This is a genomic window from Synechococcales cyanobacterium CNB, from assembly GCA_030263455.1.
GTDB lineage: Bacteria > Planctomycetota > Phycisphaerae > Phycisphaerales > UBA1924 > CAADGN01.
In genome coordinates, this window is record SZOZ01000007.1 from 56715 (window position 1) to 172057 (window position 115343).

Consider the following 115343-nt stretch of genomic DNA (forward strand, 5'->3'; position numbering starts at 1 on the left):
ACTTGTCATTCCCCCTCGGCCGGCTCCTCGCTGATCGACGCCGGATCTTCCACGCGCCGGTCGGACCGGTGTCCCCTCCCCTTGCCCGCGCGCCGGCGCACCAACTGGACCACCCGCGCCCGCTCGTCCCGGGCCAGCACGATCCACCACGAGAGGAGCGCGTACACCGCCCCGTACGCACCCATCACGCCGAACAGGTGCGCGAGCGTCCACCGGCCGATGAAACCCAACGCGAGCAGGTACACCGGCGACGCCAGGGCCGTCGCCAGCGCGGGCCTCAGCAGCGGGCGGAGCATGTTCACCCACCGCGTCTTCAGGCACCGCGCCGCGATGATCGGCAGCGCGCCCATGTACGCCACCGAGATCACGATCGCGTACGAGAGCGCGGGCGAATCGAAGTCCGACACGAACCACCCGGCGTCGCGCGGCGGGAGCAGGTACACCAGCGCGATCACCACCAGCGGGTTCAGCAGCCCCGCTCCCAGCAGCAGCGGCGCGTAACGCCGCACGTGCCCGGCCCCGTAGAGAATGCGCATCCACCCGTCCGCGATGGCCCGCGCGGTGATGCCGATCGCCAGGATCCGCACGAGGTTCACCGCGAGCGGAATGTCCGCAGCCGGGTCCGGGAGACGCTTGCCGACCCAGAGCCGGATGATCGGATCCGCCAGCAGCACCACCAGCAGCCCCGCCGGCAGGCCCACGAAGGCGTGCAGACGCGTCGAGTGCCGGTTGAGCGCGTTGACACCCCCCCCTTCTTCTCGCGTCGAAATGCGCGTCGACACCGCGTCCAGCCCGTCCGTCATCCCGCCCGTCAGCATCCGAACGTAGGAGGTCAGCCGGATCGCAACCGTGAAGATGCCGTTCGCGAACGATCCGAAGAACAGGTTCATCAGCAACTGATCGATCCGGATGTGCAGGTTCGTCGCCACCACGACCACCGCGTTCCACCCCGCCGTGGAGAGGATCGATCGCGCTCCCTCACGCGATGCCTGCCCGGGCCTGGGCACGATCCTCGGCTCGAACCCCGCCATGATGACGATCGCCACGACGTGCAGCACGATCGCCATCCCCGCCGAGACCGTCGCGAACAGCGTCAGCCCCAGGCCGGGGTCGCGCACCGCGAAGGGATAGAAGATCACGAGGGCGGCCGCGAGGTGCGTCGCCCGATCCGCCGCCTGCCACGCATTCGCCCACACCATTCGCTCGGTGACCACGAACATGTTGAACTGCGGCGCGGTGAGCACGCACATGATCGAGTACGCGCCCTGCGACACCACGACCCACCTCGCCGCCGTCGAGAGGTGCGCCGGGATGTTGAGATACGGCAGCAGGAACCACACGCCCGTGAAGACGCACGCCGCCAGCAGCGCGAGCAGGATGCTCAGCGCGACCGCCGAGTTGTAGATCACAGGGAATCGGGCCGGGTCCGGGTCGTGGTACGCTGTGCCCAGTTCCCGGATCATGCTCGAACGGACGGTCTCTCGAAACAGGTCCGCCAGCCCGATCGTCGCCCCGATCAGCCCCCACAGGCCGAAGGCGTCCACGCCGAGGAACCGGATGAGGATCGGGACGAGGATGATCCCGAGCACGAACGTCGAGAGCAAGCGGGCGTAGTTGGCGACGATCCGCACCGCCCCGCGTCTGACCTCGCCCTTCATACGCCCTCGGCTCCCGCGTCCTGCCCGCCCGTGCTCACGCACCTGCCGCCGGCTCGAACTCGCCGTGCGACTCGGCCTCCGCCTCCGCCACCTGCCGTTGGTACGCCTCCCACGCCGCCAGGTCGTTGCGGTACAACTCCGGGATGCGGTCTAGCAGCGACAGCCCGATGCCGAGGACGACCGCGCCCAGGTTCGCCCCTGTGAACGAGCCGGACTCGAACAGCCCGTGCGCGAACACCGCGGCGATGATCGCCAGCGACAGGTGGGCCATCGGGATCTCGTAGCGCGACGACAGCGCGAAACGCCACAGCCGCAGGCACCTGAACCCGATGAACGTCAGCGTCAGGAGCAGCGCGAGGATGCCCGCGATCCCGGTCTCGGCCGCCGTCTGGAAGTAGATCGAGTGCATGTTCGCGGTCGAGCCTTCCAGCGAGGCCTCGTACTGGAAGATCCACCCCTTCCCCACCAGCGGCGACTCGATGAAGTGGTTCCAGGCCTTGTTCCAGACCTCCTCGCGCGTCTCCAGCGTCACCGTGCCGAGACGCTCGGTCGTGCCGATGTCGAAGATCTGGAACATCGCGTAGCCCGCGACCGCAGCCCCGATCGCCAGCGTCACCAGCAGTCCGGGTCGCTTCACCACCGGCATCCCCAGGATCGTGCACCCGACCACAGCGTACCCCGCCGCGCCGCGGCTGCCGCAGTACAGGATGAGCACGGCCAGGAAGAAGAGCGTGCCCGCCGCCAGGAGCTTCCACAAACGCGACCTGTCGTAGAGCAGGATGTACGTCGTGAAGATCGACATGGGCGCGACCGTCTGCCCCAGCCGGTTCGGGTTCAAATCCCAGGGCATGAAGCGGCCGATCCGGTTCAGCGCGCCGGGGTCCGTCACCAGCCGCAGGATCATGAACGCGGTGAACGCCGCCGTCGCCAGCATCACCACCCGCAGGCACCGGGTGATGAACGTTCGGGAATCCGTCACGCTGTAGCCGGTCATCAGCCCCGCGAGGACCGTCACCACCCAAAGACCCTTGTACTTCAGGGCCGCCATCGGCAACTCGCTGTACAGCCCGGCGCAGGCGTACATCGTCGCGAACGTCAGGAAGACCGCCCCGGCCGGACGCAGCATGTAGATGCGGGCCACGAAGAAGCCGAGCACGATTGTCAGCAGCGTCAGGTAGACCCGGACGTACTTCAGCCCGCCGACGAGCGGCAACTTCGGCGCGGCCGAGAGCGGCGCGACCACGAAGTACGCCGCCGAGAGCAGGAACAGCAGGTTCACCCGGCGCGCGATGATGAACAACGCCACGTGCGCGATGATCCCGACAATCACCAGCCCCGCGAGAAGACCGAAGTCCATGGTGGCGAACATGCGATCCTCTCGCGTCTGGTCGTGGCGTGTTCGGTGCCCCGAGGGGCGTGCCCGCGATGCTATCGGCCGACCACGCGGGCGGACTTCGGACGAACGCCCTACGAGGCCACACCTTCCCCGGTTCGCCCCGAGTACCGTGCCCGGATCGCCCCTTCATCCCACAACGGAACGGCGGCCTCGACCCCTTCCTGCTCCGCCACCAGCCTCGCCATCTGGGCCATGTCCGCGCGCAGGTGGTCCAGAAGGAACGCCACCGTCTCCGGCGTCGGCGGGGCTGGCTTCGGCGGCGGACGCCGGTTCAGCAGCCGCCTCACCCGATCCCGCATCTCCTGCGACAACACCGGTCTCACCACCGCCCGATACACCCACAGCCGCGGCACCCACGAGAACGGCCCACCATGCCCCGGCTTCGAATCCGCCGCGTTGAACACCCGATCCGTCTCCACCAGGTCCGGCCTCGGGTCCAGCCCGAGGAATCGCTCGATGTCCGCCACCGTCCCCTTGCGGTCCTTGATGTACCGCTCGAACACCACGATCCGAACGTTCGCCCTCCCGAACGCGGCGATCCACGGCTCCACCTGCATCGCGTACCGGCTGTACGCGATGTACCGCGGGAATCGCCGCACGGCCGCGTTCACGTCGTCCTCGACCTCCAGGTCCCTGATGATCACCTCGTGGTAGTGCTGGCTCACGATCCGCGAGACCGGCTCGCGCACCAGGTAAATCACCTTCAATCCAGGCGCCAGCATCGCGCGCGCCCGCTCCGCCGCACCCGTGTACACCGGGATCTTCGTGTACGCCGTCGATGCCTCGCCACACACCTGGTCCGCGCGAGCCCGCCGGAAGTGCGCCGCGTATTCCGCCCGCCCTTCCGGCGTGAGCACGCGATCGTCGCACAGATTCCCAGGCTCCTTGTCGAGCGGGAAGTAAACTCGCGGGTGCGTCATCAGGTCGCGGAAGAGGCTCGTCGTCCCCGCCTTCATCGCTCCGATGATCAGGAAGTCGGGCAGGCGTTCCCCCCCCCCACCGCCGGGATTCCGCTTCCTCCCGCTCATCGTCCCGCACCCGCTCCGCCCGCTCGCGCCACCCAGGACCGATCCGGCTCGTACCCGCATTCAACGAGGGTCTCCCCGAACGCTCGGTCGAAGACCTCCGCCGCCTCGCGGGTGAAGTGGTTCGCCCAGTCTCCCGACGCCCCCTTGCGCAGGAAGTTCTCGCCCTCGCGCCCCGCCCGTCGCCGCGCCTGTCGCGCGAACGAGAACCGTTCCGCCGACGATCGCGCCTGCTCCTCGTCCGCCGGCTCGCCCGTCAGGCGCGGCATGGCGGCGATGAGCGCGCCCGCCGCGTCCGCAAGCAGCTCCTCATACCGCAGCATCACCACGCCCGGCCGCTCCCGTCTCGCCAGCCACGACCGCACGTGCTCCGCCCAGTTCACCGGCGATGAATGGTGCAGCCTCGCCTGCGCCTCGATGAACCGCGGCAGGTTCCCGCGCACGTCCGCCTTGTTCCTCAGCCCGGGAAAGTGCGACCGCAACGACCGCGGCACTGCCGGCCGATCCCCCTCCGGAATCCGCCGCGCCAGAAAGAAATAGTGCGAGCACATCACGTCTCGCCCGTCGCGCAGCGTGTAGACGCAGCGCCGGTAGTCGTCGCGCACGACCTGGTGCCCGTGCACCACCGCCTCGAACCCCACGGGCAGCAGGCTGAACCGCGGGTAAGGCACCTGCAGATAGTCCGCGACCAGCTGCGATGCCCACACCGTCCCGCTCTTGGGGTACCCCACCACGAACGTGAGCGGGATCGCGTCCGGGAACCGCGTGCCGAGAAACCACGTCACCCGGTGCGACGCGGCCCGCATCCTGACCTGAAGCGACGTTTCCTGTCGTCCCATGCGCTCACGTCCCGCCGGCCATCCCGCCGGGGCCGCATCGTAGTCGGCGACCGTCCCTCGCGGAACACGTCTCCCGCTATCCTGCCGACCCACAGCCCGCGAACCGGGCACGCCCGGCATCCGTTGTAGCATCGGCCATCGCCGGAACGGAGACGAACGGATGTGCGGCATCGCGGCCATCGTGACTCGGGACGCCAACGAGGCCCGAGAACGCCTGCACGCCATGGTCTGCGCCCAGGTCCACCGCGGACCCGACGACCAAGGCTCCGAACTCTTCCGGTGCGCGGACAAAGCCGTCGGACTCGGCCAGCGACGCCTCGCCATCATCGACCTCTCACCCGCCGGCCACCAGCCGATGATCCATCCACGCACCGGCGACGCCCTCACCTACAACGGCGAACTCTACAACTACCTCGAACTCCGCGAGCAACTCGCCCGCGAGCGCGACATCACCTATCGCGGACACTCCGACACCGAGTTCATCCTCCACGCCCTCGTCGAGTGGGGACCGGCAGCCATCGAACGCTTCGAAGGCATGTTCGCCCTCGCCTTCCTCCGACGCGCCGACTCCACGCTCCTCCTCGCCCGCGACCCCATGGGCATCAAGCCCCTCTACTACGCGGCCTCACCCGGCCGCCTCGCGCTCGCCAGCGAACTGCGGGCGCTCGTCGCGGGGGGCGCGGTTTCAACCGAGGTCGATCGGCGCGCCGTCGCAGGCATGCTCGCCTACGGCGCGGTGCCCGAACCCCTCACCATCTTCAGCGGGGCGCGCGCCTTTCCGCCAGGCTGCCTCGCCGAGGTTCCGCTCGACTTCTCCGACGGAGAAACACCGTCGGTCCGTCCACGCCCTCACTGGCGGTTCCCCCGCGTCGGCGAGGGACTCCCCGACCGTGTCACGGAAGCCGACGCGACCGAGCGCATCGCCGCCACACTCGACCGCGCCGTCAAGAATCACCTGATCAGCGACGTCCCCGTCGGCATCTTTCTCTCCTCGGGACTCGACTCGACCATCATGGCCGGGCTGGCCGCGCGACACGCACCCGACGTGCGCACGTTCACCGTCGGCTTCGCCGATCAGCCCGACATGAGCGAGTCCGCCCTCGCCGCGGGAACGGCCCGAGCCTTCCGCCTCCCGCACGCCGACGTCCAGATCACCGGGCGCGACGCCGAGGCCGCCGCGGTCGCCTGGATGTCCAGCATCGATCAGCCCTCGCTCGACGGCCTCAACTCCTACGTCATCTCCAAGGCCGTCCGCGCCGAGGGCATCATCGTCGCCCTCTCCGGCCTGGGCGGCGACGAACTGCTCGGCGGCTACCCCTCGTTCCGCGACGTCCCGCGTTTGCGCCGACTTCTCCAACGGCTCGCCTGGATGCCCCCGCACGCTCGCTCCGCGCTCCTGCGCGCCGTCGCCATGCGCCAACCCCGCTCCGCCCGCGACAAGGCCGCCGACCTCGCCGCCACCGACGGTTCCGTCATGCAACTTGCCCTCGGCCGACGGCGCGTCACGCCGAACGCACGCATGCGCGCCCTCGGCCTCGACCCCGGCGCCCTCCACCTCCATCCAACCTTCCAGCCCCACGAGGCGCTCGAAGGCATCGACCACGCCGCGGATGCACGCGACCCCATCGCCGCCGTCTCCCGCTACGAGGCACGCTTCTACATGGGCAACATGCTCCTGCGTGATGGTGACATGACCGGCATGGCCCACAGCCTCGAAATCCGCGTGCCGCTCATTGACCGAACCATGCTCGACCTCTGCTTCGCCCTCCCCGGCGCGGTGCGGCTCCCACCGGGCGCGCCGGGCAAGCACCTCCTGCGTGTTGCCTTCCGCGACATGCTCCGCGACGAACTCCTCGCTCAGCGCAAGCGCGGCTTCCAACTGCCGATCCGCCGCTGGATGCTCGGCCCGCTCCGCGCCGTCTGCGAGTCCGGCCTCGAACGCGTCAAGCGCACCGCCCTGCTCCGGCCCGAAGGCGTCGATGGCCTGTGGGCCGACTTCCTCCGCGAGCCGGAAAGCCCCGTCTGGTCCAGCGCGTTCAGCGTCTGCGTCCTCGGCGCGTACCTCGAGCGCATGAACGCGGGCTGACGCGATCGCCTTCAGCACCCCACTGCGTATGCGTTCAGGAAGGCCAGCACGTCCAGCGTGTTCACTGTGCCGTCGCCGTTGAAGTCCGCGCTCGCGTCGCCGGCGGTGAAGACGTTGAGAAAGGCGAGCAGGTCGAGCGTATTGACGACGCCGTCGCCGTTGAAGTCGGCTGGGCAGGGGTTCATGGGCGTGAGCAGCACGGCGCAGATGGGGCCGGTGGCGCCGTCCCTGGCCGCGGCGACGATCTGGCGCGAGCCGTTGATGCCGTTCCCCCCCCCGTACTGCACGTACCACTCGCCCTGCGAGGGGTCGATCAGGCTCCCGAGCGGGAAGTAGCCCTCTGGGTTGAAGTGAACGCCGGAGGTGGTCATGTAGTAGTAGAGCAGCGCGTCGCCCCGGTCGTTGATGGCCGTGGCGCTGGTGGTGGTGGCGCACCCGCCGAGGAACTCCCAGCCAACACCCTGCCGATACCGCATCGGGAAGGTGCTGCATCCCGAGTACCCGAGGATGTAGCCGCAGAAATCTCCGAGGTTGTTGAGAGCAGCACCGACGAAGCCCTGCCAGTTGCCCGGCGGCAGCGGCGTCTCCACGATCTGGCCGGTGTCGAGATGCAGCAGGCGATTGCCAGTCAGCACGACCCGCCCATCGTTCACGTCCACGCCGATCATCCCGTCCGGAAGGGCCTCGGGTCCGTCTTCCCCGAAGAGCGTCCCCGTGGTCAGGCTCCAACCGAAGTACCCCGATCCGCCCACGATGTCGCCCAGGTTGTTGATCGCGTAGGCCGCGCTGTAGGGCAGACCCGGAAGCGTGCCCAGCACCTCCACCGTGTACCCGCCCGCGCCGGGCCTCCACACGGCCGCGATCGGCTGCGAGATGACGTACTGGTTCGGGCAGACCGCCCCGACGATCACGCCCGCGTCGTTGATGTCGTGCGCGCGCGACGTCTGCATCCCCTCCGGCAGGGGAAGGAGCTCGAAGGGCAGCCCGCCGCGCGACACCCCCGCCAGCACCGACGTGCCGTCCGGCGAGACGTTCCCGCAGACCTCGCCGGACTCGTTGATCCCGGTGCCCGTCCACCCCGCGCCCAGGCAGTCCACCCGGTACGTGCCGACATCGCCGCCGAACGCCACGGCGCTCACCGACGCCACCATCGCCATCGTCAGACGAGCAAGCATGGTCTGGTCCTTTCTCTGAGCCTTCTGCTCAAAACGCCTCAATCCCGGTCGGCCCCGTGCGACGGGCATCCTCAGCATCCGGCCGTGTACTCGTTCAGGAACGCCAGCACGTCCAGCGTGTTCACCGTGCCGTCGCCGTTGAAGTCCGCGCTCGGATCGCCGGACGCGAACGCGTTCAGGAACGCCAGCACGTCCAGTGTGTTCACCGTGCCGTCGCCGTTGAAGTCCGCGGGGCATGAGGCCGCGCCCACGCGGATCACTGCCGCCGCTTCCGACACGCAACTCACCCACAGGTCGCCCCGCCCGTCGAAGGCGCACCCGTTGATCTGCGGGTGCGGGATCGGCGAGTCTCCGTGCAGGAACAGCCGCCACAACGCCGGGTCGGTGATCGGGCCGACGACGACCGCCGCTCCGCTGTTCGGCCGGTCGCCGAGGTCGGACATGGCAATCCCCATCGCGCCGTCGGCGCGGAAGTCGATCCCGGTGATGGCGTCGACCCGCATCGGCGTGTTCGTCCGGTCGTGCACGGTCCACGACGAGCCGTCGTAGTGCACCAGCCCCTGGTTGCACCCGATCCAGAGCGTGTCGTCCGGCCCGACCGCCAGGCAGTTCGCGCCGCCGAGGTCGTAGAGGAAGTCCCGGTACGGCAGCACGAGGTCCGTCCACGACGAGCCGTCCCACCGCGCGACGTCGAACCACCCGCCCCAGTACACGTTGCCCTGGCTGTCCGTCGCCGCGCCGGGGATGCCGAGCGCGGCGTACATGAACTTCGGATCCTTGACCCACTTCTGCGTCTGCGTGTTGAACCACCACGCCGTGCCGTACTTCTCGAACGCCCACAGCCGACCGTGCTTGTCCTCCGCGAACGCGCGGAAGTTGGCGACGCCCATGCCGGGGTTGTTGCGCCAGTCCCAGAGCGTCATGGCGCCGGTCTCGCGGTCCCAGCGCAGGATGCCATTCGACCCCACCCACACCGCGCCGTCGGACGCCTCGTAGACCGAGTCCGCGCCGTCGGCGAGCACGGGCCAGTCGATGTTGTGGTTGTGGCTCCCCACGTTCTCCCACCTCGTGCCGTCGAACGCGGAGGCCCCGGTTTCGAGCGACGCGATGTAGAAGTCGCCGCTCGCTCTCCCCAGGTGCAGTTGGTCGCAGAAGTAGTCGGGCATCCCGGTCGTGATGGAGTTGTAATCCCGGAGCAGATGCCCCGAGTTGTCGAACCGACCGACCGCGCCGATCGTGCCGATCCAGACCCCGTCGCCCACCGGATGGGGCGCGACGTTGAAGACGTAGTTCAGCCCGCTCACAAAGACTTGCCAGGTCTGGCCCTGATCGAAGGAGCGCCGGACATTGCCGGCCCAGTCCCCGAAGTAGACCGCACCGTCCGGGCCTGTTGCGACCGTCATGATGTCCAGTTGCGAATAGACGACGGACATCGTCGTCCCGTTCCACTTCGCCAGATTGACCTGTCCGAGGCCGGGCGCGAAGTAGACGTTGCCCGCGCCGTCCTCGGCCATCTCGTCGAACGAGCCGAGGCCCGTGCCGTGCAGTGTCCAGACGCCGTCGCGGAGCCGCGCCGCCCCGCCGAGCACCGCGTTCGTCACCCACACGTCGCCGTTCGCCGCCGCATGCACGCCGTCGAGGTCCGACCAGACCGCGTCCCAGGGCAACTCCACGCCCGTGCGGTACTTCGTCCACGCGGTCCCGTCGAACTCGAGGATCGCGTCGCCCGCGCGGTTGAAGTCGGAGTTGTTCACCCACACATGGCCGTTCGGCGCGACGGAGACGTCCGCGCAGGTGTCGAAGGCCATCGGCGTGTTCGCGCTGTTGAAGACCGTCCATGCCGTGCCGTCGTACCGCACCAAGCCCCCGCCCGTGGCGATCCACGCCGTCCCGTCGGGCGCGAACGCCAGCCCGTTGACGAACGCGCTCGGGATCGGCCCCGGCCCCGCGCCGGACTCGGCATTCGAGTGCGTCTCCCACAGGTCCGCGTCGATGTCGTAGATCCCGACCCCCCCCTCCTTCCAGAACGGCCAGCGTGCGCCCACCCACAGCCGACCATCCGGCCCGAACCGCACCACGCGGACCTCCTCGCCGGGGATGCCCGTGTTCGAGGGACGGATCAGGGCGATGTCCTGCCCCTCCACGCCCGCGCACAACCACGCCGCCAACGCCGCCGACAGAACCCGCCCGATCATCTCCCGTCTCCTTCTCCCCCGGCCCGTCAGCACCCCACTGCGTATGCGTTCAGGAAGGCCAGCACGTCCAGCGTGTTCACCGTGCCGTCGCCGTTGAAGTCCGCGCTCGGATCGCCGGACGCGAACGCGTTCAGGAACGCCAGCACGTCCAGCGTGTTCACCGTGCCGTCGCTGTTGAAGTCCGCCGCGCATCCCTCGCTCGGGAGAACCGCGAAGGCCGCCTCGTCCGCCGAGTTCTGGAACCGCAGGTCGTGGGCGACAACGCGCACGCGCACGTCGGCGATCCCCGCGCTCTGCGGCAGCCGCCAGTCAAAGGCTCGCGCCGCGCCGGGCAGGTCATACGCCACCGCGTGGAACGTCCGCCCGCCGTCGTACGACGCCCACACGTCGAACCCGACCAGCGCCTCGTCGTCCGAGGCGATCCACCGCACGGGCACTGCCGTTCCGCCCGCGAAGGCCGACCCGTCCGGGGGCGATTGCACCTCGACCGTCGGCGGTTCCAGCCCGAGCCTCGGGTCGTGCCGGATCGAGAAGTACCCCTCCGCGAAGAACCAGACCACGTCGTTCGAGTTGTTTTTCGCCCGGATCGCCAGCCGGGCGCGGTCGGTCGAAAGGTGCGGGAAACCGCCGAAGAACATCCCCACGCCGCCGACATTCAATCCCTGGATCACCGACCCGTCCGATTCGAGCACGATGAACGGCAGGATCGAGGGGAAGTCGTTGACCGAACCCGTCCAGTGCACGTCGGGGATCGCCTCGCCCGCGTGGAACGTCATGCCGCTCAGGTTCGTCACGATCTCCACGTCGCCCGACAGCCGGTTCGAGGGCACGACCACCGGCATCTGGTCCCAGGCCTCCTGCCCGGAGTCGTCCACCGCGACCACCCGCAGGAACTGCGGCTGGTTCGTGACGGCGAAGCCGGGGTCCGGCACCGTCACCTCCCAGGAGCGCGCATCTGCGGGGATGCCGTCCGCGAGCACGAAGAACCGCGACTGGTAGTGCCCGTCGGGCGAGAACTCGATCCGCTGCGACACGATCGCTCCGTCGTCGCTCGCCTCCCAGCACACGATGAACGTCGAACCGGTCTCGAGCAGGTGGTCCGTCGATGGCTCCGTCGTGCGCCACGACGGCCCCGGATCCACGAGCCGAACGACCGGCGGCGTGTCGCCGAAGTCCGGCTCGGCCGAGAGGAACGGGATGACCATGACGCCGCTCGCGCCCGGGCCGACCACTGCGTCGCCCTGCCCGCCCGGGTTCGCCGGGTGCTGCGGCCCGCTGGGATGTCCCCACCAAGCGTGCCGCGCGTCGGCCTGCACGCCGAACTCAAAGGCGTTGACCGCCGCCCCGTTGCCCGAGAACGAGTTGGGCGCGGTCGGGCTGGCGAGGATGGGCGAGCCGAGGTCCGTCGTGCTGACGCCGACCGCGTTCGACAGGAACCGCGTCTTGCGGAAGGCGATCGAGCCGAATGTGTTCGTGTTCGCGCCGACCTGGTTGTTGCGGAAGATCGTGCTGTCAACGTAGAGGTGGTTGTCCGTGCTGATGACGCCGAGCGAGGCGTTCTCGACGATGCAGTGCTCGAGCCGCGGCCCCTCGGTGCTGTTCACGTGGAACGTGATGCCCTGCCACGGCTGCTGGGGCACGACGGCACGGAACGTGATCGGCGCGTCGGGAAGCCCCTCCGCCGTCAGACGCCGGGTGGACTGGAACACAAGCCCGCCCCCCCCCACGCTCTCAACGACGACGCCCGGGTCGATCGTGAGGTCGCCGCCAACCGACGCCGTCGGGTCCGTGATCCGGTAGGGGATGCCGAAGTCGGGCCACCTACCCGGCCCGCGGAACGACCCCCGGCCCACGTCGATGACGTTGATCGCATTGCCCGCCGTCGGTACCGCGCTGCCGGGAAGCAGCCCGCCCGAGAGCGTGAGCGGGTACAGGTTCCCACTCAGCGACACGCCCTGCCCGAGCAGGAAGTTTCCGCCGTCGAGCAGCAGCCCGCCCGCCGAGTTCACCCCGCTCGCCGCCACGCCGTCCACGTAGAACGGCTGCGTCGTCTCCTCGCGGATGATGGCGAGCGGACCGCCGACGAAGATGTTGCCCGCACCCAGCACCGCGTAGCCGCGCAGCACCTGGCAGAACGAGTCCGTGAAGGCGTTACCGCGGAGCTCGACCAGCGCGTCGCTCAGCACCGCCGATGCGCCCTCGAAGACACACGAGTCCAGCACGACGTGGGGCGCGACCGCCTGCAGCTCCTGCGCCCAAAGCACCGCGCCGGCAGGGAACACGCACGATTCCAGCGAAACGGACGCGCCGGACTCCACGCGGAACTGGCCGCGAAACTCCCCGTGCGCCGCGTCCACCACGCCCTGCCGCGCGACGATCATCGGCGGGAACGTACCCGACTGGGTGAAGACCGCCCGGCTCTGCGCCGACGACTGCACCAGCAGCGTCCCGTTCACGACGAGCTGCGTCCCCTCGTCGAACGCAACCTCCACGCCCGACTCGACCACCACGGTCGATCCCGGAGGGATGCCGATGTTCTCGCAGACCTCGTACGGCCCGCCCGCCACGGTCCACGTCACGGTCTCGCCCACGGCAGGGACCGGCGGCATGTTGCAGGGCGGCGGCGGCTCCGGACCGACACTCAGCGAGTCGATGCCGGTGTATGACGCGAAACAGGCGAAGTTGCACGCGTCGGCGATGAAATACCGCAACGCGATCCGCCCACTGCCGGGGAGCGTCGCCGTGTACTTGTTCCACCCGCCGACCGGGATCGGGTTCACGTCGAGCAGCAGCGTCGTGAAGTCGCCAACCCCGTTCACGCCCGATCCCGTGCCCGTCCCTCCCGACGGCGAGTACCGCACCTGGAGCGTGTTCACGTTGCTGCCGCCCATGTCGATCGCGTAGAAGGTCAGGACGTCGCCGGCGGCCTGGCCGGGCACTGCGGGCAGGATCGCCCACGTGCTCACGTCGCCACCAAAGTAGTCCGTGCTCAGGCTATCCACGGCGAGATAGCCAGAACCCGCCTGCGGCGAAGGCCAGCCGAAACCGATGTACCCGTCGAACCACCCCTGCGAGCCTTCCGGCTGGCTCTGGTTGCGGAATATCCACCCCTTGGCGATGAGGTTCGCCGGGCCGTCCTGCCCGTTGTTCGGGCCGTTGTTGTCGAATGCCTCGTGGAAGTTCGCCTGCCCGCGCGCCGCCGCGCCGAACACCAGCAGAACCGCGAACACTGCCGCGACCGATGTCGCTTGACGATTCATCGAGGTCCTCTCCTTCCGCTCGTTCAGCAACCCGCCGTGAATGCGTTGAGGAACGCCAGCACGTCCAGCGTGTTCACCGTGCCGTCGCCGTTGAAGTCCGCGCTCGCGTCGCCGGCGGTGAAGGCGTTGAGAAAGGCGAGCAGGTCGAGCGTATTGACGACGCCGTCGCCGTTGAAGTCGGCGGGGCAGGGAGCGGCGATGGGGACGAGGGCGAAGGCGACGCCCGGCCCCCAGCCGGGGCCCCAGTGCCCGTCGCCCACGATCATGCCGTGCTCGTTGATGGCGATCGCGCGGTCGAGGATGAACCCGGCGGGGAGTTCGACGAGGTCGTTGAGGTCGCGCATGCCATTCGCGGCGTCCCAGATGAACGCGTGCCGGTTCGTCCAGCCGTCGATGGCGGCCGAGCCAACGACGGTTTCCGCGCTGTTCAGGTCATAGGGCGTCACTCGGTCGCGGTCGCCGTTCTTGAGGGCGGGGAGGAAGGTGAAGCCCTCGAACTCGTCCCAGAGCCAGGCGGAGCCGAAGGAGCCGTTCCACCCTTCGCCGACGACTTGACCCTCTCCGTTGACGGCGTAGGCCTCGGTGATGCCGGGGCCGCCGCCGGTGAGCATGGCGTGGAGGTCGATCCACTGGTTCTGGTCGGCGCGGTAGAGGAAGGCTTCGAAGTCGCCGCAGGAGCCGGAGTAGGTGGCGGCGCCGACGACGTGGTTGGCGTCGTTGATGTCGCGTCCGACTTCGGCGGCAGGGACGAAGGATTCGAGGTTGACGGTGCCGCCGGAGAGGGTCCACATGACGGCACGGCGTGCGTATCGGCAGCCGCCGTAGTAGCGGAAAGTGGAGGTACCCGCGACGGCGCCGGTGTTGTTGATGGCCGAGCCGTAGACGGAGAGGTCGCCCGGGACGGGTTCCATGGAACCGACGCCGCCGTCGGAAAAGTAGATCGTGCCTCCGGCGACGATGTCGCCACGGTCGTTGATGGCCGAGTAGCTGGAGGGGGTCGGGTGAACGACCGGTCCGGTGTCGGGTGTCCAGGCAAAGCCGTGGTAGGTGGTGTGGTAGTTGCCGTTGGCGTCCTGGGTGGTGTAGGTCATGAAGCCAACAGCAACGCCGTGGACGTTGACGCCGCTCAGGTACGACTCGGGGATGCCGTACTGCGAGAGCGCGGGGATGATGTGGGCCTGGTACTGCTGCGCGAGGGCGGCGGAGCAGGCGGCCATGGCGAGCGCGGCGGCGAGACGGTGCATCGGGGTCTCCTCACAGTGCGGGCGCTGACGCCCCGGAGACCCGCTCAATGCAATGACCGTACCAGCCGCCAAGGGGCAAGTGAAGCGTTCAGGGGGTGCCCAGCACGAATTCTGGCTAAGTTTGTCGCCAATCAGTGGCCAGCCGCGGCCGACCCCGGCCTCCGGGTGCTGGAGTCGTACACGGCGGCGGTGATGATCAGGCGTCCCTGCCGATGCCCAAGGCTTCGATCGCGCCAAGGATGAGGCCGTGGACTCGGGGGGGGGCGCAGATGACGCCCTTGTTTTTTTCGAGGCCGCGGCCTTGGGAGAAGTCGAGGGCGCGGCCGCGGATGTCGGTGACGAAGCAGCCCGCCTCGGTGGCGACGAGCGCGCCGGCGGCGTGGTCCCAGATGCGCTCCACGTAGTCCTTCTTCGTGGGGAGGCGCAGATACGCGTCCGCCTGGCCGCGGGCGGTGACGGCGTACTTCGCCTGTGAGTCGAGGCGTGCCGGCTCGCGCGACGGCTGGCCGCCCTCGGCGAGACGGGCGAGGATGCGGGCGGTGTCGTCCTGCTTCGAGTGCGCGGACTCGACGGACTCGCAGATCGAGAGCGGCTCGCCCGCCTCGCGGTCGAGGCGCCGGATGGTGACGGGAGCCGCGGCCGGATCGTCCGCCGGTGTTTCGCTCACGCCCGCGCCCTTGATCGCGGTGTAGATGCAGCCGTGGGCGTCGGGTTCGTCGAGCGGCCTGCGGAAGTCGCGCGGGAGGTTCGGGCAGCCGAGCACGCCGACGACGGGCGTGCCACGCTCGACGAACGCGAGCGCGATGGCGTACTGCTGGTTGCGCAGGAAGCCCTTGGTGCCGTCGATGGGGTCGAGGGTCCAGAACGAGCCGTGGAGCGTGTCGCCCGCGCCGACGTCGATGGCGTCGAGCATGGATTTCTCGTCGGCATCGGGCCAGACGGCTCGCACGGCGGCGAGCGTGGCGGCACGGTGCGGCGCGTGGTCTTCCTCGCGGAGCCACTTGCTGTCCTCCTCGCCGACGAGGACCACGCCCCGGCCGAGCCGCTCGGTGAGGACGCGCCCGACGATCGCCTGGCTCGCGAAGTCCGCGACGGTGACGGGGGACTTGTCGTCCTTCGTGATCGCCTTCACGCGCTCGAGCGAGGCCTGCACCTCGCGGCAGGCCCGCGCGGCGAGCGCGACGGCGTCGCGGGCGGCGGAGGCGAGCGTGGGGTAGTCGTGCATGGGAGGCTCCGGGGCCAAATTGCCAAAGGGCCAAACTTCCAAAGGGCCAAATTCGGAGGAGGGACGACCGGGGATGCGGCAGCGGGCAAGCGTAGACGAGCGGGCGGGCGTCAGCGGTCGTTTGCGCGGGTGCGGGAGAGGACGGCTCCGAAGACGAGTTTGAGTTCGCGGGCTTCGTGCTCGAGCGATTCGAGGCGCGATGGCGGCACCCAGCCGCGGCGCGAGATCAGGCGGAGCCAGAATCGCGTTTCGTTCAGTTCCTTGAGGATGATCGCGAGGATTCGACAGAAGTCGGGGCGGCTCATGGCCTCGTCGGCTTCGAAGGTGTTCGCGCCGACCGAGGTGCCCGAACCGATCAACTGATCGACGATGCGGCGCGGCGCACCGGCCTGCTCGACGGCGCGAGCCACATCGAGGACGCGGTCCGCGAATCGCTCGACCCGCTCGAGGAGTTCCTCCTGAAACCGTCCCATCACACCCCCCCCTCGTCCCTTTGGCCATTTGGCTATTTGGCCCTTTGGCTATTTGCCCAGCACCCCCCTCGCCACGAGCAGGTCGATCACCTTGGCCACGCTCTGCTCGACGGTGAGCTTCGTCGTGTCGAGCACCAGTTCGGGGCTGGCCGGGGCCTCGTAGGGGTCGTCGATGCCCGTGAAGCCCTTGATCTCGCCGGCGCGGGCCTTCTTGTAGAGGCCCTTGGGATCACGGCGTTCGCACTCCTCGATCGGCGTGTCCACGAAGATTTCGACGAAGTCCAGCGGGCCGGGCTTCGCCTCCGCGTGGATCTTGCGGCACAGGTCGCGGTCGTTGCGGTACGGGCTGATGAAGCTGGTCAGCGCGACGACGCCCGCGTCGGCGAAGAGCTTGGCGACCTCGCCGATGCGGCGGATGTTCTCCGCCCGGTCCTCCGCCGAGAAGCCGAGGTTCTTGTTCAGGCCGAAGCGGACGTTGTCGCCGTCGAGCCGGTAGCAGAACACGCCCTGGTTCACGAGCGCCTGCTCGAGCGCGGACGCGATCGTGGACTTGCCCGAGCCGGAGAGGCCCGTGAACCAGACCGTCGCGCCCTTGGCGCGCAGGGCCTTCCAGCGTTCGTCGCGGGAGATGTCGCCCTCGTGCCAGTGGATGTTCGTGGACTTCACCTGCGTCATCGGGCCTGCCTCCGGAGGGGTGCGTGGGGGCGCATGGGTTGTGCGCAAGGCCCCGCGGGTGCGGGGGATGCGATCGTAGGCAGGAGGCAGCAGGCATTCGGCGCCAGGCGCCAGCGAAGTGGGAACGGCCAGAGCAGGAAAAAAGAGGGGCGGGGGAGGTCCGATAGAGTGACGCCATGGCGCAGGAGGCGGACAGGCTGCGGGAGTTCCTGGCGGAGCGCGACGAGCCGTGCCCGTCGTGCGGGTACAACCTGCGGGGACTGGCCGGTCGGGCGTGTCCGGAGTGCGGGTTGGGGCTGACGCTGCGCGTGGGGTTGGCGGAGCCGGCAACCGGAACGCTCATCGCGACGATCGTCGGGCTGGCGCTCGGGGTCGGGTGGTCCTTCTCGTTCCTCGCGCTCATGGTCGGGATTTCTCTCTGGGAGGGCAGTTGGCCGCCGGGGATCGCGTTCGTGGTCCCGATCGCCACGCTCATTGTCCTCGGTGCGCAGCTGCTCTTTCTTGCCCGAGCGAAGGGCAGGGCCGTGTTTCGCCGTCGCACGCCGGCCGAACGCCTCTGGGCTTGCTTCTTCGCCTGGACGATCTTCCTGGGCAGCCTGCTGCTGTTTGCGATCTCCCTGATGCATTGGTAAGCCCGTCCATCCCAGCCCGAACTCCGTCGATCCTCGAACAGGTTCCGACCGTATAGCCGTGTGGAGGCCCACGGAATCGGGGCGTGTTCGGCCCGGCGCGGGCCGATAGAGGTGCAGGATGCCACCGCGGACGCACACGACCGACCTGTCGCCCGAGTTGCGCGACCACATGGCCGCGATCAAGGCCAAGGCGCGCGAGTACGGGCTGGACTTCTTCGAGGTCGTCTTCGAGGTGCTCGACTTCGAGACCATGAACCAGATCGCCGCCTACGGCGGGTTCCCGGTGCGCTACCCGCACTGGCGGTGGGGGATGGAATACGAGCGGCTGAGCAAGCGCGACGCCTACGGCCTGGGCCGCATCTACGAGATGGTGATCAACAACGACCCGTGCTACGCCTACCTCCAGGAGAGCAACAGCGTCACCGACCAGAAACTCGTGATGGCCCACGTCTACGGGCACGCGGACTTCTTCAAGAACAACCTCTGGTTCGGGCGCACCAACCGCAAGATGATGGACGAGATGGCGAACCACGCCACGCGCGTGCGCCGCCACGCGGAGCGGCACGGGCAGGCCACGGTCGAGCGCTTCATCGACGCTTGCCTCTCCATCGAGCACCTCATCGACCCGCACTCGGCCTTCGTGCGGCGCGAAGAGCCTGCCCGCCGCGGAACGGACGACGAAGCCGCCGCCTTCCGACCCGACCGACTGCCCGCGAAGGACTACATGGACCCCTTCATCAACCCCGCGGGCGAGATCGCGCGCCAGCGGGCGGAGCACGAGCGCCGGCAGGCCGAGGAAAAGCGGCGCTTCCCCGCCGAGCCGACCCGGGACGTCCTGCTCTTCCTGCTGCGGCACGCCCCGCTCGAGGACTGGCAGGCGGACATCCTCGGGATCGTGCGTGACGAGGCCTACTACTACGCGCCGCAAGCCATGACCAAGGTGATGAACGAGGGCTGGGCCACGTACTGGCACTCGAAACTGATGACCCGGCACTTCCTCGAAGCGTCCGAGATCGTGGACTACGCCGAGCAGCACTCCGGCGTCGTCCACATGCCGCCCGGCGGGTTCAATCCGTACAAGATCGGCGTGGAACTCTTCAAGGAAATCGAACGGCGATGGGACCGCGGCCAGCACGGGCCGGCGTGGGAGCGGCTCGAAACGATCGGGGCGCGGGAACGCTTCGACGACCGCTCCATGAAGGGCCGCGACAAGATCTTCGAGGTCCGAAGGGTCTACAACGACGTCTCCTTCATCGACGAGTTCCTCACGCCCGAGTTCGTCGAGCGGCACAAGATGTACCAGTACCGGCGCGATCCGCAGACAGGCGAACTGCGGGTCGTGAGCCGGGACTTCGAGCGCGTGAAGCAGGCGATGCTGCACCACCTGACCAACGCGGGCCAGCCCTTCATCTACGTGGTGGACGGGAACTACCTGAACCGCGGCGAGTTGTACCTGGCCCACAAGTTCACGGGGCTCGAACTGGACGCGGGCAAGGCCGCGGACGCGCTGCGGTCGCTGCGCCTGCTCTGGGGCCGGCCTGTGCACCTGCAGGCGCGGATCAACGAGGAGATGTTCGTGACGTCGCTGCACGAGGTGGAGGGGGAGGCGAAGCGGGAGAAGGTCACGGACGAGACGCCGGCGCCGGGGCACGCGGTGGAGTGAGGACGGAGCGCGTGTGTATGCACGGGACCCGTGCGAAGCAGATGCGCACTACCGGTCTCGGCCGAGCGTGCCTCGGTGTGTGTTGTCGATCGGCACGCCCTTGGACCAGACAGGCTTGGGTCCGATCAGCCCATGGTGCCAAAAGTTCGGCACGCCGGGCGTCAGCGACGCCTGAACTAGTTGCTCTCCGCTCAGATCGGACCACAGAACCGAACTCACGATCCCATCAACACAGCATGCGCCGAAGCCATCGGGACGATCAGGGAAGTCGTAGGCCGTGACCTGTCGCATGAATCCCTTGCTAGACGGAAAGATGACCGCTCCCAGTCGCTGCGCGCGCCACTGAGCAGGCCCCTGTTGGGTGTTGATGTCCCAGTATGCGAAGTCAGTATAGTGGGTGTCGGCAAACTTGTAGTCGGAAAGGTACCGCTGCGGAGTTCTGGCGAGCGCCTGCCGAAGGCGCGGGGCGGCCGGGTGGGTCAGGACACGCGGGTCCGGGACGGGATCGAATGCGAGATGGGCGTAGGTACTGTTGTTGAACCACCCCCCGGGAATGCGGATTCCATCTTCGAGCGTGATCGTCTGGAGATTGCCCATCTCGATCGTTCCGTACTGCGGCTCGAAAATGACGGGCAGGCGATCGTCGTTCGAAGCGGCATACACAGAGCCGAGAGAGCCCAGGACACAGATGTTTGAGAGTGAGACGACCGCGCCACCTCGGCGATCGGCACCCCCTTCGCCAACGCCTCGTCGGCCTGCCTGAGCTTGGCCACCACCTCCTCGGGACGGTGCCGCTTGCGGTTCGAACCCTTCATCGGAGACTCCTCTCGGCCCTTCGGGCCGCGAAAGTCTCTCATAAAGCGTGGACCTGTTCAGCGCACCCCGGTCAAGGATGGCAGGCTCGTTCCCGCCGCGACGGGGCGGAGCGTGGCTTCGAAGGGTCTGATTGCCGCCGGACTGACGTGCCTGGTCGCGGCGCTGGTTGTGCTGGGTCGCCGAGCACAAGGCTCGTGAGCGATTGTCTCTCACGAGTACCCGACGACTTGGTCGTGCGAACTTGCACGCCATCGTGACTCGAGGACCGCCGCTCAAGGGTAATGCGTGAGGCATCTGAGATGACCCGTTCGGCCGCACGTGTGCGACCCTGGCTCGCAGGCAGACGCGGACTATCCCGCTTGTCGCAGCGACGGCCCTGTTCGTGGTCTGGACGTTCAGCGGCCTTTGGAAGATCGTGGATCCTGGCGCGTTCATGCGTACTGTTCGTGAGCACGGTGTCCTCCCTTCGTGGTTCGTCCCCGTTGCCTGGACGGTGGGCATTGCCGAGGTCCTGCTCGGAGCACTCATCGGCCTGGCGTATCGATCGCTTCACCGCGCGCTGAGACTCGTCAGCGTGCTGTCATTGTGCTTCCTCTCGATGTTTGTGTTCTATTCTCTGCATGCACCACAAGCGGCGTTGGATCGAGTCGGTTGTGGGTGCGGACCTACGCTACCGGGGAAGCGTCCGGGACATGACGCGTCGTTCAGCCGTGAACTTCACTTGTTCGCTATTTTCGGCATGGCTCTGATCCATGTGCCGTTGATCGTTCGTCGTGTGAAGCGGTGGAGCGCGGATCGGCAACACTCGGCGTCGATCGGCGCGCATGCCGCCACTGGTACGCTCAGCGACCGTCATGCATCGTGAGGACCACCTCGATGCCTTCGACGACGGCGGCGCTGGCGGCCTCGGGGTCGTGGCGGCGGGCGAACTCGACCGTGAGGATCGGCACGCCGAGGTCCATGCCGATGTACGAGCCCATCGAGCCGGGCGTGGGGTAGCCGATGTTGGGGACGACGCGCCAACGCGGGTCGGCTTGTGCGGCGGCGGCGGCGAAGGCCTCGGCCTCGCGCTCCGCCGGGCCGTCGTAGTTCACGAACGGGCCGCCGGGCGTCGAGTGGAAGACGACGACCAGGTCCGGCGCGAACGAGGCGATCAGCGTGTGCAGGGCGGCGGTCTCCGGCTCGGAGAGCGGTTGCGAGCCGCGCGTGCGGGCGGGGGCGAAGTTGCTCGCGGGCCAGTTCCGGTTGAGGTCGATGCGGCGAGCGTTGCCGCGCGAGCCGACCGCCGTCCCGTCGGGGTTCGCGTCGCGCACGATGCGGACGGTGGCGGCGCGACACAGGCTCGGCGAAGCGAGGAGGTGGTCGATGAGCGGGTCGATCGCGGGCAGGCCCTCCGGCTCGTCGCCGTGGATCGCGCCGATGATGAGAACGCGCCGCCGACCCGCCCCGATCGTGACGGCTTCGATCGGCCGACCCTCGACGGACGCTCCGACCACCGACCACGACGCGGCGGCCGCGGGAACGGCGTGCGGTGCGGTGCCGACGGACGGCGCGGCGCACCCCGCGCCAAGCAGGACGAAAGCAGCGAGGAAGCAGGTCGAAACGGCGCGACGCATGCGCGTGGTATATCCGCTCCGCGCGGCGTCCGCGCGCGAAGCGAGTAGACTCGGGGCAATGTCCTACGACCCGCAGCCCGATCTCGACGAGGGGCTTGACCCCGAAGGACCGTCGGCGGCCGACCTCGACCGCTTCGGCAGCGAGTTCGTCGTGTGCCCGGAGTGCGGGTTCGACGTCTACGACCAGGCCGAGGTGTGCCCGCGGTGCGGGCGCGCACTCACGACGCTGGGCGGGAAGGGCACACCGGCGTGGGTGATCGTGGTCGTGGCGCTCGTCCTCACAGGGCTGGCGGCGGTGTTCGTGCTCTGAAGATGCGAGGGAGATTCGGCACGGTCGGGGCGCCTCCGCTCTCCCTCATTCGAGGACGAAGCGGAGGTCGTTCCACAGTTTGTCGAGGCGCTGGCGGAAGGACGCGGAGCCGAGGGTCGCGCCTTCAGGCCCGGCGAGGCGCCGACCGCAGGCAACGAGAAGATCGACCAGACCCTCGTAGTCCGCCAGCGCGATGTACTCTCGGGCGACGCGGGGGGGGGCGGCGTTCGTACCCGCCTGCACCGCGGCAAGATCGGCCATGTTGTGGTAGTTGCCCAGCGGCAGGCAGACGCAGGTCGAGGCAAGACCGCTCGCGCAGAAGACGCTGGCCTCGCACGCCCCCCCCGCCATGAGCTTGCGCTGCCAGCGCCACGCGGGAAGGTCCGCCTGCTTCTGCGTGGCGAGCGGCTGAGCCGGGCCGCCGGCGAGTTCCTCGGCGACCTTCGCGACGGCGGCGGTGAGTTCGGGCGTGAAGACGCTCACACGGTCGCCGACGCGGACGATCGGGCCTCCGCCGATCGGAGAGTCGGGGAACGAGCGGCTGTTCTCGAGAGCGATGAGGCGAGCGCCCGCCCCGATCGTGCCGTGCCGGCACGCGGCGATCGCGCCGACAAAGCCGATCTCCTCCGCTCGCGTGAGCAGCAGGCGCACGTCGCCGACGGGTTCGCCGGCGGCACGCGCCGAGCGAAGCACGTCCAGGGCGGCAAGGGCGGCCCCGAGCGCGGCCAAGTCGTCGCAGGCATGAGTGAGGACGCAACGGACGCCGTCGCGTTCGGCGACCTCCGCGGGCGGGAGCGACCAGACCGCCACGTCGCCGGGTCGGAGGGCGAGGGTGGCGGCGTCGCCGTCGTCGAACTCGGCGAGATAGGTCTTGAAGAAGGGCGATGCGCCGTCAACGCGCTCGGCAAGGCACGCCCCGAACGAACGGTCGTCCGCCGCGTGCGCATTGACGCGCGCGGAGTCGAAGTAATCGTCCATCACGCCGCCGCGGAAGGCGAGTTCGGCAACCCCCGGCGCGACGATGCGCTCGACGACAAACGCGGGATGGTCGAGGTGCGCCGTGAGGTAGAGTGGCGCATCGGTGCGCGGCGCGTCTCGGAGGGTAATGGTGATGTTGCCGGATGGGTCGAAGCTGCACGCGAGATCGGGACGCTCGGCCAGCCAGCGATCCACCCACGCGACGACACGCTGCTCTCGCCCCGCGGCGGTCGGAACCTGCGTGAGTTCGAGCAGCCAGCGGAGGTGCGCGGCGCGATCGGATTCGGCGAGCGGGTGCATCCGGGATGGTAGTAGCGCGATCCTTCGCTCGACCGGGTCGCGTGCACGCGACTCTTCCCGGCGCCGCGTCACCGCATCGCTCATCACCGCCCTGCCGCGCCAAGCAGCCGCCAGAGCAGGGCGTTCTGCGTCCACATGCGGTTCTCGGCCTGGTCATAGACGATCGAGGCGGGCGAGTCGATGACCTCGTCGGTGACCTCCTCGCCGCGGTGGGCGGGGAGGCAGTGCATGAAGAGCGCGCCGCCGGGGATGCCGCGCGAGGCAAGGGCCATCATGTCGTCGTCGGCGCGGTAGGGCGTGAACGCGCCGTCGCGCAGGGCCGCCTGATGGTCTTGGCCCATGCTGACCCAGCAGTCGGTGTAGACGGCGTGATGGCCGGCGGCCGCCTCGGGGGTGTGGCTCAGCGTGATCGTCGCCCCGGTGCGCTTCGCGTCGGCGAGGGCGTCTCGCACCACGCCGAACTGCGGCTCGAACCCCCGGGGCGTGACGGCCGTGAAGCTCACGCCCAGCTTGGCGCACAGCAGCATGAGCGAGTGGCAGACGTTGTTGCCGTCGCCCAGGAAGACGACCCGCGCCCCGGCGAGCGTGCCGAGACGCTCGCGCAGCGTGAAGAGGTCCGCCAGCGCCTGGCACGGGTGCTCGCGGTCGCTCAGGGCGTTCACGACCGGAACCGAGGCGTGCTCGGCCATCTCGGTCAGCACGGCGTGATCGAACACGCGGGCAACGATGCAGTCCACCCAGCGGTCGAGGTTCTTCGCGTAGTCCTTCACGCTCTCACGCTCGCCGATGCGTTGCTTCGAGTGGTCGAAGTACATGACGTGCGCGCCGAGTTTCGTCGGGCCGACCTCGAAGGTGACGCGCGTGCGGAGCGAGGGCTTCTCGAAGAGCGTAATCACGCTCCGCCCCGCGAGCGAGCCGGCGAAGGGGGCCAGGTCCGCCTTCATCGCCGCCGCCGTCTCAAACAGATCGAGCACGTCATCCGCGGAAAAATCGGCGATCGACAGGAAGTCTCGCCCGGCGAGCGAGGCGGCAGGCTTCGAGGGCTTGACCTCGACAGGAACGACGGCGGAGGTGGTCTGCGGCATGGTGGTTCCTTCGGCGACAAAGCAGCAAGGCAACAGGGCAGCAAAGCGGCACAGTCGTGAGGGCGGAAACCGTTGATTCCTCTTCGAGTTCTTCGTTTCGGCGCGTTCAGCACATGTTGATCGCGGCTATCCGTGCCCATCCGAAGCGAGCGAGACCCTCGGCGCGCTGCGCGCCCCCGCGGTGAATCGCGTGCCGACGGGCGCGTCGTGGGCGAGATTGCGCAGGTGTTCTGGGGCGTCCCACGAAGCGATGACGGTCGGCACGCCGGTGGCCTCGGCGGTGGCGACGGCGGCCCGCGCCTTCGGGATCATCCCGCCGGTGATCACCCCCGCGTCAATGAGCGATTCGGCACGCGCGGCGTCCAGCTCCACGATCGTGCCGCCGTCCTGCCCACGAACGCCGGGGACGTCCGTGAGCAGCACGAGGGCGTGGGCGCGCAGGATGCGTGCGACGGCGGCGGCCGCGTCGTCGGCGTTCACGTTCAGCGCACTGCCCCGCTCGTCGAAGCCGATCGAACTGAGAACGGGCGTGCACCCGGCTCGCAGCAGCGCACGCCATGCGCCCCCCTCGCCGCCGATGACTTCCCCGACGCGGCCGAGGTCCGTGCCGGCACGCCGGTGGAGGTCGCAGCGCGCCGCACCCGCGTCGCCCAGCCGAAGGCCCACAGCGTTCACGCCCGCCGCCAGCAACAGCCCGACGAGAAGCGTGTTCACACGCCCCGCGAGAACGGCGGCGACCTCGTCCATCTGCTCGGGCGGCGTGATGCGAAGACCCTCGGCGCGGGCGGTGAACATGCCGAGTCGCACAAGGTGGGCGTCAACGGCCGCGCCGCCCCCGTGCACGATCACGACGCCGCCGGCGTGCTCGCGCGCGAGCGAGGCGAGTGCGTTCCAGAGCGGACCGCGCGAAGCGGCCTCGTCGAGGGCGCGGCCGCCGATCTTGACGACGATGGGCGCGGTCACAACGCTACCCCCGCGCCCAGACGCTCCGGCAGCAGGCCCGCCGTCTCCGGAAGGCCCAGGCGCACGTTCATGCACTGCACCGCCTGGCCCGACGCACCCTTCACGAGGTTGTCAATCGCGGAAACGAGGATGAGGTGCGCGCCCGCACCGTGCGAGGTGTCCACCGCGAAGGCAAGGTCGAGGTAGTTCGTGCCCCGCACCGCGTCCACGCTCGGCCACTGGCCCGGCGGCAGGAGGCGAACGAACGGCTCGTCGGCGTACGCGGCGTCGAGCGCAGCACCGACTCGGGCGCGGTCCCACTCCTCGGCGAGTTCGACGTGGATCGTGCTCAGGATGCCGCGGTCGTACGGGCCGAGGTGCGGCGTGAAGACGACGGGCACGCCCGCGTGCGCGACGATCTCGGGCTGATGGCGGTGGCTGAGCACGCCGTAAGGCTGCTGCGAGACCTCGCACAGGTGCGTGCGCTCGGTGGGCGCGCGGCCCGCGCCGCTGACGCCGCTCGTCGAGTCGATGATCGGCCGCGTGCCGTGGCGGATCGCGCGGGCTTCAACCAGCGGGGCCAGCGGAAGGATCACGCTGGTGGGATAGCACCCCGGCACGGCGATCAGTCGCGCGCCGGCGATCCCGGCGCGGTTCCGCTCGGGCAGGCCGTAGACGGCGTCGCGCAGGAGGTCGGGGCGCTCGTGCTCGAAGGCGTAGTGCTTCGGGTACAGCGCGGCGTCGGGAAGGCGGAACGCGGCCGAGAGGTCGAGCGTGAGCAGGGCGCGTTCGAGCAGCGCGGGGGCGAGCGACGCGCTCGCCTCGTGCGGCGTACACAGGAACACCGCGTCCGGCGCGAGCGCGGCGACAGCCTCAAGGTCCAACGGCAGAACGGGCAGGTCGATCTCGCCCCGGAAGCGCGGAAAGAGTTCGTCGAAGCCGCGCACCGCGCCGCCGGCGCGCCCGGAGTTGAAGAGGCCGACAAGTTCGGCGCGGGGATGGCGCAGGAGGATGGCGGCGAGTTCCGCGCCGGTGTACCCGCTCGCGCCGATGATTACCGCCCGCTTCACCGCGAACCTCCGCCGCCCGCGAGATTGGCGGTGCGCTTGAGCTGCATCGCGAGCCGCGCGGCCTGCTGGATGGTGCGCGCCGCGACAAAGATCGTGTCGTCGCCCGCGATCGTCCCCACCACGCCGGGAGGGGGCGAACGGTCCAGTTCGAGCGCGACGAGCGCGGCGTGCCCCGGGCCGGTGCGCAGTACGACGAGGTTCCCCGCCTGCTCCGCCGAGGTGACGAAGGCCCGCAGCGCGCCCTCCAGGGCACGCCCCGCCGCGGTGGGCGGCGGGGCGACCGCAACGCCCGCCGGCACGTAGCCACGCGGCGACTTGGCGACGCCCATCTCGCGCAGGTCGCGCGAAAGCGTCGCCTGCGTGACCTCGATGCCACGCTGGGCCAGCAGGTCGCGCAGTTCCGACTGGCTGCGCACGGGCCGGCGGACGATGAGGTCGGCGATCACCTGCTGTCGACGGACTCGTCCGGTCATGCACGATTATACATTGTATGCATAAACAGTCAAGCCGGCCGCCCCCGCCCGGCGGGCACGCACGCGAAATCGGCGGCCCGGGGTTCCCAGCACCCCGGTATCCTCGACGCGACCGGAGGCACCGCACCATGACCGAGCCGGAAGGAGACCATCTGTCGATGCCCCCTGGCGCGCCTCCGACATCACCCGGGGCGTTGGTGGCCCGCCCCGTGCCTGGCCCTCCGGCCTGGGTGGCGGTGCTGGGCATCCTGTCGATCGTCTTCGGCGTGCTGGGTGCGCTGGGCAAGTGCTGGGGCATCGCCACCCCGCTCTTCTTCATGATGATGGACCGCTTCTTCGCCTCGATGCCCCAGGAGGAGATGCCCGAGGCGGTCGGCCGGTCGTTCTCCATGATGGGGGTGTACGCTTGGCCGATCGCGGGGATCTCGCTGCTCAAGACCATCGTGGCCGGCCTGCTTGTCGCGGTCGGCATCGGACTCCTGAAGCGCCGCGCGTGGGCCTCGGCGTGGGCGATCCGATACGCCGTGCTGGACATCGTGCTCTCGCTCGGCGAGGGCGTGCTCGGCGCGCTGGCGCAGGTGGCGCAGATGGAAGCCATGCAGGCCGCCGACCCGCCCGCCTTCGCCCCGATCGGAGGGTGGACGACGCTCATCGCCTACGGCAGCGTCGGCCTCGGCGTCCTCCTCAGCATGGTCTGGCCCGTCTTCCTCGTCGTGTGGTTCACTCGGCGGCGCGTCCGAGAGCACGTCTCGACCTGGAACTGACCGCCCCGGAGCCGACTCGCGATGCGCTGCAAGACCTGCGACTACTCGCTCTGGAACCTCCGCTCACGCCAGTGCCCCGAGTGCGGCTCGCCCTTCAAGCCCTCCGACTTCGCCTTCGTCGCGAACAGCGTGCGGTTCTGCTGCCCCCACTGCGGGCAGGACTACTACGGCACCGGGCCGAACGGACACCTCGAACCGCGGACGTTCGACTGCGTGCGCTGCGGCACGCGCATCGACATGGACGAGATGGTGCTCCTGCCGACCGAGGGCGTGGAGGAGGATCGCACCATCCCGGACGAGATGCCGTGGCTCTCGAAGCGCTCGGGCTTCCTCTCGCGATGGTGGAGGACCGCGCTGCGCGGCGCGGCCCAGCCCGCGCGGATCATCGCCCTGACACCCCCCGAGAGTTCGACCGCGACCGCGACGTGGTTCCTCGTCGTCACGCACGCGGTCATTGGCGCGCTGACCGTGCTCACGATTGTCGCGCTCTTCGTCGTGATAGGCTTGTTCGCGGGGATGGGCGGCGGAGGTCCGGGCGTTGGGCCGGCGCTCGCCGGTGGGCTGTTCGGCGTCGCCATCGGCACCATCGCCTCGGTGATCGGCGCGATCGTCGTAGCGTGGCTCTGGATCGCAGCCTCGCACGGGCTGCTCCTGGTCACGGGCGGCACGGCGCACGGCATCGGGCGGACCGCGCACGCCATCCTCTACACCTGCGGGCCGATGCTGATCTCCGCTGTCCCGTGCGTCGGGTGGTACTTCGGCTGGATGATCGGCGGGGTGTGGTGGTTCGTGGCGGCGACTATCATGGTGATTCGCGGCCAGTCCGTCCGGCCGGTCCGGGCAGCTATCTGCGTGATCGGACCGCCCGCCGCGGTGACCGTGCTCGGCGTCGCCGCGTACGTCGCGCTCATCTTCAGCGCCGTCAGCTCGGCTCAGACCGCCGTCACGACGGCGCGCGGCATGAGCGCGGTCGCCGAGACGCAGAACGTCGCCGCCGCGATACAAGCCTTCAGCACTGCGCAGAACAGGCCGCCCACCCACGCGCTCGAACTCGTGACCGACGGCACGCTCTCGGCCGCGATGTTCTCCTCGGCAACAACCGCCACCACCACGACAGCCCCCGCCTTCGAGAACACCGACCTGCAGACCTTCTCGATCATGCCCGAGGCACAAGCGAAGGCCTTCGCGGCGAGGGCCGCCGCGTCGCTGCCGCAGGGTGTGGTCGCACACCGCGTCGGCGACTTCGTGTTCACCTATCACGGGTTCGACCCCACCGACCCCACCTGCTCCTCGCTCTGGGTCGTGATCCACTCGCCCGACCCGGCGTCGAACCCGGTCTCGACACCCGGAGCGGCGGCCTTGGCCAACGGCGCGGCGATCGCGATTCCGCCCCGCCAGTTCCAGACCTTCCTCCAGCAACAGAACGACCTGCGCGCGTCGTTCGGCCTGCCCCCGCTGCCGGACCCGAGGACGGTATCGCCGGACGCACCCGCGGTCCGTCTTCCGCAGGACGATCGCTAAACAGTGATCCCGAGCGTCCGTCCGGTCGTACAACCGATAGGGAAGGTCGGGGTCGCACCGCGGGGTGCTCTCTATGATTCGGCACCGGAGGAACCCATGAACCGCAGATTCCCCCAGCGATTCCCTCTCCCGGTCTGCCTCATCGCCGCTGCGGCAGGGATGACGGCTACCGCGGACGCTTCCGCCCAGAACGCCCTGGGCGATGGCCGCGGCTTGCAGCAGCAATCCCCGGGACTCGGCACGAGGCTCGGCAACGTGCCGCTGCCAATGGACACTCGCTCGCGCGCCTTCGAGCGCGAACTCGCCTTCCGCGAGGCGATCGTGACCGGCTCCGCGCCCGCCGGGTTCTCCTTCCGAGGCGACGTAACGCCTTCCCGATTCGAGTTCCGCGGCGAACTCGGCTCGGACGACCTCTTCGCCTTCCGGCGCGACTCGCTGTATTCGGGACTCGCCGGGCAGGGCATCCGCGGCACGGACGCGCTGCAGTACCAGTTCTCGCTGACCACCGGGCAGCGCCCGCCCTCGAACCTCGCAGGACCGCTCGCGGTCCAGCGCGGCGGCGGTCGGAGCGACTGGGATCGGCTCGCCGTCGATTCGTTCCGCGACCCGGGCCGAGGCGAGCCTGGACTGACGCGCGCGCCCGCCGAGCCGACGCTCGAAGGCACCCCGCGCCCCACGACCGACCTGCGCCTGCCGCCCGCGTGGGAGTCGAGCCTGTCGCAGTCGGTGCGTTCGACGGCGGACTTCGCCGCCAATCGCGGCCTGCAGCCGACCATGCTCTCCGTGGTGACGGACAACTTCACGCGCGAGTCCATCGGCCTGTCCGCCTCACCGCTGACCGGCGTGGTGCCGCATCGCCTCGGGCCGGCGCCCCACACCGTGCCGGGCGTGCCACCCGAGGTGTTCATGCCACCGCCGGAGGTCACCGAGCCTGGCCTGCTCGACATCGCCGCCCCGACGGGTGCGATCGAGCCTGGTCGTCCTGAATCCACGTTCGCGCGAACGGCCTATGAGCGTGCGATCGAACGCATGGCCCGGCGCGCCGCCGCGGACGGGCGTGCAACCGCGACCACGCCCGAGGGGACGCCCGCCCCACCGCCGTGGATCCTCGACCTTCAGCAACTTCGTCTCGAGCTGCACTTCCCCGAAGCGCTGAGGAATCCCGTGCTGCCCGAAGCGCCGGCCCTGCCCGCCCCGCTCCCGGGCACGGAGACCGCGCCCGCCGTCCCGGACCCGCTCGCTTCGATCCCCGGGCTTCCCGCCCCGAACGCGCCGGCCGTTCAACTCAGGTTCGATCCCGCAACGATGCGGATGATCCGCGAATCCGCCGGCGTGTCCGAGACCTTCATCCTCGCCGGCGTCGACGATCGCAACCTCTTCTTCGAGCACATGCGCCGCGGCGAGGAGCTGCTGGCGCAGGGCCGCTACTTCGACGCCGAGGAGAGGTTCATCAGCGCGCTCGCCGCGAGGCCAGGCGACGTCACCGCGCTCTACGGGCGCGTGCACGCGGAGATCGGCGGCGGGATGTTTCTCTCCGCCGCAACCAACCTCCGCAAACTCCTCTTCGACTCTCCCGAGGCGTCGGCGATGCGCTGGGGTGCACGACTGCTCCCCACGGACGAGCGGATCGAATCCCTGCGCGCCGACCTGCGAGCGCAGGCGGACCGCGAGGGTCAGCCCGCCGCCGACGCCGCCCTCCTGCTCGCCTACATCGGCTACCAGACCGGCGATACCGCGCTCGCGCGCGAAGCGGTCGAACGCCTCGAGCGCAGCCGCGACTTCGCCGACCAGCGCCTGGCCGCGTTCCTGCGCGGCATCTGGCTCGGCGAGATCCCCGCGTCCGCGCAGCCCGCCGATGCGCCGCCGAACGACGACGACCCGCAGGAGGACGACGCCGGCTGAGCGCGGCGATCCCCGCATGACCGAGCCAACGCACACCGCCGGCGATCGTGCCGCCGCCGATCGCGGTGCGGCCTCCCTGCGCGACTTCCTCACCGACGGCTCCCTCGCAGGCATGTGCGCCGAACTCTCGACCCTTACCGGCATCCGCGTCGAAGTCCGCGACGAAGGTGATCGCGTTATCGTCGCCGACGGCGGGGGCTGGCGCGCCCTCCCGCCCGGCTCTGGCCTCGCCGACGCAGCGATCGGCGCATCCTTCCCCCTTACGGTCGGAGAGCAGACCATCGGGCGCATCGTCGTCGGGCGCGAGGGTCCGCCCGACGGCGGCCGCGAACGACTCGAACGAGCATTGTCTCTCATCGCACGCACCTCGAGTGAGCTGTGCGAGAACGCCGCCGAACTCCGCCACGCGCTCGACGAACTCGGCGTCCTCTTCGAACTCGCCGCGCTCCTCGTGGATTCCGCCGACGTGCGCTCCATGGTGGACACCGCGCTCGCCTCCGCCCTCCGAGTGCTGCGGCTCGACGCCGGATCGGTCGTGCTCCTCAAGGAGGACGCCGACGGCATCGTCTCCGAGGACGAACGCGACCTCGTGCTCACCGCCTCGCGCGAACTCAGCCGATGGTGGCTCGACAGCCCGGAGACGCTCAGTGAGGGGCGCGTCTTCGACCGGCTCGCCCTCGCGGGAGAGGTAGTCGCGGTCGAAGACCTGCTCCTCGACCCGCGCGTCCGCATCCTCGACCGCGTGCGCACCGAGGGGTTGCGCGCGTTCATCTGTGCGGGCCTGGTCTTCCGCGGCAGGCCGATCGGCGTGATGCGCCTCTACGCACGCACGCCGCGGTCCTTCGACGAACTCGACAAGAGGCTGCTGCGCTCGATCGCCCAGCAGGCCGCCGCCGCCGTGCAGCAGTCGAGGCTCATCCGCCAGCGACAACGCCAACGCCAACTGGACCGACAACTCGCCCTCGCCGCGGACGTCCAGCGCAGGCTCCTCCCACGCCGCCTCCCGCGACCGACAGGCCTCGACCTCGCTGCCGGGTATCAGCCGACCTTTGAGGTCGCAGGCGACTTCTACGACGCGTTCGAGTCGCACGGCGGCCTCGGGCTGCTCATCGGGGACGTGGTCGGCAAGGGCATTCCCGCCGCGCTGCTCATGGCGTCCGTCCGCGCCTCTCTTCGGGCGCATTCGGAACGAACACACGACGTGCATCGCGTGCTCGACGCCGTGAATCGAGACCTCTGCCGCGACACGCTCCCGAGCGAGTTCACCACGCTCTGGCTCGGACGGCTGGACCCGGCGACGCTGCGACTCACCTACGCCAGCGCGGGGCACGAGCCTCCATTCATCGTGCGCGCGGGCCGCGGCGCCACGACGCAGGAACTCGACATCGGCGGCATCGTCGCGGGCGTGGACCCGGCGCACGAGTACCGAGCGGCCGAAGTAACGCTCAGGCCCGGCGACGCGCTCGTCGCATACACCGACGGCGCGTGCGACGTGATGGACTTCGAGAACCGCAAGTTCGGCAAGCGCCGGCTCCAGCAGGCCGTCCGCGCCGCCATCAGCGAAGACCCATCCGCCAAGGCGGGCACGATCCTCGAACGGGTGTTCTGGGAGTTGCGGCAGTTCGCCGGCCTCGCGGCACGCCCCGACGACGTCACCCTGCTCGTTGTTCGCGTCGAAGGCTGAGACGATTCACGCCGCCGTCGGTCGGTCGTCATCGCACCGCCCGAGCAGTTCGGCCATCGCGTCCATGCTCCGCTGAACCCGCCCGAAGGCATCCTCGACCGCCTCGATGGACCGCTCGCCGTCCGTCAATCGCAGCCGCACCGGCCCGCTCGCCCTGGGGAACGGGATCGGCTCGTCGTCGCGGCCGCGGGCGTCGATCGCGTGGTGGAGGATGAGTCTCGGCATCAGGGGCGGCTCCTTCCCCCCGAACATCGGTTCCATCCGCCCGTCGCGCTGAGACTCGGGGGGGGTGGTTGCAGGATCGCCCCCGAACAACCGCGCAACCTTCGCCCGCTTTCCGGCTTTTCCGTCCGATCAGCGCGTGCCGCCGAGGGTCCGCCGATAACGCCCCCCTCAATCCCGGGGAGCCTCCGGGGTGGGCCGGTCGGCTTCATCGCCTTCCGCCCGCGCATCCACACGCCTGCCCCGGCCTCCCCCGACGCGGTTCTCCGTGCCCGCAAAGGTCCGGGCGATGTTCGATCGGTGCCGCCACACGACCAGGACAACGAGGCACGCCATTGCTGCGTAGAAGGGCGTCGCCCCCGCGTGCGTCGCGTCGCTCAACACCACCAGCACGGCGACGCCGATCGGCAGCGTCAACGCGGCGATGCACGACGAAATCCCAACATATTTCGTCGCCGCCACCAGCACGAGCCACACCAACAGCGCGGCGAGCGCCGGGATCGTGAGCATCGGGAAGACGCCCAGCGCAGCCCCGAATCCGGTGGCCACGCCCTTCCCACCCCTGAAGCGCAGCCAGACCGGGAAGACGTGCCCGAGCACCGCCGCCACCGCGACCGCGAGCCACACCCACGCCTCGGGCGCGGGCACGTCCGTCCGCCCGAGCACACCGATCCATGCGCCCGCGGCGAGTGTCGGCACGAAGCCCTTGAACACGTCGAGCGCAAAGCAGAGCATCCCCCACCGCCGCCCGAGGACGCGCCCGACATTGGTCGCGCCGACGTTCCCCGAGCCGTGAGCGCGGAGGTCCACGCCCCGCGAGCGCGCGATGAGCACGCCGAACGGGACCGACCCCGAGAGGTAGGCCGCGCCGATCAGGATGAACGCGTCGGGTGTCATCGTGATCCCCGCTCCGAGCCTGTCACGCGCCGGGAGCGAGCCGAGAGCGAACGGTCGCCAGCACCTGCGCCCACACCTCGTCCGGCGGCTTCGTGCCGTCCACGACGGCGTAGCGGTCGGACTGGGCGGACGCCTGGTCGAGGTAGCCCCGGCGCACCTTCGCCCTGAACTCCGCGTCCGCGGACTTGTCCTCCATGCGATCGGAGAACAGGTCCTTCATCCCCGCGACGGCGCGGCCGCCTCGAACGACCTTGCTGTCCACGCCGCGGGTGCGCTCGATGACGGTCTGCGGGTCCACGTCGAAGACGACGGTGAGGTCCGGCATCGTACCTCCGGTGGCGATCCGGGCGACGGCGTGGATGTCCTCCAGCGGCAGCCCGCCCGCCGTCCCCTGGTAGGCGAGCGTGCTGGAAACAAAGCGGTCGGCCAAGACCAGCCTGCCCGCGGAGAGCGCGGGGCGGATGCGCTCCTCGACGAGCTGCGCCCGGCTCGCCATGTAGAGCAGCATCTCGCACCGAAGGCTCATGCCCTCGTGACGGCGGTCGAGAAGGATCGCGCGGACACGCTCGCCGATCGCTGTGCCGCCCGGTTCCCTCACCTCGCAGACCTCGACGCCGGCGGCGGCGCAGGCCGCGACGAAGCGGGCGAGTTGGGTGCTCTTCCCCGAGCCGTCCGGGCCGTCGAAGACGATGAACCGCCCCGCGAGCGAGCGGAGCCATTCGAGCGGCGCGTCCTGCGTTCGGTCGTCCCGGGGCACGCGGCGAGTCTACCCGCGCGCCCGCCGGGCATCACAACGGCGCGGCGGGTCAGTCCTCGTCGCCGTCCTCGTCGCGCGGCTTGCTCTTCTTCTTCTTGGGCGGCTCGCCCGGGCCGGAGGCGAAGAAGCGGTCGCAGGCGAGCGTGCCAGAGCCGGTGCAGAAGAGCGACATCGCTCCGGCGAAGAGGGTGAACTGGAAGAGCAGGTGCTGCCACGACTCGCCGTCGTGCCAGGCGTGGTCGGGGAGGAAGCCGAGGAAGGTGTCGCCGGACTGGATGGCGGGTCCGAACTGCGTGAGCCACATCGCGCCGAGCATGACGCCAGCGATGCTCAGCGCGCCGAGGCGCGTGAGCAGACCGAGGAGCACGAGCACGCCGCCGATGAGTTCGGTGAAGGCGACCGCGCGGGCCGCATAGACCGGCCACGGATCGAAGTCGCGCGAGCGGTCGAAGTCGGGCCAGAGCGGGCGGAGCGGCGCGCTCGTCTCCGGGTGCAGCGGCGGGTGGACGGCCGAGTGCAGGAAGAGGACAAGGCCGTTCATGCTGCGGACCCGCACCGGGTCTGGAAAGTCCGCGGCCGTGTACCGCGGCGGCTGCCACGCGGAGGCGAGTGCGTAGTTTGGCTGGGAGGCGAGCGTCGCGCCCGCGCCGGGGGCGCGCACCGTGCCGTCCCCGTCCGGCGGAGGGAGTTCGGGGACCGTCGGCGGAGCGGGCTGCGGGGCCGCGCCGGCGGGCTTGATGATGCCGTAGTTCGCCAGCAGCGCGGCCGACTCGCCCGAGACCTCCATGTCGTGGAAGACCTTCACCGCGCCGGCCATCAGAAAGACGATGCCCAGCGCGGCACGGAGGAAGAGGGGCGCGAAGTTCAGGGCGACGGAGTCTCGGAATCGCATGGGCGCACCTCGCGCGTCGTTCGGGGCAGGTCCGGGCGGGACGGGCGCAGGATCGGCCCGTGTCTCTGTCGGGATCGGCCGATCGGGGTTTCGGGCATGATTGGAGGGGGTGGGGATGAGAGAGGAGAGGGGTGGGAAGAGAGAGGAGAGCCGGAAAGGGAGACGGGGCCTGCAAGACCCCGCCCCGGGATCGGGCAGACCTCCGCCCCACAATCAAGCAGGTGCCGCGCTGGGGGGCCGGCGGGTGTCGGGTCGTAGGATTCGTAGAGACGCGGGCGTGGCGGAACTGGCAGACGCGCGGGGTTTAGGTCCCCGTGGCCGCAAGGCCGTGCAGGTTCGACCCCTGTCGCCCGCAGTGCGACGCTGCTCCGCCTGTGAGGCGTGACGGCACGGGCTTGGTGCCCCTCATCGCCGATCCCGGCCGTCCCAGCCGCGGATGGTGTGCATGCCGTAGATGCCGATGGGGAGCCATGTGCCATCCCACGAGCCTTCCCCGTTTGGGTACGGCTCGATGAGGTCGGCTTTGGCGAAACGCCCCGCGCTCCCGTCCACGAACGCGAGGCCGATCCCATCCTCGACGCCGGGGTGCGGGAACCAACGCACCGGATGGATCTCGGTGATCAGCGCCTTCTGCGCAGGGAACGACGCGCTGCTGAGCCGGCTGTGACACCACTGGCTCGGCCCCGTGCGGGTCTCCGGCTCCCAGTAGGCGGGGGCCGCGAGGAACGCGCTCGATAGCAGGTAGTTGATGCCGATGTTCTTCGGATCATCGGGCGAAGGGTCGGGATCGGCGGCCGGGTGGAGGAAAGAGCGGTGCTTCAGGACGCCGCTGTAGTAGTCCTCACACAGCGCATATTGCCAAAGGTACACGGTGTGGAAGTAGGGGAAGACGATAACTTTGTTGCAACCGCGAATGACAGACCGTTTCGCCTTTGGATCGGCGAAAGCGGGGAAGTAGTCGTCCCAGTCCGCGGCGTATGCCGCGAGCACCTGCGCGTGCGATCGTGTGTTCGCGACGGACACCGTGTCGCGCGCCGAGGCTCGAACATGGCCGAGCGTCGGGAGCAGAAGACCCGTGACAAGGGCTGTCAGAAGAACGACGAGGATCATCTCGAGCAGGGTGAACGCGCGACGTGGCATCACGCACCTCCCTCCTCGTCCGGCCCGCGTGTCGTGCCGCCTCGCCACCGGAAGGCGAGCATGACGCAGAGCACGCCGTTGCGAATCAGCGTGTCCCGGAGCGCATCCTGCCGGGCCTGATGGCGCAGAAGACGGCCGAAGCAGTGACAGTCCGGCGCCTCCGCAACCGCATACTCGACAAGCATGGCCGCCGAGAACACGACGATCAACGCCAACGCGCCCCGTGCGACGATGCGCCTTCGAATCCCGAGCAGCCACGCCCCGGCGAGCGCCACCTCGGCCGCGATCACGCCGAGCGAGATAGGCGTGGCTAAGGCGCTTGGCACGACCGTCCACCGTGCGAGGGCCTGCGCGAACTCCCCCGCATCCATCGCCTTGGCCAGGCCGGCAAGCAGGACGACGATCATCGCCAGCGTCGGCAGGACGGTCATGGCCATCCTGCGGACGCGCAGGCGTGGTCGATCCGCGCTGTCGCCCAGAGCGGTCATCGTGCACATCGCTCCCATTTCTCAGTGACGGTTGCTCCGGCGGCAGTCGCTCACTGCCCGCCCCCACCCCCGCCGACACAGAGATCGCCGTTGGCGACAGTCCCCTGGATGGAGAAGGAGCAGGAGCGAAAAACCACGCACGCCCCGGTATCATTCGGTTCCCACCATGTCATGTGGCAGAGGAAGCCGTACGGCGAGGAGAGTTTCCTGTTCCCGACGTTGACCGTGTTCGTCACCGTTTCATCCTCAACACGGAGGGGAGTCTTGCACGCGAGGCTCGTGGAGCAGACGCCGCCCCCAAGATCACACGCCTGACCAACCGTGACATTCGAGTAGCATTCGGGCGACGCCAGCACCGCGACTGCAACTCCCCCGGCGGCGACCGCCAAGCAGAGTGCGAGAGCGTTCTTACGGAGTTCTCGAGTGTTCATGGTCCCTTCCTTGTTCTCACTGGCCTCGCTTCAGCCTGAGCCACACCAGCGCGCCGACGATGACCGCAACGAGCGTCCATCCGGTGGGCTTGAGCCATGAGGGAGGGGGTTGCCGCGAAGCGTCCGGGGGGAGAGAGACCGTCACCCGCTCACCGTCCTGCCATGTCTCCGCGGTCCCGGAGCCGTAATCCACGATGGACGTGAAGGTCACGGGGCCGCGGACGGGATCCGTGCTGTCGGCTGCCGGCCGCGTCATCAACGGGTCGAGTTCGCCGGGTTTCAGAGGTCGAATCTCGTGCAAAGCCGTCGTCATGTACGCGAGACCATCGGCATCGATCGAATCCACACGGGTAGCCGCCCATCGACCGATGGCGTCCACGAAGAGCCATTCAGACCACACCTTGCGATGGCCCAGCCACTTCGGGTCGTCGTTGGACGCAATCAGTGTCATACTGTCGATGACAACTCGGCTCGCGTCAACGTGCCCGCTGTATTGCCAGACACGCTGCCCCGATGCGGACGCGGTCGTCGCCTCCCACACACCATCGCGCACGACGGAACTTACCGGCGTGACCCCGAGCGGGCCGGACGAGAACCCCATCGCAAGCCAGTCGTTGATGTAATGCGGCAGGGCGGAAATCAACCCGGCCGGGTCGTGGCCCTCGGGCGGCCGGCGCGCGTCGAGCAGCCGCAGTTCCTTCGGCGTCATCCACCACGTGCGGGGGCCGTCGTACGCGATCTCGGCGTACTCGTACCCGGCGGGAAGGTGCAACGGGTGCGTCATGCTCAGTCGCCAGCGGTTCGGCCCGCCGTACCACAGGCGGTAGCGCGTCGTCTTCGGCCCGATCTCGATCTGCGACTTCAGTTCATCGTGCGTCCGGCGCAGCGGGTGGTCCGGCTTGCCCTCGATGATCTCCGCCAATCGCGCCAGTTCCGCCTCGTCGCCGGGAATCCTCGTCAGGATCGAGTAGTCGATGTAATGCCCCTCGGGAAGCCCCACCTTCTCCGCAGCCTTCCACTCCGCGCGGAACCACTCCAGCGAACCCAACTCCTGCCCGTGCGCCGCGGCCGCAACGAACACCGAAAGCAACACACATGCGAACGCGCATATGCGATTCGCTCCGAGCGACGGCCGGAAAGCCGTCATGCCGCTCCGCCGCCCGCATCCTCTCATGCCCCGGCTCCCGCAGAAGTCTCCCGCCAGAATGCAGATGCACGCAAGGCCCGCTCGTGTGACATGGATTCCCGAGTTTTTTCCGTTGCTCCGCCCCAACGGGCGGGGGCAGGACTTGACACGCCCCGCCGGAGTCGTTCTACTCATCCCCGTGGGCCGCGGTTGCGTTCCGGCACGGCCGGAGGGAGTCGCCGTGCCTCATCGCGTGCCACCGAAGGACTCGGAGGCACGCGAAGCCGTGCCTCACCCTCAACGCTTCGAGGTCCAGCGCTCGAGGTAGAGCAGCAGGTCAGCGGAATCGGTTACCCCGTCGTTGTTGTAATCTCCCTCGCCCGCGACCCACGCGTTCAGAAACCGAACGAGGTTCGTGGTAGGATCAGCCCCTACGGCCCCGAGCTTTTCGATCAAACGATCTTCGAGGCGCTCTCGCTGCTTTCGTATGTTCTCGCGTTCTCTCTCGTCGGGCAACAGCTCGCTGAGCCTTTCGAGCGAGTACAAGGCGAGGTCAGAACGACCGAACTGCGCAGCCCCTTTCAGTACGGAGAGCAGGGTTACCTCTGATGATCGCATCCGCCGGTCAAAGGACCCACTCTCGCGCTCGACCGCCGGAGCCGGGTGCTTCCGGATCGTGTCAAGCCGATCGAGCGCCTCACCGGTCACTCCGAGCCACTCATCGACTCTGCCCCGTGCCTTGAGCGCCTGACCGAGCCTCTGCGCTACGACCTCGACTGTCCACGGGTCACTGACCAGGTCGGGATCATCCCACAGGCGCCTGAGCTCGGCGATGTAGGCGTCCGTAGATCTCGTTGCATCGATGAGTTCGGCGCGCACGAGGCGCAGCCGAGCGACCGCCGCATTTCCGCCGACCACATCCTGAGCGTATTCGCTGAGGAGTTCATCGACGAACTCGATCTGGGAAGTCTTGTCTCCCAGTCGGCCATGCATGTCCGCAGCTGCTCTGAGCGCTGATGCCACCGTCGCACGGTCAAAGAGGCCCCGATCCCTGACGATCCTGGCATTGACGCTCAGCGCACCATGCACGTCGCCGCGAGCCAAGAGCAACATCCGTAGTTGGGAAATGCCGCTGAGGTAGCTGCTTGTGAACCGGCGTTGCATGGACGGATCCGCATCGTAGAGCGCCAACTGCTCCTCGAACGCCCGTTCCGCCTGACGCGACTGCCCGAGCACAAGCCAGTACTGACCCTGCATCCTGTGTGCCGCCGCGAGATCAAAGCCGCTCTCCGGATCCTCCACCACCAGATTCAATACGCGGATCGCCTCCGCGTGTGCCTCGACTCTCGCAAGCGCAGCAGCGGCGCGTCGGAACAGATTACAGTGACCCGGCAGACCCAGCTCTCGCAATCGCAGCGCGTCGTTCAGGTCTTCCGCGATCAGAGCGAGGTACGCTTCCGGGCCGACAACTGCCACCCATGCGCCTTTCCCGACAGGAAGAGCGGCTTCCTGAAACTTCTCTGCGGCGGGTCGCGGGGCGGGGTCGCCTTGCGCATAGGCGCTGAACGCGATCGTCATCGCAAGAATCAGCTTCGTCATGACCATCTTCTCCAGCACGCGAGGGGCTTCTTCCTGCTGATGCGGAATCAGGGGTCGGTATAGCACCCGCAACACGGGGGATCGGGCAGCGGATCACCGCAGAGCGGTTGACAGCACGCCTCTCTACCAAACTGATACTCCGGACTCGGCCTCTCGTGACGCCATCTTTTCGGTTTTGTTGACCTCAATGCTCGTGAATAGACTTGACAGATACCGTCCCCGTCGTTCTACTGGGGGCGTGGGCTGTGGGTGCGTCCCGGCACGATCGGAGGGATTCGCCGTGGTTCATCGTGCGCCCCCGAAGGACAACCCCGACCTGCTCGCCAAGGCCCTGGGCGGTGACCGCGACGCTGTCGCTTCCTTCCTCTGCCGCAACGCCGCTCGAATCAAGCGGCGGTATTGCGCCAGGCTCCGCGGTCCTGTCCGCCGCTTGATCGACGCCGACGACATCTTTTCGGCCATCGCTCAGCGGCTGGATGCATACGTTCTCTCGGGGCGGTTCGCCGTCGAGAGCGAGGCCCAACTCTGGGCTTTGATCTTCCGGATCGGCGACCGGGCCGTTTCGCGGCACGCCAAGCAGAGCGGCCACGGCCGCGGCCCCGGAAGCCTCAACGGCGCCCGCCTCGGGCGCCACAGTCCCTCCTCGGAGCGGCCTGACCTCACCCCCGTCGGGATGCTGCGCGAGGTCCACCGCGCCGAGGACCGCGAACTCCTGAGGCTGAGGCTCGCGGGCGCGCCCTACGCCGTCATCGCTCCGAGGCTCGGGGTCTCTCCCGCAGCGGCCCGCAAACGCTGGCAACGCCTGATCGCGGACCTTCAAAGACGCACGAACAGGGGGAGAGCATGACCCGAGAGCCTTGCGTTGCATCCGCGACCCGGCTCACCCCGGCTCGCGCTCGCGGTGGATGGTGGCCCCGAGCGAAGTGAGGCGGTCTTCAAGGCGTTCGTAGCCGCGGTCGAGGTGGTAGACGCGGCTGATGGTGGTCGTGCCCTCGGCGGCCAGGGCGGCGACGACGAGCGAGGCCGAGGCGCGCAGGTCGCTCGCCATCACCGGCGCGCCGCGCAGCCGGCGCACGCCCGAGACCACGACCGTCGCGCCCGAGCGGAAGAGGCTCGCCCCCATCCGCCCCAGTTCGGCGACGTGCAGGAACCGCTCCGGGAAGATGCGCTCGGTGATCACCGAGTTGCCCTCCGCGATGCTGAGCAGCGCCATGAGTTGGGCCTGAAGGTCCGTCGGGAAGCCGGGGTGCGGCTGCGTCGTGACCTCGACCGGGCGCGGGGCGCGGTCGCACGAGACGCGGCACACGCATCGCAACGGGTCGTCGCCGCCCACCGGCTCGACCCGCACGCCCGCGGCCTCAAGGCGATCGACCACAGCCAGCATGGCGTCGAGGGGGCAGTTGTCGAGGACGACGGAGCCGCGCGTGATGGCGGCGGCGCACATCAGCGTGCCGGCCTCGATGCGGTCTGGGATGACGGCGTGGTCCGCGCCGCCGAGCGAGGGGACGCCGTCGATCGTGATTCGGGGTGAGCCGGCGCCGGTGATCCGCGCCCCCATCGCGTTGAGCAGTCGTGCGAGGTCCACGACTTCCGGCTCGCAGGCGGCGGACTCGATGACGGTGCGCCCCTTCGCGAGAGCCGCGGCGGACATGACGTTCGCGGTGCCGAGGACGGTCGATCCGAACGGGCCGCCGAGGAAGACGGTCTCACCGCGCAGGCCCTCGGCCGGAGCCGAGGCGACGATGTCGCCCTGTTCGAGCGTGATGCGGGCGCCGAGGGCGCGCAGGCCGCGCAGGTGCAGGTCCACCGGGCGATCGCCGATGGCGCACCCGCCGGGCATGGAGACGCGGGCGCGTCCGCGCCTGGCGAGAAGCGGGCCGAGCACGCAGATGCTCGCTCGCATGGTCTTGACGACGTCGTAGCGCGCATGCGAAGGGAACTCGTCCACGGACTGAAGCGTGACGGTGCCGGAGTCGGCGGCTGGCCCGCGCTCGTCGGTGCGGCAGCAGCCGAGTTCCGCGAGCAGACCCAGCATGTTCCGGATGTCGGCGAGGTCCGGCACGTCGCGGAACCGGACAGGGCGATCGGTCAGCAGCGCGGCCGCCAGCAGCGGGAGCGCCGCGTTCTTGGACCCGTTGACACGGACCCGCCCCTCGAGCCTCCGACCGCCCTCGACAACGAATCGGTCCATCCCGGCCTCCGTGCGTCTGCATCCCCGACGAACGGCATGGTACATCGGCCGCGCGGCGTCCCGAGCGGGAGACACCGATTCCGCGCCGCCTGAGCGCGGTTTCGGCCCGGCGTGCTCCCGGGGCACGCCGCACAACCCGCACGACCACGCCAATCGAACCCGACTCGCCGGATTACCACCTCCCCGCGCTGGCCGTCACGCCCGGGAGTTTGGAGAGTGAAGGGTGAGGCAAACGGAACCGACACGGAGGTGCTTCATGCGGTACGGGAGAGGTCAACGGAGCGGCACGGCGTTGCTCGCCCTGGCGGGCGCGATCACGCTCGGTCAGGCGGCCGCGGCACAGCAGCAAGGCCCCGATTCGCTGGTGCTGACGGGCATCGTGCGCGATTTCAAAGCCCGCGAGCTGCCCGGGGGTCACACCGACTTCCAGTGGCAGCCGCGGAACAAGGACAACAAGGGCTCCTTCGGCCACTACATGAAGATCGTCGAGGACCGCCTCGACCCCGACGGCAAACCCGTCTTTCGCTCGCGCGGGCACCGCGTCACGAGCCAGTGGAGGGACGGATCGGGCCGCAACATCATGTCCCCTCGCGATCACATCGACTCGCGGCCGGGAGACGTCGCCGGCACGATGGAATCCGAAGGCAACGCCGTCAACTCCGCCCAGTCCTTCTCGCAGTGGTTCCGCGACCAGCCGGGCGTGAACATCTCCAAGACCATGCAAATCACCCTGCGGCGCGACCCCGACTCGGGCCACTACGTCTTCGACGACCGCACCGACCCGCAGTTCTCCAGCCTCGGCGGGTTCTTCCCGATCAACGGCGACCTCTACGGCAACTACGGCAGCACCGGCAAGAACTACCACTTCACCTTCGAACTCGGAACCCAGTTCGTCTACCGCCGCAACACGGGACAGGTCTTCACCTTCCGCGGCGACGACGACGTCTGGGTCTTCGTCGACGGCTGGCTCGTCATCGACCTCGGCGGCGTCCACGGCGCGATCGAGCAGACCATCGATCTCGACCGCCTCGGCTGGCTCGTGGACGGGAACACCTACCAGCTGCGATTCTTCTTCGCCGAACGGCACACCACCGAGGCGAACTTCCGCATCACCACCTCGCTCGAACTGCGCGACATCGCCATCCCCGTCTCCGCCGCTCTCTACGACTGATCGCGGCCCGATACCGCCCCCACCCCCGCACGCCCGGCGCTCCCATGAAGCCGGGCGTGTCTTTGTGCGCCGCGGAAATCAGCCCTGCACGTCGATGCTCGGACGCCGCGCGCCCTCGCCCGGCCGCAGAGAACCGTCCGGGGCGTAGGCGGGACGCTCCTGCCGGTCCTCGCGCGCCTCCTCCTGGGCGTTGTCCTTCAGGTTCCGGACCGCCTCCGCGATCTCGACGCGATCCAGCTCCTCCTGCTCGCGCGTCGAAGCGGGATCGCGCGGGCGGCGGGCCTCCTTGCGGGCCACGTCGCGCGCCGCAACCTGCTCGGCCTGGTGCAGGCCGGCGACCGACTGGGCCGCGGATGTGCCGAATGCGCTCACGAACGGAATATCGACGAGAGGACCGTCCGCGCTTCACCCACCACGGGCGATGGGGTTATCGGCTGGAACCTCACCACTACATATAGATGGATGTAGGATGGTGCGCACGAACTGCGCCGGTCAGATGCCGAGCGTGTTCACCCCGCAGTCCACGTAGATGTTCTCGCCCGTGACGCCCGACGAGAGATCGCCGGCCAGGTAGACGGCGGTACGGCCCACGTCGGCCCCTTCCACGTTGCGCCGAAGCGGAGCACGCTCCAGGTTCATCCGCTCGATATCGTCCACGCCCCCCACCGCCGATGAGGCGAGCGTCCGAAGGTAGCCCCCCGAAATGGTGTTCACGCGAATGCCCTTCTCGCCAAGTTCCGCGGCGAGGTATCGGGCCGTGCACTCCAGGGCGGCCTTTGCCACGCCCATCACGTTGTACCCGGGCACGACCTTCTCAGCCCCGTAATACGACATCGCCATCACCGAGCCGCCGCCCGATCGCTCCATGAGCGGCGCGGCCGCGCGGGACATGGCGAGCAGCGTGTAGGCCGAGACGTCGATGGCGCTGAGGTACGCCGCGCGCGGGGTCTGCACGAACTTGCCGCGCGCGAGCCACTCGCGGTCCGCGAAGGCGATCGAGTGCACCAGCACATGCAGGCGGTCGAACGACTCGGCGTAGCGGGCGAAGGCGGCGTCGATCTGCTCGTCGCTCGACGCGTCCATCGGCGCAAGCCACGGATCGGCAACGCCGAGCGCCTCGACGGCGCGACGGGTACGGCGCTCGTTCTTCTCGCCGGGCAGGTGCGTGAACGCGCACCGGCAGCCGTGCTCGAGGAGGGCGGCAGCGATGTGCCAGGCGTAGGAGCGCTCGTTGGCGATGCCGACGATGAGAGCGTGACGACCTTCCAGCAGTTTCATGCGAGGCTCCGGTGTGGAGGGTGATGAGCGGAAGAATAGGAGACAGGGCTTCGAAAGGCCCCGCCGCAAGTCCGCTGCACGATGGTTGAAGGTCAATGCGGGTCGATCGAGCGAAGAAGCGGGCCGGGCAGGAGCAGGCTCAGCACACCCGCGACCGCGAGGGCCCCCGCCGTGACGAAGAACGCAGCCCCCAGCCCGAGGGCGTGGTGCAGCCGTTCGGCGGCCAGAGAGCCGACCCCAGCGAACGCCCATGCGCCGCCCATCATCAGGCTCGAGGCGAGGCTCGTGCGGTGCGGGAGAAGACGCTGCGCGAGCGCGATCGTGACGGGAACGAGACCGCCGAAGCCCGCACCAGCGACCACAGTGAGCGCGAAACCCGCCGGGATGGACGAGTTCGGGATGAGAGCGGCCGCGGCGGCCCCGAGCATCGGCACGGCGACCAGCGCAGCTTTCTCGTGGTGGGCGCGGAGAAACCAGCCCGCCGCCAGTCCCGCGCAGCCCATCCCCACCTGCATCGCCGCCTGCATCGCGCCGTTGATCGCGCTGGCGCGCTGGGCAAGGTCGAGCGCGAGCGGGTCGGCGGAGGCGTGCGAGCGCACACGCTCCTCGACCCACGCCAGCAGCAGGTACACCAGCGCCATGTTCACGCTGAAACGCACGAAGTTGCCCGCGTAGAGAAGCCAGACCGCCGCCCAGCGCCGGCGGCGGTCCACCCGGCTGAGGCCGCGGTGCTTCTCGTGCGCATCGTGGCGACGGTGCGCAACGGCGTGGATCGCCCACGCGAGCGCAGCAGCGACCGCGACGCCAGGGATCGCAAGCCACGCCAGCGACTCAACCCCGAACCTCGCCGCCTGCTGCGGCGGGAGCACGTTCCCGAGGATGCCCCCCCCCATGCCCGCAAGGAAAAAAACCGAAACTGCGAGCGAGCGGCGCCGGCCCGCGAGTTGGCCGACGGCGGCAACCGCGGGCGGGTGGAACGCGCCGACTCCCGCAGCGCCCGCGCTGTAGAGCGCGAGCAAGACGGCGAACGACGGTGCGAACGGCATGACGCAGATGGCGACCGCGGCGACGAGCAGGCCGAGCGTGCCGATCGATCGCGTGTTCAGACGATCGCTCACGAACGCCGCCGCCGGTTGAACAAGCCCGCTGGTGACCGAACCGACCGCCAGCAGCAGCGCGACCTGCGCGGGCGTGGCGTCGAGGCGCGCGCGGAAGAGCGGGAGCAGGCCGATGGGGAGAAACGAGTAGAAGTCCACGGCGGTGTGCGCGCCGATGGCGACGCCCGCGCGGAGGCGCGCCGCACTCATGACGCCGATCGAAACGCTTCCAGGCAGCGCAGTTTCGCGGAAGGGTCGGCCCACGAAGGGGAGTTGTAGGAGCGGCGAAACCGCCAAGAAGCCGCACTGTTCGGGTAACCCGAACCGCAGCGGCGCGTGCGAGTGGCAAAAGTTCTGGCCAGCCGCATTTTTCATGACCCGGCAAGACGCGATTCGTCGCACTGGGAACGGGTGAGGCGGCCCGGACGCTCCCGCAAGGCCCGTCGCGCAGAGATTGCACGCCCCAGGCCGGCTCCGGCTCTTTCATCCCTGAAACCCTCATCCTGCGAAACGCGAACCTTGATCTGGAGAGTCTGGAAAATTCGGGGGGATCGCACTTCGCGTGATGACGGGTTTGAGATATCATGGGACAACCACGGGGGCGCCAGAAGGACGGGGCCTCCGCACCCGGTTCGTGCATCTCACAGGCAAGAGGGAGACTCAACAATGAAGACGATTCGGATCGCGATGCTTGCTGCGCTCGCAGGCGGTGTGACGGGCGCGGCGTCGGGACAGAACATCCTGATCACCGAGCACAACACCCAGACCGTATACAAGATGAACGTCTACACCAACGTGATCACCCCCCTGATCACCTACGGTGACCCGAACATCCGGCTCGCCGGCATCGAGCGCGGACCCGGCGGCGCGTTCTACGTCGCCAACGGCCCCCTGCCCGTGCAGGACCCGAGCACCGCCACGATCTTCAAGATCAAGGGCCTCCTCGGCGGCGCGCCCGTCAGCAGCGTCTTCGCCCAGAACGACCCGCTCCAGAACCCCATCGGACTCCGCTACCACGCCCCCACCAACAACCTGCTCGTCGTCAACAACCCGCCCGAGAACTCCATGCAGCAGCCCGCGTTCGACGGCATCCTCGGGTACGACCTGAGCAACGGCAACATGACCCAGGTCTTCCAGCAGGCGCCCTCCGGCGACCCGCCCCCCGTCTACCGCCAGGGCGCACGCATGATCGTCGATCCCTCCGGCGCGGGAGACTACATCGCCACCTCCCTCAACGGCGGCGTCTACGACGGCGGCTCCGGAGACCTCAACAAGGGCAGCACCCTCTGGCGAGTGAACGTCGACGGCAGCCTGAACGGCACCATGTCGCTGCTCGTGGACCTCAGCAACACCTCCATCGGCACCCCGCTCACCTTCGTCCGCGGCGTCGCCGCGGGCCCCGCCGGCGAACTCTACATCACCGACCTCAGCACAGACACCCTCTACCGCATCGACCTCGACGGCGGCGGCAACTTCTCCAGCATCGCCTCCGTCGTCAGCATCACCCAGGGCAGCGGCATGCTCGACGTCGTCTACCACCCCATCACCAACAAGCTCTACTTCTCCACCTCCAACAGCGACGAACTCTACAGCGTCAACCTCGACGGCTCGGGCCTCTCCCTCATCGCCTCGAACTTCGAGGCACGCAACTTCTACCTCGTCCCGGCCCCCGGCTCACTCGCCCTCCTCGGGATCGGCTCGCTCGTCGCCATGCGACGCCGCCGCTGAGCGATTCACCCGACGTCCGACGTCCTCTGACGCCCGGCGGCAACCCCGCCGGGCGTTTTTCATCGACTTCCGCGGGCGGGAAAGCCCCCGGTTCGTCGGACCTTGCGACGCGAATGGAACCCGCGAAACACTTTGTCGAAGCGGTCAAAGGCGATATCTTGATGCCGGGGGATGATTCGCCGCCGGGTTGCCGCTATCGGCCGAGCGCTCGCACGCCGGCCGCGAGGAGACGCGCCATGTTGCTCCGTTCGCTGATCGTCTCGCTTCTGGTCGCATGCCTCGCGCCGTGCGCGGCGTGGGCGCAAGGTGAGGGCATGCCCGGAGAGCCGGTGCGCTACGACGGCCAGAAGGTCGTGCGGGTCGAACCACGCACCGCTCGCCAACTGACCGCGACGGTCAACCTGGCGACGTCGACTTGGTCCGAGCGGGTGGGACTCGGCCCGATCGAGGTGATGGTGACGCCGGACGCGATCGAAGCCCTGCGCGGGCTCGGCCTCGATCCGGTCGTGCTGGTCGAGGACGTGCAGGCGCTCATCGACGCGGAGCGCGCCGAGATCGAGCGACGACGCACACTGCGCGACCTCACGTGGTTCGAGAACTATCGGACCAACGCCGAGTTCCTCGCCTACTGCAACGGGCTGGTGGCGGAGTTCCCCGCGATGGCCTCGGTGAGCACGATCGGCCAGTCGCTCCAGAACCGCCCCATCGTCGCGCTGCGCGTCACCGGCACCGGCGGGCAATCGCCCAAGCCGCAACTCATCTTCAACGGCTGCCAGCACGCACGCGAATGGGTCAGCCCGATGACCGTGACGTTCATCGCGGACCAGCTGCTGCGGCAGTACGGCGTGGACCCGCGCGTGACCGACCTGATGGACCGCTTCGAGTTCCTGATCGTGCCGATCGTGAACCCGGACGGGTACGAGTACTCCTGGAACACGGACCGCATGTGGCGGAAGAACCGCCGCCAGAACAGCGGCGGCACCTGGGGCGTCGACCTGAACCGCAACTGGGACATCAACTGGGGCGGCGAAGGATCGAGCGGCAGCGGGTCGAGCGAGACCTACCGCGGCACCGCCCCGTTCTCCGAGCCGGAGACGCAGGTCGTACGTGACTACATCCTCGCCCAGCCGCACGGACGCGCCCACATCGACTTCCACAGCTACTCGCAGCTCATCCTCTACCCGTGGGGCTTCACGAACGCGACCCCCCCCGAGCCGGACAACTCGAACTTCGTCCAGATGGGCGCACAGATGGCCGCCGCGATCAAGGCCGTCCACAACCAGACCTACGTCCCACAGCACGCCATCGAGCTCTACGCCGCCTCCGGCATCATGTCCGACTGGACCTACACCGCAGGCCTGTACGGGTTCACGATCGAACTCCGCCCCACCTCCGGTTTCCCCGGCTTCCTGTTGCCCCCGGAAGAGATCATCCCAACCGGCGAGGAAAACTTCGCGGCCATTCTCACGCTCGCCGAGGCGATCAGCGATCTGCCCGCCACGATCTCGCTCCCCAACGGCGCACCTTCCTACGTCGAGGCGGACGCGCCGACGACCCTGTCCGTGCGCGTCGATCCGGGCGGGGGCGTGGTGATCGCCGGCTCGGAATCGGTGTGGACACGCACCACCACGGGCGGATTCACGCAGGCCGCGCTGACGCCCACGGGCGGCAAGGCCTACGACGCCATGCTCCCCGCCGTCGCCTGCGGACGCAGCGTCGAGTTCTACTTCACCGCGGAACTGGCCGACGGCTCGACGCTGACCTACCCGTCCGGCGGCGCGAACGACCCGTTCTCGGTCGAGGCGCGGAAGGTCATCTTCGCCGACGACTTCGACGCCGACCGCGGCTGGACCGTCGGCGCGCCGGGCGACAACGCCCCGCGCGGCATCTGGGGTCGCATGGCGCCACAGCAGACCACGAGCAACGGGCAGATCGTGCAGCCGGGGTGGGTCGTTGTGGGGCAGAACTGCTTCGTCACCGACGGCCGGGCCGGCAGCAGCGCGGGATCGTGGGACGTCGACGAGGGCAAGACGACGCTCCTCAGCCCCGTGCTCGACCTCTCCGACGCCGCCGAACCCGTGGTCTCGTACTGGCGGTGGTACTCGAACCACGCCGGCAACGGGCCGTACTCGGACGTCTTCGTCGTGGACATCTCCAATGACGGCGGCGCGACGTGGACGAACCTCGAAACCGTCGGGCCGACGGGGCCGGAAGTCGAGGGCGGGTGGTACTTCGTGCAGCACGCGCTGAGCAGTGTCGTGGAGCCGACGGCTCAGGTGCGCCTGCGGTTCGTGGCGTCGGACTACGACCCCCAGTCCCTCGTCGAAGCGTGCATCGACGACTTCCGCGTGCTCTCCAGCTGCCCCGGCCGACCGGGCGACTACAACGGCGACACCGTCGTCGACACGCTCGACTTCCTCGCATTCCTCAACGACTGGGTCGCCGGCAACCCGAAGGCCGACTGGAACGGCGACACCAAGATCGACACGCTCGACTTCCTCGCATTCCTCAACGACTGGACGCTCGGCTGAGCCGGGCGCGATCCGCGACGCCGCGCGTACACTCCTACCGTGAACGAACGAACGGAGGACGCGCCATGGACACAAGGACGCTGATCGGCCTGCTCAACGACGACCTCGCGCACGAGTATGCCGCCGTGATCCAGTATCTCACCTACGCCGCGCGCGTGAGCGGCCCGTACCGCCCCGAACTGAGCAAGTTCTTCATGGCAGAAGTGCCGGACGAGACGGGGCACGCGCAGATTCTGGCGAACAAGATCGTCGCCCTCGGCGGCGTGCCCACGACTTCGGCACGCCCGGTCCCGGTCCCCGACGGCAACCGCGCGATGCTCGAAGCCATCCTTCAAGCCGAGAGCGACGCCGTGCGCCGGTACACCGAGCGCGCCCGCCAGGCCGAGCAGGCGGGGGACAAGGGACTCCAGGTCACGCTCGAGGACATGGTCCGCGACGAGACCGACCACCGCGACGAAACGGCGCGCATCCTGCGGGAATGGCCCCTCTGAGCGGACGCCGCCGACGCCTACCATCCGTCCATGAGCGACGCCTCGCTGCGCGACATCGTGCGGGCGGAACTGCCCGAACTCGTGGCGATCCGCCACGACCTGCACCGGAACCCCGAACTGGGCTACGAAGAAGAACGCACCAGCGGCGTCGTCCAGCGCGAACTCAAGGCCGCAGGCGTGGCGTTCAAGGCGGGCGTCGCCCGCACCGGCGTCCTGGCGCACCTGCCCGCCACCGAACGCACCGGCCGGCCCGCCGTCGCGCTCCGGGCGGACATGGACGCGCTGCCGATCGTCGAGGCGACGGGTCGGCCCTACGCATCGTGCCGACCCGGCGTCATGCACGCCTGCGGACACGATGGGCACACGACGATCCTCATCGGCGCGGCCCGTGCGCTGGCACGCCTGCCGCGCCGCCCGAACCCCGTCACGTTCTTCTTCCAGCCCGCCGAGGAGGGCGGTGCCGGTGGTGAACGAATGTGCGACGAGGGTGCGCTCCTCGGCGACGAAGGGGGAGGCATCGGCCCGCGCGTCGGCTCCATCTTCGGCCTCCACGGCTGGCCGCAACTCCCCCTCGGCGTCGTGGCGACCAGGCCAGGCCCGCTGCTGGCCGCGACCGATGACTTCGTCGTCAAGGTCCGGGGCGTCGGCGGGCACGCCGCCTTCCCGCACCTCGCCCGCGACCCCGTCGTCGCCGCGGCGCACGCCGTGACCGCCCTGCAGACGCTCGCCTCCCGCAACACCAGCCCACTCGACTCGGTCGTCTGCACCGTCGGACGCATCGCGGGCGGGAGCGCGAACAACGTCATCCCGCCCGAGGTCGAACTCGTCGGCACCGTGCGCACGCTCCGCGCCGAAACCAGGCGCATGGCACGCGGACGGTTCTTCAGCATCGTCGAGGCGACGGCCGCCGCCTTCGGATGCCGTGCCGAGATCGACTGGCAGGACGGATACCCCGCCACCGTGAACGACGCCGCGCTCACCGAGCGGTTCTTCGCCGTGGCGCGCGACGGGCTGGGTTCGGAGCGCGTGACCCTCGCCCCCGAGCCGGTCATGGGAGGCGAGGACTTCAGTTACTACGGCCGGCACGTGCCGTCGTGCTTCTACATGCTGGGGCTGCTCGCGCCCGGCGCGGACCCGGCCGCCGTGCCGCTCCTGCACCAGCCGGAGTTCGACTTCAACGACGGGGCGATCGCCACCGGCGTCGAGATGATGTGCCGCCTGGCGCTCGCGGAGTGAGACGGAGCATCACTCTCCCTGTGCAGCGCCCGCTCCGGCATTGATCTCGTCGAGCAGCGACACGGCCCGACGAAGGTGCGGGATCACGATCGAGCCGCCGACGAGCAGCCCGATGCCAAGCACGTCCCAGATCTCCCGGTCCGAGACGCCCTCCTCCTTGCAGCGGATGACGTGGTACGCGATGCAGTCGTCGCAGCGCAGCACCAGCGACGCGGCGAGTCCCGCGATCTCCTTCGTGCGCGCGTCGAGCGCCCCGGGCTTGTAAGCCTGCGCATCCAGCCCGAAGAAACGATTGATGACCGTGTCCTTCTGCTCGAAGATACGCGCGTTCATCTTCTCACGAAAGGCGCGGAACTCCGCGAGGCGGCTCGGTTCGCTCATGGCGCTTCCTGTCGGCTGGGCGTGCGAGAACGACCGAAGCCTACCGGCCGGCGGCCGGCAGGGCGACGCGCAGCCCATGGTCCGCGCCGTACACCGACCCCGGCACCGCGGGCTGCCCGAGCAGGCTCAGGGCCAGGTTCGCCGCGTCGCCGTTCCGGATCGGCTGCGGGTCGACGCCCGCGTCGGGTCGGGCAAGACCCGGGTCGCGGCGCGTGTCAGCGTTGAGCTCGTAGAGATCCGCTCGCGGAGCGTCGTCGCCGGTCCAGACGAAGAACGGAATGACGTAGTTGATCCACATGTGCGCGCGCAGGTGGCTCTTGAAGGGCGCGCCCCCGCCGTGGTCGGCCGTCAGGATGATCGCCGTGCGGCCCGCCAGCCCGTCGAGCGTGCGTGCCGCGTCGAGCAACCGCGCGACCTGGCCGTCCGTCTCCCGGACGCTGCGCAGGTACGGGCTGCCCTCGGTCATGTCCCAACCATGGTCGTGCCCAACGGAATCTGTGTGCGAGAAATGAACGAAGAGGAGCGATCGCTCCCCCGCGTGCCGAGCGAGGAACGCGAGGGCGTCGTCGCACACCCCCTCAATGGTCTTTGAGCGGCTGTAGTGCTCGAGGGTGTTGCGGCTTTCGCTCGCACGGGAAGGTGGCTCGCTCTCATCGCCATCGGTCTCGCCCCAACTGCGAGCGTAGAGGATGAACTTTGACTTGTTGGCGACGAGGCCGGTGCGTACGCCGGCCGCCGCGGCCACGTCGAAGACGCTGGCGACGTACTCGCCCTTGCGGGTGTGCAGGTTCTCGCCGGTGGGCGGGTCGTCATTGTCGGTCCAGCCGTGGCCGCGCTCGCCGAGCGTCGGGCGGCCGGTGAGCATGGCGGTGTGGTTGGGGAGGGTGATGGTGTAGTCGGGGTCGGTGCGCGCGTTGAGCGTGCTGGAGGCTGCCATGAGCGTGTGCAGGGCCGGCGCCTGTCGCGGCGTGAGCATGAGCAGCGCATCGCTCCGCAGGCCATCGACGGAGATGACGATGACGTGGTCGAACGCCCCTGCGCCTCTCGCACCCTGCGCGGGAGCTTGCGACGCCATCACGAGGCATGACGCGATCGCAATCCACACGCGAGCAACCATCCCGACGGTTCGAATCATGAGCAGCCCTCGCCCGTTGCAGGATGGTACATCCTTCGATCGCCCACGACCCCCGCCCCGCGTGTTTGTTCTTCGTGAAGATGCGCCGCCGAACGGGAGCGGCGGCATCGCTCTTGAGGGCGGCATCGGCTCATGCCGGCGGGCGCGAGCCGGACTCGGCCAGCAGGCGCACGACCTCGTCGTCGGTCGTCTGGGAGAAATCGTCGTAATACTGGCCGACGGCGTAGAAGCCGATCGGGACAGCCAACGCGACGACCTCGTCCGCGTCGCGGCCGAGCGCGCGAACGGACTCGGGCGAGGCGACGGGAACCGCGAGCACGACGCGCGCCGCACCGGCGCGGCGCGCCGCCCGAAGCGCGACCAGCGCGGTCGATCCAGTGGCGACGCCGTCGTCCACGACGATGACCGTACGCCCCGCGATCGGGACGGCGGCCCGTCCGGCCCGGTAGATCGCCTCGCGCCGACGGACCTCGTCGAGCTGCCGCCGGGCCTCGGCGCGGACGTACTCCTCGGCCGCGCCGGTCTCGCGCAGCGTGCGCGGGTCGAGGTGGACCTGCTCCCCGCCCATCTCGCACACCGCACCGAGCGCCAGCTCGGGCGAGAGCGGCGCGGGAATCTTGCGCACGACGAGCACGTCCAACGGCGCACGAAGCGCGGACGCGACCTCCGCGCCAACGACCACCCCCCCCCTCGGCAGCGCGAGCACGACCGGCGCCTCGCCCGCGAACCGGACGAGTTCGCGGGCCAGCGCCCGCCCCGCGTCGCGCCGGTCGCGGAAGCGCATCAACCCGCCTCCCCGGCGCGCACGAGATGGCCGGTGAACCAGTCGCACGCCAGCGCGGCGACCAGCCGCTTCTCGCAATGGAGCGAGGCGTACGCGATCTCGTTGAGTGGGATGCACGCGTCGTCGAGCGAACCGACGATCAGCAGCGTCGGAGCACGCACGCGCGCCAACGCGTGCCCCGCCAGGTCCGGGCGGCCCCCGCGCGACACGACCGCGCCGACGCGGCGCTCCTCGGCGGCGGCGATCAGCGCGGCCGCAGCGCCGGTGCTCGCGCCGAACAGACCCACGGGCAGCGTCGCGGTGAGACGAAGCCATCGCGCCCAGTCGATCGCGCCGCGCAGACGCAGCGCGAGCAGGCCAACGTCGAAGACCAGCCGCCGGTGCTCGGCCTCGGCGGGCGTGAGCAGGTCGAAGAGCAGCGTTGCGAGGCCCGCTCCGTTCAGCGTGCGGGCCACGGCGGCGTTGCGCGGGCTGAGACGCGAACTCCCGCTTCCGTGCGCGAAGATCACCAGCGCGCCCGCGCCGTCGGGAACCGTGAGCAGCCCCGGCAGCTCGGCATCCGGCGTCCGGACGTACACGTCCTCGACGGCCATCGCGCGACCTCCGTTGTCATGGTACACCCAGGCTCAGGCCGCCGCGCTCACCGCACCGATCCCGGGCACGACCGCCGACGCGGGCACGTCCGGAACGAGCCACGGTCGCAACACGCGCCGACCGCCCGCGCCCAGCCGCTCCGCCGCGTCGAGCATCGGGCCGGGCGAGAGCGTGCCGATCACGACCGCCTCGGCATCGTCGTGCCGCTCGACCGTCCGCACGCCGAGCTCGTCGATCGCGCGACGCACGACCCACTCGTTGCGGCCGGACTCCGCGACGCACACGCTGCGGAACGGGCGCGAAGCGAAGGCGGCGTGCAGCGCCTCGCGAGCGTGCGCAAGCCCGATGAACCGCTCCCAGATCGGCCCCCGCATCGGCGTGCGCCGCTGATACGCGATCGTGCGGCGAAGGTCGCGCAGCCCTTCCCCGATCCCCGCCTCGGCTCGCTCCGTGCGGGCGATCGCGCGGTAGCGAGCCCGGACACGACGCAGGTCGGCGCGGCGCTCGTGCTCCGGCGCGTAGCGCTGCGTCACCCACGCCGTGTTGCGCACCAGACGGGCGAGAATGACGTTCATGTCCCGCCCCTCGCCGGACTTGTGGTGCTGCACGCGGAAGGCAGGATCGAACTCCACGCGCGCGCCGGCGAGCAGGAACCGCGCCGCGAGGTCGTACTCCTCGGCGTAGTAGTGGAAGCGATGGTCGTAGCCGCCGGCACGAAGGAACGCATCGCGCCGGATCGCCACGCCGCAGCCGATGAACACCTCCGGCAGCCCGCCGGACTCGCGCCGCCCGAGCGCGGGCAGGTGGATGTCCGCCATCACGGCCGCCGTGTCGGCGCCGCGCGCGGCGAGCGACCGGGCAATCGCGTCCAGGTCCGCACCGGGTTCGGGGTGCGAGTCGTCGTCGAGCATGACGATCCAGGGCGAGGAGGCGGCGCGCACGCCGGCGTTGCGAGCCGCCGCGCCCTCGTTGCGCGGACGAACGAGCGCCACGACGCTCAGGCCGTTGGCGAGCGTGCGCGGCACGCGGACCGGTTGTTCGGAGTCGTTATCGACGATCACGACCTCGCCCCCTGCGCAGGGCGGCAGACACGCCCCGAGCGCGTCGAGCGTGGCCAACAGGCGGGCATGGCGGTCTCGCGTGGGCAGAACGAAGGAGAGAGCGTGCGATGAAGCGACGAAGCGACGAAATGGCGAGGCGGTCTGAGGCACGCTTTGCATGATCGGCTCCGCTCCCTTCACGCGCTCCGCGTGCGATCCCCCCTCCGGCTCACGACGCCGCGCGCACTCGACCCGTCACCACGCGAACGGCGTCCGTCCCCGCCCAGGCGAGCCGTGCGGCGAGCAGGCGCGTCACGGACTGCCGAAGGTCGCTCAGGCCGAGGGGGGGGTTCCCGAGCCGCTGGGCGTGGACGGCCGCCGACGCCGAGCCGAGGAACGCCGCGCCGATGAGCGGCGCGCCGGCGCACAGCGCGAGCGTCGCCGTGGTGAGCAGCGCGTCGCCGCATCCCAAGGCGTCGATGGCGTGCGGCGTCATCGCGGGGACGTGCTCGCCGCGCACGCGCGGGCGGTACGGGTCACCGCCGGGCGTCTCCGCGTCCGGAAGCCGGTCGAACGCGATCAGCCCCTCAGGCCCCATCGTGACGATCGCCGCCCGAGCACGGGTCTCCTGCATCAGCCTCCACGCCGCGACGGGCAGGCCCTCGTCGTGCATGGCGTAGGCGTCGCGCAGTTCCGCCTCGCTCGGGCACGCGAGGTCGATGCGGCGCATCGAGCGCAGCGCGTGCCGACGGCCGCTCACGTCGCCCGCAAGCACGCCCGCCAGCGGTCGCAACGCGCGGCACAGCCCGCGAACCATCGGCGGCGTGAGCAGCCCGAGGCCGAAGTCCGCGATGATCGCACCATCACACCCACCGCACTCGGCCGCGGCCTCGCGGGCCAGTTCGATCAGAGCATCGTGCTGCCGGGCGTCGAGCGTCGGTTGAGGCACCAGGTCAAGCTTCATCACTTTCTGCACGCCCACGAGGAATCGCTGCTTCTCCGCGATCGGAGCATCCGTGTCGATCGCCCGGACCTCAACACCCTCGGCTTCAAGACGAATGCGCAGTTCTTGCGCGATCGAGTCCTCCCGCGGCAAGGCCGTGATGAGGATGGGCCGAGCACCGAGGGCGGCCGCGTGACGCGCGATGACAGCCGCGCCGCCGTCGTACGCGCGACGCTCCACCGGCCGCAGGGTCATCACAGGGCTTTCACCCGCGACCTCGGGACGGTCGCAGAAGACATAGGTGTCGAGGATGGTCTCCCCCACCACCACGAGCCGCTTGTCCCGCCAGCCGGACATCACGCCGGTGAGCGCGGCGACATCGAGTTCGGGGCGTGCCGCGAGTTGGGCAAGGCGTCCCTGAAACGGGTCGGCAGAAGCCGCCAGCGCCTCGATCAGGGCCGTGGAACTGAACACCACGTCGCCGGAAGTGAAGACGACTCGACCCCCCGCTCGCTCCACCGTCTCGCGCTCCGCCCTGAAGCGGGGATCGTCGTTGAACTCGTACTCCCGGCCCTTGACGTAGACGTCCGGCTGCACCGCCGCGAGCAGCGGCTCGGCTGTCGCGTGCGTGTCCACGTACACCCAGTCCACGCAGTCGAGTTCGGCGAGGTTCTCCGCCCTGAGTTCCTGCGGGATCAGCGGCCGTGCCGCGCCCTTCGAGACCCCAGAGTCGCCCGTGATCGAAACCAGCAGCACGTCCCCCAGCGACTTGGCCGAACGCAGGTGACGAACGTGCCCAGGATGCACAATGTCGAAGCACCCGTGGCAGTGGACGAGCCGACGCGCAGCGTCACGGAGGGCCTGACGGCGCACGAGCAGGTCCGCGAGCGTGAGGACCTTATCGGCCGGGCGGGAGGCAAGACGGGGCAGGGTGTCGCGCATCGCGACGTCTATCGGCCGAGCGTGGGCGATCGGCCCAGCGAGGCACGCCGGCGCGGAAACTGCGTTCGGCCGCCGGGGCGGGTCGATACACGCCCGATGCCGCCCGACCCGACCCAGGGACGACTCACACGCAACGATGTCATCACGCTGGGCAGGAGCGGCCGCCCGTGGGAGTTCCTCCCCATCGCTCTCCAGGCCCTCGAAGTGGTGCCGTCCGACGCGGGCATCCGGTTCCTCGCGGCGGCGAACTTCGCCCGGCTCGGGCTGATCACGCCAGCCCGGGAGATGCTCGACGCGCTCCCCCAGCACGCGCAAGGCGACTCGGACGTCGCCGACCTGCGACGGGCGATGAACTCCCTGCCCGACGATCGTGTGCCCCACGCCGAACGGCTGGAGACCTGCCGCGACAACGCCGCCGCCATTCGCGGGACCGACCTGGCGGCCGCGATGGACGAGTGGGCACGCTCCCTGCCCCGCTGGGATTGCTTCCGAGCCATCGACGGCAACATCGTGCGGCGGCGACGCGACGCGCGCGGAGCGTCGGCCTGGGTCGGGCTGAGCGACCAGCGGACCGTCGCGGCACGCTTCGCCCAAGCCCAGTTGTCGAAACTCGGATTGTTCCCTCGCCCTCTCGCGATCGAAGGCATGGACCCGCCGTGGGTCTTCATCGCGGTGTATGACGGAACGCCGCCGAACGTGGTCGGGTATCGGCCCCGCGTGTGCGTGCTCCAGGCGGACCCGGCCGAACTGCTCGACGGGCTGTCCGTCTGCGACCTGCGCGATCGCCTGGCAGACCCGCGCGTCGCGGTGTACGCGGGCGCGGATGGCGTAGCGCGCTTCGAGCGCGACGCCGGCGCGCGGCTGGACGTGCAGGTCGTGCCGGCGTTCGTCCCGCTGCACGTGGTCCGTACCCGCTTCGCCCAGCCCCCGACGGAGGCGTTCGCACGCCTGACGCGGGCGCAGGCCGCGGAGTTCGAGCGCGTGCGCGACGAGATCGGGAGCGTGTACGCCGGTCGCGACGCGGTGTGGTGGGCGCGCCGCTGGGGCGAGGCCCGAAGGGGGGGGCGGCCGCTGCGCGTGCTCATCCCCACGAGCCGGTACTCGACGTTCGTGCGCCACGCCGCCGAGGGGTTGGCTCGCTGCCTCCGCAACGAAGGCTGCCGCGTCCAGGTGCTGGCCGAGCCGGACCCTTGCGCGATACTCACCACGGTGAGCGTGCTGCGCGCGGTGCGCGACCTGGAACCGGACCTGATCGTCATCATCAACTACACGCGATCCTCGTCCTACGACGGGCTGCTGCCGGCGAACGTGCCCCTCGTCTGCTGGGTGCAGGACGCGCTGCCGCACCTCTTCGACCGCCGCGTCGGCGAGGCGATGGGGCCGCTGGACTTCGTGGCCGGGCACGTGCACGCGAGTTTCATCGAAAAGTTCGGGTACCCGCGCGAGCGGACCCTGCCCTCGCCGGTCGCGGCGGATGAGTCGAAGTTCCACGCCGGCCCCGTCGAGCCGTCGCTGCTGCGCGAGCACGAGTGCGAGATCGCCTACGCGACCCACCAGAGCGAGCCGCCGGACGCGCTGCACGCGCGGCTCGTCGCGGACGCGGCCCGTGAAGGCGCGACGACGACGCGCCTGTTCGAGGCCGCGTGGCCGATGGTCCGAGCCGCCGCGGCGCACCCCCTCGCGGGTAGCCTCGTGCGGTCGCTCCGCCTCATCGCCGAACGCGCCGTGCGCGAGACCTTCGGCCGCGACGACGACACCCTGTCCGCGCTGCTGCGACACCAGTACGTCATGCCGATCGCAGAGCGCATCGTCCGACACCAGGCCGCGCACTGGGCGGCCGAGGTGTGCGCGCGGCGCGGCTGGCGGTTCCGCCTCTACGGCAAGGGTTGGGACAAGCACCCCACGCTCACCGAGTTCGCTCGGGGCGAACTCGAGCACGGCGACGCACTGCGGGCGTCGTACCGGGCCGCCGTCGCCCACCTGCACGTCTCGCCTGGCGCCATCGTGCATCAACGCGTCATGGAGTGCGCGCTCTCGGGCGGCGTCGCGCTCTGCCGCATGACCGCAGACGCCGTCGCCCCCCTGCGGGCGCGGGCAAGGGCGGAACTGGTCGAGCGCGGCGTGAAGCCGGTCGCCCAACGCGACGACGCGGTGGGCTTCGCTTGGACGGACAGCCCCGCCGCGCTGGCGGCGTGTGCGCTCATGCAGCGCATCGGGATGGAGCCGGGGCCGTGCTTCTGGATCGGACGGGGCGCCCTCGAACGCACCCGGCGCGGCCAAGCCCGCGAGGTCGAACGCGAGTCGGACCCGGCCTGGCTCCTGGGCGACCCCGCTGCCCTCGGCTTCGCGTCGCCGGACGAACTCGAACGGCGCATCGAGGCGTTCATCGAGCGGCCCGACCTGCGCGCGGCGTGGTCCGCGCTCGTGGCGGGGCGCGTGCGGGCACGCTGCACGCAGACCACCTTCGCCCGCCGGATGCTGCGAATGGTCGCGGACTCGCTCGGCGCGGAGAACGAGCGCGATCTCCTCCGAGTCGGGGAGCGCGCGGCATGAGCCGGCCGCACGTCGCCGTCGGGCTGCATCGGGCCCACCGCGTGAGCGGAGTCACGGTGTCGGGCTCACGGCTGGCGCGCCTGCCGTCCTGCCCCGTCACCCCGATGATCGTCGGCGCGGGCGTGACGATCGACGACGCGAACGCGACGCCGCTGGCGGGCGCGCCGGGCCTCTCGCTCTGCGCGTGGTCCGAAGGCGCGGACCCCGCGGCGCAGGTGAGCGCACTGCGGAGCGCGCTCCTCCACGCGGGCGCTCGCGTCGTCCTGCCGAACGACCTTGTGCAGGGATTTGTGGCGTGCTCGCTCCTGAGGCATCGAGGCGTGCGCTGCGCGGCGTGGTGCCACGGCAACGACCTGCTCGCACGCGACCTCTACGAGCGATGCCTGCCCTTGGCCGACGCTTGGCGAGCCGTCAGCGGATCGGTCGCACGCACGATCACGGCCAAGGAGGGGGGCACCCTCCCGTGCCCGATCGACGTGCCTCCCGCACCCACGCCCCCGAACGCCCCCGGGCCGCTGCGGCTGCTCTTCGCGGGGTGGCTCGACGGGATGAACAAGCGCGTGCTCGACCTCGGCACGCTCGCGGAGCGCCTGCACGACCGGGGGGTGGCGTTCGTGCTGACGGTCGTGGGCGACGGGCCTTCACGCGCCGGGCTTGAGCACGCCCTGCGGATGCACATCGCGGCGGGGCGGGCGCGGCTCCTCGGCCCGCTGCACCTCGACCGCATGGCGGACCTGCACCGGGCGCACGATGCGCTCGTCCTGGTCAGCCGCGCTGAGGGGTGGCCGCTCGTGGTCATGGAGGCGATGGCCGCCGCCCGTGCCGTGGCCATCACCACGGGGTGCGGCGGCGCCGCGGAACTGCTGCGCGACGGCGTCGAGGGTGTCATCGTCCCGATCGGCGCAATGGACGAGATGGCCGGAAAACTGGCCGCCCTCGCGCAAGATCGCAACATGCTGGTCCGCATGGGCGAGGCCGCGCACGCCGCCGCCCGCCGTTCGCTCGATACCCGCGTGCTCGAACCGCGGCTCGCGGCGTTCTTCGACGAGGCTGCGCGAACGCCAGAGCGCTCCGACGATCGCTCGCCCGATGCGATCGCCGCACGGTGGGGTCGCATGCTCGGCGCGCTCGAACTGCTCGGAGAGTGTTCACCCCGCTCCCTCCGCGCGCTCGCAAGGTCGTGGCTCGATGATGTGGGACTCCCGCCGCGGCGCGAAACCAGGGACGGCATCGAACTCGAACCCGGCGTGACGCTCTCGCTCCGCCTGCCGGACCAGCCGACGACCGCCGACCGCCTGCTGCTGGACGCCGTCGAGCGCCTCACTCACCGCGGTGCGGCACGGATCGCGCTCTACGGCGCGGGCCGCCACACGCGTCGCGTGCGACGGGCCGTGGAACGCTCGCCCTCCATCGTGGCGATCATCGACGACCGCGCAGGGGAGGCGAGCGGCCCGCCTCCGACGCTCTTCGGCAGGCCGGTGGTCACACCGTGCGAAGCCTCACGCCTCGGCGTCCAAGCGGTGGTGATTTCAAGCGACGAGCACGAACCGCTGCTGCTCCGCCGCGCGGGCGAGTGGGCGGGCGAGCGACCGGTCGTCCCGCTCTACGCCTTGGCCGGGTAAAGCACGCTGATCGAGTCAGGCAGCGTGCGGCACCGGCGTGTGCGATGCACGGTGCGGCTCCCCCTCGTTCTCGCCGTACAGCCTCCAGACGACGACGCCGCGTTGCCGGTGCGGCAGCGAGACGCGCCACACCACCTCCTCCGCGCTGTCGGTGGAGATCAGGACGTGCTCACCCGGTCGGAGCGCGGCGGGGGGGGCGACGGTGAGGCCGTGGCGGGCATGCCCCGCGAGACGGTCGTCCACCAGGCCCGCGATCTCGACGCCCAAGTCGTGGGCGTGCGCCAGCAGCCACGCCGTGTGCGCACCCGCCCCCCAGAGTCGGACCCGGCGAACGCTCGCGGCACGCAGCATCGCGCCGACCTCGCGCACCCGGCTCCGCCGGCACGCATCCATGGCGGCACGCTCGACGGGCGGGAATCGCCACCCCAGCCAGAGCCAGGCGAGCAGGGCCTCGCGCGTCGGGACGCGGGCGCGCAGATGGGCGGCGAGAGCCTCGGCCGAACGCGCCGGGCCGTCGTTGCACGCCATCGCCTCGGCGAGCGCGCCGGCGACGAACCCCGGATCCCCCGCCGGCAGCACGCTCCACCACGCGGCCAGCAGCTCCGCCGCAGCGCGGGCCTGTTCCACGGACGACGCGAACGCCGACGTGCCTGCTCGCTGGCGGTGGGTGTAGAGCGTCTCGGGTACCGCCGCTATCGGCGCTATCGCGACGAGGCGAAGCCAAAGGTCGTAGTCCTGGGCACGCGAGCGACGCGGGTCATACCCGCCCGCTGCCATCACCGCCGAGCGACGCATCACCATCGACCCGTGCGCCAGCGGGTTCTCCAGCAGCAGCCGCCATCGCATCTCCTGAGCATCGGTCGGGGGATGGACGGTCGCTGTGATGCGCCCCTCGGCGTCGATGATATCCCACGCGCACCCGACCGCAGCCAGCCCCGGCTCCGCCTCCAGACGCGCGACCTGCACCGCCAGGCGGTTTGGCGGGCAGGCGTCATCACCGTCCATGCGCGCGATCAGGTCGTGGCGGGCGTGCAGCAGGCCGGCATTCAGCGCGGCCGAGAGGTTTGCGATCGGCCCGACGCGAATCACTCTTGCGCGAGGCTCCGATGCCGCAAGCCCGAACGCAAGCCGTTCTGTCGCCGCGTCGGAGCCGTTGAGCAGGACGAGGATGTCCAGGTCCGCGACGGTCTGGCGGGCGATGCTGGCGAACGCCTCGGAGAGCCGGGCGGAGTCGGTGGCGACCGGAAGCAGCACGCTGACGGGCGGCATGGGGGTGTCATCGGATGTCGCCCCGCCACGGGGCGAGAAAGGCAATCCCGCGAGAGGCGGGGGGCCGATCGGCCGATAAAGCGTGTCGGACGGGCATGGCTGCGCGCCGACCCGCCGGAGGACGCCGTGCAGAGCAGAGTCGCCGACGCCATGGTCTTTGTGCTCAGCGAGGGAACGCCTCTCTCCGCCTGGCGCGACCTCGGGTTGCTCGAACGCGAGTGGTCCCTCGTCGAGCGGCTGGCCGCGGCGTTCGAACGGCTCATCGTCGTGAGCGACGGCGGGCCGCAGGACGCCGAGATCGCCCGCTCGCTCCCTTCCACATGCCCCCTCGAATGCGTCTGCAACCGCGACGGGACCGAGCGAGCGGCGTGGCGGGCCGAGGCGGCACGGCTGACGACCGCCGCGGCCTCCGGGTGCGCGTCCGCCTATGTGCGCACCAACCAGTTCGCCTCGGGCGAGCAAGCCCTGGCGATCGCGGCACGACTGCGGGAATCAGGGCTGAGGATCGGACTCGCGGCGCGGGGGGGGTACCTCTGGTCTCGCTTCGAGGCCGCCGAGCACGGGCCGGAGTCGCGCATCGCGGCGGAGGTCGCGTCGCGCGAGGGCGAGATCGTGCGCGGCGCGGACGTCGTGATCGGAACCTCGCCGCTGATGCTGGACGAAGTGTGCTGGCGGTACGGCGTCGCCCGCGAACGGGCCGTGCTCATCCCGAACTTCGTCATCGACGACGAGCCGCCCGCGCACGCGAGCGAACGGGAGCACGGCACGGTGCTCTATGCCGGGCAACTGGTGGCGCGCAAGCGGGTCGACGTGCTGATCGAGGCCGCGGCGAGGATGGCCGCGCCGCGCGGGCCGCTCGTCCGGCTGGACGTGGTGGGTGAGGGACCGGAGGAGGGCACGCTGCGGTCGCTGGCGAAGCGCCTCGGCGCGCCCGTGCGCTTCGAGCCGCGCATCCCGCACCGCCAGCTGCTCGCACGCATGCGCCGCTGCGCCGTGTACGCGCAGGCCTCGGCCTACGAGGGGCACCCCAAGACGGTGATCGAAGCGATGTGCGCCGGCGCGCCCGTCGTAGTCGCAGCCGCCCCGGGGCTGGATGCGCCCGTGGAGACGGGCGTGACGGGACTCTGCGTGCCGGGCGACGCCGAGAGTTTCGCCTACGCGATCGGCGAACTGCTGCGCGACGCGGACTGGAGCGAATCGCTCGGGTCCGCCGCGGCGGCGAGCGTGCGCCAGCGGCTCGGGCTGCGGGCGACCTTCGAACGCGAGATCAAAGCGGCGCGGATGGCCATGGCGGGCACACGCTCGGCGACGACCGCTCCGACGCCCGTGCGCTGGGACAGCGCGCTGCTCGGTGAACCCGCGTGCGCCGATGCCTGGACGCGGAGCCTGCGCGGGTTCGCGGACCGGCTGCCGCCCGATCGCCGCGCCGCGTTCCTCGACGCCATCGGGCGCGAGGTCCGATCGCTGCGCACCGCACGCGACCGCTCGACGGAGGAAGCGGCATGACGACAGCGACAAGAACCAGGCCCGTGGTTGTCGATGCGGGCACGCCGGCACGCGACCCCACCGACTTCGGCCTGCCACACGGCTACCGACAGGGCGTGCGCAACGAGAGCCTCGACCACACCGGCGAATACCCGGACTACTGGCACCCGGCGCGGCTGGCCATGAGCGGACGCTACCAGCGCCACGTCTACCGCTGGGCCGCGTGCCTCGTGCTGCGGCGCGGACTGCGGAGCGTGCTGGACGTCGGCTGCGGCCCGGGCACCAAACTCGCCGAGTGGATCGAGCCGGTCTGCGCGGACGCCGAGGGGATGGACCAGCCGAGCGCGATCGAGATCGCTCGCACGCGATGCCGGCACGCCCGCCTGCACCCCGTTGACCTCGAACGCCCCGCGATCGAGGCACGGCGCACCTTCGATCTCATCCTCTTCGTGGACGTCATCGAGCACCTGCTCGACCCGGACCCGGCGCTGGCGATGATCCTCGCCTTCGCGCACCCGAGCTCGCTCGTGCTGGTCTCGACGCCAGACCGCGACCGGGTGCGCGGCCGCGCCTGCCGCGAGGCGGTGAAGCGCGAGCACGTCCGCGAATGGTCGCGGCGCGAGTTCCTGTCGTTCCTGCGGTCGCGCGGGCTTCGGCCCGTGCGCAGCCGCCTGGTGCCGCAGGACGATCGGCCCGTGCGCTCGTGCCTGCGCGGCGAGGCCGCCTTCCGGCTGCACCTCGCGGATCGGTCCGAGTTGCGATGCCACGCCGTGCTCTGCCGGGTCGATGCCGCGCGACGCGCAACCGCGATGAACGGAGGCGACCATGCGGATCGCCGCGATCTCTGACCTCGCGCCCGGGAGCCACCGGGCCTACGCCATCAACGTCGTGAAGACCTGCGGCGGGTTCGTGCGCCTCGGGCACGAGGTTGCGGTCTTCTGCCGCCGGCCGGAGCGGGGCTGGAGCCTCGCCTCGGCCGCGAACGCCTACGCCGAGCCGCGCGTCCGCTTCGAGTGCGCCGACCTGCCCGACCAGCGCGACGAACTGCTCGTGAACGGCGCGTACCTGCGCGAGTTCGCGGCGTGGGCCGCCGAACGCATCGCACGCGAAGGGTACGACCTCGTCTACGCACGCCACTGCCGCGGCGCGCTGGCGTGCGCCGAGCGCGGCGTCCCGACCGTGCTCGAAACGCACCTCGACGCCGACGGCGATGCCCTCGGCGCCATCTCCGCCCTGCGCGCTGTCGGACGACACGAGCGGCCCATTCTCGCCTGCGCCACGATCTCGACCGTGCTCGCCGAGAAGTACACCGCGCTCGGCGCGGCGGCCGATCGCGTGTTCGTCGTGCCGGACGCGGTGGACTCCGACCTGTTCACGCCCCCGCACGACACCGGCGCCTCGCCCTACAACGCTTGGCCGGGGCCGCACGTCGTCTACGCCGGGCACCTCTACGCCTACAAGGGCGTCGGGACGCTGCTGCGGGCCGCGTCGCTGCTCGACGGCATGACCGTCCACTTCGTCGGCGGCGCAGACCCGGACATCCTCGCGGCGCGACGGTCCGCGGTCTCGCTGGGGCTGCGCAACGTGGACGTGCGCGGGCGCGTCGCGTTCTGCCGCGTCCCGCCGCACCTCTGGCACGCGGACGTGCTCGTCCTGCCCCCGAGCGCGAAGCACCCCTCCGCGGCGTGGACCAGCCCGGTCAAGCTCGGCGAGTACCTCGCGTCGGGCCGGCCGATCGTCGCCTCGGACGTCCCCGCGCTGCGCGCGCTCGTGCGCGAGCCTGCGGTGCGCTGGTTCACCCCCGACGATCCGGGCGACCTGGCGCGGGCGGTGCATGGCGCGCTCGCCGAGTCCGACCGCGAGGCCGCGGCCCGCGTCGAGTCCGCACGCGCCCTCGCCGAACGGTACTCCTATGCCAACCGTGCCCGCGCGATCCTGCGCGCCGCCAGCGCGGGCGAAGGGGCCATGGCCGCGTAGCGGGGACCGGGTCGCTCGCTCCGGCGTGCACCTCGACTCCACTCATCCACAGACCATCGGCGCCCGACAGCAGCGTCGAGGTCTCACCCCATCCGCTGTCGGCCCCGCACGACGCCCAGCGTGAACCCGCCGACAAACTTCGCGGTTCCGCCAGCCAGACCGGAACTCGGCGTCGCACTGCCCTCCGGACCCCCGCAACAGAGACCAAGGAGCAACCCATGCGCACGCATCGTTTCATCGCCACCCTCCTCGCCGGCCTCGCCTGCGCCGCCGCCCTCGCCGGGCCGATCGACCCGCCCGCAGGCCCGGTCACCAGCACGATGAAGCCCCTCGACGTGGTCGAGCCTCGCATCCCGATCGGCCCCGCCACCACCCCAGGCGACAACGACGCTTCGCCCAGCCTCTACAAGATCACCCAGCCAGGCTCGTACTACCTCCTCGGAAACGTCCAGGGTGTCAGCGGCAAGATCGGCGTCGAGATCGCCGCCTCCAACGTCACCATCGACCTCGCCGGCTTCACACTCCAGGGCGTCAACGGCTCAAACTCGGGCATCCTCGTAACCTCGCTCCAGTCGGGAATCACCATCCGGAACGGCACCGTCAACGGCTGGGGCGAGTCGGGCATCGACGCCACCAAATCCTCCGCCGCTCGCATCGAGTCCGTCACCGCGACGAACAACGGCGGGACCGGGATCACCACCAGCAATCTCGCTGTCATCACCGGGTGCATGGCGCGCCAGAACGCCTTCACCGGCATCTCCGCGGGCAGCGCCGTCACGATCAGGGACTGCGCCGCGGACGACAACGGTACTTCGGGCTTCTGGCTCGGCAGCGCCGCCACGCTCAACGGTTGCACGGCGCGGAACAACAACGCCTACGGCTTCGAGCTGAACGACATCGCTTCCGCCAACAACTGCATCGCCACGCACAACAAGGCGACGGGATTCATCGCGGGCTACGGCTCCAACTATTCCTCCTGCACGTCCGCGTACAACACCATCGACGGCTTCTGGTGCAACTTCGGCTCGATGGCCACCAACTGCTCCGCCTACCAGAACGGCCGCGACGGCTTCTACGTCTCGTGCGGATCCGTCACCAACTCCCAGGCCACCATGAACCAGCGCGACGGCATCCGACTCGACATCGGCAACTCCACCGCCACGGGCAACACCTGCTTCCAGAACGGCCTCGGGAACTCCGGCGCGGGCATCCGCGCCGTCGGTGCCTCATGCCGCATCGACTCCAACCAGGTCGTCTCCAACGCCTTCGGCATCCACGCCGCCCCGGACTGCATGGTCGTCCGAAACACCGCCCGCGGCAACACCACCAACTACTCCTTCCCCGTGGGGAGCGAGTACGGCCAGATCATCACCAACCCCGGCAGCGGCTTCAGTTCCACCAACCCCTGGGCGAACTTCGCGTACTGAACCGCGACCGCACCCGAACGCAGGAGCTCCCCATGAGCACTCGCACGAAGCGCTCTCTCCCGGCAGCCGCACTCGCCGCCGCAGCGCTCGCCTCACCCGCTCTCGCCCAGACCAGCAACGTCTCACCCATCCACAAGTGGTCCTGGTGCGAGAACGCCGGCTGGATGAACTGGCGCGACGCCGGCTCCCCCACCGCCTCGCAGGGCGCAAAGGTCCACGCCACCTTCCTCTCCGGATTCGTCTGGAGCGAGAACCTCGGCTGGATCAACCTCGGCGACGGCACCCCAGGGCTCGGCGACCGCTACGCCAACACCCACGGCACGGACTTCGGCGTCAACATCACGCCCGACGGCTCACTCGACGGACTTGCCTGGGCCGAGAACGCAGGCTGGATCAACTTCAACACCAAGCCCACCCTCCTCGTCCACAACCAGCACGCCCGACTCGACTCCGCCGCAGGGCGCTTCCGCGGCTACGCCTGGGCGGAGAATGTCGGCTGGATCAACCTTGACGACGACGAGCACTACGTCGCCGTCATCTGCGCCGCCGACTGGAACGCCGACGGCCCCGTCAACACCCTCGACTTCATCGCCTTCCTCAACGACTGGGCAGCCAAGGAACCACGCGCCGACGTCAACGGCGACGGCACGATCAACACCCTCGACTTCATCGCCTTCCTCAACCTCTGGGCCGCCGGCTGCTGACGACACTCGCCGTGAACCCCGCGCCCCGACGAGTCTGGAGAGGGGTAAGCGAGGCCCGGAGGCCCACTCCGGGCCTCCGCTGTTGCCGGGACACGGCGACGACGCCGGAGCCGTCAGTAGCGGCGGACGACGCCGCGCACGATCCCCTGCACCTGGCAGTGCTTGACGCGGATCGGCTCGAACTGCGGGTTGGCGGGCTGGAGCCGGACGTGGTCGGACTCCTTGTAGAACGTCTTGAGCGTGGTCGAACCGTCGGGCAGAAGCGCAACGACACGATCGCCATTCGAGGCCGTGTCGCGCCGTTCGATGAGAACGTAATCGCCGTCGAGGATGCCCTCGTCGCGCATGCTGTCGCCCTCGACCTTGAGCGCGAAGGTGGAGCCGGTGCGCGAGGCCTGGCAGAGCAGGTCGCCGAGGTCCACCTCATCGATGTCGGGGACTTTCTCGATCGGGTACCCCGCCGCGATCTTCCCCACGAGCGGGAAGCGGAGCGGCCTCGCCTCGTCCGGCACCGCGATGCCGTCAGCGATCGACAAAGAGCGTGCCTTGTTGGGTTCGCGCACGAGCGCACCCTTCTTGATGAGCGCCTCGACGTGCTCGAAGACCGTGACCTTGCTGACGCCGATCTCGTCGGCGAGCTCCTGCATGGTCGGGGAATAGCCATGCCGGATGCGCCAGTCGCGGATCAGCTGCAGGATGCGGAGTTGCTTGGGCGTGAGATTCATGGTTGTGGTCCTCCACCATGAGGGTGAGCCGGCGCGCGGCGCGCTCGACATCCGACGAACAGGAAACTTCCAGTCCCGCGCACGACGCGGCGCGGAACGACTCTGCCATCGAGCGGAGCAAGGCAGCCTGCAAACCGATCGCCGACGCCGCCGCCAGCAGAAGCCCGGATGCCGCAACCGGCGAACGCAAGGACTCGCTCGTGCAGGCGTCGCGCCGGATCAAGGTTCCCGAGCCGGTCGGGTCGGGCAGGTACTCGCACTGGAACTCCCCGCCCGGACCGAACCGGAGCAGCGGCGCGTTGCGACGCGGGTGGGTGACGGTCCAACGACGGGGTGCAAGCAGGTTCAGCACGGCACGGCTCCGCGGTACGCGGCGAGGGCGCCGCGCGCCCCTCCGGACGCGCCACGCCGAGATGACTGGGCCTCCGACCCGAATAAGGTGCCATGCCGGACTCCCCGACTGGCCTGCCGGACTCCGAACCGACAGCCCCAACAATCGACCGACAACCGGATCGGGCGAGAAAGTTTCCCGTCCGATGTTCGGTACAAGATAGCCAATCAGGTTCCACACGGCAAGCACAAAATCGGAAGTCCCTGTCAGAACCGGTTGTGGGGCTGTCAGGGGGGTGCGGCCGTCGTTTCAGCAGGGTCCGAGAGCCGTTTCATGCAGCGCGGAAAGTGCGCTGGGCCTCCGAACCCGGGGTTGGGAAAGCGAGATCAGGTCAGCCGTTCGAAACGGCTGCCCACGCGACGCACCCGCCCGGCGATCTCCAGCATCGTGAGTTCGACGCGAAGGTCCGCAGCCGACAGGTCCGTCAGGGCGACGAGTTCGTCGGTCGAACGCGGCGTGCCCAGCGCACCGACGATCCGTTGCTGACGCTCGCTCAGGTTCGGCGCTGCCGCCGGCTCTGGCTCGAACAGGCCCGCCGCGGGGTCCGCAAAGCGCGGAGCATGGGTGCCCGCTGCGAGGTGGCGCGCCGCGGATTCGAGGGTAGCCACGACGTCCGCTGGGCCCGTGACCAGGGCCGCGCCGCCGCGCTTGATGAGGTCGTGCGAGCCGGCGCTCGCGGGCGAATCGACCCGCCCGGGCAGCGCCATGACCTCACGCCCCTGCTCCTCGGCGGCGTGCCGGGCCGTGATGAGCGCACCGCTCCCCTCCGCTGCCTCGATCACGAGCACGCCGAGACTCAGGCCCGAGATGATCCGGTTGCGGCCTGGGAAGTTCTCCGGCGTCGGCACGACGCTCATCGGCAGTTCAGACACGATCGCCCCGCGCCCGTCCGCGACCTTGTCGTACAGGGGAGCATTGTCGGGCGGATAGGCGTGCACCAGCCCGCACCCGAGCACAACGATCGTCCGGCCCCCCGAACGCAGTGCTCCCCGGTGCGCCGCCGAGTCAATCCCACGCGCGCCGCCGGATACAACCGTCAGTCCGTTCGAGGCAAGAACGCCCGCGAATCGCTCGGCCTGCTCGACGCCGTACCCCGTGCAAGCCCGTGACCCGACGATCGCCACCGGAAAGGCGTCGGCGTCCGCCGACCGAAGCACCCCCCGCACATAGAGAACGGGCGGAGCGGCGGGGATGGCGGCGAGCAACGGCGGGTACCCGTCGTCCCCCAGAGCAAGCATCGAAACCGAATGCCGCTCGGCGAGTTCGAGTTCGCGCTCGGCGAGCGACGCGGATTCCCTGAGGCCACGCGCGATGATGGTGGAGGTGCCGGCGCCGATGCCCCGAACACGCTCGAGTTCGCGCGGCGAGGCGTGGAGGGCACGCTCGGCCGTGCCGAAGGTTTCGAGGAGGCGTGCAACGAGGACTGGGCCGAGGCCCGGCGTCATGGTGAGACGAAGGAGGTCGAAAAGCCGGGGTGAGACGGCGGGCATGGGGCGGAGTGTACAGACCGCCTTGCTCCCCACCAGCGGCCCCGCGCGACGATACACTCCCCCGGGCAGGCCAACGGACGGAGCCGAAGGCGATGATCACCCCATTTCAGATCGTGCGTGCGTGGTGTGGCGGGGTCGCGGCTACGGCGCGACCGCGCGGAGCGGTGGCGGTCCAGGCCGTCGGCGTAGCGCTGCTGCTCTCGCTCGTGAGCGTGTCGTGCCAGACGACGCCGCGGGCGTCGAAGGCTGCGGCGGGCGTGGAGCCGGACGTGCGCGTGCGGATCGTGCGCGAAGCGCCGTCCGTGCGGATCGCGGGGCCGGCACAGGTCGCCGTGCGGACGGTCGGCTCCTTCGGCGAGTGGATCGGCACGACGCCTCTGGACCTGCGCGCCGAGGCGGGCGTGCTCGTCGCCAAGGACGCGGCAGGCGTGGAACGACGCTTCGATCAGGGCGCGCCGGTCGAGGTGCGAGCGGTCGTCCCGGCACGTACCGCCCGCGCCGCGGGTTCACGCCAGCCCACCGAGCCGGACCTGCTCGTGGACAACCGGGCCTTTCCGGGCACGGTCGAAGTCCACCCCCGCACAGACGCGGGCGAAGGCGCGATCGACGTGATCAACGTGACCACCATCGAGTCCTACCTCCCCGGCGTGCTCACGGGGGAACTGCTCGACAACTGGCCGCTCGAAGCGTACAGGGCACAGGCGGTCGCGGCACGGAGTTACGCCCTGCACGAACGGGCACGGGCGCGCCTTCGCGGCCGCGCGTTCGACCTCGAAAACACGGCGCGGAACCAGGTCTTCGCGGGCCGGACCCAGCACGAGGCCGCGGTGCGCGCGGCGCGCGACACCCGCGGCGAGGCCCTCACCGTCGGCGGCGACGTCCTGCGCGCGTACTACTCCAGCACCTGCGGCGGACGGCCCATGGGAGCGGGTTCCATCTGGCCCACCAGCACGGGGTGGGAGTTCAACGGCGCGCCCCCGCTCCAGGTGGATGCGCCACGGGCGACCTTCTGCGAGTCATCGCAGGCGTACCGATGGCAGGTCACGCGCACCGTCGAGGATGTCTCCAAACGCATCGCGGCGTACGGAGCGGCGAACGGGCTGTCAATCAAGGCGCTCGGGAACGTCCGCTCGATCGTGCCCGTCGAGGTGAACGCGGCCGGCAGGCCCGTGCAGTTCACCATCGCGGACGACAAGGGCAAGACCTACAAACTCAACGCCGAGCACCTCCGGCAGGCACTGAACCACCCCGCCGAGGGGCTGCCCGCCCCGGAACGCGCCGCACAGGCACGCTCGGGAGACGTCGAGTTCGAGATGCGTGCACGCGAGATCGTCATCCGCGGACGCGGGTGGGGACACGGCGTCGGTGCCTGCCAGTTCTGCATGAACGGCATGGCTCGACGACACTGGGACTACGGACGGATGCTCGCTCACTTCTACCCCGGAGCACGCCTCGAGCGACTCTACTGAGTGCTGCTCATGCGGAGGCGCGGAGGGAAAGAGGAAGTCTCAGCGATGGCGCCTGCAATGCCGCAACCCAGGTCCCCGGACGAGAGGCCGTGGACTCGTCACACGCGAGACGACCGTCCCACCCGCTCTGTCAATCTTTCCCCTCCGCGTCTCCGCGCTCCCGCGTGAGACAGCCCCTCTCAGCGAACGACGTCCGTTCGCTCCAGCCGGTAGTAGATGAAGGTACGGTCGGTCGTCGAGAAGAGCAGCCTGCGCTGGCGGTCAAGGGTCGTGCGCGGCTCCTGCGGCCAGCCGTCGAGCGCCGTGCGCGGATGCGGCTCGCGCAGCGCGAGAGCCGAGTCGCGCCGCCTGCCGGCCTGCGCGAGATCCACCGGCGAAGCCTCGGCCACCACGCGACCGGGCAGGACGGCCTCCCAGGTGGGATTCGGCGCGGGCGCGGGGAGAGAGGCACGGCGCGCGGAAGAGGTGGACTCACATCCCAGGCCGGCGGCGGCGACGCCGATCGCCAGGACCGCGGGCGCGATGGGGACGCTTCTCTTCCTCACACCCGCCATGGTACAAGCGGCGTGCCGCGGATCGAAGGGGATTCGCGGGCAATGTGACGGGGTCGCGGCGGCCAGCGTGTTGACGCGGGGCAACGCCGTGGCGTGGGGACAACACAAAACGGGGGTGAGGCGGCCCGGGATCCGTATCATGCGTCAAGTCGATGCCGATCGCGGAAGAAGAGGGGCGCAGTGGGGTACGTCTCGACGGCAAGGATGCGATGACCATGGCGAAGAAGACGACGGGAACGAAAGCGAGTTCGGGAGGCCGGGGAGAAGCGCTCCCTGACGGTCGCGGCTCGTCCGGAGGGCGCACGCCGGCCGGGAAACGCCGATCGACGCGCGGCGGCGACGGAACGCTCGAAAAGATCGGCGCGCTCGCTCGGAGCGTCGCACAGGCAGCGCACGCCGGCGAGGCGCCGACGATCGAGGTGCCGACGCGCGCGAAGTCAAACACGACGTGGGACCGCGAGAACGGCATCCTGCGGATGGGCGACGCCACACAGACCCGCGAACTCTTCAACCTGAATCAAGCGAAGGTGTTTATGCAGGTGGTGCTGCAGGCCGCGGGGATCAAGGGCCTGCTGGAAGAGGGCAAGACCGCGAGCCTGCGAGCGATGTTCTACAGGGGGCTGCACACGATCCCAGGGACGAAGGAAAAAACATTCGCTGACCAGAGCGAGAGCGACGCCGCGCTCGAAGACCTGGAGGTCACCCTGGGTTCGCTGCGTGAGGAGCTGCACGTCTTCGCGGACGTGCGCGGCTCGCTGGTCGGGAACATCACGTTCGTAGACACTGGAGACGAGATCGACGGGCGGAGGATGGGGTCCGGGGGCTATTCGATCCCGAGCATCGTCGAGCCGGACGTCATCCAGTTCAAGCGGTGCGACGCGAAGTTCGTGCTGCACGTCGAAAAGGCGACGGTGTGGCGACGGTTCAACGAGGATCGGTTCTGGGAGACGCACAACTGCATCCTCACGCACGGGGCGGGACAGCCGCCGCGAGGAGTCCGGAGGCTTCTGCGTCGATTCCATGAGGAGTTGAATCTGCCCGTCTATTGCCTCCTCGACTGCGACCCCTGGGGACACTACATCTACAGCGTCATCAAGCAAGGCTCCATCTCCCTCGCCTTCGAGAGCGAGCGGCTCGCCATCCCGCAGGCGAAGTTCCTTGGCCTCCGCGCGATCGACTACCAACGCTGCGGACTCTCCGACGACGTCCAGATCGCGCTCAACGAAAAGGACGTCGCACGCGCGAAGCAGATCGCCGCCTACCCCTGGTTCAAGGACAAGCCCGCCTGGCGAAGGGAGATCGACCAACTCCTCCGCAACGGCTTCAAGATGGAGGTCGAATCGCTCATCACAAAGGACATCAGCTACGTGACCGAGACCTACGTCCCGGAACGGCTGAAGGCCAAGGACTGGCTGGATTGACGGCAGCTCGGCACCGGGCACGCTGCACGAGTCCTCGCGCGGGATAGCATTGCCCCCTTTCGAGAGCTGATCGCCGGAACCCAGGGGCGCAAGGCATGGAAGTCGGGATCGTCGGGCTGCCGTACGTCGGAAAAACCGCGCTCTTTCGTGCCTTGACCGGCGTCGCCGCCGACCCCGGCGGCGCGGCCCGCGCCAATGTCGGCGTCGCCCCGATCCCCGATCCCAGGCTCGACGCCCTGGCGCGGCACGTCGAGACCAAGAAGATCGTGCCCGCAACCCTCAAGGTCGTCGACGTGCCCGGACTCGTCCGCGGGGCGTCGGAGGGGGGGGGACTCGGCAACGCCTTCCTCAGCCACGTCCGCGACGTCGACGCACTCATCCACGTCGTCCGATGCTTCGAGAGCGCGGCCGTCCCCCACGTCGATGGCTCCCTCGACCCCGCCCGCGACATCGAGACCGTCGAACTCGAACTCATCCTCGCCGACCTCCAGATGGTCGAGAACGCCATCCCCCGCGCCGAGAAGTCCGCCCGCAAGAAAGAAGCCGACTCGGAGGCACGCCTGAGCGTCCTCAGGAAGGCCGAACCACTCCTCAGCGAAGGCAAGCCCGTTCGAGGTCTCGAACTCGAAAACGACGACGAGCGACGCGCCATGCGCGGCCTGGCCATGCTCTCCGCCAAGCCGGTCCTCTACGTCGCCAACGTCGGCGAGAACGACCCCAGGGGTGAGGGCGAACACGCACGCCGTGTCCGCGAGCACGCCGCGGCCCATCACGCCGGGTTCGTTCCCGTCTGCGCCCAGATCGAGGCCGAACTCGCTGAACTCGAACCGGGCGAGCGGGCCGAAATGCTCGCCGCTCTCGGCCTCGAGGAACCTGCCCTCCACAAACTGGCACGGGCCGCCTACGCCCTGCTCGGCCTCCAGAGTTTCTACACCGCAGGCCCGAAGGAAATCCGTGCCTGGACCATCCCCGCAGGCAGCAGGGCACCCCAGGCCGCCGGCGCGATCCACACCGACTTCGAACGCGGGTTCATCCGCGCCGAGGTCTATTCCGTGGACGACATGCAAAAGTACGGCTCCGAAAAAGCCATCCGCGACGCGGGCCGACAGCGCACCGAGGGCAAGGACTACGTCATGCGCGACGGCGACGTCTGCCACTTCCTGTTCAATGTGTGACACCCGACGAACAGAGCCTCGAACGGCGCCGCGCCACGGATCGCTCATGGCCGGGGCGTATCATGCGGGCATGGTGCGGGGTGTGATGGTCGCGCTGGCAGGGTTCGCCGCGATCGGTGCGGGGTGTTCTCGCACCGATCCGTTCGCCGAGAAACCGGCCGACGCGCCCCCGGAGACGGTGCACGCGGCCGAGGCCCGCGCGGAGAAGGCGGCCGACAGCCTCGCGCGTGCGCTGATCGCAGAACTGCAGCAAGCGATGGGAGACGGCGGCGCGGCGCGCGCTCTCGATGTCTGCCGCGACGCGGCCGAGTCCATCCGCGCGGAGGTCTCGGCGAACGAGGGCGTCGACGTCCGCCGCACCGCCCTCCGCGTGCGCAACCCCGCCAATGCACCGGACGAGTGGGAACGGGCAACCCTGGAGTCGTGGGCATCCGGTGCGGCCGCCCCGGGGCCGGTCTCGCGTGTCGTGCAGACAGGCGGCGCGACCGAACTGCGCTGGATGCGCCCGATCGTGCTGATCGACCTGTGCGTGCACTGCCACGGCACGACCGAGCGGCTCGCGGCCGGCGTCCCGGAAGCCTTGGCACGCTTCTACCCCTACGACCAGGCGACAGGCTTCGAGGTCGGCGACCTGCGAGGCGCCTTCAGCGTTCGTATCCCGCTCGACTGAGGCACAAGGATGATCCGGTGGTGCCGAAGCCTCGAACGGATCGGCGGCTACGGAATGGCCCGGACCGCGAGCGGCTCCCGGACCGTATGATGCCCGCCCATGGCCGACTGCCCGTCCAGAGCGTCTCGCAGGGTCATCGCCTGCCTGCTCGCCACGCTCGCGGCATGCCTCGGTGCGTGCGCCGGCCCGCGCCCACACCCGCCGGCACCACCCGCGCCCGTGGTGCGCGGCGCGGAGAGCGGCATCGAGGTGTCGTGGTGGGTCGTGGACGACCGCGAGGGCGCACTGGCGGCGACCATCCGTGAGCACCTCGGACGCAACGTTCCAGCCCCGCGAGAGCAGGTCGAGCTGTGGCACGCGAACGGCCTGCACGTCTTCGCCGTGCCCGTCACCGCGGTCGAGAGCCTCCGGTCACGCCTGCCCGTGCTCGGCCCCGTGCAGCGACAGTGGCTCGGCCTCCTGCCGGAATGGGCCGAAGTGGTCAAGGGGCCTGAACTCTCGTCGGAACGCTACGTGGGGCTTGATTCCGGCGTCCTCCGCATGGAACCGGGCCGACTACGGCTCCTGGCACGCTGCTGGACCGCGCCGGACCTCTCGCGCGCCGACGGTTCAGGACCGGCCGCACTCCTGAGGCTGGAACTGATGCCACAACTCCTCGAGCGTCGGCGCCGCGATGCCATCGCGCCTCTGACGGAGCAGGACGTATCCGGCGCGGCCGTGTCGGGGCTTTCCTTCCCCCGCCTGACGCTCTCGCTCACAGCCGATGGTGGCGACGCACTCCTTGTCGTCGGCGCGCCCCCGGGGCACGACTGGTCGGTCGGTTCACCCGCGCTCCGTCCCGAGACGCCTCAGGACACGGCCTTGGTGTCCCCGTTTGGACCGCCGCCTCCGGGCGCGCCCACGATCGGGGAACTGATGCTGACGGGAGCGCCGCTCTCGTCTTCGTCGGAGACCACCCGCGTCGTGGTCGTCGTGCTGCCGCGCGTGTCGGAACGATTCGAGTTGATCCGCAACTGAGGCCGACAGCATGACCGCAGGGCAGGCAGACGTAGCGGCGGCCCCGATCGGCGCGTGCCGGGGGAGCACTCGATGGCGGCGGTGATCGACGCCCTGTTCTTCGTCGCCGGTCTCGTGCTGCTCGTCAAGAGCGCGGACTGGCTCGTGATGGGAGGCGCGCTCATCGCCGAAGGGCTGGGCGTTCGCCCCCTGGTCGTGGGCCTCACGATCGTCGCCTTCGGAACCAGCGCGCCAGAACTCGCCGCAGGCGTCGGCGCCACCCTGCGGGACCACGGCGAGATCGTCGTCGGAACCGTCGTCGGATCGAACATCGCAAACGTTGCGCTGATCCTGGGGGTGGCGTCGCTCATCCGGCCGGTCGCCTGCAGGCGACCCGTCGTGGTGCGAGAGATGCCGATCATGCTCGTCGCCATCACCGCCGGAGCGTGCGCGATGCTCGGGGGGGGGGTCAGCCGCCTCGAAGGCGCAGCCCTCGCCGCGGGCATCGGCGTGTACGTCTGGCTCGCCTACCGCGTCGCCAGACGCGCGCCCGAACTCTTCGAAGCCGACGCGCCGAAGCTCGAACCGCCCCCCGAGGGCGGTTTCCCGCCCCGGTGGTGGGCGAAGAACGCCGCTCTCGTCCTCATCGGGTCCGCCGGGCTGGCGCTCGGCGCCCACCTCCTCGTCTCCGGCGCGGAGTCGCTGGCGCGATGGCTCGGCGTGTCCGAGCTCGTGATCGGGCTGACCGTGGTCGCCATCGGAACGTCGCTCCCCGAGTTGTTCACCTCCGCCAGGGCCGCGATGACAAGGCACTCCGACATCGCGGTCGGGAACGTCGTCGGCTCCAACGTGTTCAACTCGCTCTGCGTGATGGGCGTCGCCGCGCTCGTGGCGCCGCTCTCCGTGCCCGAGGCCTCGATCCGCCGGGACGTTCCGGTGATGCTCGGGGTCGCCGCCCTTGCGCTCTTCCTCATGGCGCCCCGCAAGAGGCTGACCCGGGCCGCCGGCTGCGTCCTCCTCCTGACCTACGCCGCATACACCGCGGGGATCGCCGCCGTGTCGTTGGGCACGTGAGAAAGGCCGATCGTCACGGACACCCTCCGGCACAAGAACCTCTGTGCGCGACAGCCCCGGCTCCGGGCAGACCGCGTGGCGTTCAGCGGCTGCGGAGCTTGGCCAGGAGTCTCAGCACTTCGATGTAGAGCCAGACGAGCGTGACGAGCAGCGCGAATGCGCCGTACCACTCCATGTGCTTGGGCATGCCGCGCTCGACGCCCGCTTCGATGAGCTCAAAGTCGAGAACGAGGTTCATCGAGGCGATAACGACGACGAAGAGGGAGAAACCGATGGAGAGCATGGAAGCGTTCTCGAAGGAGAGCAGCGAGGCCATGCCGTACACGCCGAAGAGGCTGAGCAGGAGGGCGACGAGATAGAAGATCATGATGCCGGCCGTCGCTGAGATGACGCAGGTGCGGAAGACCCGGCCGGGCCGGACGACGCGAGTGACGTAGGCGAGCAGCACCGCGGCGAAGATGCCGAACGTGAGGCCGATGGCCTGGAAAACCACGACCTCGCCGCCCGGTCCGAGCCGCTGGGCGACGACGAACGACAGCACGCCGAGGAACGCCCCCTTGAGCAGGGCGTAGACGGGGCCGGTGAATCGCGCCGCGGCGGGCTTGAAGACCGTGATGAGCGCGAGGACGAGGCCGCCGATCATGCCCGCGAGAAGGATGGGAATGGCAAGGCCGGCGTTGGCCGGGTTGGTGACGATCATCCAGGCGGCGAGGCCCGCGCCGGCGCACAGGCTCAGCAGGACGCCCGAGGCGGTGACCGTGCCGTTGAGCGTCATCGTGTTGGAGCGAGCGGCGACTTCGTAGGCCGTGGAGCCGGGCTGGAAGGCGTTCAGGGCCGGGTTGGCGGTGCGCATGGGGGTGCCTCCTGTGCGTTGTGGCGCCATTGTAACAACGCCGAGAAGGAGGCGGTTGCGAGCGGATGTGACCGAAGCGGGACCGCCGAACGCCCGCCCGGACTGGCGGTGCGCCAGGGCCGATTCAGGCATCGTGGCCGAGGAAACCACCCTGGTCGCCGACACGGTGGAAGGCGATGGTGTTCGTGGCCTTGGCGCAACCCAGGGGCTTGCCGGCGAGGAGGACCACCGGCGTCCCCCGGACCGCCCAGCCGCGGGCGAGCAGGTCGCGGTCCACCTGGGCGTTCCAGTCCGCGAGCCGGCCCGAGGGGGGGGGCGGCGAGCACACCGGCGTGACGCCCCGAAGAAGCGCCATGCGGCGCGTCGCTCGGAGACTGGAGGAGTACGCGACGATGGGAATGGAGAACTCGTTCTGCGAGAGGTAGCGGGCGGTGCCCCCCGCCTGCGACCAGCACACGACGAGTTCCGCTCCGCAATCGTGAGCCACGTGCCACGCGCCGTGCGCCAGCGCCGCCGTGCGGTAACGCTGCTCCACCAGCCGCCGCGGCGGGTCGGCACGCTGCGGGAGCGCGGCCAGGTGGCGCTCCGCCTCCAGCGCGATGCGACGCATCGTGTCCACCGCGAGGTCGGGCCGCTTCCCGACCGCCGTCTCCCCGGAGAGCATCAGGCACCCCGCGCCGTCGAAAATCGCGTTCGCAACGTCCGACGCCTCGGCACGGGTCGGCGTCGCGTTCTCGATCATCGTCTCGAGCATCTGCGTCGCAACGATGCACGGCTTGCCCCATTCCGCCGCCGCCGCGACGATCCGCTTCTGCACGACCGGCACGCGAACAAGGTCCATCTCGACGCCCAGATCGCCCCGTGCCACCATGATCGCGTCCGCGGCGTCTGCGATCGCGTCGATGGCTTCCACCGCCTGCGGCTTCTCAACCTTGGCGATCACGGGGATCGCAGCCCCCTGCTCGTCCCCAGGCTCCGTCTTGCACGCGGGGCACATGCCCCCGAGGCGACGCTTCAGGTCCAGCACGTCGTCGGCGCGGCGAACGAAGGAGAGCGCGAGGAAGTCCAGCCCGTGCTCGACCGCCCACTCAACGCACGCGAGATCGCGGTCGGTGAGGGCGGGGGCGGAGAGGTCGGAGTCGGGAAGGTTGATCCCCTTCCCCGTCGTGACCAGGCCCCCCACCGTCACACGGCATCGCAACCACTGGCCCCGAGGGTCCGCCTCGACCGCCAACATCCGGATCGCCCCGTCGTTGATCAGAACCCGATGGCCCACCTCAACCTCGCGCGCGAGCGGTTGATACGAGCACGGCAGCAGCACGGTGCGCTGCCCATCGCGGTCGGACTCGTAGCGGGCCTCCTCCAGGTCACTGCGAATGACCGCGTCCACCCCGGCGTGCAGGACCACGCCCGTCGCAGGAACGCGACCGACGCGGATCTTCGGCCCGGGCAGGTCGCCGAAGACGGCCAGGGGAAGCCCCACCGTCTCCGAGACGGCGCGCACGGCGCGCAGACGCCGCAGGTGATCGTCGAACGAGCCGTGGGAGAAGTTCAGACGGAATACGCTCGCCCCGGATTCGACAAGCGCGCGGACCATCTCGGGCGACTCGGACGCCGGCCCGAGCGTGGCGATGATCTTGGTCAGCGTCGGCCTGCTCTCGACCTCGTGGGGCATCGGCGAGTTCCTTGCATCACGGCACAGAGTAGGAATGAACAGGAACGCGAACGGCGCGAGGAGGGCGAAGGGCGCAGAGAGGTCTGGATGCGGTCCCGTAGCACGGGTTGTTCAGTGCTGTTCTTCGGCCATGCGGAGGATCGCGCGATAGTTCTCGCGGAACGCACTCGTATAAACAATCCGCAGGCGCGCGAGGACGGCCGGATCACGCCACGAGCCGCGAACCGCGCGGTAGTTCTCGGGCGTGAAGGGGAGGAGAGCATCGCCGGGGCAGCCCGGCTCCGCCTCGCCGAAGAGAGACCGCCACAGGCGCGAGACCTGCTCCGGCTCGGGAAAGGCGTAAAAGAGGCGCTCCATCTCGGCGAGCGTGTCGGCTGGCGCGCCGCTCTCATGCGCGCGATGTACGGCGCTCCATGCGCCGCGGATGTCGGCAAGATTGTCCACGGCGAACGCCCCCATCATCAGCCCGATCGCGCCGCGCCACCCCGCGCTCGGCGTCGTCGAGGCGATCTCGAACGGGTTCACCCTGTCGATCAGGTAGTCGCCGTAGCGCTCGTAGAAGTCGCGGCGGGCCGGCATCCGGCGCAGCTCATGCATCGTCGGGCCGAGCGGGCGCGAATCGGGGCCGGGCGGGTTGGAGGCGCCGGCGGGCACGCTCGTCGCGTGGAAGTTCCAGAGGGCCTGCCCCTCATCGGTGAGACAGAACTCGACGAAGCGGCGGGCCAGGTCGGGGCTGGGCGCGCCGTTCAGAATGGAAACGGGGTCCGCGTCAACATACACGGCGCCAGGCGGATCGGTGTAGCCGACACGCGAGGTCTCCGGAGTCTCACCCGCTCGTGTCACCACCTGCGCCTGCGTCCGGCCGTAGAAGTCGATGGCCAGCCCCGCGGCCGCCTCACCCTGGCTCACGTCGATCGGAGGCTTGGTCGAGGAGTTCGTGAAGTAGCGGGTGTTGCCGCACATGGCGCGCAGCAGACGCCAGCCCTCATCCCACCCGTAGCGCGAGAGAATCGCGTCGAAGGTCGTGGTGATCGAGCCGGACTGCCTCGGGTCGGCCAGGGCGATCCATCCGGCAAGACGCGGGTCCCCGAGGTCGTCAAAGGTTTCGAGGTCGCGCCGCCCGAGCAGTCGCCCGACCGTATCCCGGTTGTAGACGATGCCGAAGGAGGAGAGCGCGGTGCCCAGCCAGTACTGATCGGGGTCGTAGAGATGCCCGGAGCCGATGGCGTTCTCCCCGTACCACGCGTCGAGCGTGCCCCGGTCGAACCCCGCCGGCGCGGACATGGATACGGCGACGGGCACGCTCCCGCCGGGTAGCGTGATCGAGACCCCGTCACCGGCCTTGAGCCGCGAGTGGTCGTACGAGCCCCCGCCGAACATGACATCGAAGGTCACCGCGCCCGGGTGCAGCACGACCCGGCCTTCGGCAGTGACGCCGTACCGGCCCGACGCGAGCGCGGCGTTGAACTGGGCCTGCAGTTGCTTCAGAATCTCGGAGGTGCCCCCCGGACGCCGGTAGTCGATCCGGACGGCGCGGCCGTGGGTGCGCCGATGCCAGCGGTCGAACGCATCCGCGAACTCCCGCTGAATCTGGCGGACGTGCGGCGTGATGACGATCAGGGTGAGTGCGTCGTCGCCGGGGGGGGGTGCCTCGCGGCGCGCGCCGAGGACCAGCGGCACGCCGAGGATGGCCGCCAGGGCGAGAACGATCATCGCGCGGCCGAGCGCCATGGCGTGAGTGTAGGGTCCGCGGCGAGGCGGTAGACTCGGGCCGCGATGCTCGAAGAACTGAACGAGGCGCAGCGGGCGGCGGTGGAGCACGAGGGCGGTCCCCTGATCGTCCTCGCGGGGCCGGGAACGGGCAAGACGCGGGTGATCGTCCACCGCATCGCCCACCTGATCGACGCACGCGGGGCCGAGCCGGAGTCGGTGCTGGCCGTGACCTACACGGTCAAGGCCGCCGACGAGCTGCGCGAGCGACTCACCGGCCTGGTCGGCGCGGGCGTGGCGGACCGCGTGCGGGCGCACACGTTCCACGGGTTCGGGCACCGCGTGGTGCGGCGATTCCCAGACCTGCTCGGCCTGTGGCGCGAGCCGGAGTTGATCGACTCGGCCCAGCAGCGACGCCTGATGCGGGCGCTGATCGCCGAGCATCGGGTGTACGGGCAGGCCATCGGGCGCGGGTACGAGGCCCTGATCGAGGAAGCCGAGCGGCATTTCGAGGCCTTCCGCAACGCCGGGCTGACGCCGGCACGATGCATGGCGTTCGCGCAGGCATGGGCGGAGCGGACCGCGCGAAGCGAGCGTTCCGACGGGACGCCGGTCGTGGATGAACGCGAGGCAGCCGCGGAACGCGAGGCGCAGGCCATGTTCGCAGGGCACGCGCGGCTGTTCTCCCTCTTCGAGGCCGCGTGCCGAGATCGCTGCTGGGTGACCTTCGCGGACCTGATCGCCATGCCCGCGGAGTTGCTGCTCGGGGGAGGGCGGGCGGCCGCGATTCTGCGCGATGAGTGCCGGCACGTCGTCGTGGACGAGTTTCAGGACGTGAACCGCGCGCAGGTCGAGTTGCTCAGGCTTCTCGCCCCGCCCGAATCCAACCCCGACCTCGCCGTCGTCGGCGACGACGACCAGGCCATCTACGGCTTCCGCGGGGCGGACGACCGGGCCTTCCAGCGATTCGCGTCCCTGTGGTCCGGGGCGCGCACGGTCGAACTGACCGTCAACTACAGGTCGGAACGCCCGGTGATCGAGGCCGCGAACGCCGTCATCTCGCTCGCCGAGGAACGCTTCGCACCGGACAAGGTGATCGAACTGCCCGAGACAAGGCGCGACGCGCCCACGCCCGCAGGGTCCGGCGTCGAAGGCGTGCTCCTGGAGGACGACTCCCAGGGCGCGGACGTGATCGCCTCCATGATCGCGGCGGCGAAGGCGGCACAACCCTCCAGAACTTGGCGAGAGTTCGCCGTGCTCGCGCGCTCAAATCTCGACCTCGACAGGGTCGCGGCCGCCCTGCACATCGAGGGCGTCCCCTTCCAGCAGCGCCGCGAGGGCAGGGCTGCCGACGACGAGGGCGTGAAGGATCTGCTGGCGTGGGTGGAGTTGCTGGTGAACCCTTCGGCGTCGTGGGCGGCCCGGCGCCTGCTCGTGCGGCCGCCCTTCAGCGCCGGACGAGAAGCCGTCGTGGCCGCCGAGGCGCTCTTCCGCGGCCGCGCAAGCCGCGCGGACATGGGAGATGGAGACCCCCCCCCAGCGTACGTCGAGTGGCTCGCCGCGAACGGACCGGACGATCCGGGCATCACGCGGTTCGTCGAAGCCGCCCGGGAACTCGCCCAGTTCGCGGGATCCGCCTCGGCCGCATCGGCAATCTACAGGATCGTGACCCGCTGCGACCTGGCCCACGCAGACCTCCTCCCGGCACGCGAGCGGGCGCGCCGCGTGTCGTGCCTCGTCGCCGCGCTGCGCTTCGCGCGGACCGTCCAAGCAAGGCTGGACGCGCCGGGAGACCTCGCGTCGTTCCTGTCGTACTACCAGGACTTGAACCAGCGCGACCGAGGGTTCGAGACGACAGGATGGGACAGGGTCGATCGGAGCGAGGACGAGGAGGAGCAGGAGGACGCCGTTCAGGTGCTGACCGCGCACTCGACCAAGGGGCTGGAGTTCGACGAGGTCTTCGTCGCTCGCGTGAACCCCCAGCACGGGTTCCCGAAAACGGGCGGCGATGAGTGGCTGGAACTGCCGCCCGGCCTGCTCGACGACCACGACGACAGACGGTCGGCGAAGGAACGCGCCAAGGCCGAGGAACGGCGGCTCTTCTACGTCGCCTGCACGCGGGCGCGGCGGCGTCTCGTGCTGCTCTCGAAGCGCACGAAGACACGGAGCAGGAGCACCCACTACTTCCAGGAGTTGCAGCACGGCTCCCCGGCCCTGATCGTGATACACGACGCCGCGGACGTCCTGGCGCGCGCCGCCGAGCACGGCGTGGGCGCCTTCGCTCGCACCGCGCTGGACAGAGAGGCGCCCGAGTTCGCCGAGGCGGCCCGCCGGCGCGACGAAGCCGCGGCCCTGCGGCGCGCGGCACGGCTCGATGCGGCCGGTGCGCTGGACACCATGGACCGACCGGGAGTGACCTCCGAAGAACTGGCGGAGGCCGCCGCACGCCTGCGCGAAGCCGCCGCCTTGGTCGCCATCGCCGCGCACGCCCAGCGCACCGGCTCCGCGCCCGAGTGGGTGGTGCACGAGTCGGAGCGCGCGCGACGCGCGGCGGCACGCCTGGCGGGCGCGCGGGCGACCGCCCCGCTTCCAGAAGGTCCGATCGAACTGCGCCCCATGCGCCCCCCGCTCTCCCTGAGCTACACCTTCGTGCACGACTATCAGCGCTGCCCGCGGTGCTTCTTCGTCAAGCATGTGCTGAACCTGCCCGAAGAGGGGCGCGAAAGAGCGACCTCCGGGAAGTGCGTGCACCTCGCGCTGGAACGGTTCTACGCGCGGTGGCGGGACGCCGACGCGGAGGGCACGGCGCGCCCGGGACAGGCCGACCTGCTCGAGTTCGGAAGGCGAGCGTACTTCGGGTCGCTCGCGCCGGGAGAACGCGCGGACGCTGGCGCACTGGACGAAACGCTCGCCCTGCTGCGAACCGCCTACGACCGCCTGCACGAGCCGACCGTCGAGGTGCTCGAAGTCGAACGGCTCGTGACGATGCCCTACACCGCCTCCGGCGCGGAGCACCGCCTGGCCGCGAAGATCGACCGGATCGATCGCGTCGAGGGGGGGGTCCGCATCGTGGACTACAAGTCGGGATACCCGTCGAAGCGGCTCACGGTACCGGACACGGACGACCTGCAACTGGGCATCTACGCCATGGCCGTGCGGCAGCTCTACCCCGGCGCGGCCGGAACGGCGGAGTACTGGCTCCTCCGCACCGGCGAACGTGCGGCCGTCGCGCTGGCGGACCTGGACCTGGGCGCCGTGCGCGGGGTGATCGACGAGGTCGTCCGGGCCGTGCTCGCGGGCGACTACCCGCGCGGCAAGAACTGCGACGGCACGTGCGAAATCCTGGGGCTTGAGTGACCATCGCCCCCGCGGCCGACCCCGCGCCCCCCGCTCCGCGCAACGGCTTCACGCGGTCCGGCTCACCCCACGACCACGTTCACGAGTCGGCCCGGAACGACGATCACCTTGCGCACGGCGCGGCCGGCGATCGCCTCACGCACCTTCGCGTCCGCGAGCGCGATCGACTCGATGCGCGCCGCGTCCGCGTCGGCGGGAACGATCACCTTCGCCCGCACCTTGCCCGCGATCTGCACCGCGATCTCCACCTCGTCGTCGCGCAGCATCGACTCGTCGTACTCGGGCCACGACGCGTGCGAGACGAACCCCCGTCCCCCAAGGCGGCTCCACAACTCCTCCGCCAGGTGCGGCGCGAACGGCGCAAGCACACGCGCGAAACGGTCGGCCTGGCTCCGCGTCAGCCCGCACGCGGTCGTCGCCGAGTTCACGAACTCGATCATCGCAGCGATGGCGGTGTTGAACGCCAGACGCTCGACGTCCGCCCCGACCTTCGCGACCGTGCGGTGCAGGAGTTTCTCGACCGCCGGGTCTTGCGTCCCGCCCGCATCGGCGTCGCCGACCAGCCGCGGCTCACCGGTCTCCTCGTCGATGATGAGCCGCCACGCGCGCTGCAGAAAGCGGAACAGGCCCGTGATGTCGCGAGGGTTCCATGGCTTGGCGGCCTCCAGCGGTCCCATGTACATCTCGTACAGCCGGAACGTATCCGCCCCGTACTCCGCAATCACGTCGTCCGGGTTGATCACGTTGCGCAGGCTCTTGGACATCTTCGCGACAATCTGCGCCACCGGCCTGCCCGACGCCCGCTCAACGAACACCCCCTCGCCCCGCTCCTCGACCTCGTCCACGGGAACGAGCGTCTTGTCCTCACGCTGGTAGGCGTGGCTCAGGATCAGCCCCTGGTGGAAGAGCCTGGCAAAAGGCTCATCGGTCGATACCAGGCCGAGGTCGAACAGCACCTTATGCCAGAAGCGCGCGTAGAGCAGGTGCAGCACCGCGTGCTCCGCGCCGCCGATGTAGAGATCGACGCCGCCGGCTCCATCCTCTCCGCCGCGGTACCGCCCCTCCGCTGTTCTCCCTTTCATCCAGTACCGCTCCGCCGCCTCGCCCACGAAGCGATCCGCGTTGTGCGGGTCGCAGTAACGCAGGTAGTACCAGCACGAGCCGGCCCAGCCCGGCATCGTGTTCGTCTCACGCGTCACCGGCGCATCCGGCGGAAGCCCACGCACGCCCGCCTCGCCAGCCGTCGTGCGAAGCCAGGCGGTCGCCTTGGCGAGCAGCGGCACCGGCTCGTCGCTCTCGATCGGCTGGTAGTCCGCAAGCTCCGGCAGACGAACGGGCAGCGCATCGTCCGCCACCGCGTGGTGCCGGCCCCGCTCGTCCCACACGATCGGGAACGGCTCGCCCCAGTAACGCTGCCGGCTGAACAGCCAGTCGCGCAGACGGTAGTTCACTCGCCTTCGCCCGACGCCCCTCTCCTCCAGCCACGCGATGATGCGCTGCTTCGCCTCCGCGATGCACAGGCCGTCCAGGAAGCCCGAGTTGATCGCCGGCCCGTCCCCGAGGTACGGCCCGTCGCCGAAACCGGGGGGGGGCTGCACGGTCCGCACGATCGGCAGCCCGAATGCCCGTGCAAAGTCCCAGTCGCGCTGGTCCTGGCCGGGCACCGCCATGATCGCGCCCGTGCCGTACCCCATCAGCACGTAGTCCGCCGTCCAGACCGGGATGCGCCCGCCTGTCGCAGGGTTGATCGCGTAAACCCCCGTGAAGACGCCCGTCTTCTCCCTGCTCTCCTGGCGCTCGACGTCCGAGCGATTGCGCGCCGCCAGCACGTAGCCGCGCAGAGCGTCGACGTCCGTCTCCGCGCCTGGGTAGTCGAGTGCAGCGTCCACCAGCGGGTGCTCGGGCGCGACCACCATGTACGTCGCCCCGAAGATCGTGTCCGGGCGGGTCGTGAAGACACGCAGGGACTCGCCCGTCCGATCCCCCTCCCTGCCCAGGATCGGGAACTCGACCTCCGCCCCTTCCGATCGACCGATCCACTCGGCCTGCTGCGTGCGCGTGCTCTCGGGCCAGTCCACGCTCTCCAGCCCGCGCAACAGACGCTCGGCGTAGGCCGTGATGCGGAACATCCACTGCCGAAGCGGCTTGCGGAAGACGGGGAATCCCCCCCGCTCGCTGCGCCCGTCGATCACCTCCTCGTTGGCCAGCGCGGTGCCGAGCCTCGGGCACCAGTTCACCGTCTGCACGCCCACGTACGCGAGGCGGTAGGAATCGACGATCATGCGCCGCGTGTCGTCGTGCATCTCCGCCCACGACATCACCGGCTTGTCAGAGCCGATGTCGCCCGCGCCGGCGTACTCCGCAGCGTTCGGATTCAGCCGCGGCGCACGCTCGCCCGACTCGAACTCACGCACGAGTTCGTCGATCGGCCTGGCGCGCCCCCGCTCCGTGTCGTACCAGGACTCGTAGATGCGAAGGAAGACCCACTGCGTCCAGCGGTAGTAGTCCTCGTCGATCGTACCGAACTCTCGAGACCAGTCGTAGCAGAACCCGAACCGCTTCAACTGCCGACGGAAGTTGTCGATCGCACGGCGCGTCGTGACGGCGGGGTGAACCCCCGTCTGGATCGCGTACTGCTCCGCCGGCAGTCCGAACGCATCCCATCCCATCGGGTGCAGCACGTTGTAGCCGCGCATCCGCCGGTAACGACACACTATGTCCGTCGCCGTGTACCCCTCCGGGTGACCGACGTGCAGCCCCGCGCCGGAAGGATACGGAAACATGTCGAGGCAGTAGAACTTGCGACGCGAGGCGTCGAACCCCGCCTCGCCGGGGTTCGGCTGGCGGAACGCCCCTTCCCCCTCCCAGCGCCGCTGCCACCGAGTCTCGATCGCATCCGCGAGCGCGGCCGTATAGCGGTGCGGCGGGACGGATGGGTCGGCATTCCGGCTCGGTTGATCGGCGCTCATCGGCATCGCTCGCGGGACGTGAAGCGTACTCCAAAAACAACGAAAGCCCCGACAACGGCGAGGCCCCGAGGGATCGCGCCATGCCCACGACGCATCAACCCACCGGGCGGTGCGAAAGTCGGAGCGGCAGCGGCGTGCAAACGCCGGTCATGGCCGACGACTCTAGGCCCTGTTGACTCCCTCAGCCCTTGGCCTCCACCTGCTGACCGGGCTTGCGCCTCGCCGCGGCCTCCGCGAGCAGACGCTTCGCCTCACCAGCCAGGTAGAACGAGCCGGTGACCAGGATCAGGTCGTCACGCCCCACGGCCCGGTACGCCGTGTTGATCGCGTCCTTCAGCGAAGGCTCCACCTGCGTCATCTTCGGGCTTTTCTCCGCGAAACGCCGCTGCAACTCCGCGGGGTCGCAGGCCCGGGGGTTGTCGGACGACCGCGTAAAGATGATCTTGTCCGCACCGAGCCCGATCCTCGCCAGCATCCCGTCCACGTTCTTGTCCGATGCGCACCCGAAGATCATCACCATCGAGTCGTAGCGAACGTGCGTCCCGATCGCCCGCACCAGCGCGTGCAGGCTGTCCGGCGTGTGCGCACCGTCGATCAGGATGCGCGGGGAGGACCACACCTGCTCAAGCCGCCCGTTCGCGGGCGTCGCCGCCAGACCCAGCGCCACCTGGCGCTCCGGCGTGTCGAACCCCCGGTCACGCAGGTGGTCCAGCGCCGCGAGCGCCAAGCCGCAGTTCAGCGCCTGATGCTCGCCCTTCAGCGGCACCGCCAAGTGCTCGTACGTCGTCCGCGGCGAGGACAGGCAGACCCTCGCGTGCGGGCCGAGTTCCGGCGTCGCCTCGAGACGGTAGGAAAAATCGATCTCCTTGCCGAGAACTCGCAGCGGCGCGCCGATTCGCTCCGCCTCCTCGCGGAAGACGCCCATCACCTCGTCGCTCTGCGGGAAGGTAATCGCCGTCACCCCGGGCTTCATGATGCCCGCCTTCTCGCGCGCGATCTCCGCCAGCGTCGAGCCGAGCAGCCGCGTGTGCTCGAGCTGGATCGCCGTCAGGATGCACACCTCGGGCGTCACCACGTTCGTCGAGTCGAGCCGACCGCCCAGCCCGACCTCGAGCACGGCCGCGTCCACCGCACGCTCCGCGAAGAACCGCAGCGCCAGCGCGGTCAGGAGTTCGAAGTACGTTGCCCGACCGTGCCTCGCCTCGACCGCCTCCGCCGCCGCCGCCGCCGCGCCCAGCGCGCCCGTGAACTCGTCCTCGTCGATCCACTGGTTGTTGATCCGAACACGCTCACGCACGTCCGTCAGGTGCGGGCTGGTGTAGATGCCGGTCGTGTAGCCGCACGAGGAGAGACACGACGCGAGCATCTCGGCCGTCGAGCCTTTGCCCTTGCTCCCCGCGACGTGAACGCACCGAACGTCACGCTCAGGATTGCCCAGCGCCTCCATCATCGCGCGCATGCGGTCCAGGCGAAAGACACCGCGGTCCACGTTCGCAGGACGCATCCGCTCGACGTTCACGCTCTCGTTCAGGTACTTCAGCGCGGTCTGGTAGCTCGCGAACCGCTTCGGGCGGCGGATGCGGGCTTTCACGGACGCGGCCGACTGTCCGGACGATCGCCCCGGGGCTTTCCCGGCGGCGCTGGAGGTTCGGGGCATAGCGGCAGATTCTAAGCCGCACAACCCCCCCGTCGAAGCGCGATCTTCACACTTCGCCCGGCGCGATCGCTTTCCGCGGCGCCGCAAGGACTTGCAGCCAAACGCCGCCCGCCGGGACGAAGCACGCTCACCCCGATCGGACCGCATGAAGCGCCATCACCGCCTTCATCTCACGCACCGCCTCCCGCAAGCCCACAAAGACCGCCCGGCTCACGATCGCGTGCCCGATGTGCAACTCCTCCACTCCCGGGAGCGCGGCGATCGGCCCCACGTTCACGTAGTTCAACGCGTGCCCGGCGTTGAACCGCATCCCGGCGTGCCGGATGCGCGCGCCCGCGTGCGCCACACGCTCGAGCTCCGAACGCAGCAAGCCGCGCCGAAAGTCGCCCCCGCACTCCGCGAAGGCGTGCGCATACGGCCCGGTATGCACCTCGCACACGTCGAACCCGGCCGCCGCCGCGGCGTCCACCTGCCGGTCGTCCGCGTCGATGAAGGCAGACACCAGCATCCCCGCGCCGCGCAGCCGCGCGACGACCTCCTTCATCCGGGCCGACTGCCCCGCCACGTCCAGCCCGCCCTCGGTCGTGACCTCGGTGCGCCCCTCGGGGACGAGCATGGCGGTGTCGGGGCGGATCCCCCGGGCGATCTCAACCATCTCGTCCGTGGCCGCCATCTCGAGGTTGACCTTCACCGCGACGAGGCGGCGCAGGAGTTCGACGTCGCGGTCCTGGATGTGGCGGCGGTCCTCGCGCAGGTGCATGGTGATGCCGTCGGCCCCGCCGAGTTCGGCCTCGTGGGCCGCGCGGACCGGGTCCGGCTCGCCCTGCTCGGGCGGCACGCCGCGGTAGCGTGCCTGCCGGACGGTGGCGACGTGGTCGATGTTGACGCCGAGTTGGATCATGCGCGCAGTCTACGCCGGCGCGAGCGCGGGCCGGCCCCGGAGCGGACGCCCCAGCAACGCCGTGAACACGGCGAACGCCAGATTGCGAGCGGCGATCCCGGTCCAGTCCTCGACGTTCGAAGACGCGAGCACGCCGCATCCGCACGGCGCAGGGACGGGCGGCGGGCGGAGCGTGAGGAGGAGCGCGTAGACGCCGAAGAGGCCGAAGAGTGCGGCGAGAGCCATCGCGGCACGCGCGGGCGCTCGCCCCGCCATCAGCCACAGGAGCGCGGCGATCGCCGCGCCGAGTTCGACACCGATCACCGCCCAGGCGGCCGGCGGCGTCAATGTGTCGGGCACAAGCCCGTGCGACGACAGGACGGAGGCGAACCCGTCCGGGTTTATGAGTTTGACGAAGCCCGTGTACAGGAAGAGGGCCGCCTCGGCGAGCAGCACGGCGACGGCGAGGCGCCGCCACGTTTCGCCCGCGAGCCGCCGCGCCGTCATCGCCGGCGCACCCACGCGTAGATGCCGACGGCGACGAAGACCACGCCCACGCCGATGAGCGGCCAGTCGAACGACGAGCGCCTGGGAGCCTCGGGAAATGGCGGAGCGGGACGGCGTGACGCGGCGGCGTCTTCGGAGCCGGTGTTCGCCGGTGAGACGTTCGACGTGTTGGAGGTGGAAGCGACGGACCAGCGGACCCCGTGGTCCAGCGCGCCGGCGCGCTCTGCTCGCTCGACGACCGCGCTCATGCTGAACTCATCGGCCGGGTTCGGCCCTGCGAGCCGGATGTCGGAGGGCGTCCAGCCCCAGTTCTTTCCGTACCGCCTGACGACGCCGAAGGGGAGGGTGTCGTCCTCGACGTACTCGTAGGCGTAGGTGTTTCCCGTCGCTGCAAACTCAACCGCCGTGAGGCGTCCCTCGCCGTTGATGTGGTAGACCAGCGGCTTGCGGTCGGGGACGAAGTCGCCGCCCGGGTTCCAATCGAACATCTGGCGGTTGCCGAGGGGGAATCGGAACGTGACGCTCCAGCCGCCGTCGCGGGCGCGCTCGATCTTGGTGGCGTGCTCCGCGTTTGCCTCGATGAAGCGGAGCGTGAGGTCGGGAAACGTCCGCTCGACCAGCGTGTCGTGGACTTCGCGCGGGCTGCCCTCCCAGCGCTGGACGCGCCCGTTTCGCCTCGTGTTTGCGAACATCACGCCGTTGGCATCCACTCCCCAGACACGCCCGCCCGAGGCGTGGTACCACGCGCCGGTCGCCGCGTCGTACCCGGACATGCGCACGTGGTCCGAGCCGTCCGAGTCGGCGACGAAGTGGACGGCGCCGCGCGTGGCGATCCGCTCCTTCAGCCACGAGCGCAACTCGTCCGGCGCGGCCTGAGCGAGCGCATCCCGAGTGATCGTCAGCACCATCGTCACGAGCGCGAGACGAAGCATGTTCTTCGAGTATCGGGTTGACGACACGTTGTCCATCTGACCTCCCCCGAATCACGTACTCCGGGTCACGACTCCCCACCGCCGCTCCCGCAGGGGTTGCCGACCTCGCACCCATTGAACCCGGTTGTGTAGAACGTTGTATCCGAAGCGGAGCCATCGCGCACGATGCAGCACATGCCCCAGGGGTCTGGGCCGCACAATGTCATGCTCCATCCACTCGGCACGGGGTTGTTCGGGTCGTCACACGGCCACGAAGCGGAGTCGCCCTCTCCGTATGTATAGCAGTAGTACGTCTTGAGACTGGCTCCAGACCCATCTTTGCCCGGGGTACCAGACTCGCATCCCCGTTCGCAGTAGATCATCTCCTCCGAACCGCAATCGTCGCACCCGAGCGGCGTCTTGGGCCTGTAGCAGGGCTGCTGCGGCTGCGAGAGCGCTGTCGCGACGATTGCAGTGAGCGCAGCGGCGAATGTGACTCGCTTCCAGATGGTTCCGATTTCGCGCTTCATGGTGCTTGCTCCTATCGGTCGCGTCCTTCGACGCCGTACCACGTGGTCATCACGGGGAACCCGATGTTGCTGACATCGTCGTACACGAACTCGCCGCCGGGCAGAAAGTCCATCCACCGGCCGATCAGCGCGCTCCCGTCGGCCATGGCGACGGGGCCGGGCGAACTGTCCGGAAGACAGCACCAGCGCGGCGGCGAGTTGCTGCGCTTCGACCAGGTGAAGAACCAGCCGAGCATCCCCTTGGAGGCCGGCAGGCGCGTCTGGCGGCGATACACGGGCACCGGCGACTCATCCCACACGTTCTGGTCGGGCGTATTGCCCGGCTCCATGCGGCGCGCGTCGTAGACCATGCAGAGCGAGAGTTGGAAGACGGAGGCTCGCTCCGCCGCACGGTCGTCGATCATGCCCTCCCGCTTGAGCGTCTCGTACCATTTGGCGGAGCACGCGCCGACGGTGTCGAACGCCGCGAATGGGTACAGGTCGTTGTGCTCGTTGCCGTACATCTCGACCAGGGCCGCCTGCTGCTGGATCTCGCCGAGCAGGGAGGTCAGACGCCCCTGGTGCCAGGTCTGTCGAACCGACGGCAGCAGCAGGCCGACCAGGATCGTCAGCACGCCGAGGACAACAACGAGTTCGGGGAGGGAGAAGCCGCGCCGAAAGGCAAGGCCTCGTGCACGAACCGGGCTGGTCCGGGTCGGCCGCATGGGGCCAGTATACCACGCGACCCCCCCCCCCCGTCAACCCATCGTGACGATTTCTGGCGGTCGTCTGTTTGAGAACACTGGCGTTGAATCGGATTGTGTTAGGGTTCTGAACGCTGATGGAAAACGAAAATCAGACTTGACAAATCGCAATGAACTTCAATAATACGAAAAATGGCTGTCGAGATTGATAAATCCGTCGAGTCACACCCCCTCTGCCGGCTGCCGCGGGAGGACCTGGACCTGGTGGCGGAGTTGGTGCTGGCGTCGGGGTCGCTGAAGGCGGTTGCTGAGGCGTACGGGGTGAGTTACCCCACGATCCGGGGGCGGGTGGACCGGGTGATCGAGCGGCTGCGGATGGTGCTCGAAGACCGCAAGCCGGACCCGGTGACGGACCTGCTGGCGGACCTGGTAGCCAGGGGGGAACTGACGGGGGCGACGGCGAGGCGGATTCGAGATGCGGTGCGCGAGGCGAGGAAGACGGGGCATGAAAGGCCCCGCCCCGAGGAACTGGGTTCCGAGGGAATGAACGGATGAGAGGAGGCGTGTGATGGAACCGTGGGTGCCGCTGGACAAGGCGTGGATGCTCGGGGCGTTCATCGGCGGGGGCGGCGGCACGGCCATCGGCCTGCTCGGGGCGACGGCGGGCGTGCTGGCGCCGCGGGGCATCGGCCGACGGGCGGTGCTCGGGTCGATGCTCGCCTTCGCGTTGATCGGGCTTGGGCTGGTTGTCGCGGGCGTGGTGGGGTTGATCGTGGGCCAGCCGTTCCACGTCTGGTTCTGGCTGCTGCAGCCGGGCGTGATCTTCGCGTTTGTTACGGGGCCTCTGATCCCGGTGGTCGCGCGGCGCTACGCGCAGGCCGAGCAACGCCGGCTGGATGCGGAGGCACTGAGGCGGGGGTGAGGGGTGAGATACGAGCCCCGAGCGGAAGCTCGGGCGCGCGTCCTCCTTTGACCCCGTGCTTCCGCACGGGGCTCGTACATGCACTCAACATGAAGGCGAATCCGGCGTCACCGTGTGCTCGGGCGCTTCGCCGGTGAGCACGCGCCAGACGTCGCGCACGACCCAGGACATCTCGCGCTTGGCGTGGCGGGTTGCGCCGGCGACGTGGGGCGTCAGGCGCGCGTTCGGCAGGCCCCAGAGCGGGCACGACGAGCCGGGCGGTTCGGGGTCGAACACGTCCAGCACGGCGGCGGCACGCGGGTTGGCTCGCAGGAAGGCGGCGCACGCGACGGCATCGACGACGAAGCCGCGGCTGGTGTTGATGAGCAGGGCGTCGGGCTTCATGCGGGCGAAGGCGGACGGGCCGAGCAGGGCGCGGTTCGAGGGGCGGGCGTCGACGTGAACACTCAGAACGTCGGCGGCGGCGAGCAGGTCGTCGAGCGGGACCGGCTCCGCGCCGTGGCGATCGGCATGGTCGATTTCGCGCAGCTCGTGGTATATGACGCGCATGTTCAACGCGGCGCCGAGCCGAGCCACCTGCGAGCCGATCCGCCCGAGACCGAGCACCCCGAGCGTGAGGCCCGCGATCTCGCGCTCGGCCTCAAGACTCTTCCGCAGCCGGTTCCACTCGTCGGGCGGGAGCGGGCGGTCGAGCGCGGCGCGCGGGCGCAGGACATCCAGCATCGCGGCGGCGACGAACTCGACGACGGCCCGCGTGTTCGCGCCGGGCGTGTTCACGACGGCGACGCCTCTCGCCGCGCACGCGGCCACGTCGATGTTGTCCACGCCGACGCCGGCTCGTCCGACGACGCGCAGGCGCGGCGCGGCGGCGAGCATCGCATCGTCCACGCGCGTGTAGGTCCGCACGATCAGCCCCTCGGCCCGCGCAAGCAGACCGAAAAAGCCCGGACCGTCAGCGGCGCACCGCACCAGTTCGCACCGCTCGGCGAGCCACGCCGCGGGCCTCGGGTCGAGGTCCTCGGTCTGAATGACGAGCGGGCGGGCCATCGCGGCATGATGCTACCCCGAACCCTCGGCGCACCCGGGGTGGAGCAAGGCAGGCCCCGGCTCCGGGCCGCCGCACGAACCATGCTCCGACCTCAGCACCCCGCGATGCACGCGGCGGCGGACACGGCTGCGGCGGAGCGCGACCCCCGGGACTTCTCCGCCGAGGCGTGGGCGCGTCTGCGCGAGAGCCTGCCGGCCGACGACCGCCACCTTGCCGAACTGCGGATGCGCGGGCTGGACTGGGCGGCCATCGCCGAGCAACTCGGCACCAGCGAGACCGCGGCCCGCCAGCGATTCAGCCGAATCGTGCGAAGTCTGCGCGCGGAGGAGGAAGAATGAGCTCGGATGGGTCGATGCCCGGGCCGAGGCCGCTCATCGCGAGCTTCACTGTCGTTTTGCTAACATCCACAAGCCTCTGTGCTGTATGCTCATGCGCACGACCGGACTCACCTCCAACTCCCTTGACAGGGGCGGCCGGCCCTTGGTATCCTGCTGTTGTGGCGGGTATCGGTTCAGTCCAACCGGTTGCCCCCCCCCCATGGGGGAGTGGCTTGTCGCTTCTTGCCGCAGAGGGCACTGCCGCGTTGCGTTCAGCCTGATTGAGTTGATCGTTGTTCTCGGCATTGTGATGGTGCTGATCGGTCTGCTCCTGCCGTCACTCGCCGCGGCGCGTGAGCGGTCTCGAATGACGCGACTGGCGGTCACGGCGAGAAGCAATGCCCTTGCCGTGGTCGCCTACGCGGGCGACCACGACGACGTGTATCCGATCGCATCAGCCGACGTAGGAAACGCGATGCTCGACTGGGACGATCCCCTCATCGCGGAGGGCATTCTTCCGTCCAAGGCAGCGGTCGATCCGGACGGCGTTCGCGAGCATGGCGGACCGAAGTTCGCCCTGTCGGGCGCTCTTGTGCATCCGTCACGCTTCTTGGAACCTGGCGCCACCCTGCCGATCGACCTCGCGAAGGCCTCGCCGATCCGCCAGTCCGAGGTCGCGTATCCGTCACAGAAAGGCATGATGGTCCGCTGGCTGTTCGTGCGCGACGGAGTCCACACCTTCTGGACGTGGAATCCCTACGACCGACCGATCGCGCCCGTGGCCTGGACGGATGGGCACGTGTCCGAGCATCGATGCACGGACTTTGCCCTGGCGTACCCGTACTTCGAGAACTGGGTCGGTCATCCGGTCGTGAGCACGTGGCTCGGGACAAAGGGCGCCGACAGACTTGCGCTCGAATGAACCACGATGGAGCACACGCAAAGGAGGCATCGCCATGACGAACACACTCGCCGGACGAATCGCCGGAGCGATCGGGCTGGCTGCGGCGCTCACCGTGATCGCCGCGCCCGACTACTGCTACTTCCTCGAGCGGGTGCAGGATGGTGAGAGTTCGGGGTGCGGCTCCGGGGCGTCCTTCTGTCTGAACAACACCATCGTCTGCGATGTCGGTCTCACGACGCGGGTCGACTACGGCTGCGGCAAGAAGGGGCCGATGTCATTCCCCGGTGTCGTCCGCAAGTGCTTCAAGATCACCAATGCGATTACGCACCCCTGCGACGATGACGATGAGCCTGCGGGCGCGGATCCGGTGGGATGCCGGACGGAATCCGGCGTATGCTGCTACGGTACCCTGACCTACGACAGTAACGTGCCCGGTGATCCGTACATGAGCGTTGCTTCCGGCGCGCGCTGCTGCAATGTCGTCGTCTCCGAGTAGCGCCGCCCCATGCTGACCAGTCGTCTCATGCTGGCCGGCGCCGTGTCGGGCGCCGTGACGCACGCGACACCGACGGAGTCGGCGCCGCTCGTTCAATGGCTGGAGACGCGTCCCCAGACGGTTCAACCGGCGACCGATGATCACACGCCCGAATCTCTCGCATCGGCAATCGTCAGCGGTTGGCCGGCGCAGGGTTCGATCTTCGCGCACTACACCGACGAACACGACAACGACCTTCGGGTCGCGTTCGATTTCGCATCCCGCGCTTGGAACAGCATCCGAGCCAGAGAGGTCATCGTCGCCCGGGATCCTGACGGAGTCGTCTACGCGGGCAGGATCGATGCAGGGCGCTTGCGGGAAACGTCGCCCGGCGGGGCAGACTGGGTTCTCGACCATGTCTTTCCCCAAGTGGGTGTTGTGAATGTGCTTCGAGCGCCGAACGCGAACCCTCGTGTGGAGCGCGCGAACGGTGGCGGGTGGATCGTTGTGGTGTCGCTGCCTCGCGCATCACGCTACCCGCCCGCCGAGCGACTCTCTGAGTTTGACATCCAACAGTGGGGCGGACCCCATGGCATGTACAGGGACGTTACTTTTGTGATCCGCGATGATCTAACCGTCGCGTCAATCACTCGCCCGACGCGACCAAGTCATGCGGAACCGGGCATGGAGACGCTCGCGTTCGACACGGCGGAGACGGGCATCCCTGGCTTCCAGGTTGTCCGCACCCACCCACCCCCCGGTAAGCGAATCCTGACCCACTTCGAGCACGACCGAGCGGGCGCTCCCGAGCGATTCACAGCCGGCGCAGTCCTCAGAGAGGCGGAGTTGCGCCGAATCGAGCATCGCCCGCGGGTGCAGGTCATGAGCGCGGACGAGGCGGACGCCAGCCCCCGATTGCGCCCTGCTCCCATACGCGACGCGAAGTCCTCGATCGAGTCACTGCGGATTGGGTTGCTCGGCGGCGGAGTACTCTTCCTCGTAGTCGGAGCCCTCGCGTGGTTCAGATTGCGACGAGCATGACGCGGAGCGCCCCCCCGGCGGGAGGTCAGCGTCCGGGCAGTCGTCGTACTCCTCGGAGCCGCGTGGCTGCTCGTTGCGGGCATAAGCAAACTCTTCGGACCCGAGATCTTTGCCGATGCGCTGCACGCGCACGAAGTCGTGCCGGCGGAGTACGTTTCGTTCGTTGCGTTTGCCTTCCCGATCGCCGAGGTCGCCATCGGTCTTGGGGTGACGGGTGCCCTCGTCCTGGGAAAGTCCGTGAGGGCAAGCGCAACCACCCCGCTCGCCGTGTACAGCGTGTTCTTTGCGTATGCGCTCTGGCTTACGCAATACCCGCCGGATCAACCGGCCGCATGCGGCTGCGGATTCTCGTCCGCGCCGGTCGATCGTTGGGGTCCGATCGCACTGCGGAATGGGGCGGCAACGGCGGTCTTGGTCGCCTGCGCGCTCCTTCCATGGAAGCAGGATCAAGTCCTTTCACGGCCGAACGCGTGACCGCAGCGAGCCACCATCGACGATCGCTGGCAGCCACCGCAGCGTGCGTCTTCACCGCCGCGCGTCGTCACCCCCGTCCAGGTCCGCCGGCTCCAGCACCGCCGACATCGAACCCTGGCACGACGCGATGAACGGGTCCGCGCCGAAGCCGTGAATCTGCTGCACCTTCAGTTCGGCGTGCTCGCGGTGGGTCGTCAGCACCACGGCTCGGCCCTGCGTGTCCACGCGCCTGGCGATCTGGAACGCTCGCTCCTTCGGGTGCCCGAAGAGCCGCTGCATCATCGCGATCACGTACTCGTACGAGTGCTGATCGTCGTCGAGCAGCACGACGTTCCACGGGCGCGGCCGCTTCGTCTCGGGCTTGTCGGCCGCCCGGGGGAGCGTCCGGACGGCGGTCGGGGTCTCGCTCATGCCCGAATCGTACCGCGCCCGGGCGCGCCGGAGAAGCCCCCCAGCCTGCGCCGAGGGGCTTCAACCGGACCTGCGAAACTCGTGGGTGCGCTCCCGCTCCCCGCCAACCGGGCCTGCCGCATCACCCGGTTCGGTCAGGGGCAGCCGGCCGTGTAGGCGTTGAGGTAGGCGATGAAGTCGATCGTGTTGATGACGCCGTCGCCGTTGAAGTCCGCGTGGCACACCGGATTGACGGTCAGTTGCGCCACGTTGCTCTCGACCGCGCCGCAGGTGCCCGTGACGCGTACCGAGTACTCGCCCGCGTCGCCGAGGCTCGCTGCTGGGATGAGGATCGAGGTGTTGGTCTCGCCGTCGATCTCGACGCCGTCCTTGAGCCACTGGTAGCCGATCCCCTGACCGACGGCGGTGACCGCGAATGCGGCGAAGCGCCCCTCGTCCACTGTCAGCGCGCCGGGCTGTTGCAGGATGACGGGGAACGCCAGGTTGCGCCGGAAGAGGAGGTGGTCGCTCTGCGAGCCGCCGATGTGGCCTCCGAAGAGGAGCATCTCGTTGCGTCCGGCGTCGTAGGCGACGTGGTGATCGCTGCGTGCGGACGGGCTGCTGTCGGGGTAGACCCGCGACCAGTTCTCCCCATCCCACTCCCACGTGTCGTCGTAGAGGAACGTGCTGGCGCCTCCAAAGAGCATGATCCTGCCGCGCTGCGGGTCGTAGGCGAGGGAGTGGTAGACGCGCCCGGGCGGAGCGTCGAGCGGCGCCAGGAGCGTCCACCCCTCTCCGTCCCATTCCCACGTGTCGTTCCAGTACTGCCCGCCCCCCGAACCGCCGAAGTACACCGTGCGCTGGCGAACCGGGTCGTACGCGGCGCGCCCGTCGCTGAGGTTCGGTCCACCGACGTGCTTCGTCACGTTCACGCCGTCGTAGACATAGGTCATCCCGCGTTCGACGATGAGCGTCACGGCCCGTGCCTCGTCATAGACGACGCTGATGCTGCTGGACGTGAGGAGGATGTTGTCGCCGCCGGGACTCCGCAACTGCCAGCCGTCCGGCCCGCCGTCCCACTCCCACAGCGCGTTGTTCGGCCCCTTGCCGTAGACCAGCACCATCACGCCGCGTGCGGAGTCGTAGGCCATCGCCGGCTGGAGGTAGGATTGGGCGTCACCGGTCCTCGTCCATGTCAGGCCGTCCCACTCCCACTGCTCCGCCATCGTCAGCAGCACGACCGTGTCGCGCTTGGGGAAGTAGGCGATCGCGCTCTCGACGGCCCTCCACTGCGGTCCGACGCCGATCTCCCGCCACTCGTAGCACGATTGGGCGTCGGCCGCGCCCGTCGCACCGAGCGTCGCCGCCAAGACCGTGATGCCGATGAGCCGTTGCATGATCCGTCTCCTTTCGCAGGGTTTCGTTCGGGCGGCCCACCGGCCGCCGTCATCCCTCATCCGCGAAAGGCCGTCACACCCGGACAGGGCCGGCGCGTTTTCCCGCGATCGACTCCCCGAGAACCCCGGCGGGGCTGCCGGGCTGCCACGCAGGCCCGCGACTACTCCCCGGTCCGCTCGCCGAACTCGGCGGAGAGGGCCTCGGCCTCCTCCTGACGCCCGGTTTCCGCCAGCAAGCGGCAGAGCACGCCCAGCACGTTGAGCGTCTCCGGGTGGTCGACGCCGAGCGTGCTCCGAAAGCCGTCGAGCGCCCGCCGGAAGTGCCCCTCCGCCTCATCCGGTCGGCCCATCTCCCACAGCAGCCCCCCCATGTTGTGGATCGAGTTCAGCGTGTCCGGGTGCGACTCGCCCATGCTCCTCACTCCGAGGTCGATCGCCTCGCGGAAGCACACCTCCGCCTCGTCGAGTCGGCCCAGCGACCACAACATGCCCCCGAGGTTGTTGATCGAGGTGAGCGTCGCGGGGTGCGTGTCGCCCAGCGCGCGACGGCTCGTCTCGACCACGCCGCGCAGGCACGCCTCGGCCTCGCTCACGCGCCCCTGGTCGAGCAGCAGCCGACCGTGGTTGCTCGCCGCGATCAGCGTGGACAGGTGCGCCTCGCCGAGCACGCGCCGGTACCCCTCCGCCGACTCGCGCAGGTGCGGCTCCGCACCGTCAAGATCGCCCAGCAGGTGCAACATGCCCCCGAGGTTCCCGATCGCGGCCAGCGTGTCCGGGTGGTCCACGCCTGCGGTGCGGCGCAGGTCGGCCACCGTGTCGCGCGCGAGCCGGACGCCGTCCTCGTGCCGGCCCATCATCCACAGCAGCACGCCGAGGCTCGTCCGCGTGCTCAGCGTGTCCGGATGGTCCGCGCCGAGCACGCGCTCACGACCGGCCAGCGCGTCGCGGTACAAAGACTCGGCCTCGAAGAGCAACCCGCGCGAGTGCAGCAGCAGGCCAAGGCTGTTCATCGACGCGAGCGTCTCCGGGTGCTCCGCCCCCAGCCGCTCGCGCCGGACGTCCAGCGCGGCCGTCTGCGGCGCCAGTGCGGCCTCGTGCAGGCCGACCTCGCGCATCGTGCTCGCCGCCGTCTGCAACAGCCTCGCCCGCACCAGCGGCTGCTCGCCGAACTGCGCGTCGATCGCGGCCAGGGCGCGCCCGAAGACCTGCTCCGAGAGCGTGTCGAGCGCGACGCCCGTGAAGTTCACGCCCGCCAGCTCGCCCTCAAGCCCTCGAACCGCTTCACGCACACCTTCCTCATCCATGCCCCGCGCGCCGAGCGACCGCGCACGCTCCTCGACGATCCGCTCGCGGATGCGATCACCCATCGCGGCGGCGTCGATGCTGCTCAACTGCGCCGCCTGGAACGCCGCCACCTGCTCGAGGTCGCGCGCCCGAGCCGCCGACTCCTGCTCCGCGTCCCTCGCCCGGTCGAGCGCCTCGACCGCGTCGATGCGGCGCGCCTCGGCTCGCACAAGACCGTACCCCGTCCCCGCGATCCCGCCCAGGAGCAACGCCGCCATCGCAGACGCCGCGATCACTCCCGCACGGTTCCGGCGGACGAACTTCCGCACCCGGTACGGAGCCGACTCCGGCCCGGCCAACAGGCTCCGGCCTGCGAGGTAGTTGCGGATGTCGTCCGCCATCTCGCTCGGCGTCCGGTACCGCTCTGCGCGGTCCTTCCGCATCGCCTTCAACGGAATCCACTCCAGCTCGCGCCGCAGCAGCCCGGCGAGTTCGTTCGGCGCGGTCTGCCGCCGGCGCGCGCTCTCCGCCGCGCCGGCCGACCCGCGCGAGAGCCGCTCGCTCGGCCTCGGCGGCTCCACCTCGCGGACCGTGCGACGCACCTCGTCCAGCCCGCCGCTCCGCAGCCGCTCCCCGTCAAACGGCAACGACCCGGAGAGCAACTCGTACAGCACGACGCCGAGCGAATACACGTCCGTACGCGTGTCGATGTCCACCGCCCCCAACGCCGCCTGCTCGGGACTCATGTATTCAGGCGTGCCGATCAGCTGCCCCTGCTCGGTGAAGAGCGTCACGCGCGTCGGCGTCGGGGCGAGCGCCTTGGCGACGCCGAAGTCGATCACCTTCACCACCGGCCCCCGCTCCCCGTCGTGCACGAGAATGTTCCCGGGCTTGATGTCCCGGTGGATGATCCCCTTCAGGTGCGCGTGCTGCACCGCCTCGCACACGTCGATGAACAGCCCCAGCCGGGCACGCACCGGCAGAGAACGCCCGTCGCAGTACGCCGTGATCGGCTCACCCGGAACGTGCTCCATCACGAAGTACGGCAGGCCCCGCTCCGTCGCGCCCGCGTCCAGCACACGCGCAACGTTCGGGTGGTCCATCACCGCAAGCGCTTGCCGCTCCGCCTCGAACCGGGCGATCACCGCCCGCGAGTCCATGCCCGGTTTGATGACCTTCAGCGCGACACGACGCCGCACCGGCTCCGTCTGCTCCGCGAGATACACCACCCCGAACCCGCCCTCGCCCAGACGCTCGACGAGCGCGTAGCGGTCGATCCGGTCGCCCGGTCCCAGCCCCTCCGCACCCGGCGGCGCCGCGAACGCACCGAGCGAGACGCCGCTCTCCGGCGGCGTCAGGAATCCGCCACCGCTCTCGTGCGCCAGCAGTTCCTCCACCTCACGGCGGAGTTCCGCATCGCCCCCGCACTCGCGGTCAAGGTACATGCCCCGATCCGCCGGCGACGCGTCCAGCGCGCCGAGAAACACGGCCTTCACTCTCGCGGCGCGCTCCTCACTCATCCGTCGTGCCCCCGTCCTCGTCGTGCACCTGCAGCTCACGACGCAGCCACGACCGCCCGTACGCCCACTCACGCCGCACCGTCCGCGGCGACACCCCCATGACCTCCGCCGCCTGCTCCTCGCTCAGGCCCGCGAAGAACCGTAGCATCACCACCTCGTGCGCACCGGGGTCGTTCGACTCCAGCCGCCGCAACGCATCGTCCAGCGCGACCATGTCCTCCACGGGCGTCTCGATCGCCGCGGCCGTCGCCTCGTCCAGCGCGGCGCCCCGCGAGCCTCCGCCGCGCTTCGCCGTCAGCCGGGCGCGCGCGTGCTCGACGAGGATGTTCCGCATCGCGCGGGCCGCCGCACCGAAGAAGTGCGCACGGCTCTCCCACGCCGGCTGCACGCCTCCCGGCCCCAGCAACTTCATGTACGCCTCGTGCACCAGCGCGGTCGGTTGCAGCGTCTGCCCCGGCGCCAGCCCCGACATGCGGGAACGCGCCAGCACACGCAGTTCCTCGTACACCAGCGGCAACAGACGCGCGTGCGCCCCCTCGTCCCCAGCCCGGAGCTGCGCCAGCACCACCGTGACCGCGTGACGCTCCCCCGGGTCCATGCTCACCAGCCTAATCGATCCCGCCCCGGAAGGAAGCCGGTTGCCCGCCGGAGAACGCTCCGCGGAGCACCGCCGAGCGAACGCGACCCGGCCGACCCCGTCACGCCCCGAACGCCGACTCCGCCAAGTCGATCGCACGCGCCAACGCGGCGGCCTTGTTCACCGTCTCCAGATACTCCGGCTCCGCCTTCGAGTCCGCGACGATCCCCCCCGCGGCCTGCAGGTAGTACGTCCACGACCCCCTCCCCCCCCGCGGCACGCTCGCCGTCGGCACCACCATCGTCCGCAACGCCAGCGCGATGTCCATCTCTCCGTCCAGCGAGACGTACCCCATCCCCCCCCCGTACGGCCCGCGCCGCACCGGCTCCAGCTCGTCGATGATCTGCATCGCCCGGATCTTCGGCGCGCCCGAGATCGTCCCCACCGGCAGCGTCGCCGCCAGCGCGTCCCACGCGTCCAGCCCCTCTCGCAACACGCCCGTCACCGTCGAGCTGATGTGCATCACGTGGCTGTAGCGCTCCACCTCCATCACGGCCGGCAGCTCGATCGTGCCCGGCACCGCCACGCGCCCAACGTCGTTGCGCCCAAGGTCAACGAGCATCACGTGCTCGGCCCGCTCCTTCTCGTCCGCCAGCAACTCGCGCTCCAGCCCCGCGTCCTCCTCCGGCGTGCGACCGCGCGGACGCGTCCCCGCCAGCGGTCGGTTCGTCACCACCAGCGCCCCGTCCCCCCCCCGGCGCACCCGGCACAGAATCTCCGGACTGGACGCCACGAGAATGCACCCCTCCCCCTGCATGTACACCATGTACGGGCTGGGGTTCACCGCCCGCAGCGCGCGATAGACATCGAACGGATCGGCCTCGCTCACCCGCTCAAATCGCTGCCCGATCACGACCTGGAAGATGTCCCCCGCGCGGATGTGCTCCAACGCACGCTCGACCATCGCCGCGTGCTGCTCTCGCGTGACGTTCGAACGCAGCGGCGCGGGCACGCCCTCGCGCTCGACGCGCCCCGCGGGCAGCGGCTTGCTGTGCCGCTCGATCTCCGCGATGCGCGCCTCGATCGCCGCCACCGCGCGGTCGTACGCCTCCCCCGCCTCGTCGCCCGGCGCGAGCATCGCCAGCCGCACGACGTGGACCAGCTTGTCCACGTGGTCGAACGCCACCACGCCGTCGTACAGCCCGAAATGCATCTCCGGCAGGCCACGGTCATCCGACGGCGCGTGCTCGAACGGAAGCTTCTCCGGCTCGGCGTACCGCACCGTGTCATACGACGCGTACCCGAACCACCCCCCCAACGGGCACGCCGGCAGCGCGGGGCGCGCGCCCGACGGCGGACGCACCAGCCGCACGCCCGCGGTGATCCCTCGCGGCGCCAGCAGCGGGTTCGCTTCTTCTCCCTCCTCGACCCGACCCGTCGCGTGGTCGCTGATGCGCACGCGGAACCGGCGCGCCACCACCTCCAGCGCGGGCCGCGCGCCCAGGATCGAGTACCGCCCCTGCCGCTCCCCCCCCTCGACCGATTCCAGCAGGAACGACGGCGCGGTCCGCTCGTCCGGCGCGACCAGCCGACGGTACGCCAGCACCGGCGTCAACTGGTCCGAGAGCAGCCGAACCCCGACCGGCACCGCAAGCGTGACGCCCGGCGTCGCCGAACGCTCCGAACGCACCAGCGAAACGAACTCGTCCCTCGTCAGGCTCGCCATCGCGTCGAGTCTATGGATCGGGCGTCCCCCCCGCGTTCCGCACCCCTTCGCCCGACACCCGCGACCGCGAAACACGCGCGCGGGTACATTCAGACGATGAACACCCTCGCGACCATCGCGGCCTCCCTCGCCACCACGATCGGCCAGCCCGATCCCGCCGCCTTGCAACCCGACCTGCCGCCGCAGGTTCTGCTCGGCCGGCGCGCCGAACTCATCCGCGCCAACGCGCCCGTCATCCCCGACGTCGTCATCGTCCCCGACGGCGCGTCCTACCTCGCCGCCATCGCAGCCTGGCGGCCCGACGCACGCTTCCCCGTTCTCATCGACGACGGCTCCTGGCAGGCAGGCGAGGACATCGCACGCTTCGTACGCGCCTTCGAACCGAGGCGCGTCGTGCGCTGGTCCGGCGGCGATCGCGCCGCCCGCGGCGACGCACGGCGCGAGGCCGTCGAGCGCGCCGTCTCGGACGCATGGAGCGCGCCGCGGGATGCCGGATCGATCGTTGACTTCTGGCGATCCAGGGGGCACGTCCCGTCGGCGATCGTCGTCGCCGACGGCGCAGACCCCGCCTGGACCGCCGCGCTCGCCCTCGCCGCCGGACGCGCCCTCCCGATCGCATGGGTAACGCTCGAACGGCGCAACGTCAGCGGCGCGATCTCACGCACCGACGCCGACGCGCTCTGCGCCGAGATCGAACGCGCCTGCGACGCCACCGGCCTCTCGTGGCGCACCCTGGGCGACGACCTCGACGCCGTTGCCCTCTGCCTCAACGCCGCCGTCAAGATCGAGACCACCGAACGCGAGTTCGTCGCCACGACCGACCGCGTCGGCCGCCCAGCGATCGGCGCGAGCGCGGGCGAGCGGTGGGCCTGGGCGTCGCAGCTCTTCGGGACCGAGGCCGAGGCCGCCTACCGCGCGATGTGCTCGCTCTTCCTCCGACCCGCGAGCGCATGGGTGTTCGACACCTACCCCCACGAGGCGCCGTGGTCGCACTACGACGGCACGGAGGCCGCCGCCGTGCTGCGCGAGGCCGGACTGCGTGTCACCCTCGACGATGCGCCACGCCAGGGCTTGGCCGACTGGCGGGCACGCTCGCTCCGCGCCATCGACGCGGGCATCGTGCTGCTCAACTCGAAGGGAAACCGCGACTGGTTCGACCTCTCGCCCGGCAGGGCGCACGCGGGCGACGTGCCCGTGCTCGGCGTCCCCGCCATCGTCCACATGGTCCACTCCTGGTCCGCCAATGCGCCGCGTAACCGCGCCACCGTCGGCGCACGCTGGCTCGAACGCGGCGCCTACGCCTACTGCGGCTCCGTGCAGGAGCCGACGCTCTCGGCCTTCGTCCCCACCCCCGCCGTCGCCAAACGCCTCGTCGCGGGCGCGCCCTGGGCCGCCGCCGTGCGCCACGAGGGCACGCCGATCTGGCGCGTCGCCGTCATCGGCGACCCGCTCATCACCCTCGGCCCGCCCGCGCGACGCCTCGACGAACCTCTGCCGCTCGACGGCGCGGAAGACCTCGCCGAGACGACCAGGCGAGCCGCAAGCAAGACGGACTTCGAGGCGCTCGTCCGCTCCCTCTCGCTCTCGGGGCGCGACGCCGAGGCCGCGAGGCTCGCCGGCGCACTCCTCGCCGAGAAGCGCGAAGCCGTCACGCCCGCCTTCGCGCGTCACGCGCTCTATCCCGTCTTCCGCGCCGGCGCGGACGCCGCCTTCCTCGACCTCTACGCCCGCCTCGCCCCCGAAGACGCCGCCGACGGCGCGGCCCGCGACGCCCTCTGGTTCGTCGCCCGCCGCACCGTACCCCAAGGCGGCGACGCGCGCGATCACGCCCTGCTCTTGCTCCGGCAGCACGCCCGACCAGAGCAACTCGACGCCGACAACGCCGAACTCGCCGCGCTCGTCGGCGGCTAAGGCGCTCTCCCGCCGCTCGCCCCGGAATCCGAACCCCGCGCTCCACTGCCGCACCGCACGCGACCGATACCATCCCCGACGACGCCGGAGACCGCACCATGGCCCAGACGCCGAAACGGGCGCTCATCACAGGGATCACGGGACAGGACGGCTCCTTCCTCGCCGAGTTCCTCCTCGCCAAGGGCTACGAGGTCCACGGCATCATCCGGCGCGCCAGCAGTTTCAACACGGGACGCATCGACCACGTCTACCAGGACCCCCACCACAAGGGCACGCGCCTCTTCCTCCACTACGGAGACCTCTGCGACGCCAACTCCCTCGCCAAGCTCCTCGACCAGACCAAGCCCGACGAGGTCTACAACCTCGGCGCGCAGAGCCACGTCCGCGTCTCCTTCGACCTCCCCATCTACACCGCCGACGCCGTCGCACTCGGTGCGCTCCGCCTCCTCGAAGCCGTCCGCGACCACCAGCAACGCACCGGGCGGCAGGTCCGCTACTACCAGGCCAGTTCCAGCGAGCAGTACGGCCTCGCCGTCGAGACCCCACAGTCCGAGACCACCCCCTTCCGCCCCCGCTCCCCGTACGCCTGCGCCAAGGTCATGGCCCACTACGCCACCGTGAACTACCGCGAGTCCTACGGCCTGCACGCCTCCTGCGGCATCCTCTTCAACCACGAATCCGAACGGCGCGGCGAAACCTTCGTCACCCGAAAGATCACCCGCGCCGTCGGACGCATCCGCATGGGCCTCCAGGACAAGGTCTACCTCGGCAACCTCGACTCCAAGCGCGACTGGGGATACGCCGGCGACTACGTCCGCATGATGTGGACCATGCTCCAGCAGGACGAGCCGGACGACTACGTCATCGCCACCGGCGAAACCCGCTCCGTCCGCGATTTCGCCGAGGCCGCCTTCTCGCACGTCGGACTCGACTGGAAGGCCCACGTCGCCTTCGACCCGCGTTACCTCCGACCCGCAGAGGTAGACCTGCTGCTGGGCGACGCGACCAAGGCCCGCGCCCGCCTCGGCTGGTCGCCCACCACCACCTTCGACGAACTCGTCCGCCGCATGGTCGAGCACGACCTCGAACTCGCCCGCCGCGAACGCACCCTCACCGACGCCGGCCACGCCATGCCCGACTTCACGGGGCACGACCAGTAGACCGCGCCCCAGCGTTCACGCCGCAAACCTCACGGCGGCGGCTCGCTCGAACGCCAACGCGCCGCTTCCTCCTCACGCCCCGCGCCCTCGTACAGCGCGATCAACCTCTCCACCGCCGTGCGGGTCCGCTCGTGGCCCGCCCCCAGCGCGGCCAGCAGCACGCGGTGCGACTCCAGCAATCTCGGCTCCGCTTCGTCGAACCTCCCCATCGCCGTCAGGCACGCCCCGTACCCCCCCTCCACCACGCCGACCATCCAGTGCCCCGGCGGCAGCGCGGGCAGCATCGTCACACACCGCTCGTACAACTCCACCGCCCGCGCGAACCGACCCGCGCCCTGGTACGCCCCCGCCAGGTTGTACGCACTCACCAGCACGCCCACACTCGACGAACCGAGCGCCGCCTCCGTCGCCGATAGCGTGCGCTCGCCCAGCGCCAGCGACTCTTCCGTCCGGCCCGTCTCCGAGAGGAACAACGCGAAGTTGCCCATCACCGAGAGCGTCGTCTCATGCGCCTCCCCCAGCACACGCACCGACCGCTCCATCGCGTCGCGGTACAGCGCCTCGGCACGCTCGTGCTCGCCCGTCTTCTCCAGCGCGGCCGCCAGGTTGTTCGCGCACAGAATCGTCTCCGAGTCATCCTCACCGAGCCGCAGGCGCGTGATCCGCAACGCATCGGCCAGCAGCGGCGCCGCCTCCTCGGAGCGACCCATCAGGTGCAGCACGCCAGCCAGGTTCGACAGCACGTCGGCCAACTCGTAGTGATCGTCGCCCAGCACCGCCCGACCCCGCCGCGCCGCCTCCTCCAGCAGCACACGCGCCTCCCCGAGCCGACCGAGCTTCGCCCGCACCTGCCCCAGGTTCGTCAGCCCCGACACGACCACGGGATGGTCGCCGCCGAAGATCGCCCGGGCGAGATCGAGCGACTCCGCGAACGCCGCCTCGGCCTCCTCCAGCCGCTCCTGCCGGTTGAGCGTCAGACCCAGCGCGTTGAGCAGGTGCGCCGTGTACGGATGGTCCGCACCCAGCGCCCGGCGTGCGCGCTCCAGCGCACTCCGCGCCAGCCTTTCCGCCTCGTCGTACCGCCCGAGGTTCACCAGCACGGAGACGAGGTTGTTCTCGTTGTTGAGCGTGATCTCCGAGTCCTCGCCGAACCCCGCCCGCGCGTCCCGCACCGCAACCTCGTAGACCGCCGCCGCCTCGTCGTACAACGCCAGGTCGCTCAGGAGCGCGCCGAGGTTCGCGCGCGTCGCGATCGTCTCCCGGTGGCGCGTGCCGAGCGTGCGCTCGTAGGCGCCCAGCACTCTCCCGTAGAGCGAGCGCGACTCCTCCAGCCGCCCGAGGTCGTGCAGCGCGACCGCGAGGTCGTTCCCCGCCGCGAGCGTGCGCGGATCGTCCGCGCCCGCGTGCCGCGAGAGCAGCTCGTAGGCACGCCGCGCGTGACGCTCCGCCTCGTCGGGGCGCGCGATCGCGCGGTAGCCCTTCGCGATCGCGTGGCGGACCTCCGCCTCGACCTCCGGCTCGTCCGCCAGTTCCGCCCCGACGCGCGACGCCGCCCCTTCCAGCAAATCGCGCAGCATCGTCGTGTCGCGCGTACGCGCGATCTCGGGCTGCATCGCCGCGAAGATGCCCGCCAGGAACGCCCCCGCACGCTCCGCACGCGCCGCGTCGATCCGGGCACGGTCACGCTCCCGGCTCGCCTGCACGAATCCGGCCGACGCCAACGCCAGCCCAGCCACCAGCGCGAGCAGCGCCACCGCCCCGGCCGCCAGCGGCGCCCGACGCCGACGCGCGAACTTCCGAAGCCGGTACGACGCCGAGGGCGGACCCGCCTGCACTGGTTCGTCACGCAGGTGCCGCCGAACGTCCTCCCCCAGCGCGGCCGCCGTCTCGTACCGACGCGAGCGGTCCTTCTCCAGGCACTTCATCACGATCCAGTCGAGGTCGCCACGCAACGCCCGCGCCTCCGACCGCGAACCCTCACGCCCCCCCGCTCCCAGCGACGCCAGACGCGTGCTCGGCCTCGGCGGCTCCCCCTCTAGGATCATCCGCTGAATCTCGTACAGGCTGCGCGAGCGGACACCGGGCGTCTCGACCGGCACCGTCCCCGTCAGCAGCTCGTACAGCAGCACGCCGAGCGAGTACACGTCCGTCCGCGCGTCCACGTCCACGCTCGACGGGTCCACCTGCTCCGGCGACATGTACTGCGGCGTGCCGATCATCTGCCCCTGCTCGGTCAGCAGCGGACCGCCGAACGCACCCGCCGACAGCGCCTTGGCGATCCCGAAGTCGATCACCTTCGGGATCGGACCACCGTCCCCCGACGCCACCAGCACGTTGCCCGGCTTGATGTCGCGGTGAACGACCCCCTTGTAGTGCGCGTGCTGCACCGCATCGCACACGCGCGCGAACAACTCAAGCCGCGCGCGCACGGGCAGCGACCTCGACGCGCAGTACACCGTGATCGGCTCGCCCCGCACCAACTCCATCACGAAGTACGGCAGCCCCGGACGCTCGAACTCCGGCCCCGTCGTCCCGCCGTCCAGCACCCGCGCGATGCACGGGTGGTCCATCACCGCCAGCGCCTGACGCTCCGCCTCGAAACGCGCCACCACGCGGCGCGAATCCATCCCCGGCTTGATGACCTTGACCGCAACCTCGCGCCGCATCGGCTCCGTCTGCTCTGCCCGCCAGACCACCCCGAACCCGCCCTCACCCAGAATCTCAACCAGCCGGTACCGACCCACGCGCGAACCCGGCTGCCCCGCCGGCCCTTCCAGCGCGGTCTCGTCATCGCCCGGCGAGGGCAGGTCCGCCGTCGGCCAGTCGTTGCGATCAAACGGCATCACGCCAGCCTATCCGGGCCGCGGCTGGTTCACGGCATCCGGGCCGTTCGCACGGGCCGGACACGGGGAGCGAGGAGAGAGGCCCGGCGAGCGGCGCGGCCGCCCTGAAACCCGCACGCCGGGCTTCCGCTCGGCGGTGGGCGAAGAGAGGAGTGCGGGAGCGGGCGTCTATCGCAGGGCCGGGTTTCGTGTTCGCTTCCGGCCTGCCGCTCCACCTCTACAAGCGACAACCGTCCGCGACACTCACGCGCGCGATCGCCCTTTCCGCCCCAGCGGTCTCGGGTCGCTCTCCGGGATTCAGCCGTTGCTCAGTTTCTCGATCAGCCTTTCCCGCGCCGCATTCGCGTCCGCCGCCCCACCGCTCGCCTTCATCACCGCGCCGACCAACCGCCCGATCGCCGCCTGCTTGCCGGAACGCACGTCCTCCGCAGCCCGCGGGTTCTCCGCGATCGCACGCTCGCACCAGGCATCGAGCGCCGCGTCGTCCCGCACCGTGATCAGCCCGCGTGACTCGGCCACTACCCGCGGGTCCGCCCCCGCGTGCGCCGGCTCGCAGAGCAGGGCAAGAAGTTCATCCGCCGCCGTCGAGCCGAGGTCGCCCGCGTCGCGCATCGCCACGATCGCCGCGAGTTGCTCCGCCGACACGCCGAGCCGCGAGACCAGCGTGCTGCGCTCGTTCGCCAGCCGCGCCCCGTGCTGCAGCACGAACCCCGCCGCCAGACGCCCCGCCCGCTCGCGCGCCACGCCGCGCTCGACCGCACCGTCCGCCGCCGCGTCCAGAAACTCGCACACCTCGCGCTCCTCGACCAGCTGCGACGCCTCGGCGGGCGAGAGGTCGTAGCCCTCGCAGTACCGGCGCACTCGAGCGACCGGCAGTTCCGGCAGGCTCGCGCGCAGCCGCTCCACCCACGCCTCACCCATCGCCACCGGCGGCAGGTCCGGGTCGGGGAAGTAGCGGTAGTCCTCCGCGTCCTCCTTCTCACGCTGCACGTACGTCGCCCCGCGATCCGCGTCCCAGCCGCGCGTGGTCTTCTCGCCCGGGCCGTGCTCGCGCCCGTCAGCCACCCACCGCCGCGGCTGCTCCGTCAGCTCGTGCGAGATCGCGCCGTGCAACGCACGAAACGAGTTGAGGTTCTTCACCTCCACGATCGGCGTGTGCACGACACGCCCGTCACGCAGCGTGAGCCGGCAGTTCACGTTCGGCTCGAATCGCACGTGCCCGCGCTGCATCACGCCCTCCGTCACCCCGAGAAACCGGCACGTCTGCCGCAGCAGCCGCGCGAACGCCGTCGCCTCGTCCGCAGAGCGAAAGTCCGGCGCGGTCACGATCTCCAGCAGCGGCGTGCCGGCACGGTTCAGGTCCACGATCGAGAAGTCGATCGCACCACCCCCCGGCGCCTCGTGAAGCAGCTTGCCCGCGTCCTCCTCCAGGTGCGCACGGATGATGCCGATGCGCCGGGTCGCGCCCGCCGGATCGATCCGCCCCTGCGCGTCCGTCGCCGGCAGTTCGAACACGCCGTCGAAGCACAGCGGCAGGTCGTACTGGCTGATCTGGTACCCCTTCGGCAGGTCGGGATAGAAGTAGCTCTTCCGATCCCACCGCGAAAGCGGCGCGATCGTGCACCCCAGCGCCAGACCCACCAGCGCGGCCATCTCCACCGCCGCCCGGTTCATCACCGGCAGCGTACCAGGCAACGCGAGCACCACCGCGTCCGTCAGCGTGTTCGGCCCGGAATCGTGGAACTCGGGGTGCGCGGGGTTGGACGCACGCGTGAACATCTTCCCACGCGTCGCCAACTCAACGTGAACCTCAAGGCCGATGATCGGCTCGGTGGACACAACGTCAGCCATGGAACGAGCGGCCGCCATCGAAACATCGTACCAGCCTCGCGCCGAAACACGCACAACACCGTGAAAGCGGCGCATGCGCGGATCAGCACCCGAACCATCTCGCACCGGGGCGGAGTCTCTGCGCCCAGGGGCGGGAACTCGCAGCCCCCGGCTCCATCGTCCTCTCAGACTTCGCTCAGCGGGTCGCGGTCCGTCGTCGACACGACGATCTCGACCCCGGCCACCAGCGTGCGGAGCCGCTCCGCGAGGCGAGGCAGGTAGCCGCGCTCTGTGTTCGTGTGCCCCGCGAGCAGAACGCTCATGCCCGCGTGCAGTGCGCCCAGAACCGCGTGGTGCGTCATCTCGCCCGTGATGAAGGCGTCGCACCCCTCGCGCCGCGCCAGCGCAGCCAGGTCGCCGCCCGAGCCCGGCACGACGCCGAGCGTCGCGATCGGGCGGTCCTCTCCCACCAGCGCGACCTTGATCCGGGCGCGGTCGAGGAAGCCGCGCAGACGCTGGGCGAGTTCGCGCATCGTCGCAGGCCGGTCGAGCGTCAGCCGCCGACCGGTGCCCGCGCCACGCAACGGCTTGGGCACGAGCTCGTAGACGTCGAACGCCGGTTCCTCGTAGGGGTGAAACTTGCGCAGCGTGTCGATCGCCAGCGGCAGCGCCCGCTTCGAGCAGACCAT

At 69.9% G+C, this 115343-nt stretch carries 98 protein-coding genes and 1 tRNA gene (2 of these 99 cut by a window edge); 39 read left to right on the forward strand and 60 right to left on the reverse strand.

What is annotated here, in order from left to right; genetic code table 11:
• Nucleotides 1-34, forward strand: partial view of an endonuclease/exonuclease/phosphatase family protein gene (locus FBT69_08130; protein ID MDL1904758.1) — the 3' portion only. The gene continues 968 nt to the left of window position 1, outside the view; 34 of the gene's 1002 nt are visible here — the last part of the coding sequence; its start codon lies off the left edge, out of view; it ends in the stop codon at nucleotides 32-34.
• Here FBT69_08130 and FBT69_08135 read toward each other — a convergent pair.
• The 4 genes from FBT69_08135 to FBT69_08150 all read right to left on the reverse strand — a co-directional run bounded on the left by FBT69_08135 (nucleotide 6) and on the right by FBT69_08150 (nucleotide 5143).
• The gene (locus FBT69_08135; protein MDL1904759.1) at nucleotides 6-1658 is read right to left on the reverse strand and encodes a hypothetical protein; all 1653 of its coding nucleotides are present in this window, start codon (nucleotides 1656-1658) and stop codon (nucleotides 6-8) included. The two genes, FBT69_08130 and FBT69_08135, sit on opposite strands and share 29 nt — an antisense overlap.
• 34 nt (nucleotides 1659-1692) lie before the next feature.
• Complete coding sequence (locus tag FBT69_08140) at nucleotides 1693-3027, reverse strand: O-antigen ligase family protein (protein ID MDL1904760.1); 1335 nt, start codon at nucleotides 3025-3027, stop codon at nucleotides 1693-1695.
• Between the two features lie 98 nt (nucleotides 3028-3125).
• The gene (locus FBT69_08145; protein MDL1904761.1) at nucleotides 3126-4142 is read right to left on the reverse strand and encodes a sulfotransferase domain-containing protein; all 1017 of its coding nucleotides are present in this window, start codon (nucleotides 4140-4142) and stop codon (nucleotides 3126-3128) included.
• On the reverse strand, nucleotides 4079-5143 hold the full coding sequence (locus FBT69_08150) for a sulfotransferase domain-containing protein (protein MDL1904762.1): 1065 nt from the start codon (nucleotides 5141-5143) through the stop codon (nucleotides 4079-4081). The genes FBT69_08145 and FBT69_08150 overlap by 64 nt, the downstream gene beginning before the upstream one ends.
• On the opposite strand from FBT69_08150, the gene asnB reads away from it, so the two are divergent.
• Nucleotides 5079-7004, forward strand: coding sequence for an asparagine synthase (glutamine-hydrolyzing) (gene asnB / locus FBT69_08155; protein MDL1904763.1), 1926 nt, complete (start codon nucleotides 5079-5081; stop codon nucleotides 7002-7004). The two genes, FBT69_08150 and asnB, sit on opposite strands and share 65 nt — an antisense overlap.
• Nucleotides 7005-7015: 11 nt before the next feature.
• Here asnB and FBT69_08160 read toward each other — a convergent pair whose 3' ends face one another.
• From FBT69_08160 to cysC, 7 genes are all read right to left on the reverse strand, one after another.
• Complete coding sequence (locus FBT69_08160; protein ID MDL1904764.1) at nucleotides 7016-8179, reverse strand: hypothetical protein; 1164 nt, start codon at nucleotides 8177-8179, stop codon at nucleotides 7016-7018.
• 71 nt (nucleotides 8180-8250) lie between these two features.
• Nucleotides 8251-10374: a hypothetical protein gene (locus FBT69_08165; protein MDL1904765.1), complete on the reverse strand. Its 2124-nt coding sequence runs from the start codon at nucleotides 10372-10374 to the stop codon at nucleotides 8251-8253.
• A 26-nt stretch (nucleotides 10375-10400) separates the two neighbouring features.
• Nucleotides 10401-13634 carry a hypothetical protein gene (locus FBT69_08170; GenBank protein ID MDL1904766.1) on the reverse strand — a complete coding sequence of 1078 codons (3234 nt, stop codon included), beginning with the start codon at nucleotides 13632-13634 and terminating at the stop codon, nucleotides 10401-10403.
• A gap of 23 nt (nucleotides 13635-13657) precedes the next feature.
• Nucleotides 13658-14878, reverse strand: a complete 1221-nt coding sequence (locus FBT69_08175) for a hypothetical protein (protein ID MDL1904767.1) — start codon at nucleotides 14876-14878, stop codon at nucleotides 13658-13660.
• A gap of 196 nt (nucleotides 14879-15074) precedes the next feature.
• A complete protein-coding gene (locus tag FBT69_08180; GenBank protein MDL1904768.1) occupies nucleotides 15075-16103 on the reverse strand; it encodes a 3'(2'),5'-bisphosphate nucleotidase in 1029 nt (342 codons plus the stop codon).
• Between the two features lie 110 nt (nucleotides 16104-16213).
• On the reverse strand, nucleotides 16214-16576 hold the full coding sequence (locus tag FBT69_08185) for a four helix bundle protein (GenBank protein MDL1904769.1): 363 nt from the start codon (nucleotides 16574-16576) through the stop codon (nucleotides 16214-16216).
• A 48-nt stretch (nucleotides 16577-16624) separates the two neighbouring features.
• Nucleotides 16625-17251: an adenylyl-sulfate kinase gene (gene cysC, locus FBT69_08190; GenBank protein MDL1904770.1), complete on the reverse strand. Its 627-nt coding sequence runs from the start codon at nucleotides 17249-17251 to the stop codon at nucleotides 16625-16627.
• Nucleotides 17252-17427: 176 nt separating this feature from the next.
• Between cysC and FBT69_08195 the strand changes: the two genes are divergently transcribed.
• Both FBT69_08195 and FBT69_08200 read left to right on the forward strand, forming a co-directional pair.
• On the forward strand, nucleotides 17428-17883 hold the full coding sequence (locus FBT69_08195) for a hypothetical protein (GenBank protein ID MDL1904771.1): 456 nt from the start codon (nucleotides 17428-17430) through the stop codon (nucleotides 17881-17883).
• A gap of 118 nt (nucleotides 17884-18001) precedes the next feature.
• Nucleotides 18002-19546 (forward strand): SpoVR family protein, encoded by a 1545-nt coding sequence (locus FBT69_08200; protein ID MDL1904772.1) that lies wholly within the window; start codon nucleotides 18002-18004, stop codon nucleotides 19544-19546.
• 48 nt (nucleotides 19547-19594) lie between these two features.
• On the opposite strand, the gene FBT69_08205 is transcribed toward FBT69_08200, so the two are convergent.
• On the reverse strand, nucleotides 19595-20143 hold the full coding sequence (locus tag FBT69_08205) for a hypothetical protein (protein MDL1904773.1): 549 nt from the start codon (nucleotides 20141-20143) through the stop codon (nucleotides 19595-19597).
• 601 nt (nucleotides 20144-20744) lie between these two features.
• Between FBT69_08205 and FBT69_08210 the strand changes: the two genes are divergently transcribed.
• A complete protein-coding gene (locus tag FBT69_08210; GenBank protein ID MDL1904774.1) occupies nucleotides 20745-21227 on the forward strand; it encodes a hypothetical protein in 483 nt (160 codons plus the stop codon).
• On the opposite strand, the gene FBT69_08215 is transcribed toward FBT69_08210, so the two are convergent.
• The gene (locus FBT69_08215; GenBank protein ID MDL1904775.1) at nucleotides 21205-21978 is read right to left on the reverse strand and encodes a murein peptide amidase A; all 774 of its coding nucleotides are present in this window, start codon (nucleotides 21976-21978) and stop codon (nucleotides 21205-21207) included. The two genes, FBT69_08210 and FBT69_08215, sit on opposite strands and share 23 nt — an antisense overlap.
• Before the next feature lie 58 nt (nucleotides 21979-22036).
• On the opposite strand from FBT69_08215, the gene FBT69_08220 reads away from it, so the two are divergent.
• Complete coding sequence (locus FBT69_08220; GenBank protein MDL1904776.1) at nucleotides 22037-22288, forward strand: hypothetical protein; 252 nt, start codon at nucleotides 22037-22039, stop codon at nucleotides 22286-22288.
• 45 nt (nucleotides 22289-22333) lie between these two features.
• Here FBT69_08220 and FBT69_08225 read toward each other — a convergent pair whose 3' ends face one another.
• The 5 genes from FBT69_08225 to FBT69_08245 all read right to left on the reverse strand — a co-directional run bounded on the left by FBT69_08225 (nucleotide 22334) and on the right by FBT69_08245 (nucleotide 27136).
• Nucleotides 22334-23650, reverse strand: coding sequence for a hypothetical protein (locus FBT69_08225; protein ID MDL1904777.1), 1317 nt, complete (start codon nucleotides 23648-23650; stop codon nucleotides 22334-22336).
• A complete protein-coding gene (argF, locus tag FBT69_08230) occupies nucleotides 23650-24651 on the reverse strand; it encodes an ornithine carbamoyltransferase (GenBank protein ID MDL1904778.1) in 1002 nt (333 codons plus the stop codon). Before argF ends, FBT69_08225 begins: the two co-directional genes overlap by 1 nt.
• A 126-nt stretch (nucleotides 24652-24777) precedes the next feature.
• Complete coding sequence (argB, locus tag FBT69_08235) at nucleotides 24778-25689, reverse strand: acetylglutamate kinase (GenBank protein MDL1904779.1); 912 nt, start codon at nucleotides 25687-25689, stop codon at nucleotides 24778-24780.
• Complete coding sequence (gene argC, locus FBT69_08240) at nucleotides 25611-26663, reverse strand: N-acetyl-gamma-glutamyl-phosphate reductase (protein MDL1904780.1); 1053 nt, start codon at nucleotides 26661-26663, stop codon at nucleotides 25611-25613. Before argC ends, argB begins: the two co-directional genes overlap by 79 nt.
• Nucleotides 26660-27136, reverse strand: a complete 477-nt coding sequence (locus tag FBT69_08245; GenBank protein MDL1904781.1) for an arginine repressor — start codon at nucleotides 27134-27136, stop codon at nucleotides 26660-26662. Before FBT69_08245 ends, argC begins: the two co-directional genes overlap by 4 nt.
• A 209-nt stretch (nucleotides 27137-27345) precedes the next feature.
• Here FBT69_08245 and FBT69_08250 point away from each other — a divergent pair, with 209 nt between their 5' ends.
• The 4 genes from FBT69_08250 to FBT69_08265 all read left to right on the forward strand — a co-directional run bounded on the left by FBT69_08250 (nucleotide 27346) and on the right by FBT69_08265 (nucleotide 33007).
• Nucleotides 27346-27900, forward strand: a complete 555-nt coding sequence (locus FBT69_08250; protein MDL1904782.1) for a hypothetical protein — start codon at nucleotides 27346-27348, stop codon at nucleotides 27898-27900.
• A gap of 21 nt (nucleotides 27901-27921) precedes the next feature.
• The gene (locus FBT69_08255) at nucleotides 27922-29421 is read left to right on the forward strand and encodes a YIP1 family protein (protein ID MDL1904783.1); all 1500 of its coding nucleotides are present in this window, start codon (nucleotides 27922-27924) and stop codon (nucleotides 29419-29421) included.
• 96 nt (nucleotides 29422-29517) lie between these two features.
• The gene (locus FBT69_08260) at nucleotides 29518-31323 is read left to right on the forward strand and encodes a hypothetical protein (GenBank protein MDL1904784.1); all 1806 of its coding nucleotides are present in this window, start codon (nucleotides 29518-29520) and stop codon (nucleotides 31321-31323) included.
• Nucleotides 31277-33007 (forward strand): GAF domain-containing protein, encoded by a 1731-nt coding sequence (locus tag FBT69_08265; GenBank protein MDL1904785.1) that lies wholly within the window; start codon nucleotides 31277-31279, stop codon nucleotides 33005-33007. The genes FBT69_08260 and FBT69_08265 overlap by 47 nt, the downstream gene beginning before the upstream one ends.
• A 6-nt stretch (nucleotides 33008-33013) precedes the next feature.
• On the opposite strand, the gene FBT69_08270 is transcribed toward FBT69_08265, so the two are convergent.
• The 4 genes from FBT69_08270 to FBT69_08285 form a co-directional block, all read right to left on the reverse strand.
• Nucleotides 33014-33232, reverse strand: coding sequence for a hypothetical protein (locus FBT69_08270; GenBank protein ID MDL1904786.1), 219 nt, complete (start codon nucleotides 33230-33232; stop codon nucleotides 33014-33016).
• A 168-nt stretch (nucleotides 33233-33400) separates the two neighbouring features.
• A complete protein-coding gene (plsY, locus tag FBT69_08275; protein ID MDL1904787.1) occupies nucleotides 33401-34126 on the reverse strand; it encodes a glycerol-3-phosphate 1-O-acyltransferase PlsY in 726 nt (241 codons plus the stop codon).
• 22 nt (nucleotides 34127-34148) lie between these two features.
• Nucleotides 34149-34817: a dTMP kinase gene (gene tmk / locus FBT69_08280; protein ID MDL1904788.1), complete on the reverse strand. Its 669-nt coding sequence runs from the start codon at nucleotides 34815-34817 to the stop codon at nucleotides 34149-34151.
• 115 nt (nucleotides 34818-34932) lie between these two features.
• Nucleotides 34933-35424 (reverse strand): DoxX family membrane protein, encoded by a 492-nt coding sequence (locus FBT69_08285; GenBank protein MDL1904789.1) that lies wholly within the window; start codon nucleotides 35422-35424, stop codon nucleotides 34933-34935.
• A gap of 622 nt (nucleotides 35425-36046) precedes the next feature.
• On the opposite strand from FBT69_08285, the gene FBT69_08290 reads away from it, so the two are divergent.
• Nucleotides 36047-36130, forward strand: a tRNA-Leu gene (locus FBT69_08290).
• Between the two features lie 50 nt (nucleotides 36131-36180).
• Here FBT69_08290 and FBT69_08295 read toward each other — a convergent pair.
• The 5 genes from FBT69_08295 to FBT69_08315 form a co-directional block, all read right to left on the reverse strand.
• Nucleotides 36181-36915, reverse strand: coding sequence for a type II secretion system protein (locus tag FBT69_08295; GenBank protein MDL1904790.1), 735 nt, complete (start codon nucleotides 36913-36915; stop codon nucleotides 36181-36183).
• A complete protein-coding gene (locus FBT69_08300; GenBank protein MDL1904791.1) occupies nucleotides 36915-37421 on the reverse strand; it encodes a hypothetical protein in 507 nt (168 codons plus the stop codon). Before FBT69_08300 ends, FBT69_08295 begins: the two co-directional genes overlap by 1 nt.
• Before the next feature lie 32 nt (nucleotides 37422-37453).
• Nucleotides 37454-37834, reverse strand: a complete 381-nt coding sequence (locus FBT69_08305) for a hypothetical protein (protein ID MDL1904792.1) — start codon at nucleotides 37832-37834, stop codon at nucleotides 37454-37456.
• A gap of 16 nt (nucleotides 37835-37850) precedes the next feature.
• Nucleotides 37851-38915: a hypothetical protein gene (locus tag FBT69_08310; GenBank protein ID MDL1904793.1), complete on the reverse strand. Its 1065-nt coding sequence runs from the start codon at nucleotides 38913-38915 to the stop codon at nucleotides 37851-37853.
• A 342-nt stretch (nucleotides 38916-39257) separates the two neighbouring features.
• Nucleotides 39258-40577, reverse strand: coding sequence for a hypothetical protein (locus FBT69_08315; GenBank protein MDL1904794.1), 1320 nt, complete (start codon nucleotides 40575-40577; stop codon nucleotides 39258-39260).
• Between the two features lie 262 nt (nucleotides 40578-40839).
• On the opposite strand from FBT69_08315, the gene FBT69_08320 reads away from it, so the two are divergent.
• The gene (locus tag FBT69_08320) at nucleotides 40840-41406 is read left to right on the forward strand and encodes a sigma-70 family RNA polymerase sigma factor (protein MDL1904795.1); all 567 of its coding nucleotides are present in this window, start codon (nucleotides 40840-40842) and stop codon (nucleotides 41404-41406) included.
• A 33-nt stretch (nucleotides 41407-41439) separates the two neighbouring features.
• On the opposite strand, the gene murA is transcribed toward FBT69_08320, so the two are convergent.
• Nucleotides 41440-42750 (reverse strand): UDP-N-acetylglucosamine 1-carboxyvinyltransferase, encoded by a 1311-nt coding sequence (gene murA, locus FBT69_08325; GenBank protein ID MDL1904796.1) that lies wholly within the window; start codon nucleotides 42748-42750, stop codon nucleotides 41440-41442.
• A 256-nt stretch (nucleotides 42751-43006) separates the two neighbouring features.
• On the opposite strand from murA, the gene FBT69_08330 reads away from it, so the two are divergent.
• Nucleotides 43007-43921 (forward strand): fibro-slime domain-containing protein, encoded by a 915-nt coding sequence (locus tag FBT69_08330; GenBank protein MDL1904797.1) that lies wholly within the window; start codon nucleotides 43007-43009, stop codon nucleotides 43919-43921.
• 78 nt (nucleotides 43922-43999) lie between these two features.
• Here FBT69_08330 and FBT69_08335 read toward each other — a convergent pair whose 3' ends face one another.
• The 3 genes from FBT69_08335 to FBT69_08345 form a co-directional block, all read right to left on the reverse strand.
• Nucleotides 44000-44293, reverse strand: a complete 294-nt coding sequence (locus tag FBT69_08335; protein MDL1904798.1) for a hypothetical protein — start codon at nucleotides 44291-44293, stop codon at nucleotides 44000-44002.
• Between the two features lie 120 nt (nucleotides 44294-44413).
• Nucleotides 44414-45199: an enoyl-ACP reductase gene (locus FBT69_08340; protein ID MDL1904799.1), complete on the reverse strand. Its 786-nt coding sequence runs from the start codon at nucleotides 45197-45199 to the stop codon at nucleotides 44414-44416.
• Between the two features lie 92 nt (nucleotides 45200-45291).
• A complete protein-coding gene (locus FBT69_08345; protein MDL1904800.1) occupies nucleotides 45292-46671 on the reverse strand; it encodes an MFS transporter in 1380 nt (459 codons plus the stop codon).
• Nucleotides 46672-46962: 291 nt separating this feature from the next.
• On the opposite strand from FBT69_08345, the gene FBT69_08350 reads away from it, so the two are divergent.
• From FBT69_08350 to FBT69_08365, 4 genes are all read left to right on the forward strand, one after another.
• Nucleotides 46963-48024, forward strand: a complete 1062-nt coding sequence (locus tag FBT69_08350; protein ID MDL1904801.1) for a PEP-CTERM sorting domain-containing protein — start codon at nucleotides 46963-46965, stop codon at nucleotides 48022-48024.
• Between the two features lie 113 nt (nucleotides 48025-48137).
• Nucleotides 48138-50555: a hypothetical protein gene (locus FBT69_08355; GenBank protein MDL1904802.1), complete on the forward strand. Its 2418-nt coding sequence runs from the start codon at nucleotides 48138-48140 to the stop codon at nucleotides 50553-50555.
• A gap of 65 nt (nucleotides 50556-50620) precedes the next feature.
• The gene (locus FBT69_08360) at nucleotides 50621-51046 is read left to right on the forward strand and encodes a ferritin-like domain-containing protein (protein ID MDL1904803.1); all 426 of its coding nucleotides are present in this window, start codon (nucleotides 50621-50623) and stop codon (nucleotides 51044-51046) included.
• 30 nt (nucleotides 51047-51076) lie between these two features.
• Nucleotides 51077-52282 carry an amidohydrolase gene (locus FBT69_08365; protein ID MDL1904804.1) on the forward strand — a complete coding sequence of 402 codons (1206 nt, stop codon included), beginning with the start codon at nucleotides 51077-51079 and terminating at the stop codon, nucleotides 52280-52282.
• A gap of 9 nt (nucleotides 52283-52291) precedes the next feature.
• On the opposite strand, the gene FBT69_08370 is transcribed toward FBT69_08365, so the two are convergent.
• From FBT69_08370 to FBT69_08395, 6 genes are read right to left on the reverse strand one after another with little or no spacing between them, the layout of a single operon-like run.
• Nucleotides 52292-52663 (reverse strand): carboxymuconolactone decarboxylase family protein, encoded by a 372-nt coding sequence (locus FBT69_08370; protein MDL1904805.1) that lies wholly within the window; start codon nucleotides 52661-52663, stop codon nucleotides 52292-52294.
• A 40-nt stretch (nucleotides 52664-52703) separates the two neighbouring features.
• A complete protein-coding gene (locus tag FBT69_08375; GenBank protein ID MDL1904806.1) occupies nucleotides 52704-53924 on the reverse strand; it encodes a hypothetical protein in 1221 nt (406 codons plus the stop codon).
• 4 nt (nucleotides 53925-53928) lie between these two features.
• Nucleotides 53929-54582, reverse strand: a complete 654-nt coding sequence (locus FBT69_08380; protein MDL1904807.1) for a phosphoribosyltransferase — start codon at nucleotides 54580-54582, stop codon at nucleotides 53929-53931.
• On the reverse strand, nucleotides 54582-55175 hold the full coding sequence (locus FBT69_08385) for an alpha/beta hydrolase (GenBank protein MDL1904808.1): 594 nt from the start codon (nucleotides 55173-55175) through the stop codon (nucleotides 54582-54584). Before FBT69_08385 ends, FBT69_08380 begins: the two co-directional genes overlap by 1 nt.
• A 33-nt stretch (nucleotides 55176-55208) precedes the next feature.
• Nucleotides 55209-56396 carry a glycosyltransferase gene (locus tag FBT69_08390; GenBank protein ID MDL1904809.1) on the reverse strand — a complete coding sequence of 396 codons (1188 nt, stop codon included), beginning with the start codon at nucleotides 56394-56396 and terminating at the stop codon, nucleotides 55209-55211.
• Nucleotides 56397-56445: 49 nt separating this feature from the next.
• The gene (locus FBT69_08395) at nucleotides 56446-58101 is read right to left on the reverse strand and encodes a hypothetical protein (protein MDL1904810.1); all 1656 of its coding nucleotides are present in this window, start codon (nucleotides 58099-58101) and stop codon (nucleotides 56446-56448) included.
• Nucleotides 58102-58197: 96 nt separating this feature from the next.
• On the opposite strand from FBT69_08395, the gene FBT69_08400 reads away from it, so the two are divergent.
• Together FBT69_08400 and FBT69_08405 are read left to right on the forward strand one after the other, a co-directional pair.
• Nucleotides 58198-60654, forward strand: coding sequence for a hypothetical protein (locus tag FBT69_08400; GenBank protein ID MDL1904811.1), 2457 nt, complete (start codon nucleotides 58198-58200; stop codon nucleotides 60652-60654).
• Nucleotides 60651-62276: a glycosyltransferase family 4 protein gene (locus FBT69_08405; protein MDL1904812.1), complete on the forward strand. Its 1626-nt coding sequence runs from the start codon at nucleotides 60651-60653 to the stop codon at nucleotides 62274-62276. Before FBT69_08400 ends, FBT69_08405 begins: the two co-directional genes overlap by 4 nt.
• 15 nt (nucleotides 62277-62291) lie before the next feature.
• Here the strand turns inward: FBT69_08405 and FBT69_08410 are convergent, their stop codons facing one another.
• A complete protein-coding gene (locus FBT69_08410; GenBank protein ID MDL1904813.1) occupies nucleotides 62292-63545 on the reverse strand; it encodes a glycosyltransferase in 1254 nt (417 codons plus the stop codon).
• Nucleotides 63546-63671: 126 nt separating this feature from the next.
• Between FBT69_08410 and FBT69_08415 the strand changes: the two genes are divergently transcribed.
• The 5 genes from FBT69_08415 (at nucleotide 63672) to FBT69_08435 (ending at nucleotide 69138) form a co-directional block, all read left to right on the forward strand.
• Nucleotides 63672-65051 carry a glycosyltransferase family 4 protein gene (locus FBT69_08415; GenBank protein MDL1904814.1) on the forward strand — a complete coding sequence of 460 codons (1380 nt, stop codon included), beginning with the start codon at nucleotides 63672-63674 and terminating at the stop codon, nucleotides 65049-65051.
• On the forward strand, nucleotides 65048-65878 hold the full coding sequence (locus FBT69_08420; protein MDL1904815.1) for a class I SAM-dependent methyltransferase: 831 nt from the start codon (nucleotides 65048-65050) through the stop codon (nucleotides 65876-65878). Before FBT69_08415 ends, FBT69_08420 begins: the two co-directional genes overlap by 4 nt.
• Nucleotides 65856-67007: a glycosyltransferase family 4 protein gene (locus FBT69_08425; GenBank protein ID MDL1904816.1), complete on the forward strand. Its 1152-nt coding sequence runs from the start codon at nucleotides 65856-65858 to the stop codon at nucleotides 67005-67007. Before FBT69_08420 ends, FBT69_08425 begins: the two co-directional genes overlap by 23 nt.
• Nucleotides 67008-67225: 218 nt before the next feature.
• On the forward strand, nucleotides 67226-68434 hold the full coding sequence (locus FBT69_08430) for a right-handed parallel beta-helix repeat-containing protein (GenBank protein ID MDL1904817.1): 1209 nt from the start codon (nucleotides 67226-67228) through the stop codon (nucleotides 68432-68434).
• 32 nt (nucleotides 68435-68466) lie between these two features.
• Nucleotides 68467-69138: a hypothetical protein gene (locus tag FBT69_08435; protein ID MDL1904818.1), complete on the forward strand. Its 672-nt coding sequence runs from the start codon at nucleotides 68467-68469 to the stop codon at nucleotides 69136-69138.
• A gap of 113 nt (nucleotides 69139-69251) precedes the next feature.
• Here FBT69_08435 and lexA read toward each other — a convergent pair whose 3' ends face one another.
• A complete protein-coding gene (lexA, locus tag FBT69_08440) occupies nucleotides 69252-69914 on the reverse strand; it encodes a transcriptional repressor LexA (GenBank protein MDL1904819.1) in 663 nt (220 codons plus the stop codon).
• Between the two features lie 666 nt (nucleotides 69915-70580).
• Nucleotides 70581-71744, reverse strand: coding sequence for a DNA-protecting protein DprA (gene dprA, locus FBT69_08445; protein ID MDL1904820.1), 1164 nt, complete (start codon nucleotides 71742-71744; stop codon nucleotides 70581-70583).
• 92 nt (nucleotides 71745-71836) lie between these two features.
• Between dprA and FBT69_08450 the strand changes: the two genes are divergently transcribed.
• On the forward strand, nucleotides 71837-73213 hold the full coding sequence (locus FBT69_08450; protein ID MDL1904821.1) for a SpoIID/LytB domain-containing protein: 1377 nt from the start codon (nucleotides 71837-71839) through the stop codon (nucleotides 73211-73213).
• A 179-nt stretch (nucleotides 73214-73392) separates the two neighbouring features.
• Here FBT69_08450 and FBT69_08455 read toward each other — a convergent pair whose 3' ends face one another.
• On the reverse strand, nucleotides 73393-73758 hold the full coding sequence (locus FBT69_08455) for a hypothetical protein (GenBank protein MDL1904822.1): 366 nt from the start codon (nucleotides 73756-73758) through the stop codon (nucleotides 73393-73395).
• 224 nt (nucleotides 73759-73982) lie between these two features.
• Here FBT69_08455 and FBT69_08460 point away from each other — a divergent pair, with 224 nt between their 5' ends.
• From FBT69_08460 to FBT69_08480, 5 genes are all read left to right on the forward strand, one after another.
• Complete coding sequence (locus FBT69_08460) at nucleotides 73983-75188, forward strand: DNA topoisomerase IV subunit A (GenBank protein ID MDL1904823.1); 1206 nt, start codon at nucleotides 73983-73985, stop codon at nucleotides 75186-75188.
• Between the two features lie 95 nt (nucleotides 75189-75283).
• The gene (ychF, locus tag FBT69_08465; GenBank protein ID MDL1904824.1) at nucleotides 75284-76363 is read left to right on the forward strand and encodes a redox-regulated ATPase YchF; all 1080 of its coding nucleotides are present in this window, start codon (nucleotides 75284-75286) and stop codon (nucleotides 76361-76363) included.
• Nucleotides 76356-77033: a DUF3365 domain-containing protein gene (locus FBT69_08470; GenBank protein MDL1904825.1), complete on the forward strand. Its 678-nt coding sequence runs from the start codon at nucleotides 76356-76358 to the stop codon at nucleotides 77031-77033. The genes ychF and FBT69_08470 overlap by 8 nt, the downstream gene beginning before the upstream one ends.
• A 99-nt stretch (nucleotides 77034-77132) precedes the next feature.
• On the forward strand, nucleotides 77133-78050 hold the full coding sequence (locus tag FBT69_08475) for a hypothetical protein (protein MDL1904826.1): 918 nt from the start codon (nucleotides 77133-77135) through the stop codon (nucleotides 78048-78050).
• Between the two features lie 72 nt (nucleotides 78051-78122).
• A complete protein-coding gene (locus tag FBT69_08480; protein ID MDL1904827.1) occupies nucleotides 78123-79103 on the forward strand; it encodes a calcium/sodium antiporter in 981 nt (326 codons plus the stop codon).
• An 82-nt stretch (nucleotides 79104-79185) separates the two neighbouring features.
• Here FBT69_08480 and FBT69_08485 read toward each other — a convergent pair whose 3' ends face one another.
• From FBT69_08485 to FBT69_08495, 3 genes are all read right to left on the reverse strand, one after another.
• Entirely contained in the window at nucleotides 79186-79956 is a 771-nt protein-coding gene (locus tag FBT69_08485; GenBank protein MDL1904828.1) for a Bax inhibitor-1/YccA family protein, read from the reverse strand.
• Nucleotides 79957-80080: 124 nt separating this feature from the next.
• Nucleotides 80081-81631: a pyruvate kinase gene (gene pyk / locus FBT69_08490; protein ID MDL1904829.1), complete on the reverse strand. Its 1551-nt coding sequence runs from the start codon at nucleotides 81629-81631 to the stop codon at nucleotides 80081-80083.
• Between the two features lie 111 nt (nucleotides 81632-81742).
• Nucleotides 81743-83362, reverse strand: coding sequence for an extracellular solute-binding protein (locus FBT69_08495; protein MDL1904830.1), 1620 nt, complete (start codon nucleotides 83360-83362; stop codon nucleotides 81743-81745).
• Nucleotides 83363-83407: 45 nt separating this feature from the next.
• Between FBT69_08495 and FBT69_08500 the strand changes: the two genes are divergently transcribed.
• Nucleotides 83408-86698: an ATP-dependent helicase gene (locus FBT69_08500; protein MDL1904831.1), complete on the forward strand. Its 3291-nt coding sequence runs from the start codon at nucleotides 83408-83410 to the stop codon at nucleotides 86696-86698.
• A gap of 62 nt (nucleotides 86699-86760) precedes the next feature.
• Here the strand turns inward: FBT69_08500 and FBT69_08505 are convergent, their stop codons facing one another.
• The 7 genes from FBT69_08505 to FBT69_08535 all read right to left on the reverse strand — a co-directional run bounded on the left by FBT69_08505 (nucleotide 86761) and on the right by FBT69_08535 (nucleotide 94856).
• Entirely contained in the window at nucleotides 86761-89667 is a 2907-nt protein-coding gene (locus FBT69_08505) for a leucine--tRNA ligase (protein ID MDL1904832.1), read from the reverse strand.
• A gap of 181 nt (nucleotides 89668-89848) precedes the next feature.
• Nucleotides 89849-91471, reverse strand: a complete 1623-nt coding sequence (locus FBT69_08510) for a bifunctional folylpolyglutamate synthase/dihydrofolate synthase (protein ID MDL1904833.1) — start codon at nucleotides 91469-91471, stop codon at nucleotides 89849-89851.
• The gene (locus FBT69_08515) at nucleotides 91452-92225 is read right to left on the reverse strand and encodes a pyridoxine 5'-phosphate synthase (GenBank protein MDL1904834.1); all 774 of its coding nucleotides are present in this window, start codon (nucleotides 92223-92225) and stop codon (nucleotides 91452-91454) included. Before FBT69_08515 ends, FBT69_08510 begins: the two co-directional genes overlap by 20 nt.
• Before the next feature lie 9 nt (nucleotides 92226-92234).
• A complete protein-coding gene (locus FBT69_08520) occupies nucleotides 92235-92711 on the reverse strand; it encodes a hypothetical protein (protein MDL1904835.1) in 477 nt (158 codons plus the stop codon).
• A complete protein-coding gene (locus tag FBT69_08525) occupies nucleotides 92708-93679 on the reverse strand; it encodes a hypothetical protein (GenBank protein MDL1904836.1) in 972 nt (323 codons plus the stop codon). The genes FBT69_08520 and FBT69_08525 overlap by 4 nt, the downstream gene beginning before the upstream one ends.
• A gap of 29 nt (nucleotides 93680-93708) precedes the next feature.
• Nucleotides 93709-94152, reverse strand: coding sequence for a hypothetical protein (locus tag FBT69_08530; protein ID MDL1904837.1), 444 nt, complete (start codon nucleotides 94150-94152; stop codon nucleotides 93709-93711).
• Nucleotides 94153-94163: 11 nt separating this feature from the next.
• Nucleotides 94164-94856, reverse strand: a complete 693-nt coding sequence (locus FBT69_08535) for a prepilin-type N-terminal cleavage/methylation domain-containing protein (GenBank protein ID MDL1904838.1) — start codon at nucleotides 94854-94856, stop codon at nucleotides 94164-94166.
• 171 nt (nucleotides 94857-95027) lie between these two features.
• On the opposite strand from FBT69_08535, the gene FBT69_08540 reads away from it, so the two are divergent.
• Nucleotides 95028-95390 carry a DUF2089 domain-containing protein gene (locus FBT69_08540; protein ID MDL1904839.1) on the forward strand — a complete coding sequence of 121 codons (363 nt, stop codon included), beginning with the start codon at nucleotides 95028-95030 and terminating at the stop codon, nucleotides 95388-95390.
• A gap of 13 nt (nucleotides 95391-95403) precedes the next feature.
• On the forward strand, nucleotides 95404-95757 hold the full coding sequence (locus FBT69_08545; GenBank protein MDL1904840.1) for a hypothetical protein: 354 nt from the start codon (nucleotides 95404-95406) through the stop codon (nucleotides 95755-95757).
• A gap of 84 nt (nucleotides 95758-95841) precedes the next feature.
• Here FBT69_08545 and FBT69_08550 read toward each other — a convergent pair whose 3' ends face one another.
• The gene (locus FBT69_08550) at nucleotides 95842-96804 is read right to left on the reverse strand and encodes a hypothetical protein (GenBank protein ID MDL1904841.1); all 963 of its coding nucleotides are present in this window, start codon (nucleotides 96802-96804) and stop codon (nucleotides 95842-95844) included.
• An 81-nt stretch (nucleotides 96805-96885) separates the two neighbouring features.
• On the opposite strand from FBT69_08550, the gene FBT69_08555 reads away from it, so the two are divergent.
• From FBT69_08555 to FBT69_08570, 4 genes are all read left to right on the forward strand, one after another.
• Nucleotides 96886-97143, forward strand: coding sequence for a hypothetical protein (locus tag FBT69_08555; GenBank protein ID MDL1904842.1), 258 nt, complete (start codon nucleotides 96886-96888; stop codon nucleotides 97141-97143).
• Nucleotides 97144-97408: 265 nt separating this feature from the next.
• Entirely contained in the window at nucleotides 97409-98044 is a 636-nt protein-coding gene (locus tag FBT69_08560; GenBank protein MDL1904843.1) for a type II secretion system protein, read from the forward strand.
• 34 nt (nucleotides 98045-98078) lie between these two features.
• On the forward strand, nucleotides 98079-98522 hold the full coding sequence (locus FBT69_08565; GenBank protein MDL1904844.1) for a hypothetical protein: 444 nt from the start codon (nucleotides 98079-98081) through the stop codon (nucleotides 98520-98522).
• A gap of 9 nt (nucleotides 98523-98531) precedes the next feature.
• Entirely contained in the window at nucleotides 98532-99542 is a 1011-nt protein-coding gene (locus FBT69_08570; GenBank protein MDL1904845.1) for a hypothetical protein, read from the forward strand.
• 525 nt (nucleotides 99543-100067) lie between these two features.
• On the opposite strand, the gene FBT69_08575 is transcribed toward FBT69_08570, so the two are convergent.
• The 5 genes from FBT69_08575 to trpE form a co-directional block, all read right to left on the reverse strand.
• Nucleotides 100068-100427 carry an ATP-dependent Clp protease adaptor ClpS gene (locus FBT69_08575; GenBank protein ID MDL1904846.1) on the reverse strand — a complete coding sequence of 120 codons (360 nt, stop codon included), beginning with the start codon at nucleotides 100425-100427 and terminating at the stop codon, nucleotides 100068-100070.
• 134 nt (nucleotides 100428-100561) lie between these two features.
• Nucleotides 100562-101803 carry a hypothetical protein gene (locus FBT69_08580; GenBank protein ID MDL1904847.1) on the reverse strand — a complete coding sequence of 414 codons (1242 nt, stop codon included), beginning with the start codon at nucleotides 101801-101803 and terminating at the stop codon, nucleotides 100562-100564.
• A 161-nt stretch (nucleotides 101804-101964) separates the two neighbouring features.
• On the reverse strand, nucleotides 101965-104607 hold the full coding sequence (locus FBT69_08585) for a serine/threonine protein kinase (protein ID MDL1904848.1): 2643 nt from the start codon (nucleotides 104605-104607) through the stop codon (nucleotides 101965-101967).
• Nucleotides 104600-105205, reverse strand: coding sequence for a sigma-70 family RNA polymerase sigma factor (locus FBT69_08590; GenBank protein ID MDL1904849.1), 606 nt, complete (start codon nucleotides 105203-105205; stop codon nucleotides 104600-104602). The genes FBT69_08585 and FBT69_08590 overlap by 8 nt, the downstream gene beginning before the upstream one ends.
• Nucleotides 105206-105305: 100 nt before the next feature.
• Nucleotides 105306-106910, reverse strand: coding sequence for an anthranilate synthase component I (trpE, locus tag FBT69_08595; GenBank protein ID MDL1904850.1), 1605 nt, complete (start codon nucleotides 106908-106910; stop codon nucleotides 105306-105308).
• Nucleotides 106911-107006: 96 nt separating this feature from the next.
• On the opposite strand from trpE, the gene FBT69_08600 reads away from it, so the two are divergent.
• Nucleotides 107007-108821: a hypothetical protein gene (locus FBT69_08600; GenBank protein MDL1904851.1), complete on the forward strand. Its 1815-nt coding sequence runs from the start codon at nucleotides 107007-107009 to the stop codon at nucleotides 108819-108821.
• A 98-nt stretch (nucleotides 108822-108919) separates the two neighbouring features.
• Entirely contained in the window at nucleotides 108920-109981 is a 1062-nt protein-coding gene (gmd, locus tag FBT69_08605; protein ID MDL1904852.1) for a GDP-mannose 4,6-dehydratase, read from the forward strand.
• 29 nt (nucleotides 109982-110010) lie between these two features.
• On the opposite strand, the gene FBT69_08610 is transcribed toward gmd, so the two are convergent.
• The 3 genes from FBT69_08610 to FBT69_08620 form a co-directional block, all read right to left on the reverse strand.
• Nucleotides 110011-112824, reverse strand: a complete 2814-nt coding sequence (locus FBT69_08610; GenBank protein ID MDL1904853.1) for a serine/threonine protein kinase — start codon at nucleotides 112822-112824, stop codon at nucleotides 110011-110013.
• 297 nt (nucleotides 112825-113121) lie between these two features.
• Nucleotides 113122-114750, reverse strand: coding sequence for an Asp-tRNA(Asn)/Glu-tRNA(Gln) amidotransferase subunit GatB (gatB, locus tag FBT69_08615; GenBank protein MDL1904854.1), 1629 nt, complete (start codon nucleotides 114748-114750; stop codon nucleotides 113122-113124).
• An 89-nt stretch (nucleotides 114751-114839) separates the two neighbouring features.
• Nucleotides 114840-115343 carry the 3' portion of a Nif3-like dinuclear metal center hexameric protein gene (locus tag FBT69_08620; GenBank protein MDL1904855.1) on the reverse strand. The gene runs 636 nt beyond the window's last position, so only the last 504 of its 1140 coding nucleotides appear in the window; its start codon lies off the right edge, out of view; the stop codon is at nucleotides 114840-114842.

Bases quoted from the DNA above. Each gene is read 5' to 3' on its own strand.
- FBT69_08410 (MDL1904813.1), bottom strand. From the start codon at position 63,545: ATGCCGCCCGTCAGCGTGCTGCTTCCGGTCGCCACCGACTCCGCCCGG.
- FBT69_08380 (MDL1904807.1), bottom strand. From the start codon at position 54,582: ATGCGCTTCCGCGACCGGCGCGACGCGGGGCGGGCGCTGGCCCGCGAA.
- FBT69_08535 (MDL1904838.1), bottom strand. From the start codon at position 94,856: ATGCGGCCGACCCGGACCAGCCCGGTTCGTGCACGAGGCCTTGCCTTT.
- FBT69_08350 (MDL1904801.1), top strand. From the start codon at position 46,963: ATGAAGACGATTCGGATCGCGATGCTTGCTGCGCTCGCAGGCGGTGTG.
- dprA (MDL1904820.1), bottom strand. From the start codon at position 71,744: ATGCCCGCCGTCTCACCCCGGCTTTTCGACCTCCTTCGTCTCACCATG.
- FBT69_08345 (MDL1904800.1), bottom strand. From the start codon at position 46,671: ATGAAAAATGCGGCTGGCCAGAACTTTTGCCACTCGCACGCGCCGCTG.
- gatB (MDL1904854.1), bottom strand. From the start codon at position 114,750: ATGCGCCGCTTTCACGGTGTTGTGCGTGTTTCGGCGCGAGGCTGGTAC.
- FBT69_08175 (MDL1904767.1), bottom strand. From the start codon at position 14,878: ATGCACCGTCTCGCCGCCGCGCTCGCCATGGCCGCCTGCTCCGCCGCC.
- FBT69_08375 (MDL1904806.1), bottom strand. From the start codon at position 53,924: ATGCCGCCCTCAAGAGCGATGCCGCCGCTCCCGTTCGGCGGCGCATCT.
- FBT69_08305 (MDL1904792.1), bottom strand. From the start codon at position 37,834: ATGAACACTCGAGAACTCCGTAAGAACGCTCTCGCACTCTGCTTGGCG.
- FBT69_08270 (MDL1904786.1), bottom strand. From the start codon at position 33,232: ATGCCGAGACTCATCCTCCACCACGCGATCGACGCCCGCGGCCGCGAC.
- FBT69_08300 (MDL1904791.1), bottom strand. From the start codon at position 37,421: ATGGGAGCGATGTGCACGATGACCGCTCTGGGCGACAGCGCGGATCGA.
- FBT69_08370 (MDL1904805.1), bottom strand. From the start codon at position 52,663: ATGAGCGAACCGAGCCGCCTCGCGGAGTTCCGCGCCTTTCGTGAGAAG.
- FBT69_08170 (MDL1904766.1), bottom strand. From the start codon at position 13,634: ATGAATCGTCAAGCGACATCGGTCGCGGCAGTGTTCGCGGTTCTGCTG.
- FBT69_08475 (MDL1904826.1), top strand. From the start codon at position 77,133: ATGGCCGACTGCCCGTCCAGAGCGTCTCGCAGGGTCATCGCCTGCCTG.
- FBT69_08470 (MDL1904825.1), top strand. From the start codon at position 76,356: ATGTGTGACACCCGACGAACAGAGCCTCGAACGGCGCCGCGCCACGGA.
- FBT69_08365 (MDL1904804.1), top strand. From the start codon at position 51,077: ATGAGCGACGCCTCGCTGCGCGACATCGTGCGGGCGGAACTGCCCGAA.
- FBT69_08485 (MDL1904828.1), bottom strand. From the start codon at position 79,956: ATGCGCACCGCCAACCCGGCCCTGAACGCCTTCCAGCCCGGCTCCACG.
- FBT69_08260 (MDL1904784.1), top strand. From the start codon at position 29,518: ATGAACCGCAGATTCCCCCAGCGATTCCCTCTCCCGGTCTGCCTCATC.
- lexA (MDL1904819.1), bottom strand. From the start codon at position 69,914: ATGTCGAGCGCGCCGCGCGCCGGCTCACCCTCATGGTGGAGGACCACA.
- FBT69_08575 (MDL1904846.1), bottom strand. From the start codon at position 100,427: ATGAGCGAGACCCCGACCGCCGTCCGGACGCTCCCCCGGGCGGCCGAC.
- FBT69_08480 (MDL1904827.1), top strand. From the start codon at position 78,123: ATGGCGGCGGTGATCGACGCCCTGTTCTTCGTCGCCGGTCTCGTGCTG.
- FBT69_08405 (MDL1904812.1), top strand. From the start codon at position 60,651: ATGAGCCGGCCGCACGTCGCCGTCGGGCTGCATCGGGCCCACCGCGTG.
- FBT69_08460 (MDL1904823.1), top strand. From the start codon at position 73,983: ATGGCGAAGAAGACGACGGGAACGAAAGCGAGTTCGGGAGGCCGGGGA.
- FBT69_08355 (MDL1904802.1), top strand. From the start codon at position 48,138: ATGGAACCCGCGAAACACTTTGTCGAAGCGGTCAAAGGCGATATCTTG.
- FBT69_08590 (MDL1904849.1), bottom strand. From the start codon at position 105,205: ATGGACCCGGGGGAGCGTCACGCGGTCACGGTGGTGCTGGCGCAGCTC.
- FBT69_08390 (MDL1904809.1), bottom strand. From the start codon at position 56,396: ATGCAAAGCGTGCCTCAGACCGCCTCGCCATTTCGTCGCTTCGTCGCT.
- FBT69_08225 (MDL1904777.1), bottom strand. From the start codon at position 23,650: ATGAGCGATGCGGTGACGCGGCGCCGGGAAGAGTCGCGTGCACGCGAC.
- FBT69_08550 (MDL1904841.1), bottom strand. From the start codon at position 96,804: ATGGCCCGCCCGCTCGTCATTCAGACCGAGGACCTCGACCCGAGGCCC.
- FBT69_08195 (MDL1904771.1), top strand. From the start codon at position 17,428: ATGGCGCAGGAGGCGGACAGGCTGCGGGAGTTCCTGGCGGAGCGCGAC.
- ychF (MDL1904824.1), top strand. From the start codon at position 75,284: ATGGAAGTCGGGATCGTCGGGCTGCCGTACGTCGGAAAAACCGCGCTC.
- FBT69_08200 (MDL1904772.1), top strand. From the start codon at position 18,002: ATGCCACCGCGGACGCACACGACCGACCTGTCGCCCGAGTTGCGCGAC.
- FBT69_08505 (MDL1904832.1), bottom strand. From the start codon at position 89,667: ATGAGCGCCGATCAACCGAGCCGGAATGCCGACCCATCCGTCCCGCCG.
- FBT69_08570 (MDL1904845.1), top strand. From the start codon at position 98,532: ATGCTGACCAGTCGTCTCATGCTGGCCGGCGCCGTGTCGGGCGCCGTG.
- FBT69_08180 (MDL1904768.1), bottom strand. From the start codon at position 16,103: ATGCACGACTACCCCACGCTCGCCTCCGCCGCCCGCGACGCCGTCGCG.
- FBT69_08295 (MDL1904790.1), bottom strand. From the start codon at position 36,915: ATGCCACGTCGCGCGTTCACCCTGCTCGAGATGATCCTCGTCGTTCTT.
- FBT69_08525 (MDL1904836.1), bottom strand. From the start codon at position 93,679: ATGGACAACGTGTCGTCAACCCGATACTCGAAGAACATGCTTCGTCTC.
- trpE (MDL1904850.1), bottom strand. From the start codon at position 106,910: ATGGCGAGCCTGACGAGGGACGAGTTCGTTTCGCTGGTGCGTTCGGAG.
- FBT69_08580 (MDL1904847.1), bottom strand. From the start codon at position 101,803: ATGCAACGGCTCATCGGCATCACGGTCTTGGCGGCGACGCTCGGTGCG.
- FBT69_08430 (MDL1904817.1), top strand. From the start codon at position 67,226: ATGCGCACGCATCGTTTCATCGCCACCCTCCTCGCCGGCCTCGCCTGC.
- plsY (MDL1904787.1), bottom strand. From the start codon at position 34,126: ATGACACCCGACGCGTTCATCCTGATCGGCGCGGCCTACCTCTCGGGG.
- FBT69_08385 (MDL1904808.1), bottom strand. From the start codon at position 55,175: ATGGCCGTCGAGGACGTGTACGTCCGGACGCCGGATGCCGAGCTGCCG.
- FBT69_08140 (MDL1904760.1), bottom strand. From the start codon at position 3,027: ATGTTCGCCACCATGGACTTCGGTCTTCTCGCGGGGCTGGTGATTGTC.
- pyk (MDL1904829.1), bottom strand. From the start codon at position 81,631: ATGCCCCACGAGGTCGAGAGCAGGCCGACGCTGACCAAGATCATCGCC.
- FBT69_08500 (MDL1904831.1), top strand. From the start codon at position 83,408: ATGCTCGAAGAACTGAACGAGGCGCAGCGGGCGGCGGTGGAGCACGAG.
- FBT69_08565 (MDL1904844.1), top strand. From the start codon at position 98,079: ATGACGAACACACTCGCCGGACGAATCGCCGGAGCGATCGGGCTGGCT.
- asnB (MDL1904763.1), top strand. From the start codon at position 5,079: ATGTGCGGCATCGCGGCCATCGTGACTCGGGACGCCAACGAGGCCCGA.
- FBT69_08600 (MDL1904851.1), top strand. From the start codon at position 107,007: ATGAACACCCTCGCGACCATCGCGGCCTCCCTCGCCACCACGATCGGC.
- FBT69_08215 (MDL1904775.1), bottom strand. From the start codon at position 21,978: ATGCGTCGCGCCGTTTCGACCTGCTTCCTCGCTGCTTTCGTCCTGCTT.
- FBT69_08360 (MDL1904803.1), top strand. From the start codon at position 50,621: ATGGACACAAGGACGCTGATCGGCCTGCTCAACGACGACCTCGCGCAC.
- FBT69_08160 (MDL1904764.1), bottom strand. From the start codon at position 8,179: ATGCTTGCTCGTCTGACGATGGCGATGGTGGCGTCGGTGAGCGCCGTG.
- FBT69_08185 (MDL1904769.1), bottom strand. From the start codon at position 16,576: ATGGGACGGTTTCAGGAGGAACTCCTCGAGCGGGTCGAGCGATTCGCG.
- FBT69_08520 (MDL1904835.1), bottom strand. From the start codon at position 92,711: ATGACGGCGCGGCGGCTCGCGGGCGAAACGTGGCGGCGCCTCGCCGTC.
- argF (MDL1904778.1), bottom strand. From the start codon at position 24,651: ATGCCGCAGACCACCTCCGCCGTCGTTCCTGTCGAGGTCAAGCCCTCG.
- FBT69_08420 (MDL1904815.1), top strand. From the start codon at position 65,048: ATGACGACAGCGACAAGAACCAGGCCCGTGGTTGTCGATGCGGGCACG.
- FBT69_08340 (MDL1904799.1), bottom strand. From the start codon at position 45,199: ATGAAACTGCTGGAAGGTCGTCACGCTCTCATCGTCGGCATCGCCAAC.
- murA (MDL1904796.1), bottom strand. From the start codon at position 42,750: ATGGACCGATTCGTTGTCGAGGGCGGTCGGAGGCTCGAGGGGCGGGTC.
- FBT69_08435 (MDL1904818.1), top strand. From the start codon at position 68,467: ATGAGCACTCGCACGAAGCGCTCTCTCCCGGCAGCCGCACTCGCCGCC.
- cysC (MDL1904770.1), bottom strand. From the start codon at position 17,251: ATGACGCAGGTGAAGTCCACGAACATCCACTGGCACGAGGGCGACATC.
- FBT69_08395 (MDL1904810.1), bottom strand. From the start codon at position 58,101: ATGCGCGACACCCTGCCCCGTCTTGCCTCCCGCCCGGCCGATAAGGTC.
- FBT69_08135 (MDL1904759.1), bottom strand. From the start codon at position 1,658: ATGAAGGGCGAGGTCAGACGCGGGGCGGTGCGGATCGTCGCCAACTAC.
- FBT69_08495 (MDL1904830.1), bottom strand. From the start codon at position 83,362: ATGGCGCTCGGCCGCGCGATGATCGTTCTCGCCCTGGCGGCCATCCTC.
- FBT69_08330 (MDL1904797.1), top strand. From the start codon at position 43,007: ATGCGGTACGGGAGAGGTCAACGGAGCGGCACGGCGTTGCTCGCCCTG.
- FBT69_08530 (MDL1904837.1), bottom strand. From the start codon at position 94,152: ATGAAGCGCGAAATCGGAACCATCTGGAAGCGAGTCACATTCGCCGCT.
- FBT69_08540 (MDL1904839.1), top strand. From the start codon at position 95,028: ATGGCTGTCGAGATTGATAAATCCGTCGAGTCACACCCCCTCTGCCGG.
- FBT69_08425 (MDL1904816.1), top strand. From the start codon at position 65,856: ATGCGGATCGCCGCGATCTCTGACCTCGCGCCCGGGAGCCACCGGGCC.
- FBT69_08585 (MDL1904848.1), bottom strand. From the start codon at position 104,607: ATGAGTGAGGAGCGCGCCGCGAGAGTGAAGGCCGTGTTTCTCGGCGCG.
- FBT69_08220 (MDL1904776.1), top strand. From the start codon at position 22,037: ATGTCCTACGACCCGCAGCCCGATCTCGACGAGGGGCTTGACCCCGAA.
- FBT69_08400 (MDL1904811.1), top strand. From the start codon at position 58,198: ATGCCGCCCGACCCGACCCAGGGACGACTCACACGCAACGATGTCATC.
- FBT69_08545 (MDL1904840.1), top strand. From the start codon at position 95,404: ATGGAACCGTGGGTGCCGCTGGACAAGGCGTGGATGCTCGGGGCGTTC.
- gmd (MDL1904852.1), top strand. From the start codon at position 108,920: ATGGCCCAGACGCCGAAACGGGCGCTCATCACAGGGATCACGGGACAG.
- FBT69_08150 (MDL1904762.1), bottom strand. From the start codon at position 5,143: ATGGCGTGCAGGCGTTCTCGGGCCTCGTTGGCGTCCCGAGTCACGATG.
- FBT69_08205 (MDL1904773.1), bottom strand. From the start codon at position 20,143: ATGGGCAATCTCCAGACGATCACGCTCGAAGATGGAATCCGCATTCCC.
- FBT69_08145 (MDL1904761.1), bottom strand. From the start codon at position 4,142: ATGCGGGTACGAGCCGGATCGGTCCTGGGTGGCGCGAGCGGGCGGAGC.
- FBT69_08255 (MDL1904783.1), top strand. From the start codon at position 27,922: ATGCGCTGCAAGACCTGCGACTACTCGCTCTGGAACCTCCGCTCACGC.
- FBT69_08610 (MDL1904853.1), bottom strand. From the start codon at position 112,824: ATGCCGTTTGATCGCAACGACTGGCCGACGGCGGACCTGCCCTCGCCG.
- FBT69_08165 (MDL1904765.1), bottom strand. From the start codon at position 10,374: ATGATCGGGCGGGTTCTGTCGGCGGCGTTGGCGGCGTGGTTGTGCGCG.
- FBT69_08510 (MDL1904833.1), bottom strand. From the start codon at position 91,471: ATGCGGTCCGATCGGGGTGAGCGTGCTTCGTCCCGGCGGGCGGCGTTT.
- FBT69_08515 (MDL1904834.1), bottom strand. From the start codon at position 92,225: ATGATCCAACTCGGCGTCAACATCGACCACGTCGCCACCGTCCGGCAG.
- FBT69_08450 (MDL1904821.1), top strand. From the start codon at position 71,837: ATGATCACCCCATTTCAGATCGTGCGTGCGTGGTGTGGCGGGGTCGCG.
- FBT69_08285 (MDL1904789.1), bottom strand. From the start codon at position 35,424: ATGAACGGCCTTGTCCTCTTCCTGCACTCGGCCGTCCACCCGCCGCTG.
- FBT69_08245 (MDL1904781.1), bottom strand. From the start codon at position 27,136: ATGACCGGACGAGTCCGTCGACAGCAGGTGATCGCCGACCTCATCGTC.
- FBT69_08265 (MDL1904785.1), top strand. From the start codon at position 31,277: ATGCGCCGCCGAACGACGACGACCCGCAGGAGGACGACGCCGGCTGAG.
- FBT69_08555 (MDL1904842.1), top strand. From the start codon at position 96,886: ATGCTCCGACCTCAGCACCCCGCGATGCACGCGGCGGCGGACACGGCT.